The 88019-nt window shown below is 40.4% G+C and carries 82 protein-coding genes and 2 pseudogenes; 7 read left to right on the forward strand and 77 right to left on the reverse strand.

The features are described 5' to 3' along the window. Positions 1-203: 203 nt before the first annotated feature. From nadE to B7695_RS00755, 13 genes are all read right to left on the reverse strand, one after another. Positions 204-1028 carry an ammonia-dependent NAD(+) synthetase gene (nadE, locus tag B7695_RS00695; RefSeq protein ID WP_084889315.1) on the reverse strand — a complete coding sequence of 275 codons (825 nt, stop codon included), beginning with the start codon at positions 1026-1028 and terminating at the stop codon, positions 204-206. Next, a complete protein-coding gene (locus B7695_RS00700; RefSeq protein ID WP_084889316.1) occupies positions 1025-2485 on the reverse strand; it encodes a nicotinate phosphoribosyltransferase in 1461 nt (486 codons plus the stop codon). Before B7695_RS00700 ends, nadE begins: the two co-directional genes overlap by 4 nt. Positions 2486-2600: 115 nt before the next feature. After that, complete coding sequence (locus tag B7695_RS00705; RefSeq protein WP_000247411.1) at positions 2601-3089, reverse strand: DUF6773 family protein; 489 nt, start codon at positions 3087-3089, stop codon at positions 2601-2603. After that, on the reverse strand, positions 3079-3288 hold the full coding sequence (locus B7695_RS00710) for a helix-turn-helix transcriptional regulator (RefSeq protein ID WP_192855698.1): 210 nt from the start codon (positions 3286-3288) through the stop codon (positions 3079-3081). The genes B7695_RS00705 and B7695_RS00710 overlap by 11 nt, the downstream gene beginning before the upstream one ends. 372 nt (positions 3289-3660) lie before the next feature. Then, entirely contained in the window at positions 3661-4389 is a 729-nt protein-coding gene (locus tag B7695_RS00715; protein WP_084889318.1) for a hypothetical protein, read from the reverse strand. A 15-nt stretch (positions 4390-4404) separates the two neighbouring features. Beyond that, positions 4405-5250, reverse strand: a complete 846-nt coding sequence (locus B7695_RS00720) for an ABC transporter ATP-binding protein (protein ID WP_084889319.1) — start codon at positions 5248-5250, stop codon at positions 4405-4407. Positions 5251-5432: 182 nt separating this feature from the next. Beyond that, positions 5433-5573: an HAD family hydrolase gene (locus tag B7695_RS00725; RefSeq protein ID WP_084889320.1), complete on the reverse strand. Its 141-nt coding sequence runs from the start codon at positions 5571-5573 to the stop codon at positions 5433-5435. Between the two features lie 45 nt (positions 5574-5618). Beyond that, positions 5619-6029, reverse strand: coding sequence for a GNAT family N-acetyltransferase (locus B7695_RS00730; RefSeq protein ID WP_084889321.1), 411 nt, complete (start codon positions 6027-6029; stop codon positions 5619-5621). Positions 6030-6138: 109 nt separating this feature from the next. After that, positions 6139-6522, reverse strand: coding sequence for a hypothetical protein (locus B7695_RS00735; RefSeq protein ID WP_084889322.1), 384 nt, complete (start codon positions 6520-6522; stop codon positions 6139-6141). After that, complete coding sequence (locus tag B7695_RS00740; RefSeq protein ID WP_084889323.1) at positions 6497-7513, reverse strand: PspC-like choline-binding domain-containing protein; 1017 nt, start codon at positions 7511-7513, stop codon at positions 6497-6499. The genes B7695_RS00735 and B7695_RS00740 overlap by 26 nt, the downstream gene beginning before the upstream one ends. A 17-nt stretch (positions 7514-7530) precedes the next feature. After that, positions 7531-8622 carry a DUF6287 domain-containing protein gene (locus tag B7695_RS00745; RefSeq protein ID WP_084889324.1) on the reverse strand — a complete coding sequence of 364 codons (1092 nt, stop codon included), beginning with the start codon at positions 8620-8622 and terminating at the stop codon, positions 7531-7533. 10 nt (positions 8623-8632) lie between these two features. Next, positions 8633-8989 (reverse strand): hypothetical protein, encoded by a 357-nt coding sequence (locus tag B7695_RS00750; RefSeq protein ID WP_000730921.1) that lies wholly within the window; start codon positions 8987-8989, stop codon positions 8633-8635. 2 nt (positions 8990-8991) lie between these two features. Then, complete coding sequence (locus B7695_RS00755) at positions 8992-11646, reverse strand: CAP domain-containing protein (protein ID WP_084889325.1); 2655 nt, start codon at positions 11644-11646, stop codon at positions 8992-8994. 189 nt (positions 11647-11835) lie between these two features. Here B7695_RS00755 and B7695_RS00760 point away from each other — a divergent pair, with 189 nt between their 5' ends. Further along, positions 11836-12759: a helix-turn-helix domain-containing protein gene (locus B7695_RS00760; protein WP_084889326.1), complete on the forward strand. Its 924-nt coding sequence runs from the start codon at positions 11836-11838 to the stop codon at positions 12757-12759. A gap of 277 nt (positions 12760-13036) precedes the next feature. Here the strand turns inward: B7695_RS00760 and B7695_RS00770 are convergent, their stop codons facing one another. From B7695_RS00770 to B7695_RS00835, 14 genes are all read right to left on the reverse strand, one after another. Continuing rightward, positions 13037-14401: an amino acid permease gene (locus B7695_RS00770; protein ID WP_192855699.1), complete on the reverse strand. Its 1365-nt coding sequence runs from the start codon at positions 14399-14401 to the stop codon at positions 13037-13039. A gap of 72 nt (positions 14402-14473) precedes the next feature. Continuing rightward, positions 14474-14956, reverse strand: a complete 483-nt coding sequence (gene greA / locus B7695_RS00775) for a transcription elongation factor GreA (RefSeq protein WP_000818750.1) — start codon at positions 14954-14956, stop codon at positions 14474-14476. Between the two features lie 60 nt (positions 14957-15016). Continuing rightward, positions 15017-16768 (reverse strand): endolytic transglycosylase MltG, encoded by a 1752-nt coding sequence (gene mltG / locus B7695_RS00780; RefSeq protein WP_084889327.1) that lies wholly within the window; start codon positions 16766-16768, stop codon positions 15017-15019. Positions 16769-16848: 80 nt separating this feature from the next. Further along, the gene (locus B7695_RS00785; RefSeq protein WP_084889328.1) at positions 16849-17343 is read right to left on the reverse strand and encodes a GNAT family N-acetyltransferase; all 495 of its coding nucleotides are present in this window, start codon (positions 17341-17343) and stop codon (positions 16849-16851) included. Continuing rightward, entirely contained in the window at positions 17319-17801 is a 483-nt protein-coding gene (locus B7695_RS00790) for a GNAT family N-acetyltransferase (protein ID WP_084889329.1), read from the reverse strand. The genes B7695_RS00785 and B7695_RS00790 overlap by 25 nt, the downstream gene beginning before the upstream one ends. Positions 17802-17810: 9 nt before the next feature. Continuing rightward, positions 17811-19145 carry a UDP-N-acetylmuramate--L-alanine ligase gene (murC, locus tag B7695_RS00795; RefSeq protein ID WP_084889330.1) on the reverse strand — a complete coding sequence of 445 codons (1335 nt, stop codon included), beginning with the start codon at positions 19143-19145 and terminating at the stop codon, positions 17811-17813. 10 nt (positions 19146-19155) lie between these two features. Further along, positions 19156-19773 carry a divisome accessory protein ZapJ gene (locus tag B7695_RS00800; RefSeq protein ID WP_084889331.1) on the reverse strand — a complete coding sequence of 206 codons (618 nt, stop codon included), beginning with the start codon at positions 19771-19773 and terminating at the stop codon, positions 19156-19158. 47 nt (positions 19774-19820) lie between these two features. Next, the gene (locus B7695_RS00805) at positions 19821-22919 is read right to left on the reverse strand and encodes a pilus expression-regulating Snf2 family helicase (RefSeq protein WP_084889332.1); all 3099 of its coding nucleotides are present in this window, start codon (positions 22917-22919) and stop codon (positions 19821-19823) included. Positions 22920-23011: 92 nt separating this feature from the next. Then, complete coding sequence (locus B7695_RS00810; protein WP_084889333.1) at positions 23012-24178, reverse strand: MalY/PatB family protein; 1167 nt, start codon at positions 24176-24178, stop codon at positions 23012-23014. 7 nt (positions 24179-24185) lie between these two features. Then, positions 24186-25280: a cystathionine gamma-synthase gene (locus B7695_RS00815; protein ID WP_084889334.1), complete on the reverse strand. Its 1095-nt coding sequence runs from the start codon at positions 25278-25280 to the stop codon at positions 24186-24188. A 117-nt stretch (positions 25281-25397) separates the two neighbouring features. Continuing rightward, positions 25398-25601 (reverse strand): hypothetical protein, encoded by a 204-nt coding sequence (locus B7695_RS11315; RefSeq protein WP_084889335.1) that lies wholly within the window; start codon positions 25599-25601, stop codon positions 25398-25400. Positions 25602-25675: 74 nt separating this feature from the next. Then, complete coding sequence (locus B7695_RS00825) at positions 25676-26131, reverse strand: hypothetical protein (protein ID WP_084889336.1); 456 nt, start codon at positions 26129-26131, stop codon at positions 25676-25678. A gap of 422 nt (positions 26132-26553) precedes the next feature. Then, the gene (locus B7695_RS00830; protein WP_084889337.1) at positions 26554-28512 is read right to left on the reverse strand and encodes a peptide ABC transporter substrate-binding protein; all 1959 of its coding nucleotides are present in this window, start codon (positions 28510-28512) and stop codon (positions 26554-26556) included. A gap of 201 nt (positions 28513-28713) precedes the next feature. Then, positions 28714-30339 carry a putative polysaccharide biosynthesis protein gene (locus B7695_RS00835; protein WP_084889338.1) on the reverse strand — a complete coding sequence of 542 codons (1626 nt, stop codon included), beginning with the start codon at positions 30337-30339 and terminating at the stop codon, positions 28714-28716. 105 nt (positions 30340-30444) lie between these two features. Between B7695_RS00835 and B7695_RS00840 the strand changes: the two genes are divergently transcribed. Next, entirely contained in the window at positions 30445-31890 is a 1446-nt protein-coding gene (locus B7695_RS00840; protein ID WP_084889339.1) for a UDP-N-acetylmuramoyl-L-alanyl-D-glutamate--L-lysine ligase, read from the forward strand. A gap of 46 nt (positions 31891-31936) precedes the next feature. On the opposite strand, the gene B7695_RS00845 is transcribed toward B7695_RS00840, so the two are convergent. The 18 genes from B7695_RS00845 to B7695_RS00925 all read right to left on the reverse strand — a co-directional run bounded on the left by B7695_RS00845 (position 31937) and on the right by B7695_RS00925 (position 44597). After that, positions 31937-32128 (reverse strand): CsbD family protein, encoded by a 192-nt coding sequence (locus B7695_RS00845; RefSeq protein WP_000051184.1) that lies wholly within the window; start codon positions 32126-32128, stop codon positions 31937-31939. 101 nt (positions 32129-32229) lie between these two features. Next, positions 32230-32880: a DUF1803 domain-containing protein gene (locus B7695_RS00850; protein ID WP_084889340.1), complete on the reverse strand. Its 651-nt coding sequence runs from the start codon at positions 32878-32880 to the stop codon at positions 32230-32232. Further along, the gene (locus B7695_RS00855; RefSeq protein ID WP_419991783.1) at positions 32864-33373 is read right to left on the reverse strand and encodes a YiiX/YebB-like N1pC/P60 family cysteine hydrolase; all 510 of its coding nucleotides are present in this window, start codon (positions 33371-33373) and stop codon (positions 32864-32866) included. Before B7695_RS00855 ends, B7695_RS00850 begins: the two co-directional genes overlap by 17 nt. Positions 33374-33568: 195 nt before the next feature. Further along, on the reverse strand, positions 33569-34504 hold the full coding sequence (locus tag B7695_RS00860) for a manganese-dependent inorganic pyrophosphatase (protein WP_084889342.1): 936 nt from the start codon (positions 34502-34504) through the stop codon (positions 33569-33571). Positions 34505-34693: 189 nt separating this feature from the next. Then, positions 34694-34933: a hypothetical protein gene (locus B7695_RS11320; protein ID WP_084889343.1), complete on the reverse strand. Its 240-nt coding sequence runs from the start codon at positions 34931-34933 to the stop codon at positions 34694-34696. Further along, positions 34923-35207: a GIY-YIG nuclease family protein gene (locus tag B7695_RS00870; RefSeq protein ID WP_084889344.1), complete on the reverse strand. Its 285-nt coding sequence runs from the start codon at positions 35205-35207 to the stop codon at positions 34923-34925. The genes B7695_RS11320 and B7695_RS00870 overlap by 11 nt, the downstream gene beginning before the upstream one ends. Then, positions 35197-35946 carry a tRNA1(Val) (adenine(37)-N6)-methyltransferase gene (locus B7695_RS00875; RefSeq protein ID WP_033685376.1) on the reverse strand — a complete coding sequence of 250 codons (750 nt, stop codon included), beginning with the start codon at positions 35944-35946 and terminating at the stop codon, positions 35197-35199. The genes B7695_RS00870 and B7695_RS00875 overlap by 11 nt, the downstream gene beginning before the upstream one ends. A gap of 52 nt (positions 35947-35998) precedes the next feature. Continuing rightward, on the reverse strand, positions 35999-36358 hold the full coding sequence (locus B7695_RS00880; RefSeq protein WP_084889345.1) for a S1 RNA-binding domain-containing protein: 360 nt from the start codon (positions 36356-36358) through the stop codon (positions 35999-36001). 1 nt (position 36359) lies between these two features. Further along, positions 36360-37760 (reverse strand): bifunctional Cof-type HAD-IIB family hydrolase/peptidylprolyl isomerase, encoded by a 1401-nt coding sequence (locus B7695_RS00885; RefSeq protein ID WP_084889346.1) that lies wholly within the window; start codon positions 37758-37760, stop codon positions 36360-36362. Positions 37761-37842: 82 nt separating this feature from the next. Continuing rightward, positions 37843-38346, reverse strand: coding sequence for a GNAT family N-acetyltransferase (locus B7695_RS00890; protein WP_084889376.1), 504 nt, complete (start codon positions 38344-38346; stop codon positions 37843-37845). A 171-nt stretch (positions 38347-38517) separates the two neighbouring features. Continuing rightward, positions 38518-38757 (reverse strand): 30S ribosomal protein S18, encoded by a 240-nt coding sequence (gene rpsR / locus B7695_RS00895; RefSeq protein WP_000068664.1) that lies wholly within the window; start codon positions 38755-38757, stop codon positions 38518-38520. 32 nt (positions 38758-38789) lie between these two features. Beyond that, positions 38790-39260 (reverse strand): single-stranded DNA-binding protein SsbA, encoded by a 471-nt coding sequence (gene ssbA / locus B7695_RS00900; RefSeq protein WP_000609602.1) that lies wholly within the window; start codon positions 39258-39260, stop codon positions 38790-38792. A gap of 13 nt (positions 39261-39273) precedes the next feature. Beyond that, positions 39274-39564 (reverse strand): 30S ribosomal protein S6, encoded by a 291-nt coding sequence (rpsF, locus tag B7695_RS00905; protein ID WP_084889347.1) that lies wholly within the window; start codon positions 39562-39564, stop codon positions 39274-39276. Positions 39565-39716: 152 nt separating this feature from the next. Beyond that, complete coding sequence (gene asnS / locus B7695_RS00910) at positions 39717-41060, reverse strand: asparagine--tRNA ligase (protein ID WP_142358837.1); 1344 nt, start codon at positions 41058-41060, stop codon at positions 39717-39719. A gap of 18 nt (positions 41061-41078) precedes the next feature. Beyond that, a complete protein-coding gene (locus B7695_RS10630) occupies positions 41079-41444 on the reverse strand; it encodes a VOC family protein (protein WP_142358838.1) in 366 nt (121 codons plus the stop codon). Then, entirely contained in the window at positions 41437-42624 is a 1188-nt protein-coding gene (locus B7695_RS00915) for a pyridoxal phosphate-dependent aminotransferase (RefSeq protein WP_084889348.1), read from the reverse strand. Before B7695_RS00915 ends, B7695_RS10630 begins: the two co-directional genes overlap by 8 nt. Then, positions 42621-43109 carry a cell wall elongation regulator TseB-like domain-containing protein gene (locus B7695_RS00920; protein WP_192855700.1) on the reverse strand — a complete coding sequence of 163 codons (489 nt, stop codon included), beginning with the start codon at positions 43107-43109 and terminating at the stop codon, positions 42621-42623. The genes B7695_RS00915 and B7695_RS00920 overlap by 4 nt, the downstream gene beginning before the upstream one ends. 291 nt (positions 43110-43400) lie before the next feature. Further along, on the reverse strand, positions 43401-44597 hold the full coding sequence (locus tag B7695_RS00925) for an MFS transporter (protein WP_084889349.1): 1197 nt from the start codon (positions 44595-44597) through the stop codon (positions 43401-43403). A 422-nt stretch (positions 44598-45019) separates the two neighbouring features. Here B7695_RS00925 and B7695_RS00930 point away from each other — a divergent pair, with 422 nt between their 5' ends. Next, entirely contained in the window at positions 45020-45568 is a 549-nt protein-coding gene (locus tag B7695_RS00930) for an NADPH-dependent FMN reductase (RefSeq protein ID WP_084889350.1), read from the forward strand. A 237-nt stretch (positions 45569-45805) separates the two neighbouring features. On the opposite strand, the gene yaaA is transcribed toward B7695_RS00930, so the two are convergent. From yaaA to B7695_RS00975, 9 genes and pseudogenes are all read right to left on the reverse strand, one after another. Then, a complete protein-coding gene (gene yaaA, locus B7695_RS00935; protein WP_084889351.1) occupies positions 45806-46534 on the reverse strand; it encodes a peroxide stress protein YaaA in 729 nt (242 codons plus the stop codon). A gap of 78 nt (positions 46535-46612) precedes the next feature. Beyond that, the gene (locus tag B7695_RS00940) at positions 46613-46777 is read right to left on the reverse strand and encodes a YczI family protein (protein WP_000508327.1); all 165 of its coding nucleotides are present in this window, start codon (positions 46775-46777) and stop codon (positions 46613-46615) included. A gap of 64 nt (positions 46778-46841) precedes the next feature. Then, complete coding sequence (locus B7695_RS00945) at positions 46842-48437, reverse strand: hypothetical protein (RefSeq protein WP_084889352.1); 1596 nt, start codon at positions 48435-48437, stop codon at positions 46842-46844. An 11-nt stretch (positions 48438-48448) separates the two neighbouring features. Beyond that, positions 48449-48859 (reverse strand): peptide deformylase, encoded by a 411-nt coding sequence (locus B7695_RS00950; protein ID WP_084889353.1) that lies wholly within the window; start codon positions 48857-48859, stop codon positions 48449-48451. A gap of 115 nt (positions 48860-48974) precedes the next feature. Then, positions 48975-49766 (reverse strand): annotated as a pseudogene (gene yghU / locus B7695_RS00955) (glutathione-dependent disulfide-bond oxidoreductase). A gap of 12 nt (positions 49767-49778) precedes the next feature. Then, positions 49779-52475 carry a cation-translocating P-type ATPase gene (locus B7695_RS00960; RefSeq protein WP_084889354.1) on the reverse strand — a complete coding sequence of 899 codons (2697 nt, stop codon included), beginning with the start codon at positions 52473-52475 and terminating at the stop codon, positions 49779-49781. A gap of 221 nt (positions 52476-52696) precedes the next feature. Next, entirely contained in the window at positions 52697-53683 is a 987-nt protein-coding gene (locus B7695_RS00965) for a glycosyltransferase family 2 protein (protein WP_084889355.1), read from the reverse strand. Further along, complete coding sequence (locus tag B7695_RS00970; RefSeq protein WP_084889356.1) at positions 53676-54707, reverse strand: acyltransferase family protein; 1032 nt, start codon at positions 54705-54707, stop codon at positions 53676-53678. The genes B7695_RS00965 and B7695_RS00970 overlap by 8 nt, the downstream gene beginning before the upstream one ends. A gap of 1 nt (position 54708) precedes the next feature. After that, entirely contained in the window at positions 54709-56319 is a 1611-nt protein-coding gene (locus B7695_RS00975; RefSeq protein ID WP_084889357.1) for a hypothetical protein, read from the reverse strand. Between the two features lie 176 nt (positions 56320-56495). Between B7695_RS00975 and mntE the strand changes: the two genes are divergently transcribed. Then, positions 56496-57680: a CDF family manganese efflux transporter MntE gene (gene mntE / locus B7695_RS00980; protein WP_084889358.1), complete on the forward strand. Its 1185-nt coding sequence runs from the start codon at positions 56496-56498 to the stop codon at positions 57678-57680. Positions 57681-57716: 36 nt separating this feature from the next. On the opposite strand, the gene B7695_RS00985 is transcribed toward mntE, so the two are convergent. The 8 genes from B7695_RS00985 to cdaA all read right to left on the reverse strand — a co-directional run bounded on the left by B7695_RS00985 (position 57717) and on the right by cdaA (position 66114). Then, positions 57717-59588 carry an ABC-F family ATP-binding cassette domain-containing protein gene (locus tag B7695_RS00985; RefSeq protein WP_084889359.1) on the reverse strand — a complete coding sequence of 624 codons (1872 nt, stop codon included), beginning with the start codon at positions 59586-59588 and terminating at the stop codon, positions 57717-57719. Beyond that, positions 59585-60784, reverse strand: a complete 1200-nt coding sequence (locus tag B7695_RS00990) for a CCA tRNA nucleotidyltransferase (protein ID WP_084889360.1) — start codon at positions 60782-60784, stop codon at positions 59585-59587. Before B7695_RS00990 ends, B7695_RS00985 begins: the two co-directional genes overlap by 4 nt. Further along, entirely contained in the window at positions 60781-61548 is a 768-nt protein-coding gene (gene dapB, locus B7695_RS00995; RefSeq protein ID WP_084889361.1) for a 4-hydroxy-tetrahydrodipicolinate reductase, read from the reverse strand. The genes B7695_RS00990 and dapB overlap by 4 nt, the downstream gene beginning before the upstream one ends. A gap of 267 nt (positions 61549-61815) precedes the next feature. Next, the gene (locus tag B7695_RS01000; protein WP_084889362.1) at positions 61816-62664 is read right to left on the reverse strand and encodes a DegV family protein; all 849 of its coding nucleotides are present in this window, start codon (positions 62662-62664) and stop codon (positions 61816-61818) included. Between the two features lies 1 nt (position 62665). Further along, the gene (locus B7695_RS01005) at positions 62666-63040 is read right to left on the reverse strand and encodes a DUF1149 family protein (protein WP_001050087.1); all 375 of its coding nucleotides are present in this window, start codon (positions 63038-63040) and stop codon (positions 62666-62668) included. Positions 63041-63113: 73 nt separating this feature from the next. Next, on the reverse strand, positions 63114-64466 hold the full coding sequence (glmM, locus tag B7695_RS01010; protein WP_084889363.1) for a phosphoglucosamine mutase: 1353 nt from the start codon (positions 64464-64466) through the stop codon (positions 63114-63116). 24 nt (positions 64467-64490) lie between these two features. After that, complete coding sequence (locus B7695_RS01015) at positions 64491-65270, reverse strand: CdaR family protein (RefSeq protein WP_084889364.1); 780 nt, start codon at positions 65268-65270, stop codon at positions 64491-64493. Beyond that, positions 65257-66114: a diadenylate cyclase CdaA gene (cdaA, locus tag B7695_RS01020; protein ID WP_084889365.1), complete on the reverse strand. Its 858-nt coding sequence runs from the start codon at positions 66112-66114 to the stop codon at positions 65257-65259. The genes B7695_RS01015 and cdaA overlap by 14 nt, the downstream gene beginning before the upstream one ends. A 137-nt stretch (positions 66115-66251) precedes the next feature. Here cdaA and B7695_RS01025 point away from each other — a divergent pair, with 137 nt between their 5' ends. Together B7695_RS01025 and B7695_RS10635 are read left to right on the forward strand one after the other, a co-directional pair. Next, on the forward strand, positions 66252-67220 hold the full coding sequence (locus tag B7695_RS01025; RefSeq protein ID WP_084889366.1) for an NAD(P)/FAD-dependent oxidoreductase: 969 nt from the start codon (positions 66252-66254) through the stop codon (positions 67218-67220). Positions 67221-67382: 162 nt separating this feature from the next. Next, positions 67383-67472 (forward strand): hypothetical protein, encoded by a 90-nt coding sequence (locus tag B7695_RS10635; protein WP_001810072.1) that lies wholly within the window; start codon positions 67383-67385, stop codon positions 67470-67472. 557 nt (positions 67473-68029) lie between these two features. Here the strand turns inward: B7695_RS10635 and whiA are convergent. From whiA to B7695_RS01085, 10 genes are all read right to left on the reverse strand, one after another. Continuing rightward, positions 68030-68941, reverse strand: coding sequence for a DNA-binding protein WhiA (gene whiA / locus B7695_RS01035; protein ID WP_004262315.1), 912 nt, complete (start codon positions 68939-68941; stop codon positions 68030-68032). Further along, positions 68938-69915 carry a YvcK family protein gene (locus tag B7695_RS01040; protein ID WP_084889368.1) on the reverse strand — a complete coding sequence of 326 codons (978 nt, stop codon included), beginning with the start codon at positions 69913-69915 and terminating at the stop codon, positions 68938-68940. Before B7695_RS01040 ends, whiA begins: the two co-directional genes overlap by 4 nt. Next, positions 69912-70802, reverse strand: coding sequence for an RNase adapter RapZ (rapZ, locus tag B7695_RS01045; protein ID WP_084889369.1), 891 nt, complete (start codon positions 70800-70802; stop codon positions 69912-69914). Before rapZ ends, B7695_RS01040 begins: the two co-directional genes overlap by 4 nt. 51 nt (positions 70803-70853) lie before the next feature. Beyond that, complete coding sequence (locus B7695_RS01050) at positions 70854-71234, reverse strand: RidA family protein (protein ID WP_001140420.1); 381 nt, start codon at positions 71232-71234, stop codon at positions 70854-70856. Between the two features lie 10 nt (positions 71235-71244). Then, positions 71245-71832 carry a ribosome biogenesis GTP-binding protein YihA/YsxC gene (yihA, locus tag B7695_RS01055; protein WP_142358839.1) on the reverse strand — a complete coding sequence of 196 codons (588 nt, stop codon included), beginning with the start codon at positions 71830-71832 and terminating at the stop codon, positions 71245-71247. An 8-nt stretch (positions 71833-71840) separates the two neighbouring features. Beyond that, positions 71841-73073 (reverse strand): ATP-dependent Clp protease ATP-binding subunit ClpX, encoded by a 1233-nt coding sequence (gene clpX, locus B7695_RS01060; RefSeq protein WP_012972566.1) that lies wholly within the window; start codon positions 73071-73073, stop codon positions 71841-71843. 36 nt (positions 73074-73109) lie between these two features. After that, positions 73110-73280, reverse strand: coding sequence for a hypothetical protein (locus tag B7695_RS01065; protein ID WP_000442261.1), 171 nt, complete (start codon positions 73278-73280; stop codon positions 73110-73112). Then, on the reverse strand, positions 73280-73786 hold the full coding sequence (locus B7695_RS01070; protein ID WP_000162469.1) for a dihydrofolate reductase: 507 nt from the start codon (positions 73784-73786) through the stop codon (positions 73280-73282). The genes B7695_RS01065 and B7695_RS01070 overlap by 1 nt, the downstream gene beginning before the upstream one ends. A gap of 129 nt (positions 73787-73915) precedes the next feature. Then, positions 73916-74434 (reverse strand): Dps family protein, encoded by a 519-nt coding sequence (locus B7695_RS01075; RefSeq protein ID WP_004248156.1) that lies wholly within the window; start codon positions 74432-74434, stop codon positions 73916-73918. Between the two features lie 850 nt (positions 74435-75284). Further along, positions 75285-82043 carry an SIALI-17 repeat-containing surface protein gene (locus B7695_RS01085; protein WP_084889371.1) on the reverse strand — a complete coding sequence of 2253 codons (6759 nt, stop codon included), beginning with the start codon at positions 82041-82043 and terminating at the stop codon, positions 75285-75287. Positions 82044-82271: 228 nt separating this feature from the next. Here B7695_RS01085 and B7695_RS11765 point away from each other — a divergent pair. Next, a pseudogene (locus B7695_RS11765) lies at positions 82272-82480 on the forward strand (IS630 transposase-related protein); the annotation flags it as partial. Between the two features lie 146 nt (positions 82481-82626). On the opposite strand, the gene B7695_RS01095 reads toward B7695_RS11765, so the two are convergent. The 5 genes from B7695_RS01095 to metA all read right to left on the reverse strand — a co-directional run bounded on the left by B7695_RS01095 (position 82627) and on the right by metA (position 87840). Continuing rightward, a protein-coding gene (locus tag B7695_RS01095; protein ID WP_142358840.1) for an IS630 family transposase occupies positions 82627-83474 on the reverse strand; the annotation gives its coding sequence in 2 pieces (ribosomal slippage) (positions 82627-83156 and positions 83156-83474; 849 coding nt in all). Positions 83475-83805: 331 nt separating this feature from the next. Beyond that, positions 83806-85320: a choline binding-anchored murein hydrolase LytC gene (gene lytC, locus B7695_RS01100; RefSeq protein WP_084889372.1), complete on the reverse strand. Its 1515-nt coding sequence runs from the start codon at positions 85318-85320 to the stop codon at positions 83806-83808. Between the two features lie 33 nt (positions 85321-85353). Next, complete coding sequence (gene tpiA / locus B7695_RS01105; RefSeq protein ID WP_042901359.1) at positions 85354-86112, reverse strand: triose-phosphate isomerase; 759 nt, start codon at positions 86110-86112, stop codon at positions 85354-85356. A 97-nt stretch (positions 86113-86209) separates the two neighbouring features. Next, positions 86210-86887 (reverse strand): DnaD domain-containing protein, encoded by a 678-nt coding sequence (locus B7695_RS01110; protein WP_084889373.1) that lies wholly within the window; start codon positions 86885-86887, stop codon positions 86210-86212. Positions 86888-86895: 8 nt separating this feature from the next. Further along, on the reverse strand, positions 86896-87840 hold the full coding sequence (gene metA, locus B7695_RS01115; protein WP_084889374.1) for a homoserine O-acetyltransferase MetA: 945 nt from the start codon (positions 87838-87840) through the stop codon (positions 86896-86898). Positions 87841-88019: the final 179 nt, after the last annotated feature.

An 88019-nucleotide genomic window follows, 5' to 3' on the forward strand; every position in this document is an offset into this window, starting at 1 on the left:
GCTGTCTGGTTTGAAATACGCTTTACCAAGCTCTTTCAAACCTAGTCATCGTTGCGGGGGTGAGACTACGAAATCGAACTCTTCGAGTTACCGGACCTTCTCTCACTTTCTTATTTCAAGGTGAGAGGCTGAAAACCTCCACTGGAGGTTTTTCTTGCTTTTTAATTTCAGGGCAAGAAGCTAAAAAGGTCCCCCGGACCTTTTTACTCCCAAAAGTCATCAAAGACGGTGATGGGTAAGTGGCGTTTGTGTTGGCCTTTGTGCCACCAGTTTTCGATTCTTGTTTGAGCTTCTGGGCTGATTATTTTTCCTTCTAGGTAGTCGTCAATCTCTTCATATGTGACTCCGAGAGCTACTTCATCAGCCAGACCTGGTTTGTCTTCTTCTAGGTCTGCTGTTGGGACTTTTTCATAAAGGGCTGGGTCTGCACCAAGCTCCTGTAAAAGTTGTTTTCCTTGACGTTTATTGAGACGGTAAAGAGGGAGAATATCCGCACCACCGTCACCAAACTTGGTAAAGAAACCTGTGATATTTTCCGCGGCGTGGTCTGTTCCAATGACCGCTCCGCTATGGGAACCAGCAAGGGCATACTGAGCAATCATACGGCAACGAGCCTTGATATTTCCCTTATTGAAGTCTGAAACAGGACTTCCTGTCGCTTCAACTGCAGCTGTCATAGCATCTGCAGACTCCTTGATATTCACTACTAAACTGACATCTGGCTGGATAAAGGCTAGGGCTTTTTGAGCATCTGCTTCATCAGCTTGTACTCCGTATGGCAGGCGAACAGCTATAAATTTGTAGCTGTCATCTCCCGTTTCTGCTCGCAGTTCTTCCATAGCTAATTGAGCCAAACGCCCTGCCAAGGTTGAGTCCTGTCCCCCAGAAATCCCTAGTACAAAGGTCTTTAGGAAGGGATGTTTTTTCAGATATCTTTTTAAGAAATCAATGGAACGACGGATTTCTTCCTGGGCATCAATCACTGGTTTGACACCCAGTTGCTGAATAATAGTCTCTTGCAAACTCATTCTTCTTCTCCTTCGCCGAGGGCTTCCTTGCGCATTTTGTCAATCAAGTCCATCTTGTCTTGCCATACATCACGCGCCAAATCCACTGGATAGTGTTGCGGATTGAGCACGCGCTTGTACTCATCCCAAAGCTTGTCAAATTCCTTACGAGCATAAGCCTGAATCTCAGTCAAGCTAGGCAGGTTGTAAATCAATTTTCCGTCTTTGAAGATATCCACCAAGAGAGGAACGGCGTCAAAATTACGAACCGTCTTCTTGATGTAGGTATAGGTCGGATGGAACATCTTGATTTCTGTCATGCTGGCAACATCCACACCATCATAAGTGATATAATCGCCTTCTGACTTGCCTTTTTCACGACTGGTAATGCGCCACACCTGCTTCTTACCTGGCGTAGACACTTTTTCCGCATTATTAGACAGCTTGATGGTATTGCGCATCTGACCATTTTCATCTTCGATGGCAACAATCTTGTAAACTGCCCCAAGAGCTGGCTGGTCATAGGCTGTGATCAGCTTGGTACCCACGCCCCAGACATCAATCTTGGCCTTTTGCATCTTGAGGTTGAGGATAGTATTTTCGTCCAAATCATTAGAAGCATAAATCTTAGCCTCTGTAAATCCAGCCTCGTCCAGTTGCTGACGGACTTTCTTGGAAATGTAAGCAATATCCCCAGAGTCAATCCGCACACCCATAAAGTTAATCTGGTCACCCAGCTCACGCGCCACCTGAATTGCAGCGGGTACCCCAATACGAAGGGTGTCATAGGTATCCACAAGAAAAACGCAATTTTTGTGGGTCGCAGCGTAAGCCTTGAAAGCCTCATAGTCGTTACCATAAACCTGTACCAAAGAATGGGCATGGGTCCCCAAGACAGGAATGTCAAAGAGTTTACCTGCACGCACGTTACTAGTTCCATTGGCACCACCAATCACCGCTGCGCGTGTTCCCCAGATAGCCGCATCCATTTCTTGCGCCCGACGTGTTCCAAACTCCATCAAGGGCTCATCTTCAATAACCGAACGAATACGAGCTGCCTTCGTCGCCACCAAGGTCTGGTAGTTGACAATATTCAAAAGAGCCGTTTCCACCAACTGACATTGGGCTAGAGGACCTTCCACCTGCACAATAGGCTCATTAGCAAAAACCAAGTCCCCTTCTTGGGCAGAACGAACGGTCAGCTCCAACTTGAAATTGCGGAGGTAGTCCAAGAATGCCCCATGATAGCCTAGAGACTCCAAATAGGCAATATCACTATCTGAAAAACGCAGATCTTCAAGATAACTCACAATTCTTTCCAAACCTGCAAAAACCGCATAGCCATTCTTAAAAGGTTGTTGGCGGAAATACACCTCAAAGACCGCCTTTTTATTGTGAATCCCTTGGTCAAAGTAAACCTGCATCATGTTGATCTGGTACAAGTCCGTGTGCAATGTCAAACTATCATCTGGATACATACTTTTCCTACTTCCTTAACTAGAAATACATGAAAATTTTCAAAAACTTTCATGCATTCCAATAAATTAGTACTATTATATCACATTTTAGCTGGATTGAGAAAAGAGTAACAAGCTATTCACCACTCTCTAGTTCATCCATATCTTGTTCAAACTTTTTCTGAGCCCATTCACCATAGCTCTTCAGACCAAGATTGCCGATAAAAACCCAAGGAAGGTAAATGACATAAGTAATTGCCCAAGCAGACAGGTATTTAACGTTCAAAGGATTGTGCTGATAAATTTCTATGTTGAATTGATAATTCTGTAACATCAAAAGAGCCGTAATAGCCAATGTTAGGAAAAAACAACCCAAAATCGTAAAATGAAAACGACTATAGTAGGTCACTCCCAGATAACGGGCACGGTTGAAAAAGAAGAAAATTCCTACTATCAGAGTATAGACTAGAAAATTCGGATTAAAAAGAGAGGGAGCTAATACAGCCACCAAATAGCTTAGAAGCACAAGTCCAATGAAAAGGGTAAAGGATTCCGCTCCAGCTTTATTGATTAGTTGTTCTTCTCTTTCATCAAGTAATTGATAATGAATGAATTTATTTACCATCTTCTTCCTCCCAAAATAGTTGGTCTAGGGTTTTCCCTAAACATCTGCAAATGGACTGGCAGAGCGAGAGACTGGGATTATATTTTCCCGCCTCTATCAAACCAATAGTCTGGCGCGTCACCCCAACAGCCTCTGCCAGTTGACCTTGTGTTAAATCAAGCTCCACACGAGCTAATTTTAATCTTAAATTTTTAGCCACCTGCGTCCTCCTTATAGTTTTAATACTCATCTACTCTTAAAAAATCCAAAACCAACACAAGCTGTCAGCTATTTATTATAACCTCATTAATTAGCACTCCAATATTATCTTCAGCCTAAAATCAGTATGTTGTATTGTTTGAAATAAACTTCCTAGTTTGATGTTTTGTTTAGTATTAGCTTTAGTAGGGTCTTTTAAACGAGTTTTGATTGCTTGTGTTTTTTATTTAGTTGATTTCATATAACTATTATATAATGCTTTTGGAAATGAGTCTAGCATAAGACAAAAACGTGTACACAACAAGAGCAGGAGCATACCAAGATGACTGATTTTTTGCTGGATTTTAAATCTGTAAAATAATACTAAATGAAACTAAAATGAATACTTCTTGCTTTTCTTGAGAGTGAAAAAGTACAATAAAATGATTGTAGTGATTACCACAAGATACTGACTAATAGACATCGTATTTGAAGCCACAAATACAGGTAAAGAATAAAAAGGAAGAAGTTCAATTACTTTGATAAACAAATCATTACTAGTATTCATCATAATCGTATTTAATATATTAGGGATAAAGAGTAGCAAAGCTACTAAAATACCAAATACTAAGCCACTTTTCAATTTGTATAAATAGAAAATGTAAGATAATAGAAAATAAAATAGGACTAACAAAATTGTATTGACTACAATGGCTACTATAAAATCTAATCCTAAATCACCTGGAACACCCAATTTACTTACGATGACTAGTAGCACAATGCCATTCAAAGAATAAATAATGGAAACTGAGATGGCATATAGAAAATTGGACAAGACGTAAATCATCCGATTTTTCTGTTGATTATAAAATAAACTTATCGTATTGCGGGAAAAATCCCTGCTAATAATTCGGTTAGAATGTATAACAGCCATTAACATACCGAGCATAGCATAAAAATTTGAAATATGCTTAATACCAAGTGATGTCCCTTGAGTCTTTAGAATAAAGAATGTAACCAGTATCGGCGGTATAAACGAGATAATCAAACCGAGATATATTACGCCCGATGAATATAAATCTCTTATATTTTCCTTAAGAAAATTCAATTTATTTAATTTCATGATTATAACCTTCCTTTATTTTGAACGATTTAGATAAATATCTTTAAGCGTCTCTTTTTTAGTTTCAAAATCAACTACTTTAATAGAGTTTTCGTTAAAAAATTTAAAAAGCTCACTACTTTGAATATTCCCAGACATAGTAATTTTCAGTCCCTCTTCCTGAACAATATCCCCAAATTCTTGTTTGGTAATGAAAATGTCTTTATCTGTAGCTGATGAAAAAGCTATCTCAAACAAGCAATTATGACTATCTTTTCCTACTTTTTGGAATGTCAAAAATCCGTTCTCCAAGAAAAGGACTCTCTCACAAATTTCTTCAATATCTTCTAATTTATGACTCGATATTAAAATTCCCACATTTTCATTTAAAGCTAATTTTTTTAGAACCGCTAAAACTATTTGTGATGATTCAATATCTAAACCATTAGTCGGTTCATCTAAAATCAATATATCAGGTTCCGTAACGAGAGTTAGAAGCAAGGCTAATTTTTGTTTTGTACCCAAAGAATAGGTCTTTACTTTTTTATTAATAGACTGAGTCAAATCTAACTCTTGGATCAAACTTCCAAATCTTTCTTGATTGTAGTCAACACCATATAAATTTGACAAATATTTTAAATTCTCTAAACCTGTTTTAGATAAAAACAATTTTGGTTCTTCGATTAAATACCCAACATTATCACTACTTATAATATTCCCTGAAGTCGGTTGATTATTCTGAACAAGAATTTTCATCAATGTACTCTTGCCAACTCCGTTTCTCCCTACTAGACCAACAATTTCACCCTTATTAAGTGCGAAATTTATATCTTTGAGAATGGTTGAATGACCATAATTTTTACTTACATTTATAACTTCCATTTTTTAATTCCTCCATTAATATTCTTGGTTTTCTCTTTGATTCTCATTAATTTTAAAAAGTTGCGCCTCTTTTTAACAACATTATATCATATATCTAACTTAATGCAATATATAAATGTCATTTTGTAATATTTTACTAGCAAAAAAACTCTCTACCACTTAAATGATAGAGAGTTTTCTGCTTATTCAATTTTTTTCAAAACATCTACAGCATGGTAGGCTTTCAGATCTAATGTCTCAGCTGCCATTGTATTGTCCTCAATATCGTCTAGAAAGACACAATTTGTAGGATTTAACTGGTATTTATCGAGAATCCCCTTCATACTTATGTCAAGAACCCCTCTTTGCCTTATACTTTCATATTCACCTTACAAATCCTTTTGGTAATAAAATCTTTGTCCTGTGTAAGGATAGTCTTGCAAAGCAAAGACTTCCTTGTAGCCATGCTTCTGATAAAAGTCTGGTGCCTGGAACTGGTAAGTATTGACAAAAGCAAAACGACAGTTTCGATTCTTAGCTTCAGTTTCTGCTTGCTGCAATAGTTTTGAACCGATTCCTTGCCCTCGCAATTCCTCTTTTACAAACAAATACTCAATTTCCAACCAATTTCCAAAAGTCTCTGCTACTAAGCCTGCCAGAAGATTGCCCATCTCATCTTCAACATAAAGATTCAATGGCTCACTTTCAGCCTCTTCTCTTTTTGAACGGTTATAAACACGAATCAGATTCCCTATTTCTTGTGATTTATGGGATTCCTTATTTTCCAATCTAAAGTACATCTAAACCTCCTCAAATACTGTTACAGCTTGATTATAGTCTTATTTAAATAGACTGTCAAACTAGCAAAAACTCACCAACCTGAGTTGATGAGTTTCAAATTTAATACTATCACTGCTTATATTCTTTTAATTTATAATTCGATAAATAGGACTTCAACCCTTCTAAATCTGTAGTAGTATTAAACTGCAATTTCTCTAGCTTATCCATATCTACACTGTCATCTTTTTTGACTCCTGCAGCATAACTATAGTCTTTATACTGAGTATCTTTCAATCCATCTGACTTGGTTTCAGTAACTTTATAGATGATGCTTAGACCAATAATATTTTCATAAGCACTGTCACTTGATGAAAATATTCCTAAGTAAGTTCCTTGAGGTTCTAGGGTATAAGAAGATGAAGAGCTATTCTTGTTTTCAGACTTACTGTAGTCATCAATTTTCTTAAGAATCTCCTTTAATCCCTTATCATTTAATCCATTTACCAGATCCATCTACACGGTAACCATCTGGTGTACGTTCGCTAACAGCCATTTTACCATCTGATTTAAGGTAATAATCTCCTACCCATTTGTTACGAGCGTAGCTTCCTTCTGATGTCAAATAATAATATGATTTGTAGTTATTGTCATAAATCCACTCACTATTAGCCATCTTACCATTTGATTTGAGGTAATAACTTCCTGACCAAGCATTACGCGCATAGCTTCCTTCTGATGTCAAGTAATAGTAAGAACCGTAGTTGCCATCATAAATCCATTCACTCTTAGCCATGTAGCCACCAGACTTGAGATAGTAATTCCCTACCCAAGCATTTTCAACATACTCACCAGCAGCATTCAAATAGAAATAAGACTTATACTGTGAATCATAGATCCATTTGCTGATAACTTTTTGACCATGTTGGTAGTAAGAACGACCTACCCAACCATTCTTTCCACTTGGTTGTTCTGGAGTTTTTGGCTCAGGTGTTGGTGTTGATGTTGGCTTTAAGTTAACTTTTTCGTATTTAACAAATTCTCCATCTTTAATGGTCAATTTAATTGCTCCAACTAAAGTAAAGTAACCTGACTCGTGAGAAAGTACCAAATCCTTAAATGAAACTAGATAGGTTCCATCTGGGTAAGGGTTCCCATTTAGAAAAGATAACTTCAATTTTGCTCTACCAACATTTTTCTTAGCTTCCCCATTTGTAACTGGATTAATAACAATGAAAGTATTTGGATTTACCACCCGTCCTGTATTTGCTTCTAAAATTTCAACAGCCTTATACTGGCCAGTTGCAACAGTTACATCAGGACGTTCTCCAACAATTTCCAAGTACAAGTTTCCATCTAGACCCATCTGGGCAGTTACATCCGCATAAATCTTACGGTATTCTGCAGCTTCTACACTGCTTGTAGGGAGTACACTTGTTGTGATAACTCCTGCTGTTACGAGGCTCAACCCCATTACTGATCCTGTCAATACATGTTTTAGTTTCATCTTCTTTTTCTCCTTTTTTATTCACTAACCTTATAATAAAATTCGTTTGGATTGGACACTGTATCCACACTTTGGGTAATTAACAAACGATCCTTGCTACTGTCAGACGCATCTTTGAAAGTGGTATCACCTACATTTATATCTGGATGCACAACTCCTTTTGGAATAAGTATAACCGACGCACCACCGACACCACTGCTTGAGGTCATGCCAAAGCGAACCATATTATTTACAATCTTAGGTACTGTGTCAGTCAAGACTAAGCCATTTGTAAACCCATTTTCATCAAAAGTGACTTCTACACCATTGTTATTCTTCCAAGTTCCTTTGATACTGCTGAAGTTTTTCTGGTAAATCTCAGCCAGATGAGCACCAGGACCCTTGGCCTGCTCCTCTAGGTCAATAAATGGACGTTCTACCATAAAATCATCCACAGTCAACCAGTTCAAGCCTTCTAAATCCACCTCTTTAATCCCATCTAGCCCTTGTAAACTTGAAGGATCCTTGGTTTCTCTCAAATCATAGTTAACAGAACTAGCCTCCTGATAACGACCATCTGCAAAGAGATAAGTTTTAGCAACAGCCTCAGGTCTAGGAGCATTAAAATTTAGATAAGAAATCGCTCCATTCTCATAAGGAATGAGTATACGACGTTCTCCACCTGTCCCAGCAACTCCACCTGACTTGACCAGCTGGGCTCCCTGATCTGTCAGATAATAAATCCCAAGTAAAATTTTATCTTGCTTAATTAGCAATTCTTTCTTCCCATCCTTATTGATGTCGTAGAAAGTATAGCTGATGTCTATCCCTTTGTAATCAAACAAAATGGAATCAATATAAGACTCTTCCTTATCACCTGTCGAGTACTGTGGCATTTGTTGATTTTGCGCTGCCTTAACTCGCTCTCTATAGGAGTCTAAGATATTCTGATATACAATCTGGTAATCAATCTTTGCTTGTTCAGCTTTTTTATCTTTTGAAGCACTGGTTTGGACTGTAGCGTCAGTCGACTCTCCCTCACTTGTCTGGCTAGCTTGTTGTCCACAGGCTGCTAATAAAAGCACTGAGCTAGCCACTAACAAGCCACTAAAGATGCTTTTCTTGGACATAATACCTCCGTTATTTCTTTTTAAAAGATTTGCCAGCCAGTATACCAGTCGAATCTGAAGTAATGGTCAACTCTCCGCCTTTAATCTCATAACCTAGTTTCATTGAAGATAATTCAAAAGTCTTTTCTTTCTGGTTGACCTTCATCTCATATGTATGCTCCGTTTGCTGGCCCTCTGTTAGGAAACCAATCGTTTTTCCTTTTGTATGAACTTGTCCCTTATCACCCTTGATTTGGATAGTCACGGTTACTTCTTCCATAAATGGCATGCTACCTTGATAGACATAAGTCCCATCTGCTGATGAACAGGCTACTAAAAGCAATAGGCTAGTTACTAACGATAATACAAATGCAACTTTCTTTTTCAATTTTATCCCTCTTTTTTCTTTAAAGCAATTCCTAATCCTGCTAAGAAGCCATATCCTAATAAAGCTAGTAGGCTCACTTGACTTCCAGTATTTGGCAATGCTTTTTGTACAGCTTCTTGTTTCGCTTGAGACAGAACTGCTGGTGCTTGGTAGCTTGGTGCTGGTCCCACAGGTTTCACATCTTGGTCACCAGATTGACCTGGCTCTTTACCTGTCTTTTTGCCCCGTTCTTGACCTGGCTCTTTTCCTGGTTCTTTGCTCGGTTCTTGACTTGGATCCTTGCCTGGCTCTTCTACCTTAGGTTTTTCATTCTTAGGCTCATCAACTTTTGGTTGTTCAACTTCGTCAGGGTTTAGTGTTGGTAATTCATCTACTGTTGGGGCATCTTTTGGTGTTGCTGAAATACCGTCAGGATTTTGTTTTGTGTTCAAATCACTTGGAATGTCAGCCGTGATATCCAACTCTGGTAATTCATCTGCTGTTGGAGCAACTTTGGGTATTGCTGAAATAACACGGTTACCATCAGTATATACATTTAGCATCTTATCGATTGAAAAGATATCTGATTTGTATTTGTGGTCGGCTTGTGCTTGTGTCAAACGAGCTTTAGCATCCGCCAAGTCTTGTTCAGCCGCTGTAATGCGTTGTTCCACGTTTGTTTTATCAGCTTCGGCCTGTGTTAAACTTGAACGCAATTGTGGCAATTGTGCGTGTACACGCATAGCGTCATCACGTTTACTTATTGCAGCATCAATTTCACCTTGAATTGTGCTGATACGTGCAGTTACATCATTTACACGTTCTGTTGCCTTATCCAACTCTTTTTGTTTTTGAACGACAGCATCTGCTTTATCTTGAGCTGTTGCTGTAAGTGTGGTCAAATCAGATTTTGCTTGATTTAGAGCTGTTGTCGCGTTTGTACGCGCTGTAGCAATATCATTCAATTGAGCGTTTAAAGCATCCAACTCTTGAGTCAAGTCAGCTTTCTTTGCAACTAATACATCACGTTCGCGTTCTTGTGTCGCTTTTTGAGCTTTCAAAGCGTCCAACTCTGCTTGCATTTTTGGTCTGTCATCAATGATTTGACGTTTTACAAACACATAGTGCGTGTCCGCAATAAACTTCATCTTTTTACCGTAGAATGTCGGATTCATTGGGTCATCTTCGTTGAATGAGTTGACGTTCGCCCGATATTTTTTATCGGAATCGCTTTTAGTCACTAGGTAAAGTATTTGATAATCTTCATCCCATCCATAAGTGTTACCAGTACTCGCTAACGCGTTGAAAGACGTAAAGTATATTGTCTTTTCTTTACCATTAACTGTGGACATAGCTAGACCCATTTTACCACCCATTGGGGCTAACAAATTAAGACGGTGACCATAGCTATTACCTAGAAGATTGTGATAGTCAGAATACCAACCTAGTAATCTTTCGTAGGCTAATGTTTCATTTGTCACGATTCGATTGAATAATAAATACTCGCCGTCACGACCTAAAAGTTGTCCATAACCACCGCCTGAAATGTTTTCGACATCATTTTCCAGTTGTACGCGAGGTTTGTCACTCGGTGATTGTAAGTTTGTGTTATGACTCAAAACACCCGTGTTTTGCATTTCATCCGCGCGTTTTTGCGCATATGCAAGATAATCTTCGTCCACTGTCATATTACCCAATAAACCGTTATTGATGCGCAGTTTGTTGAGCATTTTGGCAAACGCGTCAGCAAATCCTTTATTGTCAACTTTGTAACGATATGCTGGACGTTCTTTTAATTTTCTAGTAACAGGATCAAACGGTTCTTTCTTATAATCCGCTAAAGCCTCTGTGAAATCAATCATGTCTTTAGTTGCATCAATTTCTTTGATGTCGACACCTTGGAAATTAACAGGTTCCATTTGTTTGTTACGATATGGTCCATGGTTATACGCATAATCATCTAGGTTGTCGTGAGCTGTATGGTTACGTTCATCCGGATTCAAATCAGTTGAAATAACTTTAACTCTATAGCTATCGATTTCACCTTGTTTCGCAGCAATTTTAGCGTCTGTAGCTGTGATTTGAGCACCTTTCGCATTCAAATCGTTATCCACGTTTGAAATTTTACCATTTGTGTCAGTAATATTTTTACGCACATTAGTGTCTGTAATCGCGTCAAGGTCTGCTTGTTTCTTATCGACATCAGCTTTCTTAGAGTCGCGAACATTGTCAGCTTCTGTTTTTGCCGTTTTAGCGTCGTCTAGAGCTGTGCGTGCATCACGTTCACCGTCTTTAGCTGTGTTCAAATCATTTGTCGCGTTTGCCTTGTCTGAAGTTTTGCTAGCAATAATATCATTTTGTGCGCTGATGATTGCGTTTGCATTATTAGCGGTATCAATGTCTTTGTTGATAGAGCTAATTTTGTCATCAGCTTTTACTTTATCAGCGTTTGCTTGGTCAACAACGCCTTGTTTGGCATTAACATCAGCTTGTGCCGTATCTACATTTGCTTTCGCTGTATTGACATCTTGTTCAGTAACATGAACAGGTTTCGTCTTCACCGTAGGCTTAGGCTGACTAGAATCAACCTCTTCTGCATGAGCCGTTGTATTTACAGTACCAGCCCCAACAAGAATAGTTGTCAAACCAGCACCTAACAAAATATCTTTTTTATTCATATTGTCTCCTTTTTATTTTTTTTGTATATTATACTGTAATTAATTCTCATTTTGGAACTTTCTACCGAAAATAGTAGAATTTTATCCCCCCCCCAGATTTTCCAAAAAAATCTACTAAAAACAGTAGATTTTTTCAAAAATGGAGAAATTTAAGTTATAATAAAATCAATAAAGCTTAAGGAGACTATCATGGAATTCAATCACTATGGAGAAATCATTCATAAAATCCGTCAAGATCGCAATATGAGCCTTAAAGAGGCTGCTGGAGATGTCATTACTCCCAATAACCTCAGTCGCTTTGAAAAAGGATTATCTTCTATCAAAGTCGATACTTTTTTTGAAATTTTGAGCAGATTTAATTTAGATGAGTTAGACTATGCAGAAGTGTTACATATTAAAAATGAGACTTCCAAAAGAGTAATGCAAATTCTAAATGCATTGTATAAAAATGATAGAACAAAAGCTAGACAAATACTCGGAAAGAAAAGTGAGTGGGGGAATATCATAGAGTATTACATACTAAAATTATCCATTTTAAATCAAGAAAATGAAATGGATAAATTGACTCCTGTTCAAGTAGAAGCTATTAATTACTTGCTCAACTATATATTTAGTATTGATACTCTTTATATTCGTGATTTTACTATTATTGAAATTCTTTTATCATTTAAGATTCAATGTTTTGAGTTAAAATTCCTTGAATACATCGAAAAACTAATTCTTAAAGGATTGGAAGATTCTCAGAATGATGAGTATTTTTCTCGCAGATATGCTATGACTGGAACGTTTTTAATTAGAACATATTCTCGCTATGGATACTACGATAAAGCAGAAAAGCTCATCTATAGGTTGAATATAATAATATCTCAAGGATTCTCTTACGATTTTGCAATATTTCCCCTATTTCTTTTAAAAATGTATGAAGTTTACAATCTACTTCGACAAGATAACCCTAAGGCTATTGAACAAGCTAATACTGTTATTCATTACATGGATAGCCAAAACAACCTCTTCCCACTAGCATGGCTGTTTGAAACTAAGAACATATTCATCCAAGACGTTCAACGACTGAATAAAACGGGCATTCCATTCCCTACGGAAGATGAAGAATAGCCATCAACATCCATACAGAGTAACATGTTTATAACTTCAAAAACACCAAAGTCACTTTAGACTCTGGTGCTTTTTGACTTGATTTTAAAGGAAAAACTCACCAACCTGAGTTGATGAGTCCTTATACTCTTCGAAAATCTCTTCAAACCACGTCAGCTTCACCTTGCCGTAGATATGTTATTGACTTCGTCAGTTCTATCTACAACCTCAAAGCAGTGCTTTGAGCAACCTGCGGCTAGCTTCCTAGTTTGCTCTTTGATTTTCATTGAGTATTAATCTATTTTCTAAATTTCCACTGGCTGTAAATCCCGAAACCGATAATCCAGATAGCTGAGCCGACTGCTCCTACAAATGTAGACTCTTGTAAAAAGAGGGTTACAAAGACAAAGGCAAAGAAGAGCATGGTTAAAGGATTTAGGAAATGATAGTGGGGCATGAGATAGCCATCCGCCATAAAGTCTGGTGACTTGCGGTATTTAAGGTGTGCCACCATGATCAAGATATAAATAGCGATATAGACACCTGATGATGATGCTGTAATCAAGGCAAAGGCATCGGAAACACCTGGCAAGATGTTAATAAAGGCTGCTAAGGCAATCAAGATTGCTGAAGCGATGATGGCATTTTGTGGCACATTATGGCGAGAAAGAGTATCTGCCTTGATAGCTTTTAAGAATGGATTTGGCGAATCATGGGCAATCTGATACAAATGACGACCTGTTGAGTAGAGAGTTGAGTTAAGAGCAGATGCCGCTGATGTCAAAACGACGAAGTTAATCAAGGCTGCCGCCCACTTGATACCGGCTAACTCAAATACTGTAACAAAGGGAGAATCAGCCGATGCAAGTTCACGCCACGGAATGATAGCCATGATGGCTAAGAGGGCACCTCCATAGAAAAATGCGATACGCAAAGGAATTTCCTTAACGGCTTTTGGCAAGACCTGACGTGGATTTTTGGTTTCAGAAGTTGTTACCCCGATAAACTCAATCATGAGGTAAGCAAAGAACACCATCTGGAAGGCCATGACAAAGTTCACTCCACCGTTAGGGAAGAGGGAGAAATTGTCGGCAATATTAGCCAAACTTGCTACTCCATGAGGTGTTTTAAAGCCTGTCAAGACCATAAAGGCTCCTGTTGCAATCATGGCTAAAATAGCCACAATCTTGACCATAGCAAACCAAAACTCAACTTCCCCAAAGAGCTTCACCGCAATCAAATTGACCAAGGCTAGAATGGTCAAAAATCCAATCTCAATCATCCAGCTTGGCCAGCTAGGGAACCAAAACTGAACATAGTGAGAGATAGCTGTGATTTCTGCCATACCGATAAAGACAACAGATAACCAGTAAGACCAAACTGCAAAATGTCCCCAACCCTTACCCAAATGACGAGTAATAAAGTTAATAAAGGTATGTTGCTCAGGATCTTGATAGAGCATTTCTCCGACCGCTCTCATCATAAGGAACATAAAAGCTCCTGTAATCAGGTAAATTAGAACAATCGAAGGTCCTGTCAAACTGATAGAACGACCAGCCCCCAGAAAGAGGCCTGTTCCAATAGTTCCAGCAATGGCCATAACCTGTACGTGACGATTGGTCAGACCACGCTCCATCTTATTTTGCTTCTTTTTTGAACTCATATAGTCTCCAATTCTTTTTAAACCTAAAAGGGAGTAATTGGGGCGTTTCCCTCCTTCTACTCCCTTTAATCATTAGGCTGTTTTTTCAACTTTCAAGATTTTTACATCATAACTACCAACAGGTGTTTCAATAGTTGCTGTGTCACCTGTTTTCTTACCAATCAAAGCTTGTCCAATTGGACTTTCATTTGAAACCTTACCTGCAAAAGCATCTGCACCAGCTGAACCTACGATAATATAAACTTCTTCTTCGTCTTCACCAATTTCTTGGATAGTGACTGTTTTACCAATCGCTACTTCGTCTTGGGCAACTGAGTCGCTATTGACGATTTCAGCATAACGGATTTTTGTTTCCAAGCTAGAGATTTGTCCTTCGACAAAAGCTTGTTCATCCTTAGCTGCTTCGTACTCACTGTTTTCAGAAAGGTCACCGTATGAACGAGCAATCTTAATGCGTTCTACCACTTCTGGACGGCGGACCAATTTCAATTCTTCTAATTCTTTTTCAAGTTTTTCCTTTTCTGCAAGGGTCATAGGATATGTTTTTTCTGCCATTTTTCTCAACTTTCCTTCGATAATATTGAATCTCTATCTGAGATTCTCATTTGTGTAGTCTTAGTTTGAACTACTATTTTGAGTAAGCTTGCTATTAACGTGTTCAGCTACATTCCGATCATGTTCTTCCTTATTGCTAGCATAGTAAACCTTACCATCTGTCACATCTGCAACAAAGTAAAGGTTTTCACTCTTAGTCTGATTGATACTTGACTCGATAGCATCCAAGCTCGGACTATCTACCGGACCAGGCATGAGGCCTAGATTTGTATAAACATTGTAGGGTGAATTAATCGATGTATCAATTCCAGCATCGTCGGCAAGACTAATCTTCTGACCAAGTTTTCCTTGGGCATACAAGATGGCAATATTGCTTTGAAGTGGCATACCAAGATTCAAGCGATTGTAGAATACACCTGCAATCATCTTACGGTCTTCCGTCTTAGCTCCTTCTTTTTCGACAAGAGAAGCAATGGTCAGCAATTCATTGACCGTCAAATTCTTAGACTTAATCGTACTGTAATGAGGTGCCAAAGTCTTGTCCATAGCTGCCAACATCTCATCAATCAAGCTTTCAATAGTTGTACTTTCCTTGATAGAGTAAGTAGCTGGGAAGAGAAAACCTTCCAAACGGTAACGAACGCCACTTTCCTTTGTAGGCAAGCTTTCAAGTAGACTAGGATATTTGGCAACTTCTTGGCTGATAAAGTTCTCATCTTGAACTTTTGCCAGAAAGGCATCCGCTGTTAAAGGCTCTTTGAAGTCACCTTGCAATTGACCTACAGCTTGTGCAATTTGATCAATCGTATAACCTTCTGGAATTGTTAAATTTGCAAGCGCAGGTTCTTGAGCTTCAGCTGTTCCACCTTTTTGCAATTCATGGATGATATCTTCTGTACTCATACTCTTTTGCAAATTGTAATAGCCAGACTTCAAATCTGAATAATTTTTATATTTCGCATAAAATGCGAAAATCACTCCGTGTTTAATCAAACCAGACTTTTCAAGAGTTGAACCAATTGTTTGAACATTAGCTCCTTCTGGGATTTGCACTGTCACATATTGTTTAGATGAAGCATCCACAGGCTGTAAAGATGACTGAACATACTGATAACCGAAGTAAGCACCTGCTGAAATCAAACCTAGGAAAATAAGTAGAGAAATGAAGAAGGCCTTAAATCCTGATTTTTTCTTCTTGGGTGACTTAACCGTCTCACGACGGCTACGACGTGGAGTTGCAGTCATTTCTTCTACAACTTTCTTTTCCTCTACTGGTTTTGAAGTAGGAACTTCTCTTTTTACCTCTCTCTGAGCTTCTGTCTTATAAGAAACAGCTACCCTCGTTGGGATTTCATTAAATTCCTTTTCTACTTTTCTAGGACTAACAGGTCCTGGAGTTGGTCTTGATACTCCCTCCGCTGATGGAGTAGAAGATCCTTCTTGACTCGGGTGACTAGGGGCAAGTGGAGCTTGTCTTACAGCCTCTTCTGCGGGAGAAGAAGGAACATCTTGACTTGGATGGCTTGGAACAGTAAGAGTTTCTCTTTTTATCTCATCTGCTGGAGAAGCTGGTACATCTTGACTTGGGTGAGTAGGCACGGTAGGAGCTTTTCTCATAATCTCCTCTACAGCTGATAGAGAATCTTCCATTAGCTCTTCTATCGACTGGTCATTTTTAGAAGAAAATTGGGGTTTTATTGAAGCTAAATCAACTTCCTCCTGATCTTCTTCATGTTTTTTAACTCGTTCTAAATCTCGTAAAATCTGATCTTTAAAGCTTAATTTTTCTTCTTCTCTTGACTTTTCACTCAAAAGTTTTTCCTCCTCGTTGACAATCCATAATATTATATCTTAAAAGTCTAGGAAAAGCAACCTATGATGCCTTGTCTTGCCTATTTTTTAGCTTCCCAGACCATATCATACCAAGTTTCCCCTGCAAAGGTTGACTGGGATAAGCCTTCGTTGACAAATCCGTATTTTTCATAGTAGGCGATGAGATAGTCATGACAGGTTAGGTTAATGCCTTCTCTCTCATCTTCAAGAGCAACTTCTTTCAAAGCTGTTAGCAATTTCTGCCCCAGTCCTAGTCCCTGTGCTTCCTTGGCAATAGAGAGACAGGTCACAGAGATATAGCCACCCCGCTCATGACTATAGTCTTTTATGTCTTCTGTAAAAGACTGATCTTGCAGATGGCGGTGTGGTCCAACTGGTCCTTCTATGTACCCCATGATTCTACCTTCTTTTTCTGCAACCAGAAAAGAGGTCCGAATTTCTCGCAAATGCGCCTCAAAAACAGAATGAGGAATGGCTTCTTCAACCGAGAAATTTTCTAGTTCAATCTCGACAATCCGATCCAAATCTTCTAATCTTGCTTTCCTAATTTCCATTGTACCTCCAGATAAAAAGGATTAAACCAAATCATACTAAAACCCTGGCTAGTTGCATAAAGGGAAGTTTCTTCATCAATAAAACCGTTCATTTCAAAATAGGAAAGCAGCCCATCAGGACTCTCCAAACGAATCCCCTTGTACTCCAGCTCAACTGCCACCTCTTTCAAAGCCGCAAGAAGAAGTGTTCCCAATCCCTGTCTCTGATGGTCAGACTCAATGACTAAAGAATGTACTTTTAGACATTGCGGATTGTCTGACTGGGAACTTGATAGAATATAGCCTAAAAGTTGATTTTCATCCCTAGCTAGAAGAAAGGTATCCGCACACTTACGGATACTTTCTTCTAAGATATGGGAAGTCAGCTGCTTTTCAGCTGGAAAAGATGTGGCCTGAAGTGCCTCTATCTCAGGCAAATCAGACTTACTTGCCTGAATGATCTTAATTGGAATTTCCATAAGAATATCCTACTGAACATTGCTTGTCAAGTTTGACAAGAGACGCTCAAATGAGTATTCATAGGTTTGGATGTCTCCTGCTCCCATAAAGACATAGACAGCATTGTCATGGTCAAGGAGTGGAGAAACATTTTCAACAGTGATCACTTGGTGTTTTTTGTTGATTTTTTGGGCTAGGTCTTCTACCTTAACATCACCATGGTCTACTTCACGAGCAGATCCATAGATTTGAGCTAAGTAAACTGCATCTGCTTGATTCAAAGCGTGAGCAAATTCGTCCAACAAGGCAATGGTTCTTGTAAAGGTATGCGGTTGGAAGACTGCTACAATTTCCTTGCTTGGGTATTTCTGACGAGCTGCATCCAAGGTCGCAATAATTTCTGTTGGATGGTGGGCAAAGTCATCGATAATAACTGTATCATTGACAATTTTCTCAGTGAAACGACGTTTAACACCGGCAAATGTTTTCAAGTGCTCACGCACCAAGTTCAAATCAAATCCTGCTGTGTAAAGAAGAGCAATAACGGCCGTTGCATTCATGATATTGTGGCGACCAAAGGTTGGGATGTGGAATTGACCCAATTCTTGTCCACGAAAATGAACGGTGAAGGTTGAACCAGTTGTTGAACGAAGAAGCTCACTAGCTACAAAGTCATTACCTTCTGCTTCAAAACCATAATAATAAATTGGTGCATCAGACGTAATTTTACGCAATTCTGCATCTTCACCATAGACAAAAAGACCCTTGGTGATTTGTTTAGCATAGTCGTTAAAGGCATTGAAAACATCCTCGAGACTTGTGAAATAGTCTGGATGGTCAAAGTCAATGTTGGTGATAATAGAGTATTCTGGGTGGTAAGGCATGAAATGGCGCTCATATTCGTCAGATTCAAAGACAAAATATTTGGCATTGGCCGAACCACGACCTGTCCCATCTCCAATCAAGAAGCTGGTATCTGTAATGTGAGACAAGACATGAGACAACATACCTGTCGTTGAAGTTTTTCCATGTGCTCCAGCTACTCCCATGCTAACAAAGTCACGCATAAAGCTACCTAGAAATTCATGATAGCGTTTGTAGCTGATACCATTTTGGTCTGCATAGGCAATTTCGACGTTGTTATCTGGACGGAAGGCATTTCCAGCGATAATTTCCATATCACCGTCTAGATTCTTTTCATCAAAAGGAAGAATGGTAATTCCTGCCTGCTCAAGACCACGTTGAGTAAAGTAGTACTTTTCAACATCTGATCCCTGTACCTTATGCCCCATTTGGTGCAACATCAAGGCTAAGGCACTCATCCCTGATCCCTTAATTCCGATAAAATGATATGTCTTTGACATGTTTCCTCCCCTATTCTGTAATTCTTGTCAGATTCAACTCTTGTGCAACCCGATGTTCTTGTTCTGTTTGTTTACTTTTTTTATTGTAGATTTGGCTCTTCTTTAGAAAATCATAGTTGTTTTTCTTTGGAGCAAGTGCTGACACTTCTTCATTCTTGGTAGGGATAGAATGAACTTCTTCCGCCAAGATATAATGAGACTGGGTCAATTTTTGGCTATATTTGACAAATTCACCAGGATTTTCCTTTTGGAAAGGCGCTGTCGGTTGATTGCCCTGTCTAACAAGGCCTGATTTAGAATGACGTCTCGTACGGCTGAAATCCTGAGTTAGATAGTTAGCAGAGCGTTTCTTTTTCAAGTCTGCACGCGCTTCTTCACGCGCCACCTCCGCATAGCTCTTTCCTTCTTTTTTAACTCCTAAAGGAGCCTTTTTAGGTTTCTCTACTTGCTTTTCAATCGGTTTTACTGGCGCCTCTTCAGCAATAGGAGCCCATTCTAAATAATTTTTATCTCGATACTCACCCTTGATATTACTGATCAGATCAGACTCATCATACAAGTTCATGACTGGCATTTCAGTCAACATGACCTCGTCATCTGACACCAATGGAAATCGTTCTTGTTTCATTTTCTATTTCCTTTCAACACTTCATTATAGCGTATTGTCTTGATTTTTCAAGTGCTGGCTTCAGAAATTCCCAAAATTTCTCTAATTTCTGCTAGGGTCAGACTGCCACGTGACTCTGTTCCATCCAATACTTGTGACACCAGATGTTTCTTCTGTTCTTGGAGTTCCTGAATTTTTTCTTCAATAGTTCCCTTGGTTACCAAGCGATAGACCTCAACCGTTTCTTCCTGACCCATCCGATGGGCACGGCCAATGGCTTGCGCCTCCACCGCAGGATTCCACCAAAGGTCAACCAAGATAACCGTATCAGCACCTGTCAAATTCAGGCCGACACCACCTGCCTTAAGGGAAATCAGAAAGGCATCTCTTTCTCCTTGGTTAAAAGCCTTGGTCATATCTTGTCTTTCCTTGGCTGGGGTTGAACCCGTAATTTTAAAGGATGTCATGCCCAAGTCTGGCAATTCTTGTTCAATTTTCTCCAACATTCCCTTGAACTGAGAGAAAATCAAGACACGGTGTCCACCGTCTGCCACCTGTAGTAGCAGGTCTCGGAGACTATCCAGTTTGCCACTGGCTCCCTGATAATCTTCCATAAAGAGGGCCGGAGTGTCACAGATTTGACGCAAGCGCATCAAACCAGACAAGATTTCCACACGACTTCGCTGAAATTCCTGATCTGACACTTGAGCCAGACGGTCACGCATCTGTTGCAACTGGGCTAGATAGATAGCCTTTTGCTGGTCTTCCAGTTCATTCTTATAAACTACTTCAATCAAGTCTGGTAATTCAGTCAGAACTTCTTCTTTCTTGCGCCTCATAACGAAAGGCTTGATAAACTGAGCCACTCGCTCTGCTGGTAATTTCATAAATTCTTTCTTGCTTGGCAAAAGTCCTGGCATGACGATTTGAAAAATAGACCACAACTCACCCAAATGATTTTCAATAGGAGTTCCTGACAAGGCAAAGACTGATGGCACCACAAATTGTCTCAAGGTCTGAGCGATCTTAGTCTGGGCATTTTTCATGACCTGAGCCTCATCTAAGAAAAGGAAGTCAAAGGACATCCCTTGATAAAGCTCACTGTCCTGACGGAAGGTAGCATAGCTCGTCACATAGATTTGATGGCTCTCAGCAAGAATCTCTTCACGACTAGCTTTCAAACCATGAACAACAGCCACATCCAACTGTGGGGCAAATTTCTGAAATTCATCTGCCCAGTTATAAATCAAACCTGACGGTGCTAAAATCAAGACCCTACTTTCTTTTGTCACTTGACTGGTCAAAAAAGCAATGGTCTGAAGGGTTTTACCAAGTCCCATATCATCAGCCAAAATCCCACCAAAACCATAATGATGGAGCATTTGCAACCAGCCGATTCCCTTTTCCTGATAATCTCGTAAGTCAGCCTGAACCTGAGTTGCTTGTCTAGGGAAGTCCTCTGGATGCGTCAAATCATGGGCCAAATTCTGGAATTCCTGTGAAAAAGAAACACGGTCACGCCCCTCAAAAAGATGAGCTAAACTGTAGGCCAAGGATTTCCGAGCCTGCAAGGTCCCATCTTTTAATTCAAACTGCCCCAGTTCCTGTAGATTTTGGCGAATTTTCTTGGTTTCTTCATCAAAAAAGTAGACTTGGTTAGACGAATCAATGTAAAAATCTTGATTATCAACCAAGGCCTGCATGGCTTGATCGATTTCCTCCTGAGCAATATCTTGAAAATCAAACTGAATTTCCAAGAGACCTCCCTTGGAAGTAATCTGCACTTGAGGGCTTGCTAGGTTATAGAGTTCTTCTACCTTGTCTGATAGGTCAACATGCCCGAGTTTTTCAAAGACAGGAATGATTTCGTGGAAGAAATGATAGACAGACTCCGCTTTTAAGGCCTGACGCCAAGATTGAAAGTCTGCTTCAAAACCAGCTGCCAAACAGACTTGGAAAATTCTTTCTTCTAAGTCAGCATCACTCGAAAATGGCAATTCTTCTAACTCTTGTCGGCTAGATACCTGTCTATCTCCATAATCAAACTGGATTTCTAAACGAATTCGATTATCCTCTTCCCTGTCAAAGTAAAAAGAGGGTTCAAAGGATTTAATTTGTAAACGTTCAGGAGCTGAAACGATCCCCATCTGGCTAAAGAGCGTTAGACAGGAAGCTAACTTATCTCGGTCACTACTATCAAATTGCAGGTATTTCTTCCCATGTTGATCCACAGGTAGCGCTTTGATTTCCTTAAGAAGACGTATCTGCTGGTCTGTTAGAAAATAAACCTGTCCTTTATGGAAAAGCACAGCTCCCTGATAAAAGACATTGACCCTAGGACTCTCACTGATTTCCATTTCAAAATAATCCGAGTATTCTGTTACTGTAAAGGCAAAGAGATTGGCATCCGCATTCATATCCTGAAAAAGCAGGGTTTGGTAACTATCCACTTGATGGTCAAATTGAAAATGCGGCAAGGTCATCAGTAAATTCACACCCTGCTCAAAAAAAGTCAGAGGGAAAAAGAGGTGCCGACCCTGGTTTTGGAAAAAGAGGTCTGGAGCCTGTCCTTCCTCCATCAGTCCACGCAAGAAAGTCAGAAGTTCTTGGCTGGCCTCATCAAAGGATTCCCAAGACAAGGATTCCTCATAAGTCTTGCCAATCATATACGACTTTCTCTGCTCGACAATCCTTAAAAAGAGTGGAATATCCCGAATGACATAGTATTTTTGGCTATTGATTTGCCCAATTCTCAGGGTCCACAAGATATGATTGGTTCCTGCTTCCACTTGCCCCACAGCCGATAATTCATAGGCACGTTCTGCTTTTGGAGGCAAGATTCGGTCCAAAAATTTACCACCCAAGGTCACCTTGGTTTCAACGGCCTCTTTTTCTTCATGACCTTCTTCTAGACTCTGCAAGATTTCCTGACCACGCTCATCATTTTTTAAAAAATGCTCCAGCGCCGCCAAATGCACACAGTAGCCCCTCTTTTGGAAAAAATCGCAGGCACAAAAAACCAAATCATCCTCTAAACTATAGCGCAGTTCTTCTTCTGCAACGCGAGCGTAGAGCCGATTGTTCTTTTCCTTGATGATGTCAACCTTACCAGTTTCATAAAGGGCAACGCCTTCGATACGGACTTTCCCCGGAATCAATTTAGCCATATTTTTACCTTTACCTTATCTTTTTATTATACCATATTTTCCCCTATGAAAATAGCCTTCTAGGATGACTTTTCTCCTAGAAGGCTGGATTTTTAACGTTTGGCAAAAGTCGTCACAATCCGCTGACAAACTTCTTGCAGCAGGGATTTAGGCATGGCTACATTGAGGCGGGCATGGAGACTTCCTTCCTCCCCAAAATCCAAACCACGGTTGAGGATAACCTTGGCTTCATTTTTCAACAGCTCTTGCAATGCTTCATCAGTCAGGTCATAGGCTGAAAAATCAAGCCAAATCAAGTAGGTTCCTTGCGGTTTCATGACCTTGATTTTAGTCTCTTTTCCAAATAGATCCACCACATAATTGATGTGGTCTTCAAAGACTTGCTTGAGTTCCTCTAACCAATCTTTACCGTATCGATAGGCAGCTTCTGTCGCCAAATAACCCAGACCTGAAATTTCATGCTGGTTATTGGCTAACTGGCGTTTCTGGTAAGCCAGTCTCAACTTAGGATTTTCAATGACTGCATAGGAATTTTTTGTCCCAGCAATATTAAAGGTTTTAGTGGCACTGGTCAAGACGATAGCAAATTCTTTAAAGTCAGGGTTGACAGTATTGAAGGAATGATGCTTGTGACCAAAGAGGGCCAAATCTTGGTGAATCTCATCCGAAACCAAGAAAACACCATGTTTTTGGCAGAGTTGACCAATCTTCTCCAAGACTTCTTTTTCCCAAACACGTCCACCAGGATTGTGAGGGTTGCAGAGAATATAAAGTTTGACATCCTCTTCCACCAAATCCTTTTCAAGTCGGTCAAAGTTAATCTCAAACAGACCATCCTTTTCCACCAAAGAATTGGTAATCAATCTACGGTTGTTCAACTTGACACTGCGAGCAAAGGGTGGATAGACAGGTGTGTTAATCAGAACCGCTTCGCCTTCTTTTGTGAAAGCTTGAATAGCTGTTGAGATGGCTGGTACCACACCCTCGATAAAGATAAGAGCCTCTTTGTCAAAGTGGTAACCGTGTTGTGTGGCTTCCCACTTTTGAACTTCCTTAATTAAATCATCACTGGCATAGGTATAGCCATAAACCAGTTGATCAGCGTAAGTCTGCACGGCTTGGCGGATTTCAGGCAAGACTACAAAGTCCATATCCGCTATCCAAGCTGGTAGAACTTCACTATCCGTTTCTGCTTCTTTCCATTTATAGGTATGGTGCCCTAAACGATTGGGCTGGCTTGTAAAATCATATTTTCCCATCTTTGTCTTATCCTTCCAAGGCTTGGCGCAAATCTGCAATCAAATCTCTAGCATCCTCAATCCCAATTGACAAGCGCAAGAGATCATCTGTCAAACCATAAGAATGGCGCACTTCTGCTGGAATATCAGCGTGAGTTTGCGTCGTTGGATAAGTAATAAGACTTTCTACCCCACCTAAACTTTCCGCAAAAGAGAAGACCTTGAGGCTGTTCAAAATATGAGGAATGCGTGTTTCATCCGCTACTTTAAAGGAAATCATGCCTCCACGACCAGTGTAGAGCACTTCCTTAACTGCTGGAGAATCCTTCAAAAAGGCAACCACTTCTTGGGCGTTAGCTGTTGAGCGCTCCATACGAAGAGACAAGGTCTTGAGACCACGAATCAATTGATAACTGTCAAATGGAGACAAGACTGCCCCTGTCGTATTGAGATTGTAGAAAAGCTTTTCGTATAGTTCTACACTATTGGTCACAACCACTCCAGCCAAGACATCATTGTGACCTGCTAGATACTTGGTTGCCGAATGAAGAACCATATCTGCTCCATCTTCAATCGGACGTTGGTAAATAGGGCTGTAGAAGGTATTGTCCACCACCACTTTGGCACCCTTAGCATGAGCTAATTTTGCTAGTTTTTCAATATCAAATTCCAACATCAAAGGGTTGGTTGGGGTTTCAATATAGAGAACATCCACATCCTTCTCCAACTCGCCAATCAACTCTTCTTCTGTATTGGCATAGGTAAAATGGAAACGGCCTTCCTGCTCCACTTGATTAAACCAGCGGAAAGAACCACCATAAAGGTCACGCACTGCTAAAACCTTACTACCTACTGGAAAGACGCTAAAGGCCAATACAATTGCTGACATTCCTGAGCTAGTCGCTAGGGCATAATCTGCGGACTCAATAGCTGCCAAGACTTCCTCAGCCTTACTACGAGTTGGATTTTTGGTGCGCGTATAGTCAAACCCAGTAGATCGACCAAACTCTGGATGCTGATAGGTCGTTGAAAAATGAAGCGGTGTCACCAATGCACCTGTCGCTTCATCTGATTTGATACCCGCCTGGGCCAAAATTGTGTTGATGTGTAATTCCTTGCTCATACAATACCTCCAAATCTATAGTAACTATTGTACCACTTATTTTCATCAACTCATTTTCTTCTTTTCAAGAGCTAGTTATAGTTTCAAACTATAGACTTATACTAAATTCAAACCATGTCAGCGTTGCCTTGTCGTAGATATGTTACTGACTTCGTCAGTTCTATCCACAACCTCAAAACAGTGTTTTGAGCTGACTTCGTCAGTTCTATCTGCAACCTCAAAACAGTGTTTTGAGCTGACTTCGTCAGTTCTATCTGCAACCTCAAAACAGTGTTTTGAGCAACCTGCGGCTAGCTTCCTAGTTTTCTCTTTGATTTTCATTGAGTACTAGCTAGTAAAGCTAAAAAGAATCCAGAAAAGCTTCCAGATTCTTTTGTGACGATGATTGCTAGTGTTTACTTTGACTGAAAGAAATCCTGTTGGGCTAAATAGTCATAATGGTCTTTGTTAAATTGATATTGGCCCACACGCTGACCAATCTGACCGACATCCACGGCAAAAATATAGTCTTCATTTTGATAGTGCCAGTTCAGCCTAACTGTATTCAAGACTTTCTTATAAGTAAAATCTTGAACTTGATTCCAAGGCATCTCCACGACGTGATTAGAACGATTTTCAGTTATATCACTAATGTCCATCAAGTAGATTCCCTTAGTTGTGAATGCTATAAGCTTAGGCTTCACACTCGACTGAACATAGTAGGAACCGCCTATAATGAAAAAATCAATAAAGGATTTCAACCATGTCTTTTTCTTGAAGGCCATCAGAAAATTCTTTTGCCCTTCAATGCGACAAGTTGAAAGAAATGATACAATCTGTTTTTCTGTCGCAAACTCCATAATAGCGCCCATAATGTTACCTCCATAAAAATCACTAAATAGCCCGTTAAGAATTCTTCACTTAAAGAAGAACTTATCAATTATTGCTTTTTATCTTACTTTTACAGTAGACGGCATCCCTCCTATAAAATCATCCTAGCTTGTGTATACTTCAGTTAACACTGGGTAGATTTTCGAAAATAGTTTTTTACAAGTTTTTATTATATTCATTATAGCATACATCTAATAAACAATCTAAAAAATGTAATACTCTTCGAAAATCAAATTCAAACCACGTCAGCTTCGCCTTGCCGTACTCAAGTACAGCCTGCGGCTAGCTTCCTAGTTTGCTCTTTGATTTTCATTGAGTATATGCACTTTTCTTCCAAATTTGCCATCATTCTATTAAAAAACGACAGCTTCTTTCGAAACCATCGTTTTTTCTTGAAAAATCCTTATTTGACATGTTTTGCCAATTCTTCTTGGGCTTTTTTATTGGATTCTTCTTTTTCTTTCAGCCATTTTTCTTTGGCTTTTTCATATTCGTCTTTTGTAACTGTCTTATCTTGTAATTTGAGGTATTTATATGATTCAACCCCTTTATTACCAGCCAATGAATATGGTGTTGAGAAAGGAACAATTTTTCTCAATGTTGGTGTTCCACCAAGTGAAACATTTGGAATTGCTAGAGAGCTATCCACCAACCAAGCTTGGGCATCCGCATATTTGTCATAACGTTTAGCTGGATCTTGCTCCTTATTAGCTTCTTCCAACATTTGAGTGTAGACATCCAATCCAACAGCCTTGGCTTTATCATTGGCTTCACCTGGCTCTATACCTAGATTTTGCATCAAACCACCAGAATTAACGTTAAAGACGTCAAGATAGGTTGAAGGATCTTGATAGTCTGGACTCCAACCACCGTTGTAAAGATCGTAATCCTTCTGAGCTGCAGTCTGAGCCAAATAGCTTGTACTATTATAGTCCTCAGTAGAGAGTTGGTGAACATCAATCACAACATTTTCAGCACCTAAGACAGACTCGATTGATTGCTTCATAGAATTAATTCCTTGAATTTCAGCCTTATTGGTCAAATCTATAGTTTTATCTAAGTGGATAGGGAAAGTTACACCCTTAGCTTCTAATTCTTTCTTAGCTTCAGCAAATTTGGCTTTGGCTTTTTCTGGATTGTAGTATGGATCTTGAGCATCCGCAAAGTTGATTCCTTGCCATTCCTTACCATAATTGACCATCTTAGAGGCTACTACTTCACCAAAGTCTTTTCCATTGATACTTACGAAGTTTGGAGGAACAACCAAGTTACGCAAAATCTTAGTTGCACCATCTTCTCCCTGAGATTGAGCCCCGTAGGCTGTACGGTCATAGGCAAAATTAATGGCTTGACGGAAGTTTTTGTTAAGAACCGCTTCTTGAGTCGATTTCTTCTCAGCATCACTTGTCTTGGAAGTGAATTTATAAGATTTTCTATCTAAGTTGAAGTTTAAGAAGTAAGAAGTAGCATCTTGCATGCTATAAATGATATTGTCCTTATTCTTTTCTTTAATCCCTTCAAAGCTCGAACTATTTGGATAAAGACGAGCGTAGCTATAAGCACCTTCTACAAAGTTACGAGCCAGTGCATCTTGGTCACTACCATCATAATAGGCCAATTTCACATCATCTACAAAGACATTTTTAGCATCCCAGTAGTTAGGATTTTTCTTGAATTCGATGACAGATTTTGAAACAAAGGATTTCATCAAGAAAGGTCCATTGTACAAAATACTTGAAGGATCAACTGTTCCAAAATCATCCCCTTTTGATTTCAAGAAATCCGCATTGACTGGGAAGAGAATAGTTGAGGTTGTTTTTGAGTTCCAATAAGGTTCTGGTCGTGCCAAGGTATATTGAACGGTTTGGTCATCAAGAGCCTTGATTCCGACAGTTGAAAAGTCGCTTGTTTTACCAGTGATATAGTCATCTAAACCAGCAACGGATTCTTGCACTAAGTACAAGGCTTCTGATTTTTTATCAACCGCATATTTCAAACCAGTGACAAAATCTTGGGCAGTTACAGGAGCATATTCATCTCCATCTGCAGTATACCATTTAGCATCTTTACGCAGTTTGTAGGTATAGGTCAAACCATCCTGAGAAACACTCCAATCCTCTGCCAAGGATGGAATATAGTTACCATATTGGTCGTTTTCCATGAGACCATCTACCAGATTGGTCACAATATCAGTAGTTGTTGCACGGTTTTCTGCTAGATAGTTCAAACTAGATGGATCACTTGAGTAAACATAATTGTATGTTTTTGATGCTGTGCTAGAATTTCCACAGGCACTTAACAAAATACCTGCACTTAACACGACACCTGCAAGTGCTGCATACTTGGCCTTAGACTTTTTCATCTCCAGAACCTCCTGATTTAAATATTTGTCTTATTATACAACTTGAGTTTTATTTAGTCAATAGTTTTTTAAGTAAAAGTTAAGAAAAATAAAATTACCATCTACAAACTATAGGAATTATTCTACAAAATAATAAAAAAGAGAATAATTCAAGCATTTCGTGGTAGAAATGTTCAAATTATTCCTTTTATTTATAAAAAATTATTGAGAAATTTTTAATTTTGCTCGCAGGCGATCTGCTTGGGCTTTTCCAATCACCTTATCCAATAAACGGGTACGGAGACTCATGACTCCGTATACTCCTCCACCCATGGCACCGACAAGAGCTACATAAAGGAAGCTCCACAAACGTCCACTTGGTTGGAAGACAAATCCTAAAATCCACTGGATGGCACCTACACCGATGAACATAACAAAGGTCAACAAACTGATTAAAATGGTTCGCTTCAAAATCACCTTACGCTTGACACCTGTTACCTTACAAATATCTCGATACATCAAGACGTTAGGAATAATGAGACCGATAGTTGTAGAAATCAAAGGACCATAACTGTGGAAGAGGGCGATGGTAGGTATTTGCAAGACTAGCTTGGCAATCAAACCATAGATAAAATAGAGAACGGCCTTGCGGTTGCGGAACATAGCCTGAAGCATTGGAGACAAGACCATGTACAAGCCTAAAATAGTAGACTGCAAAACTGCAAAGACAAACAAGCCCATAGCCAAACTATCTGGTTTGCCATAAAAGACTGTATAAAGAGGTTCTCCTACCATAACCACTCCAACCGTTGCTGGTAGCAGGAATACAAAAAGCATGGTAATGCTGTCCTGAACGAGACGAGAAGCTGCCTTCAAGTCCCCCTTGACATAGTTTTCCGTCAAAAGTGGCAAACCGACACCCCCAATTGAAACTCCAACAGAAATCAAAATCATAGTGATTTTATTTGGGTTGGCTGAGAAATAAGAAAACATGACAACCAAGTCCTCATTGCTGTAGTTGGTAAACCAGCTCATACTATTGATAAAGGTCATCTGATCCAGAATCTGGAAGAGCTGGATGGCAGACCCAGTCAGGATAAAAGGAATGGCTTCCTTAATGGTATCCATTAACAGGTGTTTGCTATCAATCTTATCACGTGTTTCAAAGACTCTTTTGAGTAACCCTTCTTGAGCAAGGAAATAAATCAAAACTGCAAAACTAGCTACCATGCCGACAAAGGCCGCAAAGGTCGATTGGGTAACGGCTGCTAGGTAATCTCCTGAACCGAGCTTCATAATGATAAAGGTCGCTAGAAGCATCCAGATAACACGAATGACCTGCTCAGCAATTTGGCTCATGGCATAAGGTTTCAGGTTATTCATCCCTTGGAAGAAACCTCTGATAACACTCATAGATGGGAAAATCAAGACTCCCCAAGCCAAGCTCTGCATGATTGGGATCAGGTCTTTCCCTACACCCGACAAATCTGCTAGCCAAGGAGCAAAGACATACAAGATTAGGGCAAAAACGAGGCCTAGTCCTGTCATAAATCCTAAAAAGCTCCGAATCAGGGCAAAGCTATGCTCTTCTTCTCGCATGGTATTATACTTGGCAACTTGCTTGGCCACCGCAACTGGAATCCCTGCTGTTGAAACCAGCAAGAACCAAGCATAGATATTGTAACCCATGGTAAAGAGACCATTGGCCGTAGCCGCATAAGACCCCATCCAGATGTACCAAGGGATAATATAGATGGCCCCAAGCAGGCGACTGATAAAGTTACTAGCCGTTAACCAAGCAGTCCCCCGTAACATCTGGGCCTGCTGGTGATTGTTTTCGTGCGACATAGATTCCTCATTCAATTTTGATAACTAGGAAAAACTCCTTATCTTCCATTATAAACTTTTCCTTGTTACTTGTAAATTTGCGACTTTCGGTTTACAATAGAAAGTATGATTAAGATTGAAACCGTATTAGATATATTAAAGAAAGATGGTCTCTTCCGTGAGATTATCGACCAAGGACACTATCACTACAACTATAGCCATGTCGTATTTGACACCATCTGCTATGACAGTCGCAAGGCTAAAGAAAAGAGCCTCTTTTTCGTCAAAGGTGCTGCCTTTAAGAAGGAATTTCTGATTTCTGCCATCTCTCAAGGCCTCGGTTGGTATGTGGCTGAAAAGGACTATGAAGTTGGTATTCCTGCTATTATCGTTAGTGATATCAAGAAAGCCATGAGTTTGATTGCTATGGAATTTTATGGCAATCCACAGGAAAAACTCAAACTCCTTGCCTTTACTGGTACTAAGGGTAAGACAACAGCAGCCTACTTCGCTTACAACATCTTATCTCAAGGGCATCGACCTGCAATGTTGTCGACCATGAACACAACTCTAGATGGCAAGACTTTCTTTAAGTCTGCATTGACAACTCCTGAGAGCATCGACCTCTTTGACATGATGAATCAAGCTGTGCAAAATGACCGTACCCATCTCATCATGGAAGTATCCAGTCAGGCCTATCTGGTCAAACGTGTCTATGGTCTAACCTTTGATGTGGGAGTTTTCCTCAATATCAGCCCCGACCATATCGGCCCTATTGAACACCCTAGCTTTGAAGACTACTTCTACCACAAGCGTCTCTTGATGAAAAATAGCCGAGCAGTCATCATTAACAGTGACATGGACCACTTTTCTGTCTTGAAAGAACAAGTGGCAGATCAAGACCATGATTTCTACGGTAGTCAGTCGAGCAACCAAATCGAGAATTCCAAAGCCTTTAGTTTTTCAGCTACGGGTAAACTCGCTGGAGATTATGATATCCAACTCATTGGCCACTTCAACCAAGAAAATGCCGTTGCTGCTGGACTTGCTTGCCTCCGTCTCGGAGCAAGTCTTGAGGACATCAAAAAAGGAATCGCTGCAACCCGAGTTCCTGGTCGTATGGAAGTCCTCACTCAGAAAAACGGAGCTAAGGTTTTCATTGACTACGCCCACAATGGTGACAGTCTCAAAAAACTAATCAATGTTGTAGAGACTCATCAAACAGGAAAGATTGCTCTGGTGTTAGGTTCGACAGGAAATAAGGGAGAAAGTCGTCGCAAAGACTTTGGACTTCTCCTCAATCAACATCCTGAGATTCAAGTATTTCTGACTGCTGATGACCCCAACTATGAAGACCCAATGGCCATTGCAGATGAGATTAGTAGCTACATTAATCATTCTGTTGAAAAAATTGCGGATCGGCAAGAAGCCATCAGGGCAGCGATGACTATCACAAGTCAAGAATTAGATGCTGTGATTATCGCTGGTAAGGGAGCCGATTGCTACCAAATCGTTCAAGGCAAGAAAGAAGCCTATCCAGGAGATGCAGCCGTCGCAGAACATTATTTATAAGATAGTAAAAAATCAAGGGAAATGAAACCCTTGATTTTTTCTATCTTTATTTAAAAGCGTTTTTCAAACCTTCAACGGCACCTTCTACAGCACCTTTAGCATCTTCAACTACTTCTTTTGCCTTAGCAACTGTCTTTTCTACAGCGCCTTCTGCTTCAGTCTTGCTATCCCCAGTAACTTTACCAAATCCTTCTTTGATAGCGCCTGTTGCTTGTTCCAATTTGTTTTCAAGTGACATATGATTGTCTCCTTTAGGTTTATTCCGATATGTGTTACCGGTTACATATAGTTTATACGGAATGCTAAGGAAAGTCAAACAATGTGCTCAGAAACAAAAAATCAGGCCAAATAGAAAGTTAATCTTTCCTTATCAAAGTCGACGGCCAACTCATACTTTCCATCTTCATTTTGGACAATATAACCTAGGACAACCAAACTGTCCACAAAGATATCACGGCGTTTCTGCATAAGCTGATCTTTTTTGAGAAATTTTAGCAAAAAAGTTGTCATGTATTTGAGAGCATACTCAGGATTGACATCTCCTAAAATGGTATAGAGTTCCTGCTGTTTTTCTGTCAAAGGATACTGATGTTTGACCTTGTAGAAATAATTGGACAGGGTCATTTTTGTTCTCGCAAAGTCCGTCTTTTCAACTAGAATAGCTGCATTGGTTTGATTTCGTAATTCTGTCTCAAAACGTTGCTCCAACAAGGATTGATAGACCGGACTATCTTCTTTAACAAAAATCTCTTGATCCAGTTCGAGACTATCAAGTGATTTAAGCATAGGAAGATTAAGGTAATAACGCTTATTTTCCCGTAGAATCAAGCCTGCCTTTATATACTCTTCCATGAGTTTGTCAACTGCTACATCTGGAAACTTGGCCTTAATTTCCCGTAAAATCACATCATCATGCTGGTCCAGATAGCGGATCAATTCTCCAAAAAATGGCTGTCTCGTCAAACGAGATGGATTAAAAATCTGAATCATGAAGATTCCTTTCTTTACATTCTAACAGAGGCGATGCTGCCAACTGACTGGGATTGGTCCCCGGCTGGTTCAGAGGGACAGGTAGGCCTAGTTCTCTATAATACTCTCTCCAAAAATCACTAATCTCCCGCTCCCCATCCCCAAATTTCATGGGAATGGTTTCAAAAATGGGGAGAATTTCTGCCATGTACTGGGAACAGTAAAAACCAGCTCCATCTGGATAGAAAGAAGCATTGTAGGGAGCTCCCAGGTGTTTGCAAGCTTTTTCCTTCACAGACTGGATATCCATTTCTGGGTAGACATAGAGGTCGTACAAATGATTGGACTCAAAGAAGTCTGCTGGTTCCTGACAGATAACACCAGCCTGTCCACTAGCATGGTAAATCATCCCATCCAAATAAATGGCAACATGGTTATAGTTGCCTGTGGAAGTCTGGATGGCCTGTCCCATATCTGACTCATCTCTCACAAAATCATACTCTTCGAAAATCAAATTCAAACCACGTCAGCGTCGCCTTACCGTACTCAAGTACAGCTTGCGGCTAGCTTCCTAGTTTGCTCTTTGATTTTCATTGAGCATCAAATCGCCATTTTCTAACATGCTTCACTCCTAGAAAAAAAAGGAGCCGAAACTCCTTTCGATATAATTCAAACTAAACTTTCCTATTTTGAACTGACACTCAAAATCTTAAGCATTGAAGCTTTCAGTCAATTGAGGTACCACTTGTTTCTTACGTGAAACGGCACCAGCAAGGAAGGCATGATTGTTTTCAAGTTTGAAGTTGAAGGCTGCTTCGACCTTGTCCATATTGGCACCAAGAGCCAAGATTTCTGAGTTTGAGTTGACGATATCTGTAATCATCAAGACAAAGTCAGAGTAGCCGTTTGCTGTGTTGGCAGCTTGCATTGCAGCTTCAATTTCTGCTTGGCGTTCCAAAACTTCAGCGATATCAACTGTGTTTACTTGGGCAACACGGACATTATTTCCGTTCAATTCAAAAGTCTTAGCATCGATGTCAATCAATTCGTCAGCAGATTTGCTAGCCAAGTTTGTACCAGCTTTCAACATAGCTAAACCATACTCTTCCAAGTTTACACCAGCTAATTCAGCCAATTCAGGAGCAATAACCTTATCTGTTGAGTGTGTTGTTGGTGATTTCAAAAGAAGGGTATCTGAAATCAAACCTGAAAGCATCAAACCAGCAATCTCTTTAGGCACAGCTACACCATGTTCTTTGAACATACGATAAACGATTGAAGACGCTGAACCAACTGGCTCCAAACGCATGTAAAGTGGACTTGCAGTTTCAAAGTTAGCGACACGGTGGTGGTCTACAACACCATAAACTTCTACTTCAGCGATATCTGATACAGATTGTTGGAATTCATTGTGGTCAGTCAGGATAACTTGCTCTGCACCTTCTGCTTTGGCAGAAGTGATAACACGCGGTGCTTCCACACCAAAATAGTTCAAGACAAAGGCTGTTTCTTCATTTGGAGTTCCAAGGGCAACAGCTTCCGTATCCAAACCATAAGCTTCTTTTGCAAGGTAGGCAAAGGCTACAGATGACCCGATGGCATCTGAGTCTGGATTTTGGTGACCAAATACTAGAATCTTAGACATGATAATACCTCATTTTGTTTATTCTCTTTATTGTAGCATTTTTTTCGCTTTTTGACAAAAGTAAGAGGAGTCAAAGGACTCCTCACAATTGTTCAAAATAACTGATACTCTTCGAAAATCTCTTCAAACTACGTCAGCTTCGCCTTGCCGTAGGTATGGTTACTGACTTCGTCAGTTCTATCCACAACCTCAAAACAGTGTTTTTGAGCTGACTTCGTCAGTCTTATCTACAACCTCAAAGCAGTGTTTTGAGCTGACTTCGTCAGTCTTATCTACAACCTCAAAGCAGTGTTTTGAGCTGACTTCGTCAGTCTTATCTACAACCTCAAAGCAGTGTTTTGAGCTGACTTCGTCAGTCTTATCTACAACCTCAAAGCAGTGCTTTGAGCAACCTACGGCTAGCTTCCTAGTTTCCTCTTTAATTTTCATTGAGTATGAGTAAATTTCTATCTTGATTTTCAGATAAAAATCTTTCCTTCTGTGGTCTCTTCTTACGCTTGAGAAGGGCTTCTGCCGACATGGCTTCTTCCTTACTGGCAAAACCTTGAGCATAGATGAGTTTGACTGGCAAGCGTGCTCGTGTGTATTTGGCTCCCTTCCCACTATTGTGGACAGCGAGGCGTCTTCTCACATCAGTCGTATAGCCTGTATAGTAAGATCCATCACGGCACTCCAGCACGTACATATAAGCCTTATGATCCATAATAAATCTCTTCGAGTTCCGGCGTATAAGAGCCATCATCATTGTGGACAATGAGAGGTGGCAAGACCTTAAAGCCACTTGTTGAACCATCCTTGATAGCCTCAATCAAAAGCATATTGGCTTCCTTTTCTCTTTTTGGATAAACAAACTGCAGGCGCTTAGGAGCTAGATTATGCCGTTGTAAGGTATCCAAAATATCCAGAAGTCGATCAGGACGATGAACCATAGCCAAGCGCCCATTAGATTTAAGAATACTCTGGGCACTACGACAGATTTCCTGCAAATTGGTCGTGATTTCATGTCGCGCCAAGAGATAATGTTCGCTCTCGTTCAGGTTTGAATGAGGATCCACCTTGAAATAGGGTGGATTACACAAAATCATATCCACCTTACTTCCCTGGATGTAAGCAGGCATATTTTTCAAATCATCACAGATGACCTCCATCTGTTCTTCCAAACCATTCAAACGGACAGAGCGTTCAGCCATATCCGCCAAACGCTCCTGAATCTCAACAGCCAATATCTGTGCTTGAGTACGAGTGCTAGCAAAAAGCCCCACTGCTCCATTCCCAGCACAGAAATCCACAATCAATCCCTTCTTAGGGAAACGTGGAAAGCGTGACAAGAGAACACTATCCACCGAATAGCTAAAAACCTCTCTATTTTGAATGATTTTAATATCTGTCGAAAAGAGCTGGTTAATACGCTCTCCTGATTTTAATAATTGTTCTTCTTCCATGATTCTATTATAGCAAATTTATATTAACATTACAAAAGGTAGGAGGTTCTAACTAGTGCTTCTTCTTCAAATGTTGAAGGGCTTCCTTAGTCCAAATTGGCATCATTCGTTTGAGAGGAGCGAAGCCATAGTTAAAACGATCGCTTGAAAAGCGTCTCCGTCTTGGAAACTGGTGCTTTTCTTCCTCCAAAGTACGGATAGAAAGACTAGCTTTCCCTGTAAATTCATCTAAATCCACTACTTGAACCTGAACCTCTTCATCGACTTTCAAGGCTTCTTGGATATTTTCAATAAAGCCTGTCCGAATCTCTGAAATGTGAATCAGCCCCGTATCACCCGTCTCTAGTTCAACAAAGGCTCCGTAGGGCTGAATCCCTGTAATACGCCCCTTTAGCTTATCACCGATTTTCATCTTAGTTCTCGATTTCAATTGTTTCAATCACAACATCTTCAACTGGCTTGTCCATAGCCCCTGTCTCAACAGCAGCAATAGCATCCAAAACAGCGTAAGAAGCTTCATCAGTTAACTGACCAAAAACCGTGTGACGGCGGTCTAGGTGAGGGGTTCCACCTTGGTTGGCATAGATTTCCGCAATCGGTTCTGGCCAACCACCACGAGCAATTTCTTTCTTAGAATAAGGCAGGTGCTGGTTTTGGACGATAAAGAACTGGCTGCCATTGGTATTTGGACCAGCATTAGCCATAGAAAGAGCACCACGGATATTGTAAAGTTCTTCTGAGAACTCATCCTCAAATGATTCACCGTAGATTGACTCGCCACCCATACCAGTTCCAGTTGGGTCTCCACCTTGGATCATAAAGTCCTTGATAATACGGTGGAAAATGACACCATCATAATAGCCATCTTTAGAAAGAGCTACAAAGTTAGCCACTGTTTTAGGAGCATGCTCTGGGAAGAGCTTGATACGCAAGTCTCCGTGATTGGTCTTAATAGTCGCGATAGGACCTTCTACTACTTCAATGTCTACTTGTGGAAAATGCAATTCTTTTTCTACCATACCAAATCCTTCTAAGGCATCAAAAATGCCATCTTCTTCTAATGTTTTTGTAATATAATCTGCTTTTTCTTTGATGTTATCATGAGAAATTTCCATTGCAACGCTGATTCCAGCATAATCAAAGAGTTCCAAGTCATTCAGCCCATCTCCAAAAACCATGACGTTCTCTGGTTTGAATCCAAGGTGTTCCACAACTTTTTCCACACCCGTCGCTTTGGAGCCTGAAATCGGCACAATATCAGACGAATGTTGATGCCAACGAACCATGCGAAGTTTGTCTGAGAGACTATCAGGCAAGTGCAAGTCATCTCCCTTATCTTCAAAAGTCCACATCTGATAGATATCTTCTTTTTCATGGAAATCTGGATCTACATCTAAATCGGGATAAATTGGATTGATAGCTTCACTAATCATATCGGTGCGAGTCGACAACTTGGCATCATGACTCCCAACCAAACCATACTCAATTCCTTCTTGCTTAATCCAAGAGATATACTCCTCAACATCTGACTTCTCAATCTGATGTTGATAAATAACCTGACCTTTTTTATCTTCAATATAGGCCCCATTCAAGGTCACAAAAAAGTCAGGCTTGAGTTCACGAATTTCTGGCACGACACCAAAAATCCCTCGTCCAGAAGCAATACCTGTCAAAATTCCTTTCTCACGTAATTGCTTAAAAACAGTTGGGATTGAAGCTGGAATAAAACCTGTCTTTGAATTCCGCAATGTATCATCAATATCAAAAAAGACAATCTTAATCTTCTTTGCCTTGTATTTTAATTTGGCATCCATCTCACTACCTCTTTCAATCTAACTCTTTCCATTATACCATAAAGTAGCCTAAATCCCACATCCCCAATAAAATCCTTATCTCTTATCCGAATTCCTTTACTAGATACAAAACCAAATCATCATTATTTTGGCTAGTTGCATTCATTTCCAAGGGTTGATTTCGATACCAGACACCTGTCCCATCTGGAATGTAGCCCCGTTTGATATACAATCTCTGAGCAGGACCATACCCCAAGTGCAAACCTACACCAAGAGTGACCTTACTCGAAACAAACTTGACTCGTTTTTCTGCTTCTTCTAGCAGTTGATTACCAATCCCTTGATTTCGAAAAGGCTCAAACACATTAAAATCTGATAATTCTGGATAGACTTCTGCAAAAGGACCATGTTTAGCAGAGGGCAAAATGGTAACGTAGCCCGCTACAGCACCATCAATCTCTGCAACTAAGACTTCTCTATCCCCACTTTCCTGTTCCAGAAAATATCTAGCCAAAATTTCCTCTCTACCAGGCCAACCTTGATTCATAAATCCATGAGATAAGGATTCAATATCAGACTTAATCATATTTCTAATCGTACAATTCATCTTTGTCTTACCAATCTTTACTCTTTCTATCACCATTATAGCACGCCAAGGTCAGAAAAAAACTATCTCGTGAAAAAAGACCCAACCGAGTCTCAATTCGCTTTCTTGTTTCAAAGCTCATGAAAAAGAGGTCCACTGAACCTGAAAAAAAGACCCAACCGGGTCTTTTCTTTAATCTTCGTTTACGAAAGGCATCAAAGCCATTACGCGAGCGCGTTTGATAGCTGTTGTTACTTTACGTTGGTTTTTAGCTGAAGTTCCTGTTACACGACGAGGAAGGATTTTCCCACGTTCTGAAACGAAACGGCTAAGAAGCTCAGTATCTTTGTAATCAACATATTCAATTTTGTTTGCTGCGATGTAATCAACTTTTTTACGGCGTTTGAATCCGCCACGACGTTGTTGAGCCATGTTTTTTTCTCCTTTATAATTTTACTTGTCCATTAGAATGGTAAATCATCATCTGAAATATCCAATGGATTTGTTGCTCCAAATGGATTTTCATCACGTGAAAAGTCTGGTACTGAATTTGTAGGCGCTGAATAGTTTGAACTTGGTGCAGAGTAAGCTCCACCTGTGTGACCCTCACGCACACTACGGCTTTCCAACATTTGGAAATTCTCAGCCACGACCTCTGTCACGTAGACACGTTGTCCTTGCTGGTTATCGTAACTACGAGTCTGGATACGACCTGTCACCCCGATAAGTGAGCCTTTTTTAGCCCAATTAGCAAGGTTTTCAGCCTGTTGGCGCCACATAACGACATTGATAAAATCAGCCTCACGTTCGCCATTTTGACTCTTAAATGTACGGTTTACTGCAAGAGTAAAAGTCGCAACTGCTACATTTGATGGGGTATAACGCAACTCAGCGTCACGTGTCATACGCCCTACAAGTACAACATTGTTAATCATAGTTTTTACCTTCTTACGCGTCAGTTTTGACGATCATGTGACGAAGAATGTCAGCGTTGATTTTTGAAAGACGGTCAAACTCTTTAAGAGCTACGTCGTCGTTTGCTTCAACGTTAACGATGTGGTAAAGTCCTTCACGGAAATCTTTGATTTCGTATGCAAGACGGCGTTTTTCCCAAGTTTTTGATTCAACAACAGTTGCACCGTTGTCAGTCAAAATAGAGTCAAAACGTGCTACCAAAGCGTTTTTAGCTTCTTCTTCAATGTTTGGACGAATGATATAAAGAATTTCGTATTTAGCCATTGATATGTTCCTCCTTTTGGTCTAATGACCCCAAGACTTTGCAAGGGGTAAGTGAGGTTCGCTCACAATAAACTATTATACTAGAAAAAATTTTTTTACGCAAGTAAAAACTCTAGAATTCGAAAAAACGCCACATGGACGTTTTCCTGTTCTTATGGTTTGATACGGTGCAACATACGTGGGAACGGAATGGCTTCACGGATATGTTTTGTTCCTGCTGCGAAAGTTACCATACGCTCGATACCGATACCAAATCCACCGTGTGGAACTGTACCGTATTTACGAAGGTCAAGGTAGAATTCATACTCTGTACGATCCATGCCAAGTTCATCCATCTTAGCGACAAGGGCATCGTAGTCTTCCTCGCGCATAGAACCACCGATGATTTCTCCATAGCCTTCTGGAGCAAGCAAGTCTGCACAAAGCACGCGCTCTGGATTTCCAGGAACTGGTTTCATGTAGAAGGCCTTGATGGCTGCTGGATAGTTCATGACAAAAGTTGGCACACCAAAGTGGTTTGAAATCCACGTTTCGTGTGGTGAACCAAAGTCATCACCATGCTCAAGATGTTCGTAGTCAGCGTCTTCATCATTTTCATGCTCTTGCAAGAGGTCAATAGCTTGATCGTAGGTAATGCGTTTAAAGGGCTCTGCAATGTAGCGTTTCAAGAGTTCTGTATCACGTTCCAAGGTTTCCAAGGCTTGAGGCGCACGGTCAAGAACACCTTGTAGAAGAGCTTTTACATAAGCCTCTTGCAAGTCAAGTGACTCATCGTGTGTCAAGTATGAATACTCTGCGTCCATCATCCAGAACTCAGTCAAGTGACGACGCGTTTTTGATTTTTCAGCACGGAATACTGGACCAAAGTCAAAGACACGACCAAGAGCCATAGCACCTGCTTCTAGGTAAAGCTGACCTGATTGGCTTAAGTAAGCTGGAGTTCCGAAGTAGTCTGTTTCAAAGAGTTCTGTTGAATCTTCTGCCGCATTTCCTGAAAGAATTGGACTATCAAACTTCATGAAACCGTTCTTGTCGAAGAACTCATAAGTCGCATAGATAATAGCGTTACGGATTTGCATCACTGCTACTTGCTTACGAGAGCGTAGCCACAAGTGACGGTTGTCCATCAAGAAGTCTGTTCCGTGTTCTTTTGGTGTGATTGGGTAGTCTTGAGATTCACCAATCACTTCGATGTCTGTAATGTCCAACTCATAACCAAACTTAGAACGTTCGTCCTCTTTGACAATTCCTGTCACATAAACAGAAGTTTCTTGGCTCAAGCGTTTGATGACATCAAACTTTTCAGCTCCTACTTCTTCACCAAATTTTTCTACAAAGTTTGGTTTAAAGGCTACACCTTGGAAGAAGGCTGTTCCGTCACGCAATTGCAAGAAGGCGATTTTCCCTTTTCCTGATTTGTTGGCAACCCAAGCGCCAATCGTCACTTCCTGACCAACATAGTCTTTTACATCAATAATCGTTACACGTTTTGTCATTGTTTTTCCTTTTCTTTTTTATTCTTTATGGCAAACCACTTCTATATTGTTCCCATCTGGGTCAATCACAAAAGCAGCGTAGTAAATCGGTTGCTCACTGCGATAACCAGGAGCTCCATTGTCTCGCCCACTTGCCTCTAAGCCAGCCTCATAACAAGCTTGAACCTCTTCCTTATTTTCTGCTAAGAAAGCAAAGTGAATAGGATCTTGTGTCCCCTGAGCCAGCCAAAAATCTCCACCAGGATGAGGGCTGTTTGGGGCAAGAAAACTGATTAGAGAAGGCGTCCTAAAAGCCAATTTATAGCCCAAAGGAGCGAGAAATCTCCTATAAAATCTTTCTGAAATTTGTAAATCCTTTACCTTAATTTCAAAATGATCAATCATTCTCACTACCCATAAATGCTTTCAAGCGTTTAACTGCTTCTTTAAGCGTGTCTAGGTCTGTCGCATAGCTGAGGCGGACATTTTCTGGCGCTCCAAAACCTGCTCCTGTTACCAAGGCCACTTCAGCTTCTTCTAGGATAGCGGTTGTAAATTCTGTCACATCCGTATAGCCTTTCATCTCCATGGCTTTTTTAACATTTGGAAAGAGATAGAAAGCTCCTTGCGGTTTGACCACTTCAAATCCAGGCACCTCAGCAAGAAGGGGATAGATGGTATTGAGACGCTCCTCAAAAGCCTGACGCATGCTTTCTACCGTATCTTGCTCGCCTGATAGAGCCTCAACTGCTGCATACTGGGCTACTGCTGACGGATTCGAAGTTGTTTGACCAGCAATCTTGGACATGGCAGCGATAATTTCTGCTTCTCCGACGGCATAGCCAATCCGCCAACCAGTCATAGCATAGGTTTTAGACACACCATTGATGATCACTGTTTGCTTGCGAATCTCTTCCGATAGGCTAGAAATCGGTGTGAATTCATGGCCATTATAGACCAAGCGACCATAGATATCATCTGCTAGGATGAGAATATCCTTTTCTACAGCCCAGTTTCCGATTGCCAAGAGTTCCTCACGGGTGTAAATCATTCCTGTCGGATTGGATGGTGAATTCAGCACCAAAACCTTGGTCTTGTCTGTGCGAGCTGCTTCTAACTGCTCTACGGTCACCTTAAAGTGATTGTCTTCCTTAGCAGGAACAAAGATTGGTACCCCTTCTGCCATCTTGACCTGATCTCCATAGCTGACCCAGTAGGGGGTTGGGATGATAACCTCATCACCTGGATTGACCACAGCCATAAAGAAGGTATAGAGAGAATATTTGGCTCCAGCAGCGACTGTCACTTGATTTGGCGCTACAGAATAGCCGTAAAAGCGCTCAAAGTAGGTATTGACCGCTGCCTTAAGTTCTGGCAGACCTGAGGTTACTGTATAAAAAGAAGCACGCCCATCTTGAATCGATGCAATGGCGGCATCTTGGATATTTTTTGGAGTAGTGAAATCTGGCTCACCCAAGGTTAGAGACAAAATATCTCTGCCCTCAGCCTTCAGTGCTTTAGCACGGGCTCCAGCAGCCAAGGTTACACTTTCTTCCATTTCTAAAACACGGTTGGATAGTTTCATAGGCCCTCCTTATTGACCAATGCTCCTGTTTCAAAATCTACTAGATAAAAATCAGAGCCTGACTTAACTTCCCAGATAGGCTTGTCTTGATAACGGCCAAAGGTAATCTTGTCAATCTCGCCAGCTCCTTTTTCCTTAGAAAGAGCTTCTGCTTTTTCTTGTGAAATACCCTGATTTAGCTGATAAACGTAAATCTTATGGTCATCTTTTCCGATCAGGACAGCAAGTACTTCTTGTTTTTTATTACGACCAAGAACACTATAATAAGATTCCAAGCCATTGTATAAGTCAACTTGATCAGCCTGCTCTAATCCTGCATACTGCTGAGCTAATTTTTCTCCTTCACTTTTAGCTGTTTGATAAGGTTTCATACTCAGAAACACTAGATACAGAAAGGAAGCACTGATAACCACAAACAAAATCGTCATCCCTAGACCATACTGCCACAGTAGATTATTTTTTGCTTTGTTTTGTCTTTTTTTCACTCGTCTATTTTACCATCTATTAGGCTTTATTACAAGTGAATGCAAGAATACTCTGCGAAAATCCAATTCAAACTTTGTCAGCGTCGCCTTGCCGTACCCAAGTACTGTCTGCGGCTTGCTTCCTAGTTTGCTCTTTGATTTTCATTGAGTATAAGAAACCAATTCTATTTCTTCCTTCAAAGCAAACAGATTTTTCTTAGTTAAAACCGAGCAAGAAAAGTAAAGACACAAGCGAAATCAAGATATTAAAAAACTTGAGCTTGGCACTCAAGTTTTCGTAATTTTTTTGATTTATGGAATCATTTTATCATCCATTCTTTTAGCCATTTTTCCTAAAAAGATAGCCAGTAGAAGGCCAACCATAACTAAAAAGAATCCTAGATAAAGAAATGTTACTACAAAGCCTAAATGGTCAATCAACCAGCCTGTCAGTGGGAAGAAGACAATCATACTCAGGCTAAACATCATAGAGTAGACACTCAGCATGGTTGCCCTTACTTCACTTGGAAGGCGCTCTTGCAAATCGTTGTCAAAAATGGGCTGAAAAAGAGCATATAGAGCATTACTAATCAAATAAATCAAAATATAGATTAGAGGTGTTCCAAAATAGGACAGCAGGTAGGTAACTCCAGTCAGCAGGACGAGGACAGGGAAAAGCTTCAAGGCAGCATATTTCTTTCCAATCTTACTCGCTAGATAGACTGCGACGATATTCAAGAGACTACCAAGTAGCATAACTGCTGAAATTTGCCAACTACTTAAATCTGGTAACTGATTTTGATAGTAAAAATAAAACATGCACATGAGTGTTCCAACAATCTGAGACAAAATCATCCAGTTGAACAGCATGGGATTTCGCTCCAACTCTTCCTTAACAGTCCAAATAATCTGTTTCATGGTCACACTATCAGCTTTTTCTAGCTTGACACTGGGTTCTTTCAGCATCCAAATCAAGACAAGAACTATGATAGAAGTGGCAATCATGATATAGTAGGTCAGGTGCAATTGGCCATGGACAAAAAATCCTGCCAAAACTGTCCCCAAAGATCGAGTTCCTTCTAACACTCCTGATAGGAAGCTTGAAATGGATAGATAGCGTTCTTTTAGTCCAGCCTCTACAGCCGAGTCATAGACCATTGCTGCGCTTGTTCCTGAATCAAAATTATAAGACAAGGCACTCACCGCCATTGCTAGGGCATAAATCCAAAAATTCCCCTGCCCAGCCAACATAAGAATAGAAGACACAATTCCTGCTATTCTACTTAAATAAAGGTTGGTTTTATAGGAATAACGGTCAGCTAACATACCAGATGGAATTTCACAGAGAAGACTGGTAGTATGAAAAATACTCTCCAGAAGTCCAATCTGCCAAAGAGACATGCCGTTTTGACTGAGAAAGAGAATCCAAAAACTAGTAATCCCTAGAAATGCAAAAAACTCAACTCCGGCCATCAGGCCAATATTTTTCCGATAATTTCTTATTAACATCTTTTCTCCTTAACAAGTGTATTATTATTATTTCTTTTGTCCGTCACTTGTTAATCTTTGCCTTACATGATCTCCACCCCTTTTAGAAGCATTCTTCAATGCCATTATTGTTCCTTTAATGATTTATGAAATGATACCGGAAAATAGCTGTTCTGCGGTTTCTATTGCGAGTTTTCTTGTTTATTTTAGCACTTATGTCATCATATTACAAGAGAATATAGGAATACTCATGGAAAATCGAAGAAAAGCAGAATCCAACGGAAACAGTTCTTACTTTTTCAGTCACAAATGACTAGAGTTTCTGCAATTTTATAATATTCAAATAAACTCCGAGCAAATTTCTTGCAAGTTGCCTTATTTTGTTGTAATATATTTTATAACAACGAGAAAATTCTCGTAAATTTAAAAAAAGGAGACACATCATGTCTAAAAAAGTATTATTTATCGTCGGTTCACTACGTCAAGGTTCTTTCAACCACCAAATGGCTCTCGAAGCTGAGAAAGTACTTGCTGGTAAAGCAGAAGTTAGCTACCTTGATTACTCAGCCCTTCCCCTCTTTAGCCAAGATTTGGAAGTTCCAACACATCCAGCTGTGGCTGCAGCTCGTGAAGCGGTTCTCGCTGCTGATGCCATCTGGATCTTCTCTCCAGTCTATAACTCCTCTATCCCTGGAACAGTGAAAAACTTGCTTGACTGGCTATCTCGTGCCCTTGACTTGTCTGATACACGTGGAGCTTCTGCCCTTCAAGACAAGTTAGTTACAGTATCATCTGTAGCCAATACAGGTCACGATAAACTCTTTGCTATCTACAAAGACCTCTTGCCATTTATCCGTACACAAGTCGTTGGCGACTTCACTGCTGCACGTGTTAACAACTCTGCTTGGGCAGACGGAAAATTGGTTCTTGAAGAAACAGTCCTAAATTCACTTGAAAAACAAGCTCAAGACTTGGTTAATGCTATCAAGTAACTAAAGTAACTAACATAATAAAAGCGAACAAGACTACTTTTCTGACACTCAGAAGGCTAGCTTGTTCGCTTTTTTCTCATTTATAAACTAATACTCAATGAAAATCAAAGAGCAAACTAGGAAGCTAGCCGTAGGCTGTACTTGAGTACGGCAAGGCGAAGCTGACGTAGTTTGAATTTGATTTTCGAAGAGTATAAAATAGCTGATGATACATATTGTCCAATACAAAATATATTTTCATACTTCCTTAACAAAAATCAATTCCTGTAGCTGGGACAGGTCCTCTCGGTAGTTAAATCCTGCAAATCTTAAGCGACGTGCTTCCTCCACAGTTTGTACTTGATTTTCTATTAAAGCTGTTAGAAAGGCCCCGCGCGCTTTCTTGGAGATAGTTGAGTGGATTTTCAACTGACCGCCCTTATCCTCCATAAATTTGAAGGTCACCATTTTTTCTCTAATTTCCTTAGAAAATACAGTCTCAAACTCGGATGACAAGAGGGAGAAAATCACTTCTTCCGTCTTCACAGCCTCATCATAGGCTGACTTCCAATGGCTTTTCAAAGTCTTACCTGCGACTTTTAATTTCATTAAAAAGTCCAAACGGTGAGGGGATATGGGTGACAAGGCTGGAACGACACCGTACAAAGCCGAGGTGATAAAGACATGATTTTCAAGATAGGCTTGTTCTGCCTCAGTCAGTTTGTCTCTCTTAATGTGACGATACATGAGACCATCAAAGAGTTTCAAGGCTGGGTAGTGTTGAGCAGTTTGACTTTTCAAAGCTTGGATATGTTGAAATTCTTCCGCCGCCTTCTCGGCTGAGATCTTATAAAAAGTTTCCAAATCACTAGCAGAATAGAGAGCCAAGGCATCAAGCACAGGCTGACTTTCTGGTTTTAAAGGAGTTGCTGCGATACTCGGCAAGTCTGTGTTCATTTCTTTTGCTGTTGGGATTAAAATTTTCATATTGATAGTGTAGCATATTTTTTGGCCACAACCAAGAAATTCATCTGAAAAACCTCGGTTTGACCGAGGCTTCTCTATTTATTTTGGCCATCCTAACCAGACAGCTACGAGAACAAGTGCTAGGCCAGCTAAACTTGTTAAGATAGATAAGAATTTATCTTTTTTCTCCTTGAACTGAGAAAAACCTATCTTCAAAGCGAGCAGTCCGAGTAGCATTGAAGCAACCATCACATAAAAACCCATTTGTTTGTCCTCCATTAGTCTTAATTCACCTTATTATAATATATATTTCTTAAATAAACCTTTTTTACTGTACCTTAAAGGTCTTGAGATAATTGTCTTTTCCTACTTGACCTTCAAAGTTTTTACCATTTTCTAGGTAAGGAAGTTCATCAGATACAGAAGCCTTGACCTTGTATATCTTGCCATCAACTTTAAAGAAGTAGACGGTATCTCCCTTGATAACAGCTGATTTGAGGTCTGCTACCACACCCTTGATACTTTCTTTGGTTTCATTGTCAATTTCAAGGTCGTTTTTATTAGCATACTTGCTGAGCAATTCTTCCACTGTAGTAGCTACGATAACATTTTGGTACTCGACTGCGTCTACCAGGGCGTACTCTTTGACCAATCCAGCATTGTCCTTCAAGCCCATGATGTACAAAGGCTTGTCATTGAGGTTGATGAGGATTGGGAAGGTTGCCTTGTATGATTTCTCTTGGACAGCACCTTCGGCTGATTCACGGGCCGATTCTTCAGTCGCTGAAGCCAAGCTGTACTTGGTGATTTCTCCTGTTCGCATATTTTCAAGTATGAAACCAAGATTACTTTCATCTGCATTGGTCGATGTCACACCTGTGTAAAGATAGATGTCATTGCCGATAGATAAGTAATTATAGCCCTTGGTAGTCTGGGTCACGTTTTTCTTGGAAATCATGGCATTCCAGAAACCGTCCTTGTACTTGCCGTTGTAGTTGATTTGCTCGATGGTTTCCTCAGCTGGATAGACCCTGTCCACCCATTCTGGAACATCTGCCAAGCTGTATTCCTTGGTTTCTCCATTTGTGGCATCCAAGATAATGACTGAAACAGGACGAGGAACCGCCAGTCCAAATTGCTTTTTGTAAACCGTTGCTACATAGAAAGGATTACCCTCATCGTCCACCTCGAAAGATGGAGTTTTGAAGATCTTGGTTGGGTACTTCAAGCGCAGGTGACGCTTGACATCGCGGTTAAAATACTCCGAGTCCGAATACTTGATTGGTGTCTTCAAGTCCACCAAGTCCGCATTCCCGGTTACCATGTCCACCTTGATATACTCGCCGATTCCCTTGGCCTGATTGTTAAACCATTTGATAGGATCTGCGTATTCTAGTGGCGTAACTCGATAAGGTTTCCCATCAATCGTCAATTGGGTATAGGTATCTGCCGCTACATACTGCGATACCTTGTCCGTTAGGGAACCCAAGTAGCGGTCGCCAATTTTTTCAGCAGTACTTCTATCTAAGATTGGAACCTTACTGGTGTCAGTCTTAGGAAATTCAGTGAAGTCTTTTTCCGTAACCGTGACTACATTGGCATAATTTTTAGCCTGAAAAATGCTGGAAGTCACTAAGGAAACCAAGGCTGCTAAGAGAAGAATTCCTCCAATAGAAGCTAAAAGGATTTTCCCTAACCGATTGATTTTGAAACCCTCTAGATTTAAGGCAGCTTCCGCCTTGCCGTGGCGCACATGAACCGTTTTGACAAGGTTTATCCCCTTGCCAAAGCCAAATAAGATTGCCACAAGCAGCAAATGCCCACAGAGGAAAAAGAGAAATTCCCAGCTGGTCAGGTTAAGAGGCGGTAAAAAGATATACCAGGTCGTTGCGATAAAAATAAGTTCAAAGACTATTCGTTTCATTTGCTTTCCTCCTAAATGATTCGTCCTTCCAAGTGATCCAGTTCATGCTGGCAAATCTGGGCTGGGAATCCTGTCAAAGTAATGGTCTGTTCCTGCCACTTACTGTCACGATAAGCAACGGTTATGGTTTCATAACGCTTAGTAGGTCTCATACCTACAAAGGACAAACAGCCTTCCTCTGTCTCATAAGTTCCTTCAAAGGACAGGAGCACTGGGTTAAACATGACCACAGGAACCAAGCCAAGATTGAAGATAATCACGCGCTTCTGCACCCCAATCATATTGGCAGCCAGACCGACACAGGTCTCACGATTTGCTAAGAGCGTATCTTGTAAATCTCTGGCAAGATACAGATCTTCCTGACTTGCCGGCTGAGACACCTGAGATAAAAATAAGATATCCTTCACAATTTTCTTTTCCACTTCCTCACACTCCTCTTGATGTTTACTATATTATAGCAATTATAGCACAAAAGCCGATAACTGCAAGCCCTTTCCCTCAACTGTAGCAAAAAGCCATCCGAAGATGACTTTTTTGCTATTTAATTTCTTTATAAGTTACTTCCATACCACGCTTAACAGCTGGACGATTGGCAATTTTTGCTGCCCAGTTTACTAAATTCTGGTAACTTGAGGCATCTAAGAATTTTGCAGAACCTTGATAAAGATTTCCTTGAACTAACTGTCCATACCAAGACCAGATAGCAATATCTGCAATCGTATAGTCATTGCCTGCAATATAAGGTTTCTGAGCCAATTCCTTATCCAACAAATCCAACTGGCGTTTCACTTCCATCGTAAAACGATTAATTGGATATTCCAATTTTTCAGGGGCATAATTAAAGAAATGTCCAAATCCCCCACCTAGAAAAGGTGCAGCACCTGCTTGCCAGAATAGCCAATTCAAAACTTCTACCTTTTCCACAGGATTGCTTGGTAAAAAGGCTCCAAATTTCTCAGCAAGGTAAAGAAGAATATGAGCAGACTCAAAGACTCTTACTTCTTCAGTCCCAGACTAATCCAACAAGGCTGGAATCTTGGAATTTGGATTGAGCTTTACGAAGTCTGAACCGAATTGATCCCCATCCATGATAGCAATCTTATACAAGTCGTAAGCCGCTTGCTCAAAACCAGCTTCTAGTAATTCTTCCAATAAGATAGTGACCTTCACACCATTTGGTGTTCCCAGTGAATAAAGCTGAAAAGGTTGCTCTCCTTTTGGTAAGTCTTGTTCGAAACGTGCACCTGCTGTAGGTCTGTTTAATCCCGTAAAGGCTCCTTGATTACTAGCTTCATCCTGCCATACGGTCGGTAATTGATAAGCTGACATCAGAAACCTCCCTTAAATCGCATTCTTGTCAAAGCCGAGTTTGCGTTGGATAAATTTAACGATTTCGACGATGATAATCATTGAGAAGCTTCCGCCCATAACGATTCCCCACTGTGACAAGTCTAGTTTGGTTACATGGAAGATTCCTTCAAGTGGTTCTACAACGATTGTTGCCATGAGAAGGATGAAGGATACCAAGATAGACCAGTTGAAGGTCTTAGACTTGAATGGACCAACTGTCAAGATGGACTGGTAAACAGACTTGACATTGTAAGCATGGAAGAGCTGAATCAAACCAAGGGTTGCAAAGGCCATAGTAAGAGCATCTGCATGAATGGCATGATTGTCACCAACATGAACTGGGTAAGCAATCGCAAGGCCATAAACACTCATAACAATAGCTGCTTGGAGTACACCTTGATAGATGATAGAACTAAAAACACCACCTGAGAAGAAGCTTGCCTTGCGTCCACGTGGTTTATGGTTCATGACACCAGGCTCAGCAGGTTCAACACCTAGAGCGATAGCTGGGAAGGTATCCGTTACCAAGTTGATCCACAAGAGATGAACTGGTTGTAAGACGTCCCAACCAAACAAGGTTGATAGGAAGATGGTTAATACTTCAGCAGTATTGGCAGAAAGTAGGTACTGAATAGTCTTTTGAATGTTTGAGAAGACCTTACGTCCTTCTTCAACTGCAACGATGATAGTCGCAAAGTTATCATCTGCAAGAATCATGTCAGATGCACCCTTAGAAACCTCTGTACCAGTGATTCCCATACCGATACCGATATCTGCTGTTTTCAGAGCTGGCGCATCATTGACACCGTCACCTGTCATAGCAACGACTTTACCTTGTTTTTGCCAAGCCTTGACGATACGAACCTTGTGTTCTGGAGACACACGGGCATAAACAGAGTATTGACCAACTACTTTTTCAAATTCTTCATCAGAAAGTTCGTTGAGTTCGGCACCAGTTAAAACGTGTCCTTCTGTATCATTTGCATCAATGATTCCCAAACGTTTAGCAATAGCTTCTGCGGTGTCTTGGTGGTCACCTGTAATCATGATTGGACGGATTCCAGCTTCCTTAGCCACACGAACAGCCTCAGCAGCTTCAGGACGTTCAGGGTCAATCATCCCAATCAAACCAGTAAAGATTAAATCATTTTCAAGCTCTTCAGAAGTGAGGTTTTCTGGAATGCTGTCGATAATCTTATAAGCACCTGCAAGGACACGCAAGGCTTGGTGGGCCATTTCAGAGTTGTTTGTATGAATGAGGTTTGTAACCTTCTCATCAATCGGAGCAATATCCCCAGCCTTATCACGAAGAACACAACGTTTCAAAAGTTGGTCTGGCGCACCTTTAACCGCCACAAGGAATTTACCATCTGGCAATGGGTGAACCGTTGACATGAGCTTACGGTCAGAGTCAAATGGCAACTCAGCTACACGAGGATATTTGTCTAAAAATCCTTTAACATCGTAGCCCTTGTCCAAGGCGTACTGGATGAAGGCTGTTTCTGTTGGATCACCAATTAGGTTTCCTTCCACATCGATTTTCGTGTCATTGGCCAAGACAACTGAACGAAGTAGGGGCATTTCAAGACCCAGTTCAATGTCATCAGCTGAGTCATGTAGGACTGCATCGTAGAAGACTTTTTCGACGGTCATCTTGTTCATGGTCAGCGTACCAGTCTTATCAGAAGCGATGATTTCAGTTGAACCAAGTGTTTCTACTGCTGGCAATTTACGAACGATAGAGTTACGTTTGGCCAAAACTTGAGTACCAAGGGCAAGAACGATGGTTACGATAGCAGGAAGCCCTTCTGGAATGGCTGCAACGGCAAGCGCAACAGAGGTCATCAACTCACCAAGTGGGTTTTTTCCTTGAATGAAGACTCCAACTACAAAAGTAACAAGGGCAATGACCAAGATAGCATAGGTCAAGACCTTAGAAAGGTTGTTCAAGTTTTGTTTAAGTGGTGTATCAGTCTCATCCGCATCTTGAAGCATACCTGCGATATGACCAACTTCAGTGTACATCCCTGTATTGACAACAACACCCATCCCACGACCATAGGTCACGTTAGAGTTTTGGAAGGCCATATTGACACGGTCACCAATACCTGCATCTGCAGCAAGCTCGACTGTCAAGTCTTTTTCTACTGGAACAGACTCACCTGTAAGAGCTGCTTCTTCGATTTTAAGAGAGTTGGCTTCTAGCAAACGTAGGTCTGCAGGTACTACATCACCAGCTTCGAGAGCGACGATATCACCTGGTACCAATTCTTTAGAGTCAATCTCCGCCATATGCCCATCACGAAGAACGCGGGCAGCTGGACTAGACATGGATTTGAGGGCTTCGATAGCTTCTTCTGCTTTTCCTTCTTGGTAAACACCAAAGGCAGCATTGATGATAACCACGGCTAGGATGATAATGGCATCTGCGATATCTTCCCCACCAGAAGTCACGACTGATAAGATAGCGGCCGCAACTAGTATGATAATCATCAAATCCTTAAATTGCTCGATGAACTTGACCAGTATTGATCGTTTCTCGCCTTCTTCGAGTTCATTGTGGCCAAATTCGGCAAGGCGCTTTTCCGCCTCACTTGATGACAAACCTTGCTCGGTCGCATCCACAGCCTTCAAGACCTCTTCAGGACTCTGAGTGTAAAACGCTTGGCGTTTTTGTTCTTTTGACATGTGTCTCCTCCTTGACATTGTGTGCAAAACAGGCCCTCTATTTCTCATCGTATCTTTTCACGACAAACAAAAAGAGACCTGTTAATCATAACAAGTCTCGCTGTTTAAGATAGTGCCGGAAAGCATACTTTTCAGTATAAAATTCGGAATGACGACACTATCACAGGTTTCTGCCAGCTACTCCCTTGAGTAGTACTATTATACCAAATTTTGGGGAGTTTTCAAGGATTAAAATCCGATGAAACACTATCTATATCAAAAGTACGATCACTGATAATATACCTAGGACGGCGTTTTGTCTCCAGATAAATCTTTCCAACATACTCACCAATTACACCCAAACTAATCAATTGAACTCCACCAAGTAGGCTAACTATTACATAAGTGCTCGCCCAGCCAGCCACAACCGTACCAGCAAACTTACTCCATATAACCCAAATAATCAATAGAAAACTAAAGAGTGACGTCAAAACACCAAGGCTTGTAATCAACCGAATCGGTTTGATTGATAAACTGGTAATTCCATCCATAGCTAAACCAAGCATTTTAGAAAGTGGGTAATGGCTCTCGCCAGCAATTCGTTCATGGCGCTTATACGAAACGTAAGAATATTTAAAGCCAACTAAAGGCATTAAACCACGAAGAAAAAGATTGACTTCAGTAAATTTTTCTAATTCCTTTAAGAATCTTTTAGAAACCAATCGATAGTCGGCATGATTAAAAACAACTTCTGCTCCAAATAAGCGTAGTACCTTATAGAAACCTTCAGCTGTAATTCGTTTAAAAGCAGAATCCGTGTCACGATTATCCCGTACACCATAGACAATTTCCGAACCACTTTTATACTCCGAAACCATATTGTCCATGCAATTAATGTCATCTTGTCCATCAGCATCAATGGTAATGACTATATCAGCAAACTGAATAGCTTCATACATACCTGCAAGAACGCTACTCTGATGCCCCCTATTACGACTTTGCGACACACCAACTACAGAAGGAATGGAATTAGCATAACTTTCAATCAGTTCCCAAGTCCGATCCTTACTACCATCATTTACATACATGATTTTACTAAGAGGATGGATTTCTTCTTTCTTTACTAATTGTTCAATTTTTTCAACAAACATTGGATTAGTATGTGGTAAGACTTGCTCTTCGTTATAACATGGAATAACTATATATAAAATTGGCTTTTGTCTACTCATCTTTTTCTCCTAATCTTTTTAACCCAAAAGGAAAGTTAGTTCCTCTAAACATCCTGACTATCAATTCACAGCCCAAAATTGTCAATATGGCTACAAAAATTGTTGTTATATATTGATTAACAAAAATTCCAGTATATTTAGTAGACAACTCTTTAACTAATTTTTCTACCAATACCAGAACTATCGGCGAATGGACTCCATAATAAATCAATGTTTTTTGTCCGATTGATTTCATAATGGAACTCTCTGGAAGTGTTTTAAAAAATATAAGAACACTCCAAATTCCTGAAATAGCTGCCAAGTAAAATAAGAAATGATTTCCAATTTGCTGATAATACAAATCAACAATTTGATAGCCACTCACTCGATAGTTTAGTTTACTACTATAATTGGTAAGAATAAGGCCTATCGGTAAAAAGTAAATTGAAAAATACTTTTCTAATTGATGTAAATTATTCTTAGTCCATACTCCCAGTAAGATGAAAATCAGAGCAACAGGAACTAAATCAATATTCCAAATCAAATAATACTCCCTATTATATACCTTCTGTCCAAGATAAACTAAAACCAAGAGAGATAGGATTATTATCACCCACTGACCCACATTCCATCTTCTCTTTAAAATAAAGTAGCTAAAAACATGAGACAAAAACAAAACATTCAAAAACCACAATTGAAAATAAATATGCAAACGATCTGAAAGCAGTAACTGTTTTATAAAATGAAGAATATTGAAACTCAAAACTTGATCAGGGTACATGACAAAAAGTTGAAACAGAAAAACAAAACTATTCAACAGGAAAAAAGGAACGACTAAACTCTTTACCTTATTTAAACAATAGCCTGAGAAAGTTTCATACTTTCTAATATTCAAAGTAAAACCAGATAAGAAAAAGAACAATGGTATGTGGAATGCATAGAGAAGCAACTTAGCATTATTTGGGACGAAGCTACTATGTCCAATGATAACTAATATAATCGCTAAACCTTTAGACATATCTATGTAACCAATTCGGTTCTTCATACTATCCTCCTGTTCCTAATTTTAATCGATAAACGCTCATATCTGAAGTGACTGATTCAACTTCCTCAAAGTAAACATCCTTCTGATAATGTTCTTTCATAATTTTTTTAACACTATCCATATTCCCTGAGGAAGTGGACCAAAAGAAGAGAATATTCTGATTGTTGATTGCAGAAGACAACAGATTTTCAGGATCTTCAACTCCGTATTTCTTCATTTGTTGATAATAATGAGGAGAAAAAGTTTGCCAATTCCCTAATGTTGTCGTATTTGTCACTAACTGATTAGATCTTAATTTAAATGTTGACAATGTAGGCTGTGAAGTTACCAGAGTACCATATCCACCAAAAATAATAAGTTTATCTGAATTTTTCTGTACAAGATCTTGGTATTCTGATACTATTGACGATTGAATATAGGGAAACCAATACAGTTCTTGTCCAAGCTTATTTATCCATACCGCTCCTCCTAGTATTCCCATTATTTGTATGCTAAGAAACACCTGCCTCTTATCAAATAAACTTCTTTTTTCATAAAATGATCGAGCATAAAAAATAAATACTAATAAAAAACATACTATTAGAGGGATATATACGCGCTCTACTACCCTCTGTCTAACAAAAAGAGCTCCAATTAAAAGTAAAGGGAAAATCGGTACAAACCATCCGTATAGCTTCTTAGGCTTAAAAATCAAAAACCAACCAATCAGCATTAAAGAGAAGGTTGTCAGAATACTATTCTTAAAAAAATCTGATATCATTTGATGCAGATTAAACGAGTATTTCTCTGGAAGAGAACGAACAGATTGAATGTTTGTTAAAAGAGTATTACTTAAAGCTTTTTTTTCAGCAAATAACCAATAGGTGGAGACATTCAAATCATTCTCACTTACCCCCAAAGCTTTAAATTCATTCGCATGTCTTTGATAATCAATAGCAGGATAATCTCTCAAATTCGTACTTAGGGAATTCCATATCAAATACTCCTGTACATCAGCTTTCCCCAGTGTATATAGTCTATTGGAAGCAAAAATGAGTAAAATGACACTAAATAATAAAACAATTTCTTTTCTTTTTTTAGAACATATCCACTCAAAGATCAGAAAAGGGAATAACAGTAAAATAAAGCTAGATATAATCTGAGGTCTAATTGATAAACCAATGAATAATAGTGATAGTCCTGAAATATACCTTTTGTCAAATAGTAAAAAAGTTGCTGCTGTAGCTGATAAATATGCAATAACGGAAAAAGAAAAATATTTAATAAGTATCAATTGAGCTAAAAACACTATTGGAAGCAAAAGATACAGTTTTTTCTTATAAAAAAAGATTGCATAGACACCAAAACTAATACAGTAAATACTAACTAAAAAACAAAAATAAATATTCCAATTTGTAAAAATTTGTTGCAATAAAACTAAACCGGAAGATAATAGAATTCCCATATAAGGTAATAACATATTTCCCCCAGATAATATAGTTTGATTTACCATGATATCATCTACAACAGGATATTCAAAACCTCTCATTGATATATAGAAATAAAAAAATAAAAATGGCAAAAATAAAAAACTTAAGTTAAGTAGCCTACTGACCATATTTTTATTTATCATTACAAGCTCTCTTTCGAATAAATATTATCCTTCAATTCTATCATATTTCCTAAAAAAAAAAAGCATTTTCTGCTTTGTATTTTCTTAGTTTTAGCTTAGTTTTATCCGTCCTATTTGAATTTTCCCTTGAAAACCAGTATAATGGTAGAATGCTATGTGACTAGAAAGGAAGTTGAATGAAGCAATCTATCTCAAATCTCAAGTTAGCTGAACGTGGGGCCATTATCAGTATTTCGACCTATTTGATCTTGTCTGCAGCCAAATTAGCAACTGGTCATCTTCTTCATTCATCCAGTTTGGTAGCCGATGGTTTCAACAACGTGTCGGACATCATTGGAAATATTGCCCTCTTGATTGGAATTCGAATGGCCCGCCAACCTGCTGACCGAGACCACCGTTTTGGCCACTGGAAGATTGAGGATTTGGCTAGCTTAATCACTTCCATCATCATGTTCTATGTTGGTTTCGATGTACTTCGGGATACCATTCAAAAAATTCTCAGTCATGAAGAAACGGTCATTGACCCTCTTGGTGCAACCCTAGGAATCATTTCTGCAGCGATTATGTTTGTAGTTTATCTCTACAATACTCGCCTCAGTAAGAAATCCAACTCCAAGGCCCTCAAGGTTGCCGCTAAGGACAATCTTTCTGACGCTGTCACCTCACTTGGTACTACTATTGCCATCCTAGCTAGCAGTTTCAATTATCCCATTGTGGATAAACTGGTTGCTATCATCATCACCTTCTTTATCTTGAAAACTGCCTATGATATCTTTATCGAGTCTTCCTTTAGTCTTTCAGATGGTTTTGACGACCGTCTGCTTGAGGATTATCAAAAGGCCATTATGGAAATTCCCAAAATCAGCAAGGTTAAGTCCCAAAGAGGTCGTACCTACGGTAGCAACATCTACCTGGATATTACGCTAGAGATGAACCCTGACCTGTCTGTTTTTGAGAGTCATGAAATCGCGGATCAGGTCGAGTCTATGCTGGAGGAACGTTTTGGGGTTTTTGATACCGATGTCCATATTGAGCCAGCGCCTATCCCTGAAGATGAAATTTTAGACAATGTCTATAAAAAATTGCTTATGCGCGAGCAATTGATTGATCAGGGAAATCAACTGGAAGAATTCTTGGCTGACGATTTTGTCTATATTCGTCAAGATGGAGAACAGATGGATAAAGAGACCTATAAAGCCGAAAAAGAGTTGAATTCTGCTATCAAGGACATTCAAATCACTTCCATCAGTCAGAAGACCAAACTCATCTGCTATGAGTTAGATGGTATCGTCCATACCAGTATCTGGCGTCGCCACGAAACTTGGCAAAATATCTTTCATCAAGAAACTAAAAAAGAATAGAGAAATCCTGTCATGAGACGGGATTTTTCTATTCTTCTAGCTATCAAAGTCACTTAGATACTCATAGCGTTCGTATTTTTCAAGGAGTGCTTCGTTTTTCTCATCTAGCTCTTTCTGAAGAGTAGCCAGTTTGCCAAAGTCAGAGCCGTTGGCCTGCATTTCCTCTTCAATAGCAGCGATACGGTTTTCCAAGGCTTCAATATCACCTTCAATACTTGCCCACTCCTGCTTTTCTTGGTAAGTCATGCGTTTCTTGTCTTCTCTGACCTTGACCACTTTTTCCTTTTCGGCTTTTTGCACCTGATTGGCCATCTCTGTTTCAAAGACTTTTTCATCAAGATAATCGGTATAATGACCAAAGAAAGGACGAATCTTGCCATCCTCAAAAGCGAGAATCTTAGTCGCTACCTTATCCAAGAAATAGCGGTCGTGACTAACAGTCAAAACTGGACCAGCAAAGCCTTGCAAGAAATTCTCCAAAACTGTCAAGGTCGCAATATCTAAGTCATTTGTCGGTTCGTCCAAGAGAAGAACATTTGGTTTTTCCAAGAGCAGTTTGAGGAGATAAAGACGTTTTTTCTCTCCCCCAGACAATTTCTCAATCAAGGTTCCATGCGTCGAACGTGGGAAAAGAAACTGCTCCAGCAGCTCTGCAATCGAAGTCGTAGAACCACCGCTGGTCTTGACCTCCTCTGCCACTTCCTGCAGGTAATTGATCACTCGCTTACTTTCATCCAAGTCCTCAATTTGCTGAGAGAAATAGGCGATACGAACTGTTTCTCCAATCACAACTTGCCCTGCTGTCGGTTCAAGACTTCCTGCAATCAAGTTAAGGAGAGTCGATTTCCCAACACCGTTGTCCCCAACGATTCCAATACGGTCTTTAGCCTGCACCAAGAGATTAAAATCTTGCAAAATGGGCTTGTTTTCATAGGCAAAGGTAACATCCTGAAACTCGATGACTTTCTTCCCAATACGACTGGTTTCAAAGTTCATGGTCAAGTCTGTCTCAGCAACTCCGCCTGAAACTTCCTTTTTCAGGTCGTGGAAACGATTGATACGAGCCTGCTGCTTGGTCGCACGCGCCTGCGGTTGTCTGCGCATCCAGGCCAATTCTTGCTTATAAAGTTGTTCCTTTTTGTGGAGAAGAGCCGCATCGCGCTCGTCCTGTTCCGCCTTAAGGCGAACATAATCCTGATAATTTCCCTGATATTCGGTCAAGCCTGCTCGGTCCAACTCGAAAATCCGTGTTGACAAAGCGTCTAGGAAATAACGATCGTGGGTAATAAAAAGGACGGTCTTCTTGGAATTTTTCAAAAAGAGGGTCAGCCACTCAATAGTCGCAATGTCCAGATGGTTGGTCGGCTCATCGAGAAGCAAGAGGTCGTGGTTGCCAAGTAAGACTTGCGCCAACTGAACTCGTCTTCTCAGACCACCTGACAATTCCCCAACTGGAGTGGATAAGTCCTGAATACCCAGCTTACTAAGAACCGTCTTGACCTGACTCTCAATTTCCCAAGCTTGGAGGGAGTCCATTTCTGCCATGACTCGTTCCAAACGCGCCTGCTTGTCCTCACTGTAGTTGAGCATGAGAAGTTCATACTCACGAATAAGCTGGATTTCCTTGAGGTCGCTAGATAGAACCGTATCCAAGACCGTCTTGCTATCATCAAAATCAGGATCTTGAGTCAAGTAACCAATCTGGTAATCATTCTTAGCTGAAAAGGGACTAACATCCCCATCAAATCCAGAAACACCAGAAAGAACATCTAAAAGGGTGGTCTTACCAGTCCCATTGACACCGATTAAACCAATTCTATCCAAGTCATGGATGATAAAGGAAATATCCTTAAAAACGGTCTTATCACCGACGGATTTACTTAGTTTTTCAACGATAAAATCACTCATTTTTTCTCCCTTAGATAAGCATGGATGGCTTGACGGTCATTTTCCAATTCTCCATCGACAATAGCAAACTCAATCTCTGTTAAAATCTCTCCCAAGTCTGGTCCCGGCTGATAGCCATATTCCTTGATCAAAATACCACCATTAATCTGAATTTCTTTCTTATCATGAATGGTCAGACTCTGGTAAGTTTCTGTGATGGCTTGTGGGTTGACTTCTTTTCCTTGGGCCTGACGAAGATTTTCAGCCTGTAAAAGCAAATTCAAGTCAAATCGGTAACAATCACGCTTACTCAATTTTCCCTTTTCACGCAAGGCCAAAATAGTCAGTAAATCCTGTACCTGCTTGGCAAACTGACGTGAGGTCTTCCAAGCCTTCAAAAAGGGCTGTGCATTTTCAATCTCCAAAGCCCACAGTAGAGCCGCCCAAGCTTGCTCTGAAGATTCAAAGGTGAAATCAGTCTCTAAATCAAACAGTCTGTTGAGCTTGTCCTGGCTAGCTGCCATACCAGGGAGATAGTCATAAGCTTGACTCTCAATCATGGAAGCCAAGCCCCTTCTCCAAAACGGAGCCAGCAAGAGTTTATCAAACTCGACGAAGGTACGCTCTACAGAAATTTTCTCCAAAAGCGGCGTTAAGGTCTTCATAGCTTTAAATGTTTCTGACTCAAGTTCAAAGCCAAGGCTGGCCTGAAAACGGAAACCACGCATAATCCGCAGAGCATCTTCGTTGAAACGCTCACTAGCCACTCCAACTGCTCGTAAGACTTGATTTTCCAAATCTTCTAAACCATGGAACAAGTCAACAATTTCTCCTGTCTCATCCAAGGCAAAGGCGTTGACTGTGAAATCACGGCGTTTGAGGTCTTCTTCTAGCGAACGCACAAAGGAAACCGCACTTGGTCTGCGATAGTCCACATAGACATCCTCTGTCCGAAAGGTGGTTACCTCATACTCCTCATCCCCATCTAAGACCAAGACGGTTCCGTGCTCGATTCCGATATCAGCTGTTCGCGAAAAAATCTGCTTGGTCTCCTCTGGATAGGAAGACGTCGCAATATCCACATCGTGGATGGGACGATTGAGGAGGGCATCTCGAACAGAACCTCCAACAAAATAGGCCTCAAAACCTGCTTCTTTAATTTTTTCTAATACTGGTAAAGCCTTCTGAAATTCAGAAGGCATTTGCGTTAATCTCATAATAAGTGTTCTAATCCATAGACAAGCTCATGACGCTTGACAACTTCTTTAATTCCCAAATTGACCCCTGTCATGAAGGAGCTGCGATCATAGGAGTCATGACGGAGTGTCAATCCTTCTCCCTGATTGCCAAAAATGACTTCCTGATGTGCTACCAAGCCTGGCAAACGAACTGAGTGGATGCGCATGCCATCAAAGTCAGCACCACGGGCACCTGCAATCAATTCTTCCTCATCAGACGCACCTTGCTGGATAGACTCTCTAACTTCTGCCATCAACTCAGCTGTTTTAATGGCTGTTCCACTAGGAGCATCCTTTTTCTTGTCATGATGGAGCTCGATAATCTCCACATTTGGGAAATATTTGGCAGCCTGCGTCGCAAATTGCATAAGCAAGACAGCACCCAAGGCAAAGTTAGGAGCAATCAAACCACCCAAATCTTGAGCACGAGAAAATACTTTTAGCTCTGCAATTTCTTCACTAGTAAAGCCTGTCGTTCCAACTACTGGAGCAAAGCCATTTTCAAGAGCAAAACGTGTATTTTCGTAGGCAACAGCTGGAGTAGTAAAATCTACCCAGACATCCGCTTCAAAGCCTGCTAAATCAGCCTTATCCTTGAAAACAGGAATACCCTGCCATTCTGACTCAGACTCAAAAGGATCCAAAACTGCTACCAAGTCCAAGTCTGGATCAGCCAAGACCATCTGACAAGCAGCTTGGCCCATCTTTCCCTTAAAACCAGCAATAATTACTCGAATACTCATCTCTACTCCTGTCTAAGATACAAAGGACGTTAGCTGCCCATGAAAAATAGGGAATGGCGCTGACTTTCCACGAAAGGCCAGACAGGCATCTTTTTTCAAGAGGCAGGTAGTCCGTGTTCAATTGCTAAGATACAAAACCTGTAGGAACACAAAGTGAAAATAGGAGTTTTGATCAAGAAGTGTCTACTCCTTGGAAGAACTATCTTTTTCACAGAGGGTTCCAGGCGTGTTCAACTGCTAACTTCTTAACTAGTATAAAAGTGGCAACTAAATCACTGGAATATAACCCAGAGCAATGCTTCCTGCTCCTAGGTGGGTTCCAATGACACTACCAAATGTAGCTAGTGAAATATCTGAACTCAAGCCAGACTCAACCAAGTGCTGACGCAATTCCTCAGCCTTTTCAGGAGCATTCCCATGAATGACAATGACCCGGTATTGACCTGAAGCCGTTGTTTCCTTGATAATTTCAATTAAGCGCTTGGTTGCTTTCTTTTCAGTACGAACTTTTTCGTACACTTCAATCACACCTTGGTCGTTGAAATAAAGGATTGGCTTAATGCTTAGCAGATTGCCCAAAATGGCAGCCCCATTTGAAAGACGTCCACCTTTTACCAAATGATCCAAATCATCTACCATGATAAAGGCTGACGTACGGCTGATTTGAATGGCTAGCTTATCCTGAATGCTGGCAAAATCATCGCCATGGTCACGCCAATTAAAGACGCTTTCAACCATGATACCCAGAGGAGCACTTGTAATCAAAGTGTCTGGAAAGGCAATGGTTAAGCCCTCATAATCATCGACCATGTACTGGATATTTTGGTAAAAACCTGAAATTCCAGAAGATAGGAAAAGTCCCAAGGCATGGGTATAACCTTGTTCTTTGAGCAAAGTTAAGATTTCATCTAACTTGGCAATACTTGGCTGACTAGTCTTAGGCAATTCAGAAGCCTGAGCCATTTTTTGGTAAAATTCCTCAGCAGTCAGATTGATACCTTCGACATACTCCTCACCATCAATATTGACAGGAATATCCAAGACATACAAATCTTCTCTTTGCAAGGTCTCTGCACTGAGATAGGCAGAAGAATCTGTGATAACAGCTAGTTTCATATTAGAACTCCAAATTGATTCCTGGTAAGTCTAATGCAATTTCAGTTACTTCGTAAGTCAAACGGTTGAGCATATTCAAACATGGACGAGCCAAAGTTTCCACTTCTTCTTGGCTCAATTCACTTGGTTCATTGACAATACGGCCATCGATATGATTTACCTGTGAAATGGTTCCACTGATGACGAACTTATCAAATACAATCATAAATGTCAAGATGACAATCAAGGAAGTCACTTGATTTTCTTGATCATGTTGGAGCAATTGGAAGTTCACATCCACCTTAGTTTCAGGAGCTCCATTTTCATTTTCCCATTCAAAATTACGCGCATCAAAATGATACTGACTAACAAATTCTTGTTCACGTTTAAGATTCATGTCTTTCTCCCTCGGCTACAATATTATAAGCTATTGTACCATAATTTTTTATTTTCATCTAGTTTTCTAGGATTTAGTCAATCCCAATTTCAGCTCGAACTACGTCTGCGATGGTATCAACATAGTAGTCTACTTCTTCTGTTGTAGGCGCTTCTGCCATAACACGCAAAAGAGGCTCTGTTCCACTTGGGCGAACAAGAATACGACCATTCCCTGCCATTTCTTCTTCCATCTTCTCGATGATAGCCTTGATAGCTGGCACTTCCATAGCCTTTTCCTTCATGGCATTTTCCACTCGGATATTAACTAATTTTTGTGGGTAAATGGTTACTTCTGCTGCCAACTCTGACAGGCTCTTACCAGTTTCCTTTATGATTTTTGTCAATTGAACAGCAGATAATTGACCATCACCTGTTGTATTGTAGTCCATCAAGATGACGTGACCAGACTGTTCACCACCGAGGTTGTAGCCTGATTTTCTCATTTCTTCAACAACGTAGCGGTCGCCAACTGCAGTTACTACCTTGTTAATACCTTCACGGTCCAAGGCCTTGTGGAAACCAAGGTTGGACATCACAGTCGTCACGATTGTATTTTGGGCCAATTGTCCTTTTTCAGAAAGGTATTTTCCGATGATGTACATGATTTTATCACCATCGACGATGTCGCCATTATCATCGACAGCAATCAAACGGTCACTGTCTCCGTCAAAGGCCAAACCGATAGCTGAGCCGCTTTCTTTGACCACTTCTTGAAGGGCTTCTGGGTGGGTTGAACCAACATTAAGGTTGATGTTAAGACCGTCTGGTGTTTCCCCTATAATAGTCAATTGAGCTCCAAGGTCTGCAAAGATTTGACGGGCACTTGTAGATGCTGCACCATTGGCTGTGTCCAAGGCAACCTTCATTCCTTCAAGAGGGGTTCCAGTTGAAACAAGGTATCCTTCATACTTACGCAAGCCTTCTGGATAATCTACCAAGGTTCCCAAGCCTTCTGCACTTGGACGAGGAAGAGTGTCTTCATCAGCATCTAGCAGGGCTTCAATTTCTGCTTCTTTTTCGTCATCTAGTTTGAAGCCATCACCACCAAAGAACTTGATTCCGTTATCAAGGGCTGGATTGTGGCTAGCAGAAATCATGACACCCGCACTGGCTCCCTCAGTTTTGACCAAGTAAGCTACTGCTGGTGTTGCAAGGACACCAAGTTTGTAGACGTGAATCCCTACAGAGAGGAGACCTGCCACCAAGGCAGATTCTAGCATTTCCCCTGAAATACGTGTGTCACGTCCTACAAAGACTTTCGGTGCTTCCGTTTCATGTTGACTAAGAACATAGCCTCCAAAACGTCCTAGTTTAAAGGCCAATTCTGGTGTTAGTTCTACATTAGCTTCTCCACGGACTCCATCAGTCCCAAAATATTTACCCATTTTTATAAAATCCTTTTCATATTTTTAATTCGTTTTTGAACTAGTTGTTTTCGTTGACGAAGATGTCTCCGATGAACTACTTGTACTTGAATTTGATGTGCTTGAACTTGGTGTCACAGGCTTTGTAGTGACCTTCATTGTCGTATCAAACGGAGTGATAACTACTGGTAAGACTACCCCGTTGCGGTCGATTGCCTGCAAAGGTACTGAACCACTATAGTTACCTGTAATCCTTTCGCTGGTTGGTAAAAGCGCAATAACTTTGTCAATCTTAGCTAATGTTTCCTGGTCAGTTGTGACCGAAACTCGTTCGTTTGACACGGTTACACTATCAATTTGTAGCTTAGGATCAATCTGGCTTTGGTCAACTTGTGGCACAACAATCATCCCATCTCGCTTAACCTTCTTCCCAACTTTCACTGTAATCTTTTGAGGCGTTGCCACAGCGGTCAATCCACTTGGAAGATTTTCAATGTTCAAGGGAACTTCAATCGTTCCAACACTAGCATCTGTCAAATCCGCTGTGACCTTAAACTTACGAGTGCTTTCCTGCATTTCACTGGCCAAGGTCACACGATTGGCACCTGTCAGTACAACTGAAACCTCTGATGCAAATCCGCTGATGAAATACTGGTCATTATCATAGTGAATATCGATGGGAACATTTGCTATCGTATTGGTGTAGGTTTCTGATTTGACCTGCCTTACCGTATTGTTATTTTGAAAATTAGTCGATGTTGCATAGATGAATAAGACACAAGCAAAAAAGAGAGATGAAATGATATATAGACTATTTTTTCTCATATTTCCAACCTCCTAGCAAACGGTCCTTGAAACTGATTTTTTCCTCAACAGCTGGCAAAAGAATTGCTCGTAGCTCTGCTTCAAATTCTTCAATCGTCAAGTCGTGCTTGAAAACACCGTTATAGGTAATAGAAATGCCACCTGTTTCCTCTGAGACGATGAAGGTCAAGGCATCGGATACTTCTGACAAACCGATAGCTGCCCGGTGTCTGGTCCCAAATTCCTTGGAAATCCCTGTGCTTTCTGTCAAGGGCAGGTAGGCAGAAGTTACCGCAATCCGATTTTCTCTGATAATCACAGCACCGTCATGTAGAGGAGTGTTGGGGATAAAGATATTAATGAGGAGTTCAGCTGAAATATTGGCATCCAAGGGAATACCTGTCGCAATGTATTCTTGCAAGGTCCGAACTCGTTGAATGGCAACCAAAGCACCAATCTTACGAGGACTCATATATTCAACTGACTTGACAAAGGCACGAATCATTTTCTCTTCTGCACTAATTTGAGTAGTAGAAAAGAAATCTGTCGCCCTTCCCAAGCGTTCCAAACCAGTTCGAATCTCTGGAGAGAAGATAACAACCGCAGCAATGACTCCATAAGTGATAATCTGATTAATCAGCCAAGAAATCGTTGTTAAACCAAGGATATTGGCCACGACCTGGGCTAATACAAAAATCAAGACCCCCCGTACCAAAATCATAATCTTGGTGCCAGCTATCGCTTTTGTAAAACGATATAAAATATAGGCCACAATCAAAATATCAAACAGATTGATGGCAATACTCCAAGGACTAGAAAACAAGCTAGTCCAATATTGCAGGTTGGATAATTGTTGAAAGTTCATCTGCTGTCTCCTCTCTGTCCAAACACGTTCCTTTCTATTATACCATTTTTCTGACATTTTTTTCCCTATCCTACTTCATTTTAAATTAAAGAAAAATATGATAAAATAAACTGACTAGAAAAAACAAAGGAGAAACCATGTCTCAACTATATGATATTACCATTGTAGGTGGTGGTCCCGTCGGGCTTTTTGCAGCCTTCTATGCCCACTTACGCCAAGCCAAGGTCCAAATCATCGACTCTCTTCCCCAACTAGGTGGACAACCTGCTATTCTCTACCCTGAAAAGGAAATCCTAGACGTACCAGGTTTCCCAAACCTAACTGGAGAAGAGTTGACCTACCGCTTGATTGAACAGTTAAACGGCTTTGATACCCCTATTCATCTCAATGAAACGGTTCTTGAGATTGAAAAACAAGAAGAAGGCTTTGTCATCACAACTTCTAAAGGAAGTCACCTGTCTAAAACTGTTATCATCGCTATGGGGGGCGGTGCCTTTAAACCACGTCCGCTGGAACTAGAAGGCGTTGAGGGCTATGAAAATATCCACTACCACGTTTCCAACATCCAGCAATACGCTGGTAAGAAAGTGACGATTCTTGGTGGAGGAGACTCGGCTGTGGATTGGGCTTTGGCTTTTGAAAAAATCGCACCAACTACCCTTGTCCACCGCAGAGATAATTTCCGTGCCTTGGAGCACAGTGTCCAAGCCTTACAGGAATCATCTGTGACCATCAAGACACCATTCGTCCCTAGCCAACTCCTTGGAGATGGAAAAACGCTCGATAAACTTGAAATCACAAAAGTCAAATCTGATGAAACCGAAACGATTGACCTAGACCACCTCTTTGTCAACTATGGTTTCAAATCTTCTGTCGGTAACCTTAAAAACTGGGGTCTGGACCTCAACCGTCACAAGATTATCGTCAACAGTAAACAGGAATCTAGCCTAGCAGGTATCTATGCTATCGGTGACTGCTGCTACTATGACGGAAAAATTGATCTGATTGCGACAGGGCTTGGAGAAGCACCAACTGCTGTCAATAATGCCATCAACTACATTGACCCTGAACAAAAAGTACAACCAAAACACTCTACTAGTTTATAAAAAGAACCACGAGTCCTACGATTCGTGGTTTTATAGTTCATCAGCTAATTTGTTAGATCATATCTTTCCCTTCTTCTAGCACAAATAAAAATGCCTATCAAACTGATAAATCATGTGATATAATAGAAACGGCACATCTGCCTTAGAAGGGAGGTGGAGCCTATGGTAGATTACATCTTCACAAATATTATTCTACCCTTGGTGGTCGGTATCGTCCTGATAGTCATCGAAAAATGGCTAAACAAGAAATAGCGACCAACCCACCTTTCTAGCGTAGACTAGAAAAAGCCCTTGCTTTTGTGGTTATCAGCAGGGGCTTTTTTGTAGTTATGGTAGACTACATCTTCACTTCTCCACTATTATCTCACATCCATCTTCAGTTGTCAAAAGAAATCTCTGACATGCTGAATTATAAATGCGCTATAATATTTAAGGTGCTTCTACACCGCCTACGAAAGAAGGTGAGATAGCCCATGATGGAATTAGTACTCAAAACTATCATCGGACCAATTGTGGCCAGTGTCGTTCTTTGCTTAGTCGATATAGTAGATTGAAATAAGATGTGAACAAATCGATTAGGAAAGTCAAATTACTTTCTATAAATATTTTAGCAGCCATGACATACTAATGTAGATTCAATCTACTATAAATGGCTAAACAAGGACAAATAGTGTCAAAAAAGATCCCAAGCTTAATGTGGAAGTTAGCTCGGGGTCTTTTCTTAGTCCATGATATAGAACTAATACTCAATTCCTCTTTATTATCTCACATGCTCTGTTCAATTGTCAAGAAAGAGGTGTTTTATATCTTTATAACTCATCGGCTATCTTATTGATTTTTCTGAGTCTGTGGTTGACACCACTTTTGGTCAGAGGGGTGCTGAGGCTATCTGCTAACTGCTGGATAGAGTAGTCTGGGTGCTGAATCCGCAATTGCGCTACTTCCTGCAAATCCACTGGCAGATTTTCTAAGCCCATGATATCTTTGATTTTACTGATATTGTTGATAGTCTTCATGCTGGCAGAAACTGTCCGAGCAATATTGGCTGTTTCTGCATTATTGGCCCGATTGAGGTCATTACGGGTTTCTCGCAAAATCTTAACCCGCTCAAAATCATCACGCGCCTGCATGGCTCCGATGACAATCAAGAAGTCCATAATGTCTTCAGCTCGCTGAAGGTAGGTCACTGCCCCCTTCTTGCGCTCAAGAACCTTGGCATCCAGTAAAAACTGCTGGAGAAGAGAGGCAATCCCTTGCGCGTGGTCCAGATAAACAGAACTGATTTCCAACTGGTACTTGCCTGACTCAGGGTCACGAATGCTTCCATTTGCCAAGAAAGCGCCACAAAGATAAGCACGACCTGCTTCCTCATCTGATAAAATCTCCTCATCAATACCTGTTTCCAGGCCAAAGAAAGAGTCTGCCAAGTGCAAATCACTCAACAAGTCCTGCACCTTTTCATCTGTAAAAACGGTATAGACTCGATTCTTGCGAAGATTGCTCCGTTGGTGGTGGCGAATTTCCGATTTGATTTCATAGAAATGGAGAAAGGACTCATAGAGGTGACGAGCCAGCTTGGCATTTTCTGTCACGACTGACAAGGTCAAACCCGAAGTCGAGAGACCAATACTACCAGACATCTTGATAATGGCAGACAATTCATGTCGGCTCAGATGGTGTTGACCTAAGATTTCTTCTTTTACTGCTACTGTGAAACTCATTTTCTCACCTGTATAATCCGCATCAACTCATCCACAATCAAATCTCCATCGTGGAAGGCACCCCCATTTTCCAGACGAAGGAAGTTGGATGAAATCACGCGCGGAACTTGCTTACAAAGACCAGCAAAATCATGTTCCACCTGCACCAAGTATTCATCAAAACGGTTGGAATTCATGTATTCCTGAGGCACTTTTTCGATATTCACCAAGACAGTGTCGATAAAAGGTCGGCCAAGGTGACGATGCAAGACTTCCACGTGGTCGCTATCTGTAAAATGTTCTGTCTCCCCACGTTGGGTCATGATATTGCAGACATAGGCGATTTCTGCCTTGGTTTCCAAAAGCGCCTGCCCGATTTCCTTAATCACGATATTTGGCAAAATCGAGGTAAATAGAGAACCAGGTCCGAGGACAATCATGTCACTTTCAAGAATGGTCTGCACCACTCGACGGCTAGCTAGAGGCGTATCATGGTTGAGGGTATTGGTCACATAGACATGGTCAATCATGCCTGGATGGTCTGCAATATGGCTCTCTCCAGCCACTTCTGTCCCATCCTGAAAGACTGCATGAAGGGTCAAGGGATGGTCACTGGAAGGATAAATCTTCCCAGTGGTATGGAAAAATTTGCTCAGCAACTGCATGGCATTATAGGTCGAACCCTGCATTTCTGACAGGCCAGCGATAATGAGATTTCCCAATGGATGGCCAGCAAAGGCTCCAGCATCTTCAGAAAAGCGATACTGAAAGACTTTCTCATAAAACTTAGGCATATCCGACATGGCCACAAGGACATTGCGAAGATCACCTGGCGGTGTCAACTGCTGCATATTTTTTCTGAGTTCACCTGAAGAACCACCATCATCTGCCACCGTTACGATAGCTGCGATTTCCACATCTTTTTCCCGCAGACTCTTAAGAATGACAGGGATCCCAGTCCCTCCACCAATCACCGTTATCTTTGGTTTTCTCATGAACGGTTTACCGTTTCCTTTCTTCGGTCTTTGTCACGATGCCCTTCATTAACAGGCCAATTCTTGGATAAGTCCTGCGCCAAGCGTTTAGCAAAGGCCACACTACGGTGTTGTCCACCCGTACATCCCATGGCAATGGTCAAAACGGACTTACCTTCCTTTTGGTAACTTGGCAAAATCGGTTCAATCAAGGCCAACAAATGTTGATAAAAGTCTTCGGACTCTGGATGGTTCATGACATAGTGATACACTGGTTCATCTACACCCGTTTGGTTTCTCAGTTCTGGTAGGTAGTAGGGATTGGGCAAGAATCGGACATCAAAGACCAAATCTGCATCAATTGGGATTCCATATTTAAAGCCGAAAGACATGACTTCGATACGGAAAGACTGGGCTTGCTCTTGATCTGAAAACTGCTCTGCAAGGGTTTTGCGCAGCTCACGTGGAGTGAGTTCAGTCGTATCCACCACATTTTGGCTCATATTTTTCAAAGGCGCCAAGAGCTCACGTTCCAGCTTGATTCCATCCAAAATCCGTCCGTCTGCTGCTAGTGGGTGACTCCGTCTGGTTTCCTTGTAACGAGCGACCAATTCCTTATCAGCTGCATCCAAAAAGAGAATTTTAAAGTCCAGTTCTTCCTTGTTTTCCAACTCATCCAAAACATCTTGAATCTCTGAGAAGAAAGAACGGCTACGCATATCTACTACCAAGGCCAACTTATGGTCATCTTCCTTTGTTTCCACCAACTGCAAAAACTTAGGCAAGAGAGCTGGCGGCATATTATCAATAGTAAAATAACCCAAATCCTCAAAGGACTGAATGGCTACAGTTTTCCCTGCACCACTCATTCCTGTCACAATCACCAAGTGAAGTTGTTTCTTTGTCATCTTTTTCTCCTTATATCAAAAGAAGTTTGGCAACACCAAACTTCAACTAGCTTATCCAATCTCTGCGATGACTTCAATTTCGACTTTTACATCACGAGGAAGACGAGCTACCTCCACAGCTGAACGAGCTGGAAATTCCTCTTTAAAGGCCGTTTGGTAAACCTCGTTAAAAGGAACGAAGTCGTTCATATCGCTCAAGAAGCAAGTTGTTTTGACAACATGGTCAAAATCTGTTCCTGCTTCAGCCAAAATAGCACCAATGTTTTTCAAGACTTGTTCTGTCTGTTCTTGGATCGTTTCTCCAACGATTTCCCCAGTTTCAGGAGATAGGGGAACTTGACCACTGGCAAACAAAAGGTTGCCAACGATTTTCCCTTGAACATATGGTCCGATAGCCTTTGGAGCTTTATCTGTATGAATTGTTTTTGCCATTTTCTTTTCCTCACAATTTTTCTAAGATTGCATCCCAAGCCTCATCCATCCCTGCCTTGCTGACAGATGAAAAGAGGATAAAGTCGTCACTTGGGTCAAAGTTTAATTTCTTTTTGATTGCTGATTCGTGCTTGTTCCATTTACCACGAGGAATCTTGTCCGCCTTGGTCGCAACGATGATAACCGGAATCTCATAGTACTTGAGAAATTCGTACATCTGCACATCATCTGCTGATGGGTCATGACGGAGGTCAACTAGACTAACAACTGCACGGAGATTTTCCCGATTCGTTAGGTACTCCTCAATCATGCGCCCCCACTTTTCACGTTCCTTTTTAGAAACACGGGCATAGCCATAACCAGGCACATCTACAAAACGCATCTTGTCGTCGATATTAAAGAAGTTGAGAAGCTGAGTTTTTCCAGGTTTTCCTGATGTACGAGCAAGATTCTTACGGTTCAACATAGTGTTGATAAAGCTAGACTTGCCAACATTAGAACGCCCTGCTAGCGCAATCTCTGGCAGTTCATCCTGCGGATAGTGTGACTTATTAGCTGCACTGAGCAAGATTTCAGCATTGTGTGTATTAAGTTCCATAGTCACCTCTAGGCTGTTTCTAGGATTGGTTTATCCGTTCCATCGACAGCTTCTTTTGTGATGCGGACCAATTTCACATTTTCCTGACTCGGTACTTCAAACATAACGTCCAGCATAGTTTCTTCGATAATTGAGCGAAGACCACGCGCACCAGTTTTGCGTTCGATGGCTTTATTGGCAATTTCTTGAAGGGCTTCGTCGTCAAATTCCAACTCAACATCGTCATAAGATAACAAGGTTTGATATTGTTTGACCAAGGCATTTCTTGGCTCTTTCAAGATACGAACCAAGTCATCAACCGTCAATTGTTCAAGAGCTGCAAAAACAGGCAAGCGTCCAATCAACTCAGGAATAATACCAAATTTTTGAATATCTTCTGCTATGATTTCTTGCATGTAAGAGCTGTTTTCGTCAATCGCCTTGTTGTTTTGACCAAAGCCAATAACCTTTTCACCCAGACGTTGTTTGACAATTTCTTCGATACCATCAAAGGCACCACCCACGATGAAGAGGATATTTTTGGTATCCACTTGAATCATTTCTTGTTGTGGGTGTTTGCGACCACCTTGAGGTGGCACGCTAGCAACAGTTCCCTCTATAATCTTGAGAAGGGCTTGTTGCACCCCTTCACCAGAAACGTCACGTGTGATCGATACGTTCTCGCTCTTCTTGGCAATCTTGTCAATTTCATCCACATAGATAATCCCACGCTCTGCGCGCTCAATGTTAAAATCAGCAGCCTGCAAGAGTTTGAGGAGGATATTTTCCACGTCCTCACCCACATAACCAGCCTCAGTAAGAGCTGTCGCATCCGCAATGGCAAAAGGCACATTCAAGCTCTTAGCCAAGGTCTGAGCAAGGAATGTTTTCCCTGAACCAGTTGGGCCAATCATCAAGATGTTTGACTTCTGCAAATCCACATCTTCTGACTCTTCACGCGTATCGTGGAAATTGATGCGTTTGTAGTGGTTATATACTGCTACTGCCAAGGCACGCTTGGCACGATCTTGACCGATTACATAGTGGTTCAAGATATGGAGGAGTTCGATTGGTTTTGGTACCTCAGACAAGTCTGCCAAGACTTCCTCAGCCAACTCCTCTCGAATGATTTCCTGGGCCAACTCCACACATTCATTACAGATAAAGGCGTTGTTCCCAGCGATTATTTTTTGTACTTCTTCTTGGCTTTTGCCACAAAATGAGCAATAAACCATCATATCATTATTCCTATTTGTAGGCATGATTTCCTTCCGTTCTATTCTATACTGTTATTCTATCTAAAATAAGGTCATGTAAAAAGCATGGACACTATTGACCAAATTGGTAAAGGCATTTAACCAGAGCAGGACAGAAAGTCCATAGCGCTTTTTACGAAAAGCCTGTGCTCCTGCAAGCAAGCAGACCAAACACAGCATGGCTGTGAAAAAACCAAATATACTACGTTCCATTAGACTTCCTTTCTCTTGCGGTATTGGATGGTAAAATCATAAGGATTCTTCTCATCTTTGGCGTAAAATTTACTTGAAACTGTCTCAAAAAGAGACAAATCAAACTCTTCAGGGAAATAGGTATCTCCCTCCACCCGAGCATGAATGTGAGTCACAATCACTTCGTCAAGATAGGGTTCAAAAGCCTGAAAAATCTGCTTTCCACCAAGAATATAGAGATTCTTTTCTTGAGCCTGATACCAGTCCAAGACAGACTGGACATCATGAAAAGTAGCAACTCCATCTATCTTTTCTTCCGGGTTACGTGTCAAAATCAAGATTTCACGTTTTGGAAGCAAGCGGCGTTCCATCCCATCAAAGGTCACACGCCCCATCAAGATAGCATGATTCAGAGTTGTTTCTTTAAAGTGTTGCAATTCTGCTGGCAAATACCAGGGCAGACGATTGTCCTTACCAATCACACCCTCTTCATCCTGGGCCCAAATAGCTACGATTTTTTTAGTCATGCTTCCATCCTTTTCACTGATAGTACTATTTTATCAAAAAACTCAAAAAAAGACTGGTTTGGAATAGCTTACAGAATAGAAAAAATCTGTAAGAAATTTCCTACAGATTTATATATTTTCTATTGTTTCTTACAAACCAGGTGCTTGTCCTAATTCTGCCGCAAGCATCCAGACTGTTTTTTCAAGGTCAGCCTTAGCTCCAACAAAGATATCATTGGTTACATCATCGCCTTCTTTATCTGTCACATCCAAAGCTTCTTGGAAAAGCGTGATGAGGTAACGATAAATTTCAAGGACACGTTCCAAACTTTCTTCTACATTGCGGAACTCTCCAACTTCTTCTTCGATTTCACTGTTTTGAAGGAACTCTGTCAATGTAGAGAATGGGCTACCTCCGAGTGTAATCAATCGTTCGCTGATTTCATCTAAATGACCATCAAGAGCATCCATGTACTCATCCATTTTTGGATGCCATACAAGAAATCCACGACCACGCATGTACCAGTGTACTTGGTGCAAAGCCACGTGGGCCACGTATAAATCAGCAACAGCTTGGTTCAATACTTCCTTTGTTTTTGCCAATGCTACTGGCGCTGTTTTTGTTAATGATGCTACATCTTTTACTGCTTCTTTTTTCAATTCTACCATTTTCTTTACCTCGTTCATTATTTTTTGCAACCACTTCTTAATGATTACTATCTTAGTATACCACTAAGAAAAACCAATAGCAAGTCAAATGACCCACATGAGAAAAGTTGCAATAGACTGATAATTTAAGAATTTTTTAGAGAATATTAGAGTCAATTTCATGTCTATTTTTTAATAAAGAAAAGAAAAAGAATATACAAACTTCTAGCAAACTGAATAAGAACTATTAAATTGTACAGTGTATTATTGAACTACGATATTTCTTAAATAGACTGTCAACAAAAAATCTATTTTTATTTTATAGAAACTTAAAAGTAGGGGAAGTGTCTTCAACTACGACATTATCATCTTGATCAGCATCTTATACTCAATGAAAATCAAAGAGTAAACTAGGAAACTAGCCGCAGGCTGCTCAAAGTACATCTTTGAGGTTGCAGATAAAATTGACGAAGTCAGCTCAAAACACTGTTTTGAGGTTGTGGATAGAACTGACGAAGTCAGTAACCATACGCACGGCAAGACTACGTTGACGTGGTTTGAAGAGATTTTTGGAGAGTATTGGCTCAGGAAACGAATACTAACAAAGTGTTAAACAGCACAAGAACGACCTTACCCCTCTTGAAATGAGGAACAAGGCCGTTGCTTAATTTTTTATTATTTCATCATTCGCTTTATAGAAAACTGTTTTCTTCTAGAGATTTCATTTTTAAGAAACTGTCTAGCTAATGCTTTTTCTCATTAGTCATTCCATGGCGCTCTTATCAAGTATTTTCGCGATAGATATTAGATATTCATCACTTAAAAACTGAGAAAACTACCATAAAATTTAATTGAAGAAATATAAAATTCCTTATTTCTTAAATATAGACTGTCTGAAATCATCTGTCTCACGAAGATAAGCGTTGTAAATCTTTTTCTTGAGCAAGTTGACCCAACTAGATTCAACACGGCTAGTCGCATTAGTAATGTTACCTACATCCTCTGCTACTGCTTCATCCATCAGTTTCTGCATCTGTGCGTAAGAACGAATAGTTACTTTCTTAGTACTATTTGGATTTCTAAGTTCGTACTCAATAGTGATCGGCTTAAGCTTTGTCAGCTGATCAATTCGTTCCTTATACATGGCCTTCTTGAAAGCTACCCAAGAGTCATATTCGCCCTTAAATACATTTTCCAAAACTTTTTGGTCTGTCACTAGACCTACATCCCTTCCAGACCATCCGTCCCACGTTTTCTTACCTTCATCAAAGGCTTCCTTAGAGTACTTACCAGAAACATAAGGAACAAATCCTTCATGATATCCCTTGGCTGCCAGTAACTCATAAGCCGTACGTCGGAACATAACATCCCCTGGCGCCCCTTTAGGATTGCTCAATGCTGAGTAGATTGGTGAGAAGAGGCTAAGACTGAGGTAGCCATTCCGTCCATATTTACCACTATCCTTATTCTCTCGACGCGTAATCACATCATTCTCAATCAAAGAGTAGAAACTAGTTAGCTGCTTAATTTCCTCTGCAGTGAAGGTTCGTGTCTGGTTACCAGCATGGGTTTCCTTACCATACTTATCTGTAATGTAGTAATTTTCCATCTTTCTGAACCACTGAAGCTTAGCATCATCACTCTGCTTAAGCATAGAAGTACCTTCTAAGTAATCGAGTGTATAGACCATATCAAACATACCATGAACATAGTGTTGCAAGTCTGCTGCGTTTTGAACACGCTCTTTGAAATTATAGGTATGCATCCGTGTCTTAGAATCTTTATCCACCTTGAAGAGGGTATTAAGAGTAATAGTTGGTTCGTCAGGGGTTGGAGTAGACTGCAAGAGTCCTCGAGCATAGAGTTCAGCTCCCAGACCTTCACGACGATCATTGCCCTCAAAGTAGATGCCGCCGTCAGAGTTATGGGTCATTTCATGCGTATAAACAGAGTTACCATAGTCTTCCAATAAACGAGCAGCGTCAAAGTGGGTTACACTTCCTGTAGCATAGGCATTGTAGCCCTTACTTGGATACCACTTGCCTGCTGGTCCAAAGAACTCCTGCATAGCTAACGATTTCTTATCATTAGCTGGAGCCCAATATCTTTGACCAGTACTATCTTTCATTAGGAATCCATCGTAAACTAGTACGGAACGGAAAAGCTTGTCCCTGCTTTCTGGACTTAGAATCTTGTACCAGAAATCATAATGATCGCGCTGATATTCAGCTGATTTTCTAACTCTATCCTCGACATATTCTACCAACTCTGCATCTGTCCTTACCTTACCATCGACAACATCTCGGTAACGATCATAAGCACCCATGGAGATAGTGGACATATTGGAGATGACATAGACACCTTTCTCACTCATAGTCAAGAGTGGTAGAAGCATGCCCTTATATTCCCAATTATCAGCAGTAATCTTATCATAAACGCCGACAGAATACTTGCTCTTGCCCTCAGCTGTATCCTGAATCTTTCTAGCCTCTGCTATATCTGACTTAGACTCTACGATATAAGCTTTTGTATTGGTCTTGAGCCATTCATTATTAGTCTTGTATGGTAAGAAGAGCTGACGGTAATTTTCCAAATAATTGAAAAGTCCACGCTTACCAGTCGATTCAGAGAGCGAAGCATCATAAGCTAAATGATTGTTCTTTGCTTTAAGATTATTCATTCCTGACTGACCTAATGAAATAATGGTATCTATCGTTGAAGCACTATGATTTCCAAAGAAATCAAACTTATAAGCAGATAAATCTTTGACATTAATATTATCATAATTAATATTATACCAACGGTTAAGATAGGTAAGCCCAAGCAAGAAGGCTTCCTTATTGGCTGTAATCTTGTGAGCTACATAGTCAGCCACAACATTGCCTTCAGTATTGATTGACGTATCCATAGCCAGAACTTTGCGTAACTCTTCTGAGAGCTTGGTCTTGACTTGTTCAAAGGATGTATCAAGATAAAGATCATCCAAGGAAGTGTCAGCATTTACACCTAAAACAGTTCGCATGGCTGGTGAGTCAAGAACTACCTTATTCAACTCTGGCAGTACTTGATTCAGAACTCTGCTATAGTCTGATAAGAAAGCTTCAGGTGTATAAAGAAGATCTAAGCCATTTACAGTGTATTCTGCAATTGCTTGGTTCTTAAACTCTCCTTTATAAGTCAGATTCAGGTAATCAACTGTATTATCCTCGAAGTGTAACATCAAACGGTCAATAGATGCCTTATTACTATTAATATCAGTGATAATCTGGTCACCTTTCATTGGAACAACATCCAACAAATATTCTGTATTGAGCTTATGATGATCTGGGAGTTTATTTCCATAGCTAATGATTGTCTCCTTGTTATAGAACGGAAGGAGTTTTTCCATATTGGAATAAGCTATCAAACGATTTTCTCGAGCATTCTTCTCTTGAGCATAGTTAACAGAATAAAGATTAAGATTCGTGTCCTCTAGATTTGTCGTAATATCTAAACTAGCTAGCTTCTCTTCTGCCTCGTTCAGAGTCAGTGTTGAAGTGACAAACTTGTCATTTTCCAGCGTTTGATTTCCTTCAACGACATAAGCTTCCGTAATACGATCATTATTGTAGGCTTGATCTCCAGAAATACTATAAACATTCGTACCACTAATATTACTGATAACATTGTCAACCAAGCCATTGAAATAATTGGATCCTACGATACCGCCAATCTGACCATTCTTAGTAGTATTTTGAATCTTTCCAGTTACATAAGAACGACTGATACGGGCATTGTTCTCCAAACGACCAACCAAACCGCCGAATCGTTGGTTGTTGGCTCTAGCGCCTGCTAGGATGGTCACATCTGCTCTGCTTTGACTGAGCAAGGAATCTCCTCCCTTAAGATTAGCAACCAAACCACCAACATTATATTCTTTGCTCTGTTTCTCGTTTGCCTGGATGACACCAGTGAAGGAACTGTTGGAAATTTGTGTGTTTGTTGCACTAACAACCAGCCCCGCCACATTAGAAGCATTGCCTATCACCGATACTTTACCTTGGACAGAAACATCTGTAATTCGAGCATTTTCTGCACTCCGAGCTAAGGCAGCAGAGTCATAGCTACCCACAATATTGACATCCTTCAAATCCATACCAGAAACAGAAGAACCACTCTTGAGGTTTTCGAACAAAGGCTTAGCTAGATTATAGATAGCATACTGCTTACCATTATGATTGCCAGTCAGACTACCTGTGAAGTTCCCTCTAAGATAAACATAATCCGCAGGTGCCAGACTAACCTCACTGGCATCCAAATCAGCTCCCAAAACATAATTACTAGCCATATTTTTCTTCATAGCATCTATCAATCCAGCAAAGCTAGTGTAAACATTTTGCTGACTAGGAACTGCCTTACTGATATAGAAGTCGTAGCCAGACTTATAGCCTGTCTCATCTTCTTGAACCAACTCAGGCAACGAGACTGTTACTCTGTATACATCTTTTCCGTCTTTTTGGATTTCAGAAATACTGTGAACTGGGAGAAGCATTTCCTTAGCTTCACTTGATTTGACTTTGACAAAGTAGTTTGACAGATCTTTAGGCATGGAACTCATTGATACCAGTCGCTTGTATTGGTCATTATCTTTACTGTAAAACTCAACTGAATCAACATCTCGGAAGGAGATCTTCTTATATTCAAGTTCAAATTCACGACTGTCTGTTTCAAATTCAGTGACACTACCATTGTCCAGCTCATATGTCAGCTTGGTTTTCAAAGTATACGCTGTGTAGTAATCCAACTCTCCAATCTTTAGACTGTTATCGAAATTAGTGATTGGAAGAGTACGAACAAGCTTATCCCCCTGATATAATTCTGCAGTGGCTGAACGGAAGGATTTTGTTTGGTCTTTCAAGCTATATTGGATCGCAACAGACTTATCATCTGCATTTTCAGTCAGGCTTAGAATCGAAACTATTGGCTTGACTTTTGACACTCCATTGAGTGCTTCTTTGGCGACTTGCAGACTAGCAAGAGCTTGATTGACTTGTACTTGTGTGGCCGTTTGACTATTCAGAACTATTTCTGACTTGGCTAATTGGTCTGTATAAACTGTCTTCTTATCCGAATCAGCATTCTTATATTTAGCAGAAGTTTTAACAGTGACATTTAAATCGTACTCAGTCTGAAGAGCAGTTTTGACAACCTCAAGACCACTCAATTGTGCCTTAGCCTGTTTGATTTGTTCCACCAGTTGATTGATTTCTGCTTGACTGGCTTGGGATTGAGTAAGAATCGCCTGAGCTGCCAGCAATGCAGAATCATAGTTAGATTGATGACTTTGATCATCATTGAAATAACGTGCCTCTGCTTTAATCTGAGTTGCTTCTGTCAATAAATTATGCAGTGTAATTAAGTCGAACTCTTCTAAAGAATCTGCTGTCGGTGCATCATTCGGAACCATAGTCGGCTTAGCTGTACCAACTTTAACAACCTGGGTAACTGGGGATAGGGTCTCCTCATTTGACATCTCTTGACGGTCAATTTCCTGACCATTAGAGCTGTAGATACGAGTCTTAATCGTACGCTCACCTTGAACTCCCGGGGTTACAATGTTACGACTGCCTTGGACAAGTTCGTCCGTTTCTTCTTCACGAACTGCGAAGTTGATTTTATCTACTCGAATTTCGTCAGTGAAGGTTAACGGGTACTCTGGAAGAGATTCTGCTTTCGGTGCATCATTCGGAATCATAGTCGCCTTAGCTGTACCAACTTTAACAACCTGGGTAACTGGGGATAGGGTCTCCTCATTTGACATCTCTTGTCGGTCAATTTCCTGACCATTAGAGCTGTAGATACGAGTCTTAATCGTACGTTCACCTTGAACTCCCGGGGTTACAATGTTACGACTGCCTTGGACAAGTTCGTCCGTTTCTTCTTCACGAACTGCGAAGTTGATTTTATCTACTCGAATTTCGTCAGTGAAGGTTAACGGGTACTCTGGAAGAGATTCTGCTGTCGGTGCATCATTCGGAACCATGGTCGGCTTAGCTGTACCAACTTTAACAACCTGGGTAACTGGGGATAGGGTCTCCTCATTTGACATCTCTTGACGGTCAATTTCCTGACCATTAGAGCTGTAGATACGAGTCTTAATCGTACGCTCACCTTGAACTCCCGGGGTTACAATGTTACGACTGCCTTGGACAAGTTCGTCCGTTTCTTCTTCACGAACTGCGAAGTTGATTTTATCTACTCGAATTTCGTCAGTGAAGGTTAACGGGTACTCTGGAAGAGATTCTGCTTTCGGTGCATCATTCGGAATCATAGTCGCCTTAGCTGTACCAACTTTAACAACCTGGGTAACTGGGGATAGGGTCTCCTCATTTGACATCTCTTGTCGGTCAATTTCCTGACCATTAGAGCTGTAGATACGAGTCTTAATCGTACGTTCACCTTGAACGCCCGGTGTTACAATGTTACGACTGCCTTCTGTAATCTCATCTGTATACAGCTCGACGATAGAAAAATCTATCTTTTCTATTCTTATAATGTCATTTATACTGAATTTCAACTCTGGAATTTCGTGAACTGGAGCTGTGTCTGGACTTGTACCATGCTCATCTAAGTCTGGAACTTCGTGAACTGGAGCTGTGTCTGGACTTGTACCATGCTCATTTAACTCTGGAACTTCGTGAACTGGAGCTGTGTCTGGACTTGTGCCATACTCATCTAACTCTGGAACTTCGTGAACTGGAGCTGTGTCTGGACTTGTACCATACTCATCTAACTCTGGAACTTCGTGAACTGGAGCTGTGTCTGGACTTGTACCATACTCATCTAACTCTGGAATTTCGTGAACTGGAGCTGTGTCTGGACTTGTGCCATACTCATCTAACTCTGGAATTTCGTGAACTGGAGCTGTGTCTGGACTTGTACCATACTCATCTAACTCTGGAACTTCGTGAACTGGAGCTATGTATGGATTGGTGCTATAGTCTACTAATGATTTATCCTTATGAGAAGAATAAAGGCTATTTCCCTTTTTATCCTCATTCTTTAGATAACCAATATATTCAAAGCCATCAATATGCAAAGGTTTTGGAAGAGATTCTCCAACACCTAAATTTATACTTTGATTATACGCAGCAAGCTCAAGGTTGGTCACAGCCAAGGCAGTCGGAGATAGTAACACAGACCCCATTCCTGTTACCAATAAGATAGACGATAAATATCTCTTGCCACTCTTAGCCCTAGCAAATATTAACACTAAGAATGTAAAACCCGCAACTGCAAAAATTGACTCCCAGACCCCAGAGTAGCCGGTCTGAGGTAATGCTCCATATCCTAATTTTTGATCTTTGGGACGATAAACTAAGTAATAGCTTTCTGATATCTCTTCAACATGCTTTGGAATATCTCTGATCAAGATAGACTTCTCTGCTTCAGTTAATTCAGATTCCATTACATAATAGTAGCTCACTTGAGCTGACTGTCCATGTGAAATCTCTGTAGCTTTAACAGGGGATAAATCTCCAGCTATTAGACTGCTAAAAAAGAAGCTTCCAATAGTAGCCGAGACTAATCCAACTGACAATTTTCTAAAAGAAAAACGCTGACGTTTTTCTCCATAAAACCATTGTTTCATTTTAATTTTTTTCCTCTTAAATATAATATGCCATACTATCTATTTTACCCAATTATAGTTAATTATTCAAATTTTTAGTCAATTTTTTCAGTTTGAAAATACTTTTAAACAACATAATACCAAGTTACAAGCTTTTTAAATTTTCTTAATATAATTGTGAAAATATACAAAATAATGAACTTCTCCACATTGTACAATTTACACTGAATAAACAGAAAAATAAAAAATATATTATATTTTCTTGATTTTAAACAAGGAGCATTAGATTACATCAAAGAGGGACACAGCCGTGTCGAAGCAGCTAAAGTTTTTGATGTTGGCGTCAGAACTCTCTTCACGTGGGAAAAGAAATTACGTGAACAAGAACACTTAGAGCGGAAAAACGAGTCGTCAAAAAGCGGAAGATTCCTTTAGAGGAATTGAACGCCTTTCTTAAGTGAAATCCCAAATATTTTTGAATGTTTAGAATGCTTTTTTAAAACTATAGTAGAGTTAATCCAGAACGCTGCAATGCTGCTTCTAAAGCATTTTTCGAAATTATATAGTATGTTGAGTCTAGAATAGTACGCCCTTATTGTTATAGTCAATTGAAATAAGAACAAGACAAAAGAGCCTCGAAAAAAGTACTACAACTCGATAATACATTTTTGAGGTTCTTTTTGATATGAGCCCATGTTTTCTCAATAGGATTGTACTCAGGTGAGTAGGGAGGAAGAGGTAAAAGTTTATGCCCAAACTCTTCGCATAAAATCTCTAGCTTAGCCATTCTATGGAATCTTGCATTATCCATAATAATAACTGATGATGTATCTAATGTTGGTAAGAGAAACTTCTGAAACCAAGCTTCAAAAAAGTCGCTCGTCATCGTCTCTTCGTAAGTCATTGGAGCGATTAACTCCCCATTTGTTAGCCCTGCAACCAAAGAAATCCTCTGATATCTTCTTCCAGATACCTTACCTCTTATTATCTGACATTTTAATGAGCGACCATATTCTCGATAAAAATAAGTATCGAATCCTGTTTCATCAATATAAACAGGTGCTAAGTGCTTTAAACTATTAAAATTCTTAAGAAATAAAGCTACTTTTTCTGGGTCTTGTTCATAGTAGGTGTGGTTCTTTTTTTTCGAGTGTAGCCCATAGCTTTGAGAGCATAGTGGATGGTAGTTGGATGACAGCCAAATTCAGCAGCTATTTCAGTCAAATAAGCGTCTGGATTGTCAGTAAGATAGTTTTTGAGTCTATCTCTATCAACCTTTCTTGGTTTTGTTCCTTTTACTTGATGGTTTAGCTCTCCTGTTTTCTCTGTTAGCTTTAACCAGCCATAAATGGTATTACGTGAGATTTGGAAAAGGTGTGATGCTTCTGTTATACTACCTGTTCGCTCACAATAAGAGAGAACTTTTTTACGAAAATCTATTGAATATGCCATAAGAAACTTATGCCACATTATGTACTGTTTTTAGTTCAGTTTGCTATATTATGAAAAATCAGTTTGAATTTCTCAATCAACTTGTTCACATTCTATTTCAATCTACTATAGAAAACGAGCATCTCCAAGTGTGGAAATACTCACTTGTTTTATGGTTAGAGGCCAGTTTTTCCCAGCTTCCAATACTTTTACAGTTGACAAAGATCTTTATATCGAAATCTCCATCATAAAAATTGTATCAATAGGTAGCATAAAATACTTTGACTACAAATAGGTGGTAAAATTTCTTTTAGCTAGTTAACTTGAAACCTCACTTTCTTAAACCTACATTTTAATACCAAACACTGACATCAACACGACCTCGAATTCCTTTTAAGTATTCAGATGAAGTATACTGCCATCCTTTTTCTCCTGAATAATGAGGATTATTCCAATCAAGTGCATCCGTATAGGCTGCAACCCAGTTAACATGTTGTAAAATATCTGGATGATTTAAACGAGTTTGTAAAAGTTGACGGTAGCTATAAACATTCACATTTTGATAACCAGCCTGTTTCATTGTTGCCATATACTTGTTGATAATCTTGACCCAGGTTCCAGTATCACTTGGAGCTCTCTTAGTCTTATTGCCATATTCCCAGTTCTCAACATCGTAGTAGATAGGATAAGACAAGTTCATCTTGTATTTTTTCAAGAGTTCAATGGTTTGATTAGCATCATTCTCAGCATCGGTCTCATTTTCAGCATAAGTATAGAGATAAACACCGTAAGGAATTCCAAGACGGTTTAACTCCTTAATATTATGAGCCAATTCCTTGTCCTCAGTTCCACTATAGCCCAAACGAACAATGACTCCATCTACTCCATTATCATCGATGACCTTTTTCCAGTCACTGATACGACCATTGTGCTCACTGACATCGATGACCTTTTTAACTTGATCAGTCCCAACTTGTTCTTCACGATGGTTAAAGAAATAACGTCTGCCATTTCGGTTAACCCAGCCAACATTCAAGTCTTTCTTTTCTTTTAACTCACCTGAGTCAGAAAAAATATAGCGAGCATCATCCATGACTAATTCACCAGTCGCCATAGCACCACTTTCTGTCAAATAGTAGTTACCCTGCCACTCATCTTTAGCCATGTAACCCCACTTCTTGAAATAATACCACTTTCCGTCTACCTTTTGCCACTCTTGATTAGCATAAGAGCCATCAGACTTGAGATAGAAGTAAGACGAATAGGCTGGATCATAGAGCCATTCATTTTGCATCATGGCACCTTGACCATTTAGGAAATAACTTCCCTGCCATTGACTTTTAGCCATATAGCCCCATTTCTTAAAATAGTACCATTTACCTCCAACAGCATGCCATTCCTGGTTAGCATAAGAACCATCGGACTTCAGGTAAAACCAATTCTTATAGGCGTTATCATAAACCCATTCATTTTTGGCCATATAACCGCCTGATTTCAAGTAGTAATTACCCTGCCATTCATTTTGAGCATAACGACCATCTGATTTAATATAAAACCAAGCCTTATAGTAGTTATCAAAAATCCACTCACTCTTAGCTTTAGAACCATCAACCTTTACATAATAGTCCCCATCCCAGTGGGCAGAAGCATTGGTCTTTACTCCTTCGCTCGTTTGAGTTTTATTAGAAGACTGATTTTGCTCTGAACTACTTGAAACTGTCGTTGTATCCTGCGAAGTTTTTGAAACTTCGGTTTCATTTGCAGCGACGTGACTAGTTGCCAAGCCAAGTAAACAGATACTTGCTAATCCAATTTTTCCAATCTTTGTTTTCAATCTTTCCTCTCCTATAAAAAATGGAACAGACATCTGAATGCTGTTCCACCTAGCTTTTGCTACTGATTATTTTACAAAGTCAAGCAAAGCCAAGAAGCTTTCTGCTTCAAGTGACGCACCACCAACAAGGGCACCGTCAACGTCTGGGCAAGCCATGTATGAAGCAACGTTTTCAGGTTTAACAGAACCACCGTATTGAACACGAACTTTGTCTGCAACTTCTTGACCAAAGTCAGCAGCTACAACGTCACGAACAACTTTACACATTTTTTGTGCATCGTCTTGTGAAGCTGATTTACCAGTACCGATAGCCCAGATTGGCTCGTAAGCGATAACTGATGCAGCAACTTGTTCAGCAGTCAATCCAGCCAAAGCAGCAGATACTTGAGCACCTACAAACTCAGCAGCTTTACCAGCTTCGTAAGTTTCAAGTGACTCGCCACAACAGATGATTGGAAGCATACCGTTTGCAAAGATTGCTTTTGCTTTTTTGTTGATATCTTCGTCAGTTTCATGGAAGTAGTCACGGCGTTCTGAGTGACCGATAACAACGTAGTCAGTACCGATTTCTTTCAAAACTTGTGGGCTAGTTTCACCAGTGAAAGCACCTGCATTTTCAAAGTAGCAGTTTTGAGCAGCAACTTTAAGGTTTGAACCTTTTGCAGCAACAAGAACAGTTGTCAAATCAAGAGCTGGAGCAGCGATACCTGCTTCAACAAGATCTGATGAAGGAAGTTTTGATGCAACTGCTTCAACGAATGCTTTAGCTTCTTCTGGATTTTTGTTCATTTTCCAGTTACCAGCGATAAATGGTTTACGTGACATTTCACATACCTCTTTTTTCAATTTATTTTCTATTTATTTTATCACAATTATACACAGCTTGCAAATCTTACTCGGATTTCAAACCTGCTTGCATGGATTAATCCTTCCAAAGATCCATAGCATTTCTGAAATCTGCAGATACCTGTGTCAACTGAGGATTGCTGGCTTCTCTTTCTGCCCGCTTAGCCTCAATTTGAGCCACACTCTTGATTCCTTCATGGCGCCAATTTCTCAAAATGGCCTGAATGTACTTCCAGTTTGCTTTTCCATTCAAAATAGCTTCACGAAGAGCTTCCTTAATCAAGTCAGCACTGGTTCCATCTTCCTTTAGCGTCTTGGTCAAATCCTCAATCTCAAAAGGGGTCAACAAGCGTCCCAACTCCTGCTGGAAAGTTTCCACCAAATCCTTGAGCTGATTTTGAGGTGTCAACTGGTCTGAACTTGAAGTAGGAGCTCCAAGCAAGTCATCCAAGCGTTCCAAGGCTAGACTGGCATCAAAAAGCAATTCGATTTCGCCATTTAATTCTATCGTTCGATACTGAAGCAGCCCCCTCTCAGTCAGATTGGAAATAGCCTGATTGACATCCGAAATTTCCTTGCCAATCCTTTCAGCAATCTGGCTTGGCGACATTTCTTCTAAGCCAGTCGTATTTTGCAAATAGAAAAATTGCCAGACTAGAAAATCGTCGCTAGAAGGAAAAAGTTCCTTAAAATGCAAGAGCAGGGCACTCGGTAAAACCAAGTTCCCTGATTTAAAAGCGTCTAAATATGTCATAATTCCTCTTATAAATACCCATATGCAGATGCATCATCTTCTATCTTTCTCCAGTCAAAAGGCGTCTCCTGATAGACCGCATAATTCACCCAGTTACTGAAAAAGAGGGCTGCTGATGAAGACCAACAAAGACAAGGCGTCTGATTGACATCATCATCCTTAAAGTAATTTTCTGGAATATGTGGGTCTAAACCTGCATCACGATCCCTAAAATACTCTTTTGCCAAGGTATCACGGTCATATTCCAAATGCCCAAAACTATAAATTTCTCGTAAATCACGACTAGCCAAAATCGAAACCCCAACCTGTGGCCCTTCTGATAAAATCTCGAGATTGGTTTTGTTTAAGACCTCTTCCTTAGAAATCTCCGTGTGCCGTGAATGAGGGGATACATAGCTATCGTCAAAGCCTCTAAATAGAAGGTGACCCTCTTTTAAGGTGTCCTGAGGATAAATACCTGATAGCTTACTGTCCATCTGGTATTTTTCCACCCCATAACGCAGATAGAGTCCCGCCTGAGCCCCCCAACAGATATGAAGGGTCGAATAGACATGGGTCTTGGACCACTCAAGCACCTGGGTAAATTCCTCCCAATAGTCCACTTCCTCAAATGGTAAATGCTCAACTGGAGCCCCTGTGATAATCATCCCATCAAAATACTCATCCTTAACCTCTGGAAAAATTTTATAGAAGGTCTCCATGTGCTCTGAACGAGTTGTTTTAGAACGGTGGCTCTCCATATAGAGAAAATCGATATCCAGTTGTAGAGGTGTATTGGCCAAATGACGTAACAACTGGGTTTCTGTGACCATTTTCTGTGGCATGAGATTTAAAATTAAAATCTTCAAAGGACGGATATCTTGGTGGGCCGCACGTTGATCATCCATGACAAAGATGTTCTCTGTCCGTAAAATCTCAACAGCTGGTAATTTTTTATCAATTCGAATCGGCATAACCCTCTCCTAACTGTACTCTTTCAGGAATCATTGCATATGTTTGAAACTCTTCGAAAATCAAATTCAAACCGCGTCAACGTTGCCTTGCCGTATGTGTAGGATACTGACTACGTCAGTTCCATCTACAACCTCAAAACAGTGTTTTGAGCAACCTGCGGCTAGTTTCCTAGTTTGCT

The sequence above is a fragment of the Streptococcus mitis genome (assembly GCF_002096845.1).
GTDB classification, from domain to species: Bacteria; Bacillota; Bacilli; order Lactobacillales; family Streptococcaceae; genus Streptococcus; species Streptococcus mitis_A.

What these genes read in the sequence shown, in the direction of transcription:
- nadE (WP_084889315.1), bottom strand. Translation starts at nt 1,028, where the DNA reads ATGAGTTTGCAAGAGACTATTATTCAGCAACTGGGTGTCAAACCAGTG.
- B7695_RS00700 (WP_084889316.1), bottom strand. Translation starts at nt 2,485, where the DNA reads ATGTATCCAGATGATAGTTTGACATTGCACACGGACTTGTACCAGATC.
- B7695_RS00705 (WP_000247411.1), bottom strand. Translation starts at nt 3,089, where the DNA reads ATGGTAAATAAATTCATTCATTATCAATTACTTGATGAAAGAGAAGAA.
- B7695_RS00715 (WP_084889318.1), bottom strand. Translation starts at nt 4,389, where the DNA reads ATGAAATTAAATAAATTGAATTTTCTTAAGGAAAATATAAGAGATTTA.
- B7695_RS00720 (WP_084889319.1), bottom strand. Translation starts at nt 5,250, where the DNA reads ATGGAAGTTATAAATGTAAGTAAAAATTATGGTCATTCAACCATTCTC.
- B7695_RS00725 (WP_084889320.1), bottom strand. Translation starts at nt 5,573, where the DNA reads ATGAAGGGGATTCTCGATAAATACCAGTTAAATCCTACAAATTGTGTC.
- B7695_RS00730 (WP_084889321.1), bottom strand. Translation starts at nt 6,029, where the DNA reads ATGTACTTTAGATTGGAAAATAAGGAATCCCATAAATCACAAGAAATA.
- B7695_RS00735 (WP_084889322.1), bottom strand. Translation starts at nt 6,522, where the DNA reads ATGGATCTGGTAAATGGATTAAATGATAAGGGATTAAAGGAGATTCTT.
- B7695_RS00740 (WP_084889323.1), bottom strand. Translation starts at nt 7,513, where the DNA reads ATGAAACTAAAACATGTATTGACAGGATCAGTAATGGGGTTGAGCCTC.
- B7695_RS00745 (WP_084889324.1), bottom strand. Translation starts at nt 8,622, where the DNA reads ATGTCCAAGAAAAGCATCTTTAGTGGCTTGTTAGTGGCTAGCTCAGTG.
- B7695_RS00755 (WP_084889325.1), bottom strand. Translation starts at nt 11,646, where the DNA reads ATGAATAAAAAAGATATTTTGTTAGGTGCTGGTTTGACAACTATTCTT.
- B7695_RS00760 (WP_084889326.1), top strand. Translation starts at nt 11,836, where the DNA reads ATGGAATTCAATCACTATGGAGAAATCATTCATAAAATCCGTCAAGAT.
- B7695_RS00770 (WP_192855699.1), bottom strand. Translation starts at nt 14,401, where the DNA reads ATGAGTTCAAAAAAGAAGCAAAATAAGATGGAGCGTGGTCTGACCAAT.
- greA (WP_000818750.1), bottom strand. Translation starts at nt 14,956, where the DNA reads ATGGCAGAAAAAACATATCCTATGACCCTTGCAGAAAAGGAAAAACTT.
- B7695_RS00785 (WP_084889328.1), bottom strand. Translation starts at nt 17,343, where the DNA reads ATGGAAATTAGGAAAGCAAGATTAGAAGATTTGGATCGGATTGTCGAG.
- B7695_RS00790 (WP_084889329.1), bottom strand. Translation starts at nt 17,801, where the DNA reads ATGGAAATTCCAATTAAGATCATTCAGGCAAGTAAGTCTGATTTGCCT.
- murC (WP_084889330.1), bottom strand. Translation starts at nt 19,145, where the DNA reads ATGTCAAAGACATATCATTTTATCGGAATTAAGGGATCAGGGATGAGT.
- B7695_RS00800 (WP_084889331.1), bottom strand. Translation starts at nt 19,773, where the DNA reads ATGAAACAAGAACGATTTCCATTGGTGTCAGATGACGAGGTCATGTTG.
- B7695_RS00805 (WP_084889332.1), bottom strand. Translation starts at nt 22,919, where the DNA reads ATGGCTAAATTGATTCCGGGGAAAGTCCGTATCGAAGGCGTTGCCCTT.
- B7695_RS00810 (WP_084889333.1), bottom strand. Translation starts at nt 24,178, where the DNA reads ATGGGAAAATATGATTTTACAAGCCAGCCCAATCGTTTAGGGCACCAT.
- B7695_RS00815 (WP_084889334.1), bottom strand. Translation starts at nt 25,280, where the DNA reads ATGAGCAAGGAATTACACATCAACACAATTTTGGCCCAGGCGGGTATC.
- B7695_RS11315 (WP_084889335.1), bottom strand. Translation starts at nt 25,601, where the DNA reads ATGAAAATCAAAGAGAAAACTAGGAAGCTAGCCGCAGGTTGCTCAAAA.
- B7695_RS00825 (WP_084889336.1), bottom strand. Translation starts at nt 26,131, where the DNA reads ATGGGCGCTATTATGGAGTTTGCGACAGAAAAACAGATTGTATCATTT.
- B7695_RS00830 (WP_084889337.1), bottom strand. Translation starts at nt 28,512, where the DNA reads ATGAAAAAGTCTAAGGCCAAGTATGCAGCACTTGCAGGTGTCGTGTTA.
- B7695_RS00835 (WP_084889338.1), bottom strand. Translation starts at nt 30,339, where the DNA reads ATGTCGCACGAAAACAATCACCAGCAGGCCCAGATGTTACGGGGGACT.
- B7695_RS00840 (WP_084889339.1), top strand. Translation starts at nt 30,445, where the DNA reads ATGATTAAGATTGAAACCGTATTAGATATATTAAAGAAAGATGGTCTC.
- B7695_RS00845 (WP_000051184.1), bottom strand. Translation starts at nt 32,128, where the DNA reads ATGTCACTTGAAAACAAATTGGAACAAGCAACAGGCGCTATCAAAGAA.
- B7695_RS00850 (WP_084889340.1), bottom strand. Translation starts at nt 32,880, where the DNA reads ATGATTCAGATTTTTAATCCATCTCGTTTGACGAGACAGCCATTTTTT.
- B7695_RS00860 (WP_084889342.1), bottom strand. Translation starts at nt 34,504, where the DNA reads ATGTCTAAGATTCTAGTATTTGGTCACCAAAATCCAGACTCAGATGCC.
- B7695_RS11320 (WP_084889343.1), bottom strand. Translation starts at nt 34,933, where the DNA reads ATGAAAATTAAAGAGGAAACTAGGAAGCTAGCCGTAGGTTGCTCAAAG.
- B7695_RS00870 (WP_084889344.1), bottom strand. Translation starts at nt 35,207, where the DNA reads ATGGATCATAAGGCTTATATGTACGTGCTGGAGTGCCGTGATGGATCT.
- B7695_RS00875 (WP_033685376.1), bottom strand. Translation starts at nt 35,946, where the DNA reads ATGGAAGAAGAACAATTATTAAAATCAGGAGAGCGTATTAACCAGCTC.
- B7695_RS00880 (WP_084889345.1), bottom strand. Translation starts at nt 36,358, where the DNA reads ATGAAAATCGGTGATAAGCTAAAGGGGCGTATTACAGGGATTCAGCCC.
- B7695_RS00885 (WP_084889346.1), bottom strand. Translation starts at nt 37,760, where the DNA reads ATGGATGCCAAATTAAAATACAAGGCAAAGAAGATTAAGATTGTCTTT.
- B7695_RS00890 (WP_084889376.1), bottom strand. Translation starts at nt 38,346, where the DNA reads ATGAATTGTACGATTAGAAATATGATTAAGTCTGATATTGAATCCTTA.
- rpsR (WP_000068664.1), bottom strand. Translation starts at nt 38,757, where the DNA reads ATGGCTCAACAACGTCGTGGCGGATTCAAACGCCGTAAAAAAGTTGAT.
- ssbA (WP_000609602.1), bottom strand. Translation starts at nt 39,260, where the DNA reads ATGATTAACAATGTTGTACTTGTAGGGCGTATGACACGTGACGCTGAG.
- rpsF (WP_084889347.1), bottom strand. Translation starts at nt 39,564, where the DNA reads ATGGCTAAATACGAAATTCTTTATATCATTCGTCCAAACATTGAAGAA.
- asnS (WP_142358837.1), bottom strand. Translation starts at nt 41,060, where the DNA reads ATGACAAAACGTGTAACGATTATTGATGTAAAAGACTATGTTGGTCAG.
- B7695_RS10630 (WP_142358838.1), bottom strand. Translation starts at nt 41,444, where the DNA reads ATGATTGATCATTTTGAAATTAAGGTAAAGGATTTACAAATTTCAGAA.
- B7695_RS00915 (WP_084889348.1), bottom strand. Translation starts at nt 42,624, where the DNA reads ATGAAACTATCCAACCGTGTTTTAGAAATGGAAGAAAGTGTAACCTTG.
- B7695_RS00925 (WP_084889349.1), bottom strand. Translation starts at nt 44,597, where the DNA reads ATGTTAATAAGAAATTATCGGAAAAATATTGGCCTGATGGCCGGAGTT.
- B7695_RS00930 (WP_084889350.1), top strand. Translation starts at nt 45,020, where the DNA reads ATGTCTAAAAAAGTATTATTTATCGTCGGTTCACTACGTCAAGGTTCT.
- yaaA (WP_084889351.1), bottom strand. Translation starts at nt 46,534, where the DNA reads ATGAAAATTTTAATCCCAACAGCAAAAGAAATGAACACAGACTTGCCG.
- B7695_RS00940 (WP_000508327.1), bottom strand. Translation starts at nt 46,777, where the DNA reads ATGGGTTTTTATGTGATGGTTGCTTCAATGCTACTCGGACTGCTCGCT.
- B7695_RS00945 (WP_084889352.1), bottom strand. Translation starts at nt 48,437, where the DNA reads ATGAAACGAATAGTCTTTGAACTTATTTTTATCGCAACGACCTGGTAT.
- B7695_RS00960 (WP_084889354.1), bottom strand. Translation starts at nt 52,475, where the DNA reads ATGTCAAAAGAACAAAAACGCCAAGCGTTTTACACTCAGAGTCCTGAA.
- B7695_RS00965 (WP_084889355.1), bottom strand. Translation starts at nt 53,683, where the DNA reads ATGAGTAGACAAAAGCCAATTTTATATATAGTTATTCCATGTTATAAC.
- B7695_RS00970 (WP_084889356.1), bottom strand. Translation starts at nt 54,707, where the DNA reads ATGAAGAACCGAATTGGTTACATAGATATGTCTAAAGGTTTAGCGATT.
- B7695_RS00975 (WP_084889357.1), bottom strand. Translation starts at nt 56,319, where the DNA reads ATGATAAATAAAAATATGGTCAGTAGGCTACTTAACTTAAGTTTTTTA.
- mntE (WP_084889358.1), top strand. Translation starts at nt 56,496, where the DNA reads ATGAAGCAATCTATCTCAAATCTCAAGTTAGCTGAACGTGGGGCCATT.
- B7695_RS00985 (WP_084889359.1), bottom strand. Translation starts at nt 59,588, where the DNA reads ATGAGTGATTTTATCGTTGAAAAACTAAGTAAATCCGTCGGTGATAAG.
- B7695_RS00990 (WP_084889360.1), bottom strand. Translation starts at nt 60,784, where the DNA reads ATGAGATTAACGCAAATGCCTTCTGAATTTCAGAAGGCTTTACCAGTA.
- dapB (WP_084889361.1), bottom strand. Translation starts at nt 61,548, where the DNA reads ATGAGTATTCGAGTAATTATTGCTGGTTTTAAGGGAAAGATGGGCCAA.
- B7695_RS01000 (WP_084889362.1), bottom strand. Translation starts at nt 62,664, where the DNA reads ATGAAACTAGCTGTTATCACAGATTCTTCTGCCTATCTCAGTGCAGAG.
- B7695_RS01005 (WP_001050087.1), bottom strand. Translation starts at nt 63,040, where the DNA reads ATGAATCTTAAACGTGAACAAGAATTTGTTAGTCAGTATCATTTTGAT.
- glmM (WP_084889363.1), bottom strand. Translation starts at nt 64,466, where the DNA reads ATGGGTAAATATTTTGGGACTGATGGAGTCCGTGGAGAAGCTAATGTA.
- B7695_RS01015 (WP_084889364.1), bottom strand. Translation starts at nt 65,270, where the DNA reads ATGAGAAAAAATAGTCTATATATCATTTCATCTCTCTTTTTTGCTTGT.
- cdaA (WP_084889365.1), bottom strand. Translation starts at nt 66,114, where the DNA reads ATGAACTTTCAACAATTATCCAACCTGCAATATTGGACTAGCTTGTTT.
- B7695_RS01025 (WP_084889366.1), top strand. Translation starts at nt 66,252, where the DNA reads ATGTCTCAACTATATGATATTACCATTGTAGGTGGTGGTCCCGTCGGG.
- B7695_RS10635 (WP_001810072.1), top strand. Translation starts at nt 67,383, where the DNA reads ATGGTAGATTACATCTTCACAAATATTATTCTACCCTTGGTGGTCGGT.
- whiA (WP_004262315.1), bottom strand. Translation starts at nt 68,941, where the DNA reads ATGAGTTTCACAGTAGCAGTAAAAGAAGAAATCTTAGGTCAACACCAT.
- B7695_RS01040 (WP_084889368.1), bottom strand. Translation starts at nt 69,915, where the DNA reads ATGAGAAAACCAAAGATAACGGTGATTGGTGGAGGGACTGGGATCCCT.
- rapZ (WP_084889369.1), bottom strand. Translation starts at nt 70,802, where the DNA reads ATGACAAAGAAACAACTTCACTTGGTGATTGTGACAGGAATGAGTGGT.
- B7695_RS01050 (WP_001140420.1), bottom strand. Translation starts at nt 71,234, where the DNA reads ATGGCAAAAACAATTCATACAGATAAAGCTCCAAAGGCTATCGGACCA.
- yihA (WP_142358839.1), bottom strand. Translation starts at nt 71,832, where the DNA reads ATGGAACTTAATACACACAATGCTGAAATCTTGCTCAGTGCAGCTAAT.
- clpX (WP_012972566.1), bottom strand. Translation starts at nt 73,073, where the DNA reads ATGCCTACAAATAGGAATAATGATATGATGGTTTATTGCTCATTTTGT.
- B7695_RS01065 (WP_000442261.1), bottom strand. Translation starts at nt 73,280, where the DNA reads ATGGAACGTAGTATATTTGGTTTTTTCACAGCCATGCTGTGTTTGGTC.
- B7695_RS01070 (WP_000162469.1), bottom strand. Translation starts at nt 73,786, where the DNA reads ATGACTAAAAAAATCGTAGCTATTTGGGCCCAGGATGAAGAGGGTGTG.
- B7695_RS01075 (WP_004248156.1), bottom strand. Translation starts at nt 74,434, where the DNA reads ATGGTAGAATTGAAAAAAGAAGCAGTAAAAGATGTAGCATCATTAACA.
- B7695_RS01085 (WP_084889371.1), bottom strand. Translation starts at nt 82,043, where the DNA reads ATGAAACAATGGTTTTATGGAGAAAAACGTCAGCGTTTTTCTTTTAGA.
- lytC (WP_084889372.1), bottom strand. Translation starts at nt 85,320, where the DNA reads ATGTCTGTTCCATTTTTTATAGGAGAGGAAAGATTGAAAACAAAGATT.
- tpiA (WP_042901359.1), bottom strand. Translation starts at nt 86,112, where the DNA reads ATGTCACGTAAACCATTTATCGCTGGTAACTGGAAAATGAACAAAAAT.
- B7695_RS01110 (WP_084889373.1), bottom strand. Translation starts at nt 86,887, where the DNA reads ATGACATATTTAGACGCTTTTAAATCAGGGAACTTGGTTTTACCGAGT.
- metA (WP_084889374.1), bottom strand. Translation starts at nt 87,840, where the DNA reads ATGCCGATTCGAATTGATAAAAAATTACCAGCTGTTGAGATTTTACGG.